Source organism: Bacillus tequilensis (genome assembly GCF_012225885.1).
Lineage (GTDB): Bacteria > Bacillota > Bacilli > Bacillales > Bacillaceae > Bacillus > Bacillus tequilensis.
This window is the reverse complement of record NZ_CP048852.1, coordinates 2,789,533-2,904,875: the sequence shown is the minus strand read 5'-3', so window position 1 is coordinate 2,904,875 and position 115,343 is coordinate 2,789,533. Positions and strand designations below refer to the sequence as shown.

The 115,343-nt window shown below is 45.0% G+C and carries 112 protein-coding genes and 1 other annotated feature (2 of these 113 only partly in view); of the genes, 85 read left to right on the top strand and 27 right to left on the bottom strand.

The window, feature by feature from the left end:
* Positions 1-205, top strand: the 3' end of a protein-coding gene (gene leuS / locus G4P54_RS15410) for a leucine--tRNA ligase (RefSeq protein WP_167873135.1). Its footprint begins 2,210 nt before the window's first position; the window shows 205 of its 2,415 coding nt (coding positions 2,211-2,415); its start codon lies beyond the left edge, outside the window; its stop codon occupies positions 203-205.
* A 116-nt stretch (positions 206-321) separates the two neighbouring features.
* Positions 322-633 (top strand): rhodanese-like domain-containing protein, encoded by a 312-nt coding sequence (locus G4P54_RS15405; RefSeq protein ID WP_003237998.1) that lies wholly within the window; start codon positions 322-324, stop codon positions 631-633.
* Positions 634-655: 22 nt separating this feature from the next.
* On the opposite strand, the gene melA is transcribed toward G4P54_RS15405, so the two are convergent.
* Genes melA through G4P54_RS15380 form a run of 5 tightly spaced genes read right to left on the bottom strand, consistent with a single transcriptional unit; the run spans position 656 to position 6,053 of the window.
* Positions 656-1,954 (bottom strand): alpha-galactosidase MelA, encoded by a 1,299-nt coding sequence (gene melA / locus G4P54_RS15400; RefSeq protein WP_167873134.1) that lies wholly within the window; start codon positions 1,952-1,954, stop codon positions 656-658.
* 19 nt (positions 1,955-1,973) lie between these two features.
* Positions 1,974-2,804, bottom strand: coding sequence for a carbohydrate ABC transporter permease (locus tag G4P54_RS15395; RefSeq protein ID WP_167873133.1), 831 nt, complete (start codon positions 2,802-2,804; stop codon positions 1,974-1,976).
* On the bottom strand, positions 2,801-3,712 hold the full coding sequence (locus tag G4P54_RS15390) for a carbohydrate ABC transporter permease (protein WP_167873132.1): 912 nt from the start codon (positions 3,710-3,712) through the stop codon (positions 2,801-2,803). Before G4P54_RS15390 ends, G4P54_RS15395 begins: the two co-directional genes overlap by 4 nt.
* Positions 3,705-4,985 (bottom strand): ABC transporter substrate-binding protein, encoded by a 1,281-nt coding sequence (locus tag G4P54_RS15385; RefSeq protein ID WP_167873131.1) that lies wholly within the window; start codon positions 4,983-4,985, stop codon positions 3,705-3,707. The genes G4P54_RS15390 and G4P54_RS15385 overlap by 8 nt, the downstream gene beginning before the upstream one ends.
* A gap of 33 nt (positions 4,986-5,018) precedes the next feature.
* Positions 5,019-6,053, bottom strand: a complete 1,035-nt coding sequence (locus G4P54_RS15380) for a LacI family DNA-binding transcriptional regulator (protein ID WP_167873130.1) — start codon at positions 6,051-6,053, stop codon at positions 5,019-5,021.
* A 555-nt stretch (positions 6,054-6,608) separates the two neighbouring features.
* Between G4P54_RS15380 and bioB the strand changes: the two genes are divergently transcribed.
* Positions 6,609-7,613, top strand: coding sequence for a biotin synthase BioB (gene bioB, locus G4P54_RS15375; protein WP_205781565.1), 1,005 nt, complete (start codon positions 6,609-6,611; stop codon positions 7,611-7,613).
* A 259-nt stretch (positions 7,614-7,872) separates the two neighbouring features.
* The gene (locus G4P54_RS15370) at positions 7,873-8,055 is read left to right on the top strand and encodes a sporulation protein Cse60 (RefSeq protein WP_003223398.1); all 183 of its coding nucleotides are present in this window, start codon (positions 7,873-7,875) and stop codon (positions 8,053-8,055) included.
* A gap of 36 nt (positions 8,056-8,091) precedes the next feature.
* On the opposite strand, the gene opuD is transcribed toward G4P54_RS15370, so the two are convergent.
* Positions 8,092-9,627 carry a glycine betaine transporter OpuD gene (gene opuD, locus G4P54_RS15365; protein ID WP_167873128.1) on the bottom strand — a complete coding sequence of 512 codons (1,536 nt, stop codon included), beginning with the start codon at positions 9,625-9,627 and terminating at the stop codon, positions 8,092-8,094.
* A gap of 178 nt (positions 9,628-9,805) precedes the next feature.
* On the bottom strand, positions 9,806-11,068 hold the full coding sequence (locus G4P54_RS15360) for a BaiN/RdsA family NAD(P)/FAD-dependent oxidoreductase (protein WP_024714651.1): 1,263 nt from the start codon (positions 11,066-11,068) through the stop codon (positions 9,806-9,808).
* Positions 11,069-11,272: 204 nt separating this feature from the next.
* On the opposite strand from G4P54_RS15360, the gene murJ reads away from it, so the two are divergent.
* Together murJ and G4P54_RS15350 are read left to right on the top strand one after the other, a co-directional pair.
* Positions 11,273-12,907 carry a lipid II flippase MurJ gene (gene murJ, locus G4P54_RS15355; RefSeq protein WP_167873127.1) on the top strand — a complete coding sequence of 545 codons (1,635 nt, stop codon included), beginning with the start codon at positions 11,273-11,275 and terminating at the stop codon, positions 12,905-12,907.
* Positions 12,908-12,975: 68 nt separating this feature from the next.
* Positions 12,976-13,695, top strand: a complete 720-nt coding sequence (locus G4P54_RS15350; protein WP_167873126.1) for a pseudouridine synthase — start codon at positions 12,976-12,978, stop codon at positions 13,693-13,695.
* Positions 13,696-13,817: 122 nt separating this feature from the next.
* Here G4P54_RS15350 and G4P54_RS15345 read toward each other — a convergent pair whose 3' ends face one another.
* Positions 13,818-14,039 (bottom strand): DeoR family transcriptional regulator, encoded by a 222-nt coding sequence (locus G4P54_RS15345; protein ID WP_003152337.1) that lies wholly within the window; start codon positions 14,037-14,039, stop codon positions 13,818-13,820.
* A 288-nt stretch (positions 14,040-14,327) separates the two neighbouring features.
* Between G4P54_RS15345 and G4P54_RS15340 the strand changes: the two genes are divergently transcribed.
* Complete coding sequence (locus G4P54_RS15340) at positions 14,328-15,038, top strand: ABC transporter ATP-binding protein (protein ID WP_167873125.1); 711 nt, start codon at positions 14,328-14,330, stop codon at positions 15,036-15,038.
* On the top strand, positions 15,035-16,192 hold the full coding sequence (locus G4P54_RS15335) for an ABC transporter permease (protein ID WP_167873124.1): 1,158 nt from the start codon (positions 15,035-15,037) through the stop codon (positions 16,190-16,192). The genes G4P54_RS15340 and G4P54_RS15335 overlap by 4 nt, the downstream gene beginning before the upstream one ends.
* 39 nt (positions 16,193-16,231) lie before the next feature.
* Here the strand turns inward: G4P54_RS15335 and pbuO are convergent, their stop codons facing one another.
* On the bottom strand, positions 16,232-17,530 hold the full coding sequence (gene pbuO, locus G4P54_RS15330) for a hypoxanthine/guanine permease PbuO (protein ID WP_024714646.1): 1,299 nt from the start codon (positions 17,528-17,530) through the stop codon (positions 16,232-16,234).
* A gap of 96 nt (positions 17,531-17,626) precedes the next feature.
* Here pbuO and pepV point away from each other — a divergent pair, with 96 nt between their 5' ends.
* Complete coding sequence (gene pepV / locus G4P54_RS15325) at positions 17,627-19,018, top strand: dipeptidase PepV (RefSeq protein ID WP_167873123.1); 1,392 nt, start codon at positions 17,627-17,629, stop codon at positions 19,016-19,018.
* Positions 19,019-19,051: 33 nt separating this feature from the next.
* Here the strand turns inward: pepV and cysK are convergent, their stop codons facing one another.
* Positions 19,052-19,987, bottom strand: coding sequence for a cysteine synthase A (cysK, locus tag G4P54_RS15320; protein ID WP_032682081.1), 936 nt, complete (start codon positions 19,985-19,987; stop codon positions 19,052-19,054).
* 147 nt (positions 19,988-20,134) lie between these two features.
* Between cysK and thpR the strand changes: the two genes are divergently transcribed.
* The 5 genes from thpR (at position 20,135) to G4P54_RS15295 (ending at position 25,763) form a co-directional block, all read left to right on the top strand.
* The gene (gene thpR, locus G4P54_RS15315; RefSeq protein ID WP_167873122.1) at positions 20,135-20,686 is read left to right on the top strand and encodes an RNA 2',3'-cyclic phosphodiesterase; all 552 of its coding nucleotides are present in this window, start codon (positions 20,135-20,137) and stop codon (positions 20,684-20,686) included.
* Positions 20,687-20,711: 25 nt separating this feature from the next.
* On the top strand, positions 20,712-21,626 hold the full coding sequence (locus G4P54_RS15310) for a hypothetical protein (protein WP_024714641.1): 915 nt from the start codon (positions 20,712-20,714) through the stop codon (positions 21,624-21,626).
* A gap of 48 nt (positions 21,627-21,674) precedes the next feature.
* Positions 21,675-22,604: a YegS/Rv2252/BmrU family lipid kinase gene (locus G4P54_RS15305; protein ID WP_167873121.1), complete on the top strand. Its 930-nt coding sequence runs from the start codon at positions 21,675-21,677 to the stop codon at positions 22,602-22,604.
* Between the two features lie 25 nt (positions 22,605-22,629).
* A complete protein-coding gene (gene pulA / locus G4P54_RS15300; RefSeq protein ID WP_167873120.1) occupies positions 22,630-24,786 on the top strand; it encodes a type I pullulanase in 2,157 nt (718 codons plus the stop codon).
* Positions 24,787-24,965: 179 nt separating this feature from the next.
* Positions 24,966-25,763 (top strand): phosphotransferase family protein, encoded by a 798-nt coding sequence (locus tag G4P54_RS15295; protein WP_024714638.1) that lies wholly within the window; start codon positions 24,966-24,968, stop codon positions 25,761-25,763.
* Here the strand turns inward: G4P54_RS15295 and G4P54_RS15290 are convergent, their stop codons facing one another.
* Positions 25,764-26,042, bottom strand: a complete 279-nt coding sequence (locus G4P54_RS15290; RefSeq protein WP_167873119.1) for a YtzH-like family protein — start codon at positions 26,040-26,042, stop codon at positions 25,764-25,766.
* A 204-nt stretch (positions 26,043-26,246) separates the two neighbouring features.
* Between G4P54_RS15290 and trmB the strand changes: the two genes are divergently transcribed.
* The 4 genes from trmB (at position 26,247) to G4P54_RS15270 (ending at position 30,854) form a co-directional block, all read left to right on the top strand.
* Positions 26,247-26,888 (top strand): tRNA (guanosine(46)-N7)-methyltransferase TrmB, encoded by a 642-nt coding sequence (gene trmB / locus G4P54_RS15285; protein WP_024714636.1) that lies wholly within the window; start codon positions 26,247-26,249, stop codon positions 26,886-26,888.
* A 70-nt stretch (positions 26,889-26,958) separates the two neighbouring features.
* Positions 26,959-27,801, top strand: coding sequence for a YtnP family quorum-quenching lactonase (locus G4P54_RS15280; protein ID WP_167873118.1), 843 nt, complete (start codon positions 26,959-26,961; stop codon positions 27,799-27,801).
* Between the two features lie 85 nt (positions 27,802-27,886).
* A complete protein-coding gene (locus G4P54_RS15275; protein WP_167873117.1) occupies positions 27,887-29,587 on the top strand; it encodes an NAD-dependent malic enzyme in 1,701 nt (566 codons plus the stop codon).
* A gap of 116 nt (positions 29,588-29,703) precedes the next feature.
* Positions 29,704-30,854 (top strand): IS3 family transposase gene (locus G4P54_RS15270; protein ID WP_167871594.1). Its coding sequence is split into 2 segments (ribosomal slippage): positions 29,704-29,977 and positions 29,977-30,854, totalling 1,152 coding nucleotides; the frame shifts between segments, so codons are not numbered across the junction.
* Positions 30,855-30,930: 76 nt separating this feature from the next.
* Here the strand turns inward: G4P54_RS15270 and G4P54_RS15265 are convergent.
* The gene (locus tag G4P54_RS15265) at positions 30,931-31,248 is read right to left on the bottom strand and encodes a PepSY domain-containing protein (protein ID WP_024714633.1); all 318 of its coding nucleotides are present in this window, start codon (positions 31,246-31,248) and stop codon (positions 30,931-30,933) included.
* A gap of 158 nt (positions 31,249-31,406) precedes the next feature.
* Between G4P54_RS15265 and G4P54_RS15260 the strand changes: the two genes are divergently transcribed.
* Positions 31,407-32,480 (top strand): M42 family metallopeptidase, encoded by a 1,074-nt coding sequence (locus G4P54_RS15260; protein WP_167873116.1) that lies wholly within the window; start codon positions 31,407-31,409, stop codon positions 32,478-32,480.
* 56 nt (positions 32,481-32,536) lie between these two features.
* Here the strand turns inward: G4P54_RS15260 and G4P54_RS15255 are convergent, their stop codons facing one another.
* A complete protein-coding gene (locus G4P54_RS15255; RefSeq protein WP_024714631.1) occupies positions 32,537-32,983 on the bottom strand; it encodes a YtoQ family protein in 447 nt (148 codons plus the stop codon).
* 78 nt (positions 32,984-33,061) lie between these two features.
* Here G4P54_RS15255 and G4P54_RS15250 point away from each other — a divergent pair, with 78 nt between their 5' ends.
* The 13 genes from G4P54_RS15250 (at position 33,062) to motS (ending at position 45,152) form a co-directional block, all read left to right on the top strand.
* A complete protein-coding gene (locus tag G4P54_RS15250; protein ID WP_167873115.1) occupies positions 33,062-33,178 on the top strand; it encodes a hypothetical protein in 117 nt (38 codons plus the stop codon).
* Positions 33,179-33,219: 41 nt separating this feature from the next.
* Positions 33,220-33,543: a thioredoxin family protein gene (locus G4P54_RS15245; protein ID WP_024714630.1), complete on the top strand. Its 324-nt coding sequence runs from the start codon at positions 33,220-33,222 to the stop codon at positions 33,541-33,543.
* 15 nt (positions 33,544-33,558) lie between these two features.
* Positions 33,559-34,368, top strand: a complete 810-nt coding sequence (locus tag G4P54_RS15240; RefSeq protein WP_024714629.1) for a DUF1444 domain-containing protein — start codon at positions 33,559-33,561, stop codon at positions 34,366-34,368.
* 15 nt (positions 34,369-34,383) lie between these two features.
* Positions 34,384-34,989 (top strand): YtpR family tRNA-binding protein, encoded by a 606-nt coding sequence (gene ytpR, locus G4P54_RS15235; protein WP_167873114.1) that lies wholly within the window; start codon positions 34,384-34,386, stop codon positions 34,987-34,989.
* Positions 34,990-35,147: 158 nt separating this feature from the next.
* A complete protein-coding gene (locus G4P54_RS15230; protein WP_167873113.1) occupies positions 35,148-37,994 on the top strand; it encodes a DNA translocase FtsK in 2,847 nt (948 codons plus the stop codon).
* A 249-nt stretch (positions 37,995-38,243) separates the two neighbouring features.
* A complete protein-coding gene (gene murC, locus G4P54_RS15225; protein ID WP_167873112.1) occupies positions 38,244-39,542 on the top strand; it encodes a UDP-N-acetylmuramate--L-alanine ligase in 1,299 nt (432 codons plus the stop codon).
* Positions 39,543-39,703: 161 nt separating this feature from the next.
* Positions 39,704-40,126: a DUF948 domain-containing protein gene (locus G4P54_RS15220; RefSeq protein WP_024714625.1), complete on the top strand. Its 423-nt coding sequence runs from the start codon at positions 39,704-39,706 to the stop codon at positions 40,124-40,126.
* Between the two features lie 28 nt (positions 40,127-40,154).
* Positions 40,155-40,610: a YtxH domain-containing protein gene (locus G4P54_RS15215; RefSeq protein ID WP_024714624.1), complete on the top strand. Its 456-nt coding sequence runs from the start codon at positions 40,155-40,157 to the stop codon at positions 40,608-40,610.
* Positions 40,611-40,633: 23 nt separating this feature from the next.
* Positions 40,634-40,960: a bacillithiol system redox-active protein YtxJ gene (gene ytxJ, locus G4P54_RS15210; RefSeq protein ID WP_024714623.1), complete on the top strand. Its 327-nt coding sequence runs from the start codon at positions 40,634-40,636 to the stop codon at positions 40,958-40,960.
* Between the two features lie 234 nt (positions 40,961-41,194).
* Positions 41,195-42,271: a bifunctional 3-deoxy-7-phosphoheptulonate synthase/chorismate mutase gene (locus G4P54_RS15205; RefSeq protein ID WP_024714622.1), complete on the top strand. Its 1,077-nt coding sequence runs from the start codon at positions 41,195-41,197 to the stop codon at positions 42,269-42,271.
* A gap of 276 nt (positions 42,272-42,547) precedes the next feature.
* On the top strand, positions 42,548-43,552 hold the full coding sequence (ccpA, locus tag G4P54_RS15200; RefSeq protein WP_024714621.1) for a catabolite control protein A: 1,005 nt from the start codon (positions 42,548-42,550) through the stop codon (positions 43,550-43,552).
* 63 nt (positions 43,553-43,615) lie between these two features.
* Positions 43,616-44,434, top strand: coding sequence for a flagellar motor protein MotP (gene motP, locus G4P54_RS15195; protein WP_167873890.1), 819 nt, complete (start codon positions 43,616-43,618; stop codon positions 44,432-44,434).
* Positions 44,424-45,152 (top strand): flagellar motor protein MotS, encoded by a 729-nt coding sequence (motS, locus tag G4P54_RS15190; protein WP_167873111.1) that lies wholly within the window; start codon positions 44,424-44,426, stop codon positions 45,150-45,152. The genes motP and motS overlap by 11 nt, the downstream gene beginning before the upstream one ends.
* 10 nt (positions 45,153-45,162) lie before the next feature.
* Here the strand turns inward: motS and G4P54_RS15185 are convergent, their stop codons facing one another.
* From G4P54_RS15185 to acuA, 3 genes are read right to left on the bottom strand one after another with little or no spacing between them, the layout of a single operon-like run.
* Positions 45,163-46,326: an acetoin utilization protein AcuC gene (locus G4P54_RS15185; RefSeq protein WP_167873110.1), complete on the bottom strand. Its 1,164-nt coding sequence runs from the start codon at positions 46,324-46,326 to the stop codon at positions 45,163-45,165.
* Complete coding sequence (locus G4P54_RS15180; RefSeq protein ID WP_167873109.1) at positions 46,323-46,967, bottom strand: acetoin utilization AcuB family protein; 645 nt, start codon at positions 46,965-46,967, stop codon at positions 46,323-46,325. Before G4P54_RS15180 ends, G4P54_RS15185 begins: the two co-directional genes overlap by 4 nt.
* A gap of 26 nt (positions 46,968-46,993) precedes the next feature.
* Positions 46,994-47,626, bottom strand: coding sequence for an acetoin utilization protein acetyltransferase AcuA (gene acuA / locus G4P54_RS15175; RefSeq protein ID WP_167873108.1), 633 nt, complete (start codon positions 47,624-47,626; stop codon positions 46,994-46,996).
* A gap of 158 nt (positions 47,627-47,784) precedes the next feature.
* Between acuA and acsA the strand changes: the two genes are divergently transcribed.
* The 3 genes from acsA to sr7p all read left to right on the top strand — a co-directional run bounded on the left by acsA (position 47,785) and on the right by sr7p (position 51,375).
* The gene (gene acsA / locus G4P54_RS15170) at positions 47,785-49,503 is read left to right on the top strand and encodes an acetate--CoA ligase (RefSeq protein ID WP_167873107.1); all 1,719 of its coding nucleotides are present in this window, start codon (positions 47,785-47,787) and stop codon (positions 49,501-49,503) included.
* A gap of 54 nt (positions 49,504-49,557) precedes the next feature.
* Positions 49,558-49,795: a binding site (T-box leader), on the top strand.
* Between the two features lie 49 nt (positions 49,796-49,844).
* Complete coding sequence (gene tyrS / locus G4P54_RS15165; protein WP_167873106.1) at positions 49,845-51,113, top strand: tyrosine--tRNA ligase; 1,269 nt, start codon at positions 49,845-49,847, stop codon at positions 51,111-51,113.
* A 133-nt stretch (positions 51,114-51,246) separates the two neighbouring features.
* Positions 51,247-51,375 carry a small protein SR7P gene (sr7p, locus tag G4P54_RS21500; RefSeq protein WP_277348550.1) on the top strand — a complete coding sequence of 43 codons (129 nt, stop codon included), beginning with the start codon at positions 51,247-51,249 and terminating at the stop codon, positions 51,373-51,375.
* A gap of 21 nt (positions 51,376-51,396) precedes the next feature.
* On the opposite strand, the gene rpsD is transcribed toward sr7p, so the two are convergent.
* A complete protein-coding gene (gene rpsD / locus G4P54_RS15160) occupies positions 51,397-51,999 on the bottom strand; it encodes a 30S ribosomal protein S4 (protein ID WP_024714613.1) in 603 nt (200 codons plus the stop codon).
* A gap of 294 nt (positions 52,000-52,293) precedes the next feature.
* On the opposite strand from rpsD, the gene G4P54_RS15150 reads away from it, so the two are divergent.
* The gene (locus G4P54_RS15150) at positions 52,294-54,033 is read left to right on the top strand and encodes a diguanylate cyclase domain-containing protein (protein ID WP_167873105.1); all 1,740 of its coding nucleotides are present in this window, start codon (positions 52,294-52,296) and stop codon (positions 54,031-54,033) included.
* Between the two features lie 39 nt (positions 54,034-54,072).
* Here the strand turns inward: G4P54_RS15150 and G4P54_RS15145 are convergent, their stop codons facing one another.
* Positions 54,073-54,564 (bottom strand): GAF domain-containing protein, encoded by a 492-nt coding sequence (locus tag G4P54_RS15145; RefSeq protein ID WP_024714611.1) that lies wholly within the window; start codon positions 54,562-54,564, stop codon positions 54,073-54,075.
* A 127-nt stretch (positions 54,565-54,691) separates the two neighbouring features.
* Here G4P54_RS15145 and refZ point away from each other — a divergent pair, with 127 nt between their 5' ends.
* Entirely contained in the window at positions 54,692-55,315 is a 624-nt protein-coding gene (gene refZ / locus G4P54_RS15140; RefSeq protein WP_024714610.1) for a transcriptional regulator RefZ, read from the top strand.
* Here refZ and hisJ read toward each other — a convergent pair.
* The gene (gene hisJ / locus G4P54_RS15135) at positions 55,312-56,118 is read right to left on the bottom strand and encodes a histidinol-phosphatase HisJ (protein ID WP_167873104.1); all 807 of its coding nucleotides are present in this window, start codon (positions 56,116-56,118) and stop codon (positions 55,312-55,314) included. The genes refZ and hisJ overlap by 4 nt on opposite strands.
* 196 nt (positions 56,119-56,314) lie before the next feature.
* Here hisJ and ezrA point away from each other — a divergent pair, with 196 nt between their 5' ends.
* The gene (ezrA, locus tag G4P54_RS15130; RefSeq protein WP_167873103.1) at positions 56,315-58,003 is read left to right on the top strand and encodes a septation ring formation regulator EzrA; all 1,689 of its coding nucleotides are present in this window, start codon (positions 56,315-56,317) and stop codon (positions 58,001-58,003) included.
* 92 nt (positions 58,004-58,095) lie between these two features.
* Here the strand turns inward: ezrA and brnQ are convergent, their stop codons facing one another.
* Positions 58,096-59,433, bottom strand: coding sequence for a branched-chain amino acid transport system II carrier protein (gene brnQ, locus G4P54_RS15125; protein ID WP_167873102.1), 1,338 nt, complete (start codon positions 59,431-59,433; stop codon positions 58,096-58,098).
* A gap of 192 nt (positions 59,434-59,625) precedes the next feature.
* Between brnQ and G4P54_RS15120 the strand changes: the two genes are divergently transcribed.
* The 5 genes from G4P54_RS15120 to G4P54_RS15100 all read left to right on the top strand — a co-directional run bounded on the left by G4P54_RS15120 (position 59,626) and on the right by G4P54_RS15100 (position 65,658).
* A complete protein-coding gene (locus G4P54_RS15120; protein WP_167873101.1) occupies positions 59,626-60,771 on the top strand; it encodes a cysteine desulfurase family protein in 1,146 nt (381 codons plus the stop codon).
* A 3-nt stretch (positions 60,772-60,774) separates the two neighbouring features.
* Positions 60,775-61,980, top strand: coding sequence for a tRNA uracil 4-sulfurtransferase ThiI (gene thiI, locus G4P54_RS15115; protein WP_167873100.1), 1,206 nt, complete (start codon positions 60,775-60,777; stop codon positions 61,978-61,980).
* A 92-nt stretch (positions 61,981-62,072) separates the two neighbouring features.
* A complete protein-coding gene (gene sspA / locus G4P54_RS15110; protein ID WP_014114778.1) occupies positions 62,073-62,282 on the top strand; it encodes an alpha type acid-soluble spore protein SspA in 210 nt (69 codons plus the stop codon).
* A gap of 180 nt (positions 62,283-62,462) precedes the next feature.
* Positions 62,463-64,052, top strand: coding sequence for an acyl-CoA synthetase MbcS (gene mbcS, locus G4P54_RS15105; RefSeq protein WP_167873099.1), 1,590 nt, complete (start codon positions 62,463-62,465; stop codon positions 64,050-64,052).
* Positions 64,053-64,071: 19 nt separating this feature from the next.
* On the top strand, positions 64,072-65,658 hold the full coding sequence (locus G4P54_RS15100; RefSeq protein WP_167873098.1) for an amidohydrolase: 1,587 nt from the start codon (positions 64,072-64,074) through the stop codon (positions 65,656-65,658).
* 35 nt (positions 65,659-65,693) lie between these two features.
* Here G4P54_RS15100 and G4P54_RS15095 read toward each other — a convergent pair whose 3' ends face one another.
* A complete protein-coding gene (locus G4P54_RS15095; RefSeq protein WP_024714602.1) occupies positions 65,694-66,497 on the bottom strand; it encodes an NAD kinase in 804 nt (267 codons plus the stop codon).
* Positions 66,498-66,683: 186 nt separating this feature from the next.
* On the opposite strand from G4P54_RS15095, the gene sppA reads away from it, so the two are divergent.
* The 13 genes from sppA to G4P54_RS15035 all read left to right on the top strand — a co-directional run bounded on the left by sppA (position 66,684) and on the right by G4P54_RS15035 (position 77,809).
* Positions 66,684-67,691: a signal peptide peptidase SppA gene (sppA, locus tag G4P54_RS15090; RefSeq protein WP_167873097.1), complete on the top strand. Its 1,008-nt coding sequence runs from the start codon at positions 66,684-66,686 to the stop codon at positions 67,689-67,691.
* A 12-nt stretch (positions 67,692-67,703) separates the two neighbouring features.
* On the top strand, positions 67,704-68,198 hold the full coding sequence (locus G4P54_RS15085) for an RDD family protein (RefSeq protein ID WP_024714600.1): 495 nt from the start codon (positions 67,704-67,706) through the stop codon (positions 68,196-68,198).
* A gap of 74 nt (positions 68,199-68,272) precedes the next feature.
* Complete coding sequence (locus tag G4P54_RS15080; protein WP_167873096.1) at positions 68,273-68,953, top strand: DUF2953 domain-containing protein; 681 nt, start codon at positions 68,273-68,275, stop codon at positions 68,951-68,953.
* A gap of 13 nt (positions 68,954-68,966) precedes the next feature.
* Positions 68,967-69,422, top strand: coding sequence for a GerW family sporulation protein (gene ytfJ, locus G4P54_RS15075; RefSeq protein WP_003223504.1), 456 nt, complete (start codon positions 68,967-68,969; stop codon positions 69,420-69,422).
* 110 nt (positions 69,423-69,532) lie between these two features.
* A complete protein-coding gene (gene tpx, locus G4P54_RS15070; protein ID WP_024714598.1) occupies positions 69,533-70,036 on the top strand; it encodes a thiol peroxidase in 504 nt (167 codons plus the stop codon).
* A gap of 60 nt (positions 70,037-70,096) precedes the next feature.
* Entirely contained in the window at positions 70,097-71,083 is a 987-nt protein-coding gene (locus G4P54_RS15065) for a class I SAM-dependent methyltransferase (RefSeq protein ID WP_024714597.1), read from the top strand.
* A gap of 347 nt (positions 71,084-71,430) precedes the next feature.
* The gene (locus G4P54_RS15060) at positions 71,431-72,618 is read left to right on the top strand and encodes an acetate kinase (RefSeq protein ID WP_024714596.1); all 1,188 of its coding nucleotides are present in this window, start codon (positions 71,431-71,433) and stop codon (positions 72,616-72,618) included.
* Positions 72,619-72,702: 84 nt separating this feature from the next.
* Complete coding sequence (locus tag G4P54_RS15055) at positions 72,703-73,221, top strand: MogA/MoaB family molybdenum cofactor biosynthesis protein (RefSeq protein ID WP_167873095.1); 519 nt, start codon at positions 72,703-72,705, stop codon at positions 73,219-73,221.
* Positions 73,222-73,382: 161 nt separating this feature from the next.
* Positions 73,383-74,594: an argininosuccinate synthase gene (locus G4P54_RS15050; RefSeq protein WP_167873889.1), complete on the top strand. Its 1,212-nt coding sequence runs from the start codon at positions 73,383-73,385 to the stop codon at positions 74,592-74,594.
* On the top strand, positions 74,591-75,976 hold the full coding sequence (gene argH / locus G4P54_RS15045; protein WP_167873094.1) for an argininosuccinate lyase: 1,386 nt from the start codon (positions 74,591-74,593) through the stop codon (positions 75,974-75,976). The genes G4P54_RS15050 and argH overlap by 4 nt, the downstream gene beginning before the upstream one ends.
* Before the next feature lie 61 nt (positions 75,977-76,037).
* Positions 76,038-76,172, top strand: a complete 135-nt coding sequence (locus G4P54_RS21495; RefSeq protein WP_081719834.1) for a hypothetical protein — start codon at positions 76,038-76,040, stop codon at positions 76,170-76,172.
* Between the two features lie 124 nt (positions 76,173-76,296).
* Positions 76,297-77,064: an SDR family oxidoreductase gene (locus G4P54_RS15040; RefSeq protein WP_024714592.1), complete on the top strand. Its 768-nt coding sequence runs from the start codon at positions 76,297-76,299 to the stop codon at positions 77,062-77,064.
* A 61-nt stretch (positions 77,065-77,125) separates the two neighbouring features.
* A complete protein-coding gene (locus G4P54_RS15035; protein WP_167873093.1) occupies positions 77,126-77,809 on the top strand; it encodes a metal-dependent hydrolase in 684 nt (227 codons plus the stop codon).
* 82 nt (positions 77,810-77,891) lie between these two features.
* Here the strand turns inward: G4P54_RS15035 and G4P54_RS15030 are convergent, their stop codons facing one another.
* Entirely contained in the window at positions 77,892-78,830 is a 939-nt protein-coding gene (locus G4P54_RS15030; protein ID WP_167873092.1) for a LysR family transcriptional regulator, read from the bottom strand.
* A gap of 152 nt (positions 78,831-78,982) precedes the next feature.
* Here G4P54_RS15030 and G4P54_RS15025 point away from each other — a divergent pair, with 152 nt between their 5' ends.
* From G4P54_RS15025 to G4P54_RS14965, 13 genes are all read left to right on the top strand, one after another.
* On the top strand, positions 78,983-79,519 hold the full coding sequence (locus G4P54_RS15025; protein WP_024714589.1) for a GNAT family N-acetyltransferase: 537 nt from the start codon (positions 78,983-78,985) through the stop codon (positions 79,517-79,519).
* Between the two features lie 13 nt (positions 79,520-79,532).
* Complete coding sequence (locus tag G4P54_RS15020) at positions 79,533-80,339, top strand: amino acid ABC transporter substrate-binding protein (RefSeq protein ID WP_167873091.1); 807 nt, start codon at positions 79,533-79,535, stop codon at positions 80,337-80,339.
* A gap of 13 nt (positions 80,340-80,352) precedes the next feature.
* Positions 80,353-81,165 (top strand): amino acid ABC transporter substrate-binding protein, encoded by an 813-nt coding sequence (locus G4P54_RS15015; RefSeq protein WP_167873090.1) that lies wholly within the window; start codon positions 80,353-80,355, stop codon positions 81,163-81,165.
* Between the two features lie 21 nt (positions 81,166-81,186).
* Positions 81,187-81,906, top strand: a complete 720-nt coding sequence (tcyL, locus tag G4P54_RS15010; protein ID WP_167873089.1) for a sulfur-containing amino acid ABC transporter permease TcyL — start codon at positions 81,187-81,189, stop codon at positions 81,904-81,906.
* Between the two features lie 29 nt (positions 81,907-81,935).
* Positions 81,936-82,640 carry an amino acid ABC transporter permease gene (locus tag G4P54_RS15005; RefSeq protein ID WP_167873088.1) on the top strand — a complete coding sequence of 235 codons (705 nt, stop codon included), beginning with the start codon at positions 81,936-81,938 and terminating at the stop codon, positions 82,638-82,640.
* Positions 82,640-83,419, top strand: a complete 780-nt coding sequence (gene tcyN, locus G4P54_RS15000) for a sulfur-containing amino-acid ABC transporter ATP-binding protein TcyN (RefSeq protein ID WP_024714584.1) — start codon at positions 82,640-82,642, stop codon at positions 83,417-83,419. Before G4P54_RS15005 ends, tcyN begins: the two co-directional genes overlap by 1 nt.
* A complete protein-coding gene (locus tag G4P54_RS14995; protein WP_167873087.1) occupies positions 83,416-84,420 on the top strand; it encodes an LLM class flavin-dependent oxidoreductase in 1,005 nt (334 codons plus the stop codon). Before tcyN ends, G4P54_RS14995 begins: the two co-directional genes overlap by 4 nt.
* A gap of 14 nt (positions 84,421-84,434) precedes the next feature.
* The gene (locus tag G4P54_RS14990) at positions 84,435-84,716 is read left to right on the top strand and encodes a glutaredoxin family protein (protein ID WP_024714582.1); all 282 of its coding nucleotides are present in this window, start codon (positions 84,435-84,437) and stop codon (positions 84,714-84,716) included.
* Positions 84,713-86,038 (top strand): LLM class flavin-dependent oxidoreductase, encoded by a 1,326-nt coding sequence (locus G4P54_RS14985; protein ID WP_024714581.1) that lies wholly within the window; start codon positions 84,713-84,715, stop codon positions 86,036-86,038. The genes G4P54_RS14990 and G4P54_RS14985 overlap by 4 nt, the downstream gene beginning before the upstream one ends.
* Before the next feature lie 37 nt (positions 86,039-86,075).
* On the top strand, positions 86,076-86,768 hold the full coding sequence (ribR, locus tag G4P54_RS14980; protein ID WP_167873086.1) for an RNA-binding riboflavin kinase RibR: 693 nt from the start codon (positions 86,076-86,078) through the stop codon (positions 86,766-86,768).
* A gap of 17 nt (positions 86,769-86,785) precedes the next feature.
* Positions 86,786-87,991, top strand: coding sequence for a M20 peptidase aminoacylase family protein (locus G4P54_RS14975; protein WP_167873085.1), 1,206 nt, complete (start codon positions 86,786-86,788; stop codon positions 87,989-87,991).
* Positions 87,992-88,022: 31 nt separating this feature from the next.
* The gene (locus G4P54_RS14970; protein ID WP_167873084.1) at positions 88,023-88,925 is read left to right on the top strand and encodes a sulfite exporter TauE/SafE family protein; all 903 of its coding nucleotides are present in this window, start codon (positions 88,023-88,025) and stop codon (positions 88,923-88,925) included.
* A 168-nt stretch (positions 88,926-89,093) separates the two neighbouring features.
* On the top strand, positions 89,094-90,413 hold the full coding sequence (locus G4P54_RS14965) for a CBS domain-containing protein (RefSeq protein ID WP_024714578.1): 1,320 nt from the start codon (positions 89,094-89,096) through the stop codon (positions 90,411-90,413).
* Between the two features lie 18 nt (positions 90,414-90,431).
* Here G4P54_RS14965 and G4P54_RS14960 read toward each other — a convergent pair whose 3' ends face one another.
* Positions 90,432-90,734: a YtpI family protein gene (locus G4P54_RS14960; RefSeq protein WP_024714577.1), complete on the bottom strand. Its 303-nt coding sequence runs from the start codon at positions 90,732-90,734 to the stop codon at positions 90,432-90,434.
* A 130-nt stretch (positions 90,735-90,864) separates the two neighbouring features.
* Between G4P54_RS14960 and nrnA the strand changes: the two genes are divergently transcribed.
* On the top strand, positions 90,865-91,806 hold the full coding sequence (gene nrnA, locus G4P54_RS14955) for a bifunctional oligoribonuclease/PAP phosphatase NrnA (protein ID WP_167873083.1): 942 nt from the start codon (positions 90,865-90,867) through the stop codon (positions 91,804-91,806).
* 17 nt (positions 91,807-91,823) lie between these two features.
* Here the strand turns inward: nrnA and G4P54_RS14950 are convergent, their stop codons facing one another.
* From G4P54_RS14950 to ytrH, 3 genes are all read right to left on the bottom strand, one after another.
* Entirely contained in the window at positions 91,824-92,015 is a 192-nt protein-coding gene (locus tag G4P54_RS14950; RefSeq protein WP_024714575.1) for a YtzJ family protein, read from the bottom strand.
* Between the two features lie 102 nt (positions 92,016-92,117).
* Positions 92,118-92,621: a sporulation membrane protein YtrI gene (ytrI, locus tag G4P54_RS14945; protein ID WP_024714574.1), complete on the bottom strand. Its 504-nt coding sequence runs from the start codon at positions 92,619-92,621 to the stop codon at positions 92,118-92,120.
* Complete coding sequence (gene ytrH / locus G4P54_RS14940; protein ID WP_003223537.1) at positions 92,618-92,959, bottom strand: sporulation membrane protein YtrH; 342 nt, start codon at positions 92,957-92,959, stop codon at positions 92,618-92,620. The genes ytrI and ytrH overlap by 4 nt, the downstream gene beginning before the upstream one ends.
* A 139-nt stretch (positions 92,960-93,098) precedes the next feature.
* Between ytrH and dnaE the strand changes: the two genes are divergently transcribed.
* The 7 genes from dnaE (at position 93,099) to G4P54_RS14905 (ending at position 103,401) form a co-directional block, all read left to right on the top strand.
* Positions 93,099-96,446, top strand: coding sequence for a DNA polymerase III subunit alpha (dnaE, locus tag G4P54_RS14935; protein ID WP_167873082.1), 3,348 nt, complete (start codon positions 93,099-93,101; stop codon positions 96,444-96,446).
* Between the two features lie 136 nt (positions 96,447-96,582).
* On the top strand, positions 96,583-97,815 hold the full coding sequence (ystJ, locus tag G4P54_RS14930) for an NADP-dependent malic enzyme (RefSeq protein WP_167873081.1): 1,233 nt from the start codon (positions 96,583-96,585) through the stop codon (positions 97,813-97,815).
* Positions 97,816-98,147: 332 nt separating this feature from the next.
* A complete protein-coding gene (accD, locus tag G4P54_RS14925; RefSeq protein WP_167873080.1) occupies positions 98,148-99,020 on the top strand; it encodes an acetyl-CoA carboxylase, carboxyltransferase subunit beta in 873 nt (290 codons plus the stop codon).
* Positions 99,005-99,982: an acetyl-CoA carboxylase carboxyl transferase subunit alpha gene (accA, locus tag G4P54_RS14920; RefSeq protein WP_024714570.1), complete on the top strand. Its 978-nt coding sequence runs from the start codon at positions 99,005-99,007 to the stop codon at positions 99,980-99,982. Before accD ends, accA begins: the two co-directional genes overlap by 16 nt.
* Before the next feature lie 182 nt (positions 99,983-100,164).
* A complete protein-coding gene (gene pfkA / locus G4P54_RS14915; protein ID WP_024714569.1) occupies positions 100,165-101,124 on the top strand; it encodes a 6-phosphofructokinase in 960 nt (319 codons plus the stop codon).
* Positions 101,125-101,166: 42 nt separating this feature from the next.
* Positions 101,167-102,924 carry a pyruvate kinase gene (pyk, locus tag G4P54_RS14910; protein ID WP_167873079.1) on the top strand — a complete coding sequence of 586 codons (1,758 nt, stop codon included), beginning with the start codon at positions 101,167-101,169 and terminating at the stop codon, positions 102,922-102,924.
* Positions 102,925-103,017: 93 nt separating this feature from the next.
* On the top strand, positions 103,018-103,401 hold the full coding sequence (locus G4P54_RS14905; RefSeq protein ID WP_024714567.1) for an FxsA family protein: 384 nt from the start codon (positions 103,018-103,020) through the stop codon (positions 103,399-103,401).
* 31 nt (positions 103,402-103,432) lie between these two features.
* On the opposite strand, the gene ytvI is transcribed toward G4P54_RS14905, so the two are convergent.
* The gene (gene ytvI / locus G4P54_RS14900) at positions 103,433-104,548 is read right to left on the bottom strand and encodes a sporulation integral membrane protein YtvI (protein ID WP_167873078.1); all 1,116 of its coding nucleotides are present in this window, start codon (positions 104,546-104,548) and stop codon (positions 103,433-103,435) included.
* A 95-nt stretch (positions 104,549-104,643) separates the two neighbouring features.
* Between ytvI and G4P54_RS14895 the strand changes: the two genes are divergently transcribed.
* From G4P54_RS14895 to mutM, 8 genes are all read left to right on the top strand, one after another.
* Positions 104,644-105,108 (top strand): DUF441 domain-containing protein, encoded by a 465-nt coding sequence (locus tag G4P54_RS14895; RefSeq protein WP_024714565.1) that lies wholly within the window; start codon positions 104,644-104,646, stop codon positions 105,106-105,108.
* A 333-nt stretch (positions 105,109-105,441) separates the two neighbouring features.
* On the top strand, positions 105,442-106,560 hold the full coding sequence (gene citZ / locus G4P54_RS14890; protein WP_024714564.1) for a citrate synthase: 1,119 nt from the start codon (positions 105,442-105,444) through the stop codon (positions 106,558-106,560).
* A 164-nt stretch (positions 106,561-106,724) separates the two neighbouring features.
* Complete coding sequence (gene icd / locus G4P54_RS14885) at positions 106,725-107,996, top strand: NADP-dependent isocitrate dehydrogenase (protein WP_024714563.1); 1,272 nt, start codon at positions 106,725-106,727, stop codon at positions 107,994-107,996.
* Positions 107,997-108,039: 43 nt separating this feature from the next.
* On the top strand, positions 108,040-108,978 hold the full coding sequence (mdh, locus tag G4P54_RS14880; protein ID WP_167873077.1) for a malate dehydrogenase: 939 nt from the start codon (positions 108,040-108,042) through the stop codon (positions 108,976-108,978).
* A 210-nt stretch (positions 108,979-109,188) separates the two neighbouring features.
* On the top strand, positions 109,189-109,911 hold the full coding sequence (gene phoP / locus G4P54_RS14875) for a two-component system response regulator PhoP (RefSeq protein WP_167873076.1): 723 nt from the start codon (positions 109,189-109,191) through the stop codon (positions 109,909-109,911).
* Entirely contained in the window at positions 109,904-111,643 is a 1,740-nt protein-coding gene (gene pnpS, locus G4P54_RS14870; protein ID WP_167873075.1) for a two-component system histidine kinase PnpS, read from the top strand. Before phoP ends, pnpS begins: the two co-directional genes overlap by 8 nt.
* Positions 111,644-111,885: 242 nt before the next feature.
* Positions 111,886-114,528, top strand: coding sequence for a DNA polymerase I (gene polA, locus G4P54_RS14865; RefSeq protein ID WP_167873074.1), 2,643 nt, complete (start codon positions 111,886-111,888; stop codon positions 114,526-114,528).
* 22 nt (positions 114,529-114,550) lie between these two features.
* Positions 114,551-115,343: the 5' portion of a DNA-formamidopyrimidine glycosylase gene (mutM, locus tag G4P54_RS14860; protein WP_167873073.1), read on the top strand. The gene runs 41 nt beyond the window's last position; only the first 793 of its 834 coding nucleotides appear in the window; the start codon lies at positions 114,551-114,553; the stop codon falls past the right edge of the window.

Sequence of the window (115,343 nt, the reverse complement as noted above, 5' to 3'; positions counted from 1 at the left end):
GAAACTTGTGGATGATGAAGTTGAAATCGTTGTTCAGCTGAACGGCAAAGTAAAAGCGAAATTACTGGTTCCTGCCGATGCGACGAAAGAACAGCTCGAACAGCTTGCTCAAGCCGATGAAAAGGTCAAAGAGCAGCTTGAAGGCAAAACGATTCGAAAAATCATCGCAGTGCCTGGCAAACTCGTCAATATTGTGGCAAACTAAGCCTAGAAAAATCCCCTTTGCGAAAAGGGGATTTTTCTAAATCAGTCTCGAAATAGCAATCGTCCAGCTGACTTTGATATACTAAAACATGATCATTGTGAATGGGAGTGTTTTCTTTGGAAATAAAAGAAATCAGCACAGCCGCTTTGAAAGAAAAAATTGAGGCGGACGAAGAATTATATTTGATTGATGTCAGAGAAGATGAAGAGGTTGCGGAAGGCATGATCCCGCAAGCCGTTCATATTCGCATGGGGGATATTCCTGAAAAAATGGACACCCTTGATAAAGACAAAGAGTACGTGTTTATCTGCCGCTCAGGAATGCGCAGCATGAATGTCTGCAGGTACTTGGATGAACAGGGCTTTAAAACAGTCAATGTCGAAGGCGGCATGATGGCTTGGGAAGGCGAAACAAAACCAAAAAACTAGGGGAGAGCGGTCCCCTAGTTTTTTATTTGTACGACGGAAGCCAATCGCCGTGCGCTTCAAATAAATCGTCGCACATGGAGATGATGTCATTCAAGGAAAGCTCCGCGCTTGTATGCGGATCAAGCATTGCGGCCTGGTAAACCGCTTCTTTTTTTCGTGTGACAGCGGCTTCAATTGTCATCAGCTGTGTATTAATATTCGTCCGGTTTAGGGCTGCGAGCTGCTCAGGCAGTTCTCCGGCGAAGCACGGGGTCACTTTTTTTCTGGCGGCGACGCATGTCACTTCCACAACGGCTTTTGAAGGAAGGTTGGTGATCAGTCCTGTGTTCAAGACGTTTCCTCCGAAGGTGAATGGCTCGTTCGTTTCCATCGCTTCGATTATTCTTGAACCATATTCCTTTGAACGTACGTGCGTAAGGTGTTTATTGTTGACGATATCATCCCGCATTTTCTCCCAATTTTGAATCTGCTTGACGCACCTTCTCGGATATTCATCTAGCGGAATTTGCAGCTCGCTGATCAGCTCAGGGTAATTCCGTTTAATAAAGAACGGGTGATACTCTGCGTTGTGTTCGGATGATTCCGTGACATAATAGCCGAACTTATCCATCAATTCAAACCGCACCATATCATGATGCTTTGTTTTTTGTTTTTCTTTTGCTCTCCTTTTAATTTCAGGATAGAGATCTATACCGTCTTTTTTGACTTCCAAAAGCCAGGCCATATGATTGATTCCCGCGATGCGTTCCTCAATTCCGTCATGCTCCATTCCGAGAGATTTGAATAAATCCTTCGTGCACACTTGAACACTGTGGCAGAGCCCGATTGTTTTAATATTTGTATAGCGGAGCAGTGCGCCTGTAAGGGAGGCCATTGGATTTGTATAATTTAAAAACCACGCATCTGGGCACATGTCTTCCATATCCTTTGCGATATCAAATAAGACGGGGATGGTTCTGAGTGATCTGAAGATCCCGCCGATGCCGACTGTGTCGGCAATCGTTTGGCGCAACCCGTACCGTTTCGGAATCTCAAAATCTATGACAGTGCTCGGTTTATATCCTCCAACCTGAATGGCATTGATGACATAGCTTGCGTTCTGCAAGGCAAGTTTTCTGTCATCGTAGCTGTTGATCGCCACACTCGGGTTATAGCGGTCTCGCAGATTTTCGAGCATGAGCTGGGATTCCTGCAGGCGTTTGGGGTCAATGTCGAAAAGAGCGAATTCAAAGCCATTTAGTGCTTCCGTTAACAGGCAGTCTCCTAATACATTTTTGGCGAAAATGGTACTCCCTGCACCGATAAATGTAATCTTTTTCATATTGCTTCCTCCTTTAATGTTATCCCTTTACCGCTCCGGATGACAGGCCGGCAATGAAATATTTCTGCAGCGCCAAAAACAGAACAATCATCGGCAACATTGCCATAAGAGCCGCTGCGGCAACTAAATGCAGATTGTTGGCGTTTTCTCCGAAAAACCCTGCCATGGCGACTGTTAATGTCTGAACCTTTTGATCTTGTAAAAAGAAAATCGCAAATTGATAGTCGTTCCATATAAAGACACAGGAAATAATACAGATGGTCGCTGTGATCGGCTTAAGCAGAGGAAACACGATCATAAAAAAGATTTTCAGCATGCCCGCGCCGTCAATTTTTGCAGCTTCTTCAAGCTCTTTTGGAACTGTTGATCGGATAAAACCTGAATACAGGAATATGGTTAACGGCATGTAAGCCGCTGTATTGATGAAAATGGCGATGGCGTGTGTATTCACCATTCCGGCATCCACGACCATTTGGTATAAAGGCACCATGGACGTTAGCGGAGGGATGATCATAATGGAAATGAGCAAGGCGAAAACCGCTTTATTCAGCTTTGTTTCCCGCCGGGCAAGTGGGTAGGCGGCAAGTGAGCCGAATATGATCAATAACAAGGCGGAAAAGCCTGTGATGATGATGGTGTTTATAAAAGAGTTTCCAAGTGAAGCGCGCTCCCATGCCTCTGAAAAATTGCGGAAGGAGATATCGCCTGGAAACATCCATTTCGAACTGTAGTCTCCCTTTGCTTTTAATGAGGTGGTCAGCAGAATGTAAAAAGGAATAAAATGCGCACAGGCCACAATGGCGGCAAGAAGTGTAACGATCCGCAGATTTTTTGAACGGGCGGTTTTCATGACATTTCCGTCTCCTTTCTTTTAAAATACGCAAGCGCACAAAAGCTGATGATCAAAATGACAAATGCCATCAATATGCCTTGCGTTGCGGCATAGCCGGCATCCTGCCGTTTGAAATACAAATCATACATAAACGTGGACATGGATTGTGACGCATTCCCAGGGCCGCCAGCGGTGAGCGCGATAATGACGTCAAACAGCTTTAAGCCTCCAATGATGTTGATGACCATATTAATCGTTATTGAGGGCATTAACAGCGGCAGTGTAATGGTGAAAAACTGCTGGACTGGTTTCGCACCATCCATTTGCGCGGCTTCATAGTAATCCTTCGGAATGCTTTGCAGGCCGGCTAAGTAGACAATCATAGCGATCCCGACATATTGATAGGTGTTAATCAAAACGATGATCCAGGGATTCAGTGTTGGACTGGCGAGCGCATTGATCGGGCTGATGCCGAAGACACCGAGCAAATCGTTGAGCGCGCCTCCGTCATAGGAGAAGAAAAAGTACCAAATGTATCCCATAATGAGCGGACTGATCATCACAGGCAAATAGACAACGGTTCTTGTTATCGCTTTCATTTTGATGCTTTGATTTAGAAGCAGGGCGTACAAGAGTCCGACCGCATTTTGGAAAAAGGTGCTGCCGAGCCCGTAAAGCAGCGTGTTTTTTAGAATGTGCCAAGTGTCAGGGTCAGTAAACAGCCTTTCATATTGCGCGAATCCCACCCATTGGTAGACTTGCGAAAAGCCGTTCCAGTTTGTAAAGGTGATCATTGCGCCTTTCATAAACGGATAAATCATAAAGATCAGAACGGAGAGTAAAGCAGGAGTGTACATCCACCAAAGTGAGGTCTGCTTTTTTGGCTTAACCTGTTTTACATGAACGTCCCTTGCGATCTCACTCATTGTTTTCAGCTCCCTGTGTTTCCGATTGCTCCCGGAGTCGTTTATATTCTCTTTTCAGCTTTTGCGAAATCTCTTGAGGCGTCAAAATATCAGCCGCAAGTTCCTGCCCGGCTGTCCCCAGGACGTCCCACATTCCGTTAGGCAAGTATAAACGATCGAAGTAAGGTTCGACTTTGACATTTTGATAATGCTCATAGTCATTTGCATAGTAAATATCAGCTTTCACATTGGTCAGACCCGAGGGAAGCGAGGTGGCTTCAGCCATTTGTTTGGCATTAGCGGGACGTGCCATAAATGAAATAAATTCTTTTGCTTCTTTTAGATGAGGTGAGTCTTTCCATGCTGCGAGCGTATAGCGTTCACCGCCGATCCATATCGGGGCATCTCCGGCATGTATCGCAGGTGTGGGGATAATGCCGACCTCGACGTTTGGATTGATTTGGGCAACATCGTGGCCGAGTGTGCCGCCTTGCATCGTAAAGGCGATTTTGTTTTGGGCCATTAATTCAATGAGCTGAGATTTTTTTGCGGTTACAGCGTCGATATTGATCAGTTTTTCTTTCTGCATTTGTTTAAGGATGTCTGATAAATAAGTGAATTTGCTCCACTGAAAGGTGCCGTTAATGAGCTGTTTTTTTTCGTTGTGGGCGGGATCTGTAATGAGAAGAGGTGTAGCGAATTGGTCGTAATATTGGGCGAATGAGCTTTTGTCATATCCGGCAAACCAGAAGGGAACAATCTTTCCCTTGCTCTTTTCTTTAATCGTTCTCAGTGCTTTCATAAAGTCATCCATCGTTTCCGGCGGGTCAATGTCGTAACGGTCTAACATATTGCGGTTATACGCCAGTCCGTCTTTTGCCTGATTGATCGGATAGGCATACACCTTTCCGCTTTTATTTTTGAGAATGCTGTTTAAATGTGGATCGAGGTTTTCAGTCCATTTCATATCCCGGAGGTCTGCTGTATATTCTCCGTACCTGATTTTCCCCCAGCCATGTGTATCAAAAAGATCAGGCAAATCATTGGCAGCCATTCTGACACGCATCATATTTTCATAGTCATTGCCTGGGAAATGAAGGCTGACACGAATGTCACTGTGTTCCTTTTCAAACGCTGCCGTAAGTTTTCTGAACGTATCTCTTTCACTGTCCGTTGACATTGTAGAATAAATGGTTAACGTCTTTTTTGCGGTGTCCGCTGAGCTTTTCTCTGCTGAACAGCCGGGCAGAATAAGCAGAATAAGAGAGAGAAATAAAACAAAAGTGTGTTTCATCTTTTCCTCCTTATCATCATGATTAATGCTTGCTTATGTCACCTCCTTAGCTGGACATCCGCAGCTTTGTCTTACGATTAAAGTGGTGGGCAGGGTGACGCGGTGGGGAAGGGTTCGGCCATTGAGGCGGTCCAGCAGCAATTTTACGCCTGTCCGGCCCATTTCCTCTGTGTATACCTTCACTGTCGTTAAAGGCGTGCTGGCAAATTCAGATTCTTCAATCCCGTTAAAGCTGACAATCGCTGTATCCCGCGGCACCTGCAGTCCGGCTTCCTGAAGCGCTTTTAACGCGCCGATCGCCATGGAATCGCTTGCGATAAAGAATGCGTCCGGCAGATGGCCTTGAGCGATTGCTTTCTTCATCAGGCGATAGCCCTCACGCATGCTGTATTCTCCGACCAGCACATGCTCAGGCTGGGGCGCGGCGGACTTCAAAAAGACAGTCAGGCGTTTGTCTTCGATGGTTCTGCGAATGCTTTGGCCATCCTTCAGCGTATGCTCTTTTTCTTGCCCGCCAATGTAGCCTAGCCGTTTGTAGCCTAGATTGAAAAGGTGATCAATCGCTTGGCGTGAAGCCGCTTCAAAATCGATGCCAATCGAATCGTACGCTTGAGGATCAGGAGAGTGATTGATAAATACGGCATGCTCCAGCCGTCCGCTGATGTGCGTAACGGCTTCATCATGAACTCGGCCGATGACAATGACACCATCCAGTTCCCGCAAGATATGCTCTTGAAAGGAACCGAGATGAATCGAATTTGTAATGAAGATTTCCTGTTCAAAGCATTCCTTTTCAATGCCTTTGCGAATGGAAGAAAAATAAGGGTCCTGCCGTTCCTGATCGGGGGACAGGCAGCTCAGTACGCCGATCAGCGGCTGAGTCCGCTGTTTTTGTCTGCGGGATTTCCGGCGTTTGGCAACTGTTTGATAGCCGAGCTCTTCAGCGATATGGATGACTCGTTGTCTCGTTTCGCCCGCAACAGAAAGCGACTCATCTTCATTTAAAATTCTGGAAACAGTCGCGCTGGAAACTTTAGCTTTCAAGGCGATATCTTTAATCCGAACCATAGGTATCCCTCTCATCTATTTAGTAAAATATGAACTCATCTGTTTTTGATAAATTGATACTATCATATCGAAGTAAGCGGTTACAATAACTGTTTTCGGAAAATTTTGTTATATTTACTTAATATTTAGTAAACGATGCGATTTGTAAAAATAAAGGGGGAAACCAGATCTGCCTCTTAAATGTGAAGTAAGCGAAGGAAACATCATTGAAACGCCCCTGCTTGATGTAAACGGATATGAAAAGGTGTCTGCATATTACAGTCATAAGGCATGGAGCTGTCCGGTTTTTGCAAAAGTAAAAAATCGAAACTGGGGGCTGTTTTATGTTAAAACGGTCTTTTTGTTTTCTTTTACCTGGCTGACATCAATTGATGCTTTCTTCTATTGACAGAAACAAGTGAGAACAATAATATTCTAATTGTTAACATTTTTTATAATCGGTTAACATTTTAACTGGGAAGCACCACATGTTCTTCAGTGATCAGTGAAAGGGCGGGAAGGGATGCAAGAAGAAACATTTTATCGTGTCAGAATGAATCAAGTGGGGGTATGAGAATGAAATGGATGGAACTCGCAGACCGGGTGCTGGCCGGAGCAGAAGTGACAGACGAAGAGGCGCTTTCGATATTAAACTGTCCAGATGAAGATATTTTGCTTTTGATGCATGGGGCTTTTCACATCAGAAAACACTTTTACGGAAAAAAAGTGAAGCTCAATATGATTATGAATGCCAAATCAGGGCTCTGTCCGGAAAACTGCGGCTATTGTTCACAGTCCGCGATTTCGAAAGCGCCGATTCAGTCTTACCGGATGGTGAATAAGGAAACGCTTCTTGAAGGCGCAAAGCGGGCGCACGATCTGAATATCGGCACATATTGTATCGTGGCAAGCGGCAGGGGGCCGTCTAACAGAGAAGTGGATCAGGTCGCAGATGCGGTGCGGGAAATGAAAGAGACATATGGACTGAAGGTTTGTGCGTGTCTAGGACTGTTAAAGCCTGAGCAGGCGAAACGGCTGAAGGAAGCTGGAATAGACCGCTATAATCATAATTTGAATACGTCACAGCGAAATCATTCAAACATCACGACTTCACATACATACGATGACAGGGTTCATACGGTTGAAATGGCAAAAGAATCGGGTCTGTCTCCATGTTCAGGCGCCATTATCGGAATGAAGGAGACGAAACAGGATGTCATCGATATCGCAAAAAGCTTGAAGGCCCTTGACGCGGATTCCATTCCGGTGAATTTTTTGCATGCGATTGACGGCACGCCATTAGAAGGTGTCAACGAACTCACTCCGCTGTACTGTTTAAAAGTGCTGGCGCTGTTCCGTTTTATCAATCCGTCAAAAGAAATCCGTATCTCCGGAGGAAGAGAGGTCAATCTCCGCTCATTGCAGCCATTAGGCCTTTACGCCGCAAATTCCATTTTTGTCGGAGATTACTTAACAACTGCCGGACAGGAAGAGACGGAGGATCATAAAATGCTGAGTGATTTGGGCTTTGAAGTTGAATCAGTCGAAGAAATGAAGGCTGGTTTAATGGCGAAAAGCTGAGAGAATCCATAAGCAATCGGTGTGATGTCTGTCGCCGTATTTGCAGTATACGCTCCTCGTGCTTTCGCTCTCTCTTTTTCCAGCGTCAGCTGATCTGCTGTTCATATGCGGGTTGTTTATGCCGTACTGCTGAAAGTCGGGCGGCAAGACGGTGAGCCAGGAGACGCCATAGTTATCTGGAGAGCGGGGCGAAAATGATTTCTCTATCATAACGCTGTTCCAAACGGAATAGATTGATAGAGAAAGGAGAGCGGATAAGATGCTGAAGGTGGCGGTATTTGATGAAGAGCATGAAAAAGACTTGCAGACAGAAATCAATTCATTTTTAAAAGGGATATCGGAGGAGCAGCTGATTGATATCAAATATACGGTGTCGGCGGCGTGTGACCCAGACGGCGAGCAGCTTTACTGTTTTTCCGCCCTTATTTTATATCGCAAATAAAAAGATCTTCCCGCAGGTGCGGAAAGATCTTTTTTGTTAATAAGCCTTTTTTACTCTTGGACTTCTCGGTTTATCGATTTTCTTCGCTTTTCTGATCTCTCTTCGTTCTTTTGAGAGTGATTTATAGAGAGAGGCAATCATCAGCAGAATGACGATAGAAAATGGCAGTGCTGCCAGAATCGCTGTGTTCTGCAAAGCGGCAAGCCCGCCGGAATATAGGAGCACAGCCGCCACGGCGGACTGAATGATCCCCCAGCTGAGTTTCACAGAATTTGCCGGATTTAAAGAACCGTAGGACGTCTGCATGCCCAGCACGAATGTCGCTGAGTCAGCAGATGTGATAAAGAATACAGCGATCAGAACCAACGCAAGGATCGATGTCACCATTGTCAGCGGATAGTGATCAAGTGTTCCGAACAGCATCGTTTCAGTTGAAAGCTTTGCTATATCGAATGTGCTTTTTTGCTGAAGATCCATGGCTGATACGCCGAAAATAGAGAACCATAGAAATGCCAAAATACAAGGTGTCACCAAGACGCCGATTAAAAATTCGCGGATCGTCCGGCCTCTGGATACACGGGCGATGAAAATGCCGACAAACGGGGACCAGGAAATCCACCATGCCCAATAGAAAATCGTCCAGTCATTAATCCACTCGCGTTTTTCGGGGTCGTTCGGTGTCAGTCTGAAGCTCATTTGAACGATATTTTGAATGTATTGTCCGATAGAATCTGTAAATGAGTTCATGATCAGCACAGTCGGACCGACAACGAGCATAAACAGCATTAACAGTCCTGCCAGAACCATGTTCGTGTTGCTCAAATACTTAATGCCTTTTCCAAGTCCGCTCCACGCAGAAAGCAAAAAGAGCACTGTCACAATGACAATTAAAATAAGTTGAACCACAAAGCTATTCGGAATGCCGAATAGGTAATTCAAACCGCCGTTAATTTGGGTCGCACCGAGCCCAAGACTTGTCGACACCCCGACAACAGTTGCGAAAACAGCGATGCAGTCAATTAATTTGCCGATCGGGCCGTTTGCTCTATCGCCGAGAATCGGTGACAGCGTGCTGCTGATTAATCCGGGAGCGCCTTTGCGGAATTGGAAATAGGCGATGCATAATGCCACAATGGCATAAATGGCCCAAGCGTGCAAACCCCAGTGGAAAAACGTATAGCGGAGCGCATCTCTGAAAGCTTGGGGCGTTTCTGTTTCACCTGATGGAGAGCTAATTGCGTAATGGCTGATCGGTTCAGCCGCACCGTAGAATACTAAGCCGATTCCCATGCCTGCGCTGAACAGCATGGCAAACCATGTTAGTAACCCGAATTCCGGTTTTTCATCGGGTTTTCCGAGTTTGATTTTTCCAATCGGGCTGAAAATAAAAAAGAGACAGAACCCGACAAACAAAGAGACAACTAAAAGATAATACCAGCCAAATGAATTGGTAATAAACGCTTGTGCAGATTGAGACACATTTTGCAGGCTGTCGGGAGCAATAACGCCCCACAATACAGCTGCGGCTGTGATGGAAATCACAATCCAAAATACACTGGATATATGTTTCAAATACTCTCACCCTCTAATTTTTTGTGTGCGCTTATATTTTGCTCGGAAACTTAGTATGGCCGTACGCAGGCAGATCATCCTTCTCTTAAAATTACCCCGCAATCAGGTGAAACAAAACATGTCCCGCCCTATCATGAATGCGGAGAAGTTCAATGATTCATAGTGTGAAAAGTAATGGTTAAGAACGGGCGAATTGTCCGGCATTGAGTCCTGCGAGTCTGCCTGTGACAAGGGCTGACGTAATATTGTACCCGCCTGTGTAGCCGTGGATATCCAAGATTTCGCCGCAAAAATACAAGCCCTCCATTTTTTTAGAAGCCATCTTTTTCGGATCAACTTCTTTTACAGATACCCCGCCACCCGTGACAAAAGCCTTGTCAAGAGACAGTGTGCCGTTTGCGAGAACGGTAAATTGCTTGCAGTCCTTTACAAATTGTCTGAAAGGGTCCTTCGGCAGCTCAGAAAACGATACGTTCGGAGAGATGCCGTTTTTTTCAAGCAAGAAGAGGAGATAGCGCTCCTGCATCCAAGGCTTCAGCACGTTTTTAATCGTTTTTTTCGGTGCGTCCTTTAGCTCTTTATACATCTTTTGGAATAGCGTTTCTTCATTAATATCCGGATACAAATCAATCTTGATTGGCACTTGGGGCTGTTTTTTCAGCTCTTTCACCACAAATTGGCTGCATCTGAGAATGGCGGGGCCTGAGAGGCCGAAATGCGTAAACAGCATGTCCATTTTATGTGTGATGATCGGTTTGCCTTTTTTATTTAACACACTGACAGCGGCATCTCTTAGTGATAAGCCCTGAAGTATTTTTTGCTTAATAAACTGCTCGCCAGATGTGACGGGAACCTCTGTCGGAAACAGCTCTGTTATCGTATGGCCTGCGGCTTCAGCCCATTCATAGCCGTCTCCGGTGCTTCCGGTATGAGGCACACTTTTACCGCCGACAGCGATAATGACTGCCTGACTATGGATCATTTCGCCGTTATTTGTCACAATCCCTGCTGCGCGCCCATCTTCATATATAACAGACTTAATCTTCTCATTCGTTCTGATCGTTACGCGCAGCTGTTTCAGCCTGTTTAACAATGCGTCAACGACACTTTGGGCTTTGTCTGTCACAGGAAACATCCTGCCATGATCCTCTTCCTTCAATTGAATCCCGAGATTTTCAAAAAACTTGATAATGTCTTCATTACTAAATTCAGAAAACGCGCTGTATAAAAAACGCCCGTTGCCGGGGATGTGTTTAATAATTTCATCCACAGGAAGGCGGTTCGTCACATTGCAGCGGCCGCCCCCGGAAATCGCGAGTTTCCGTCCCAATTTATTTCCTTTATCTATCAGCAACACGTGAGCTCCCTGTTCTCCTGCTGCAATCGCAGCCATCAAGCCTGAAGGGCCTCCTCCGATTACGATAACGTCAAATTGTTTCATCTTTATCATCAACTTTCTTTTTCCATTTCGTGTGCGAACGCTCTGTCCGCAGTACTATTATAGCGAAAGACAGACTCTCCTTAAACGTCTTTTGCAGTGAAACTGAATGTTCACAAGTTTGCTTTTGTATTTATTACCGTCTAAATGCCTAGTTGTGGTAAAATAGAAAAGTTGAATCTTCGTAGAAAATGGTGATGAAGAAACATGTCAAGCAAACTGTTAAGAGGCACGTTTGTGTTAACGCTCGGTACGTATATATCGCGAATTCTGGGAATGGTCTATTTAATTCCCTTCAGCATTATGGTCGGGGCGACAGGCGGTGCGTTATTTCAATACGGATACAACCAATACACTTTATTTTTGAATATCGCTACGATGGGCTTTCCCGCTGCTGTTTCAAAATTTGTTTCCAAATATAATTCCAAAGGGGATTATGAAACAAGCCGAAAAATGCTCAAGGCGGGTATGTCTGTTATGCTCGTCACAGGAATGATTGCCTTTTTCATTCTGTATTTATCCGCTCCGTTGTTTGCGGAAATATCGCTGGGCGGCAAGGACAATAACGGCCTGACAATAGATCATGTCGTTTATGTCATCCGCATGGTCAGCTTAGCGCTTTTGGTCGTGCCAATTATGAGCCTTGTCCGCGGATTCTTCCAAGGGCATCAAATGATGGGGCCGACAGCTGTTTCCCAAGTTGTTGAACAGATTGTCCGCATCATCTTTTTATTGAGTGCGACATTCTTAATATTGAAGGTGTTCAACGGCGGTCTTGTCATCGCTGTCGGTTATGCGACCTTCGCAGCGCTGATCGGCGCCTTCGGGGGACTGATCGTGCTGTATATTTATTGGAACAAACGGAAGAGCAGCCTGCTGGCAATGGCGCCGAATACGGGGCCGACAGCAAATTTAAGCTACAAGAAAATGTTTCTCGAGCTGTTCAGCTATGCCGCTCCGTACGTTTTTGTCGGACTGGCCATCCCTTTGTACAACTATATTGATACAAATACGTTTAACAAAGCGATGATTGAAGCCGGCCATCAAGCCATCAGCCAGGACATGCTGGCGATTCTTACCCTGTATGTGCAGAAGCTTGTCATGATCCCGGTTTCGCTTGCAACTGCTTTCGGCCTGACATTAATTCCAACGATTACTGAATCGTTTACAAGCGGAAATTATAAACTGCTGAATCAGCAGATTAATCAAACGATGCAGACGATCCTGTTTTTAATTATTCCTGCTGTTGTCGGGATCTCTGTATTGGCTGGGCCGACATATACGTTCTTTTACGGATCTGAAAGCCTTCTACCTGAACTTGGGGCAAACATTCTGTTTTGGTATTCCCCGATTGCGATTCTGTTCTCTTTATTTACGGTCAACGCAGCCATTTTGCAGGGCATCAATAAACAAAAATTTGCGGTTGTCAGCCTTGTCATCGGTGTTGTGATCAAGCTTGTGCTGAATGTTCCGCTGATCAAGCTGATGCAGGCTGACGGCGCGATTTTAGCGACGGCGCTAGGTTATATCGCTTCACTTTTATATGGATTTATCATGATTAAACGTCATGCAGGCTATTCGTATAAGGTATTAGTCAAACGGACTGTATTGATGCTGGTTTTGTCCGCCGTTATGGCTGTAGCCGTGAAAATCGTGCAATGGTTATTAAGTTTCTTTATTTCCTATCAGGATGGCCAGCTTCACGCTGCGATTGTTGTGGTGATTGCGGCCGCTGTTGGCGGAGCTGTCTACCTGTATTGCAGCTACCGGTTAGGATTTTTGCAGAAAATATTAGGACGCCGTTTGCCGGGATTCTTAAAAAGAGGCAAACATGCCGGCTGATGAACAAAATATGATACAATAGAAGGCTCGCATGCTGCGGGCTTTCTTTTATAAAGGAGAGATTGGGAATGAGACTTGATAAGCTGCTTTCCAATAGCGGGTATGGTTCCAGAAAAGAAGTCAAAGCTGTTGTGAAGGCGGGGGCCGTCATGGTCGACGGCAAACCGGCCAAAGATGTAAAGGCGCACGTTGATCCTGATACGCAGGAGGTTACCGTATACGGTGAACCGGTTGATTACCGCGAGTTCATTTATTTGATGATGAACAAACCGCAGGGAGTGCTGTCGGCGACTGAGGACAGCCGTCAGCAAACAGTGGTCGATCTGCTGACGCCGGAAGAGATGAGATTTGAGCCGTTTCCAGCCGGCCGGCTTGATAAAGATACAGAGGGCTTTTTGCTGCTCACAAATGACGGCCAGCTCGCACACAGGCTCCTTTCGCCTAAAAAGCATGTTCCAAAAACGTATGAAGTTCACTTAACATCACAGATTTCACGAGAAGACATCTCCGATTTGGAAGCTGGTGTTTACATAGAAGGTGGCTATAAAACAAAGCCGGCAAAAGCGGAAATCAAAGCAAACGATAACGGCAATACCGTGATATACCTGACGATTACAGAAGGTAAATACCATCAGGTCAAGCAGATGGCAAAGGCTGTCGGCAATGAAGTGATTTATCTGAAGCGGCTTTCGATGGGACCGGTTGCCTTGGATCCCGCTCTGGAGCCGGGAGAATACCGTGAGCTTACAGAAGAAGAACTTCATTTGCTGAAAGACCCGCAGGCATGAAAAAATCCCGCATTTCGATGCGGGATTTTTTTTATATATAAGCACACAAAAACAAGGCTTAGGAGATTCTGCGCCCTGCATCTATCAGGCCGCACACAGGCGGCCATATGTAATTTTGCAATTTAAGAGGTAATTTTTACTTTCTTTCTCGTTGTCTCCCACTTGCCACGGCTTGGACTATGAACAAGATCATTGTATGCCAACACATTTAAGTCTCTTTGAATCGTTCTAGGTGTAATGCCGAATTCGTCAACCAGTTCCTGTGTTGTCACAAGACCTTTTTCTTGGATAAACATGTAAACAGATTTGATTCGAGTTAGCATACGGTTTGTTGAAGGTTTCAAAAAACCACTCCCTATCATAAGATCGGATGGACTTGACTAACCACAACTCACGACTATCAACTGCGTACGAAATAGCAACTAAGGCAGACATCTAAAGTTTTTAGATAATTCGCCCTCATTATACACGAAATCGCAGTGATGAATCTAGGGATAACTCCTATTAATTTTTTCCAATACGAGCTGGGCAGCCATCCTTGTTGGATTACTATGTATTTCGGCTTAATATTATTATGGTTAAAGAAACTTTTTTTATTCTGTTTCGTAGTAAATATTGGAGGTGGGTGACATTTGACAAAATTGCTTGAAGCTTCTATAAAACAGGCGGGGTATACAAGCCGAAAAAAAGTGCTCACCGATGTGTTTTTGGAAGTCGGAAAAGGGGAGCTGGTCGGGCTGATCGGAGCTAACGGTGCCGGGAAAAGCACCGCAATTAAAGCGATACTCGGCCTCTCGGAATACTTTAAAGGGGATATTACTTGGAACGACAGTTCATTCGCATATATTCCTGAGCATCCGTCCTTTTACGAAGAACTGACGCTGTGGGAGCATTTGGATCTGATCAGCACGCTCCACGGCATCGAGGAGGATGAATGTACGCGGCGGGCCCAAAGTCTGCTGCAGACGTTTTCGCTAGATCATGTCATGCATGAGCTGCCTGTCACCTTTTCGAAAGGCATGCAGCAAAAACTGATGCTGATTCAGGCCTTTCTCGCTAAGCCGGATATGTATGTGATTGATGAACCCTTCATCGGTCTCGACCCGATATCGACGAAACGCTTTGTGGACATGCTTAAAGCTGAAAAAGAGCGGGGAGCCGGCATTCTCATGTGCACGCACGTACTCGATACCGCGGAAAAAATCTGTGACCGATTTTATATGATTGAGAAAGGTTCTTTATTTCTCCAAGGCACGTTAAAAGATATTCAGGACAAGACTGGATTAGAGGAGCAGTCATTGCTCGACTGTTTTTATAAGGCGGTTCAAGGTGATCGGCCATGAACGGGCGTACGCTCTTTTTTCGAAGGCTGTTTGACTATTACAAGTATCAGTTTAAAGTATTGCATGCTGTCATTGACTGGACAGTCGCTCTCTACATTGTTTTGCCGGCGCTTGCTTTTCTGATCTATCAGTATATTGATTTGCTGAACGGAAGAGGCCTTTTTTATGAGTGGTCTGAGGTGATGGAATGGAGATGGCTGTATGCTGTGTGTGTGTTGATCGTGTGCACAGGCAAGGTCCATACATTTTTAATGGAAGCGGACAAAGTGTTTTTGCTGCAAAAGAAAGAGATGATCTATCAGCTAAAACGGTACGCGCTTGTGTATTCTTTTTTGATCACGCTGGCGAAATGGGTGCTGCTCTTTTGCATTGTTTTTCCTTTCATCCGTCATTCTGTTCACATCACATTGACAGAAAGCGCAGCCCTATTGTGTTACCTGTTTGGCCTTCATGCATTCTTTTTATCCTTAAAACAAGACACGATCAGAAAGCGGCGCTCCATTTCGCGATGGCTTGCTGACATTCTTTTCAGAGCCGTTCTTTTCTCCGGTTCTGCTGCTCTGATCGCTTTTACTGATTGGCGTTTGCTTGCGCTCATTGGCATTTTGTTTTTGATTTTCGCATTCTGCCGCGGTTTGAAAAAGGCAGCTTCAATCTCGGGTTTTGAAGCAGAGGTGATGGAAGAGAAAAAAAGCAGATTGGCGCTTGCGGGCCTTGTGATGATGATGAGCCAGGAGGCGGGAATCCCGAAGGTAAAAGATAGAATGAGAAGAAAACCGTTATTTTACCGGAATTCAAAAAGGATATTTAAAAAACGGACAATCTGTACTGGCTATAAGGAGTTGTTTTTCAAAGTCATGCTGAGGAATGGCGAGTATATGAGGCACATGTACATGTTATTGTCAGCGTTCACTGTTCTGCTATTTGTCTCCCCGATCTGGATGAAGCTGATTGTGCTGTTCGTGTATACAGGTGTTTGCCGTTATCTCCTTACGCTTATTTTTGACAAGATCATGGATGCTCCTTTTTTAATTGGCGCTGATAAGGAAAGTGATGAGTATTACCGGGCCCGAAAAAGCTGTATCAATACGCTGCACTATGCGTTTGCCGCCTGCTGTTTTTTAGCGGCCGCTGTTTCTTTATTGTTTACATAAAAAAACCCAAACGGCGGCGTTTGGGTTTTTCTGTATGTGTTATAAAATAAACAGCTGGATGAAAAACAGAATGGCGAAAACGAATACGAGCGGGTGAATCTCTCTCCATTTTCCCCGTGCTGCTTTTACAATCGGATATGAAATAAAGCCAAGCGCAATCCCAGTAGAAATGCTTGATGTCAAAGGCATGGCGAGAATAACAAGAAACGCTGGGAATGCTTCGTCCATCTCTTTCCAGTTCATGTTCGACACAGAGCTCATCATCAGGCTGCCGACGATAATCAAAGCAGGCGAGGTAATGGCGGCTATGCCTGATAAGGCGCTGACGAGCGGACTGAAAAACATAGAGGCGGCAAACAGCACAGCAACTGTCAAACTTGTAAGTCCCGTTCTTCCCCCGGCTGCGACACCAGCGGAAGATTCGATAAATGCGGTTGTCGGACTTGTGCCGAAAACAGCTCCTACTGTCGTCGCTGTTGAATCGGCAAGCAGTGCTTTTCGCACGTTCGGCAGCTTGTTGTTCTTCATCAGCCCGGCTTGCTCTGCAACACCAATCATCGTGCCTGTCGTATCAAAAATCGTGACCAATAGAAAAGAAAAGACAACAGCGTACAGGCCGTGATGAACGACATCGCCAAAAGCGGAAAACGGATTTGCAATGATCAAGCCCTCCGGCAAATGAGGAAGCGACATGAAACCTTTTGAAAAATGCAGCTGGCCCGTAAAAAAGGCGATCAAGGCGGTAGCTGCCATTCCGATGAATAAAGCGCCGCTTACTTTCCGCACCATCAGGACCACGCTGATCAAAAGGCCGATCAGCGTTAAAATAACACCTGGTGAATGCAGATTGCCGAGAGTAACCAGGTTTGACTCATCAGGTGCCACAATTCCCGCCTGACGCAAACCGATAAAGGCAATAAACAGCCCGATCCCCGTTGTGATCCCGTATTTTAAATTGTTTGGAATCGCTTCTATCAGTTGTTTTCTTAAAGGCGTTAACGATAGAATAATGAAGAGAACCCCTGCTGTAAATACTGCGCTGAAAGCTGTTGCGTACGTGATTCCGCCATCGCTTGCGCTTACGACATGAAAGGCTAAATATGCGTTCAAGCCCATGCCGGGCGCAATTGCAATCGGATAATTTGCTGCCAGGGCCATCCACAGCGTTCCGACAATGGAAGCAATAATCGTTGCGGTGAAAACCTGGTCGAAAGGAACCCCGGCGTTAGCCAGAATAACCGGATTAACCACGACGATATAGACCATTGTGAAAAAGGTCGTCAGCCCTGCTATGATTTCTTGCTTTATGGATGTTTGCTGCTCTTTTAGATGAAACATAGTAACCTCCAATTACGAACGTTTTAACAAAACACCATTAATATTATTCGTTTTATTTTGTTTTTGCAAGTCATTTCTTGCGGAAAGGGGATCATTATGAACTGGGAAGTCGAAGTGATCAGAAAAAAAGAGGATTTAATACGTGATACGCAGGAATTTTTGAGAATCAACAGTGTAATGGATGAAACAACCGCAGGACCCGGCAAACCGTTTGGAGAAGGAGTAAACGCAAGCTTGACTTCATTGCTGGAGCTTGGAGAAAAAGAAGGCTTTGCGATAAAAAATCTTGACGGCTATGCCGGTCATATTGAATGGGGCGAGGGCGATGACATTGTCGGCGTACTTTGCCATGTTGACGTCGTGCCGCCGGGAGATGGGTGGACGAGTGATCCGTTTTCTGCTGATATCCGTAACGGACGGATTTATGCGAGAGGCGCCATTGATGACAAAGGGCCGACAATGGCGGCATTCTACGCGCTGAAAATCGTAAAAGACATGAATCTGCCGCTGTCCAAGCGTGTCAGAATCATTATCGGAACAGATGAAGAAAGCGATTGGAGATGCGTGGAACATTATTTCAAGCATGAAGAAATGCCAACGCTGGGCTTTGCGCCTGACGCTGATTTTCCGATTATTAACGCTGAAAAAGGAATCGTTGATGCATCATTGCTCATCCCGCATCGCTCAAACCAAGCCGATTCAAAGGCAGTGCTTGTTTCATTTCAGTCAGGCCTTCGCTTAAACATGGTGCCTGACGCAGCGGAAGCTGTTATTGAAGGGCAGAAAAAAGAAGCGATTCTTGCTTCATTTAAAGATATGCTTCGTGCGACGGATCGAAAAGGAGAAGCTGTAATAGAGAACGGGCAGCTTATTCTGCGTATGTACGGGCTTTCCTGCCATGCGATGGAACCGAACAATGGAATCAATGCCGGCCTTTTATTGTGCGAATTTTTGCAGCAGACTGAGCTTGATGAAGCAGGCAAGCGGTTTGTGCAAGTTGTGACAGACAAGTTTTCAAATGATACGAGAGGAAAGAAACTGAATATCGACTGTGAGGATGACATTAGCGGCGAGCTGACACTAAATGTCGGAACGCTACGCTATAGGGAAGGGCAGGGAGGCGAACTTGGAATCAATATCCGCTATCCTGTAACCGCGGAAAGCAAAGCGATCCGCGACGCATTCGAAAGCGCACCTGAATTTGAACTGGGAGAATTCAAAGACAGCAAGCCGCATCATGTGTCAGCAGACCATCCGTTAGTCAAAACCCTGCAAAAGGTGTATGAAGGCCAGCTGGGCAAAAAAGCTGATTTAATCTCAATTGGCGGCGGGACGTATGCCAGATCGTTAAAAGCCGGTGTCGCATTCGGCCCGCTGTTCCCCGGACGTCCTGACAGCGCACACCAAAAGGATGAATATATTGAAATTGATGATCTGCTGAGATCGACAGCCTTATACGCGCAGGCCATCTACGAACTTGCGAAATAAAAGGACCGGCTTCTGCGGAAGCCAGTCCTTTTTTTAAACAAATGACCATAAATCAGTTGATAAATACCGTTCTCCTGTATCGGCAGTCATGCAAACCACAACTTGGTCAGGGGAGAGGCGTTTTGCTGTTTCGATTGCCGCGAAGCAGGCAGCGCCTGACGAAGGCCCGACGAGGATTCCTTCTTCAGCGGCAAGGCGTCTTGTGGTCGTATAGGCGTCTTCATCAGAGATTTTGATAATCTCATCATATACGTCTTGATTTAAAATCGGAGGTATGAAGCCCGGGCTCGTGCCCACAAGCTTATGCGCGCCGGGTTTTCCTCCGGATAATACAGGTGAACCCGCAGGCTCGACAACATGAACCGTAATGTCAGGAAAAAGCTCTTTGAGCGCTTCACCTGTTCCAGTAATGGTTCCGCCCGTTCCGGAAGAGGCGACAAAAGCGCCGAGCGGTTTTCCGATTTCCTCTATTGCCCGGGCAATTTCAGGCGCCGTCGTTTTTCGGTGCGCGTCAGGGTTGGCACTGTTGTCGAACTGCATCGGAATATAGCTGTTCGGAATTTGCTCGGCAAGCTCCTTCGCTTTTTTTATGCTGCCAGGCATTCTTTCCGCACCTGGTGTTAACACAACCTCTGCGCCGTAAGCTTTCAGAAGGTTGATCCGCTCCTTCGTCATCGTATCAGGCATGACTAGGATCGCTTTATAGCCGCGTGCCGCCGCATTCATGGCGAGTCCGATTCCGGTATTTCCGCTAGTCGGTTCTATAATAACTGATCCCGGTTTGAGCAAACCGTTTTGTTCTGCTTCTATGATCATATGATAAGCGGCTCTGTCTTTCACACTGCCGCTCGGATTAAAAAATTCAAGCTTTAAATAGACCTGCGCCGCGTTTTCCGGCTGAAGCCGATTCAATCTCACAAGCGGTGTATCTCCGATCAGATCAGCTGTATTTTCAACGATTTTCAACATTGTCATTCCTTTCTGAATAAAACAAGTGTCATATAATATCCTAACATAATAAACGTTTGTGCGAGAGTGTTTTCATTCACTTGTCCTCTATCCGCACAGCCTCTTTATTGATAAAATAATAGCTGTTAAAGAAGGGAGTTCAGACGGATGCCAGATACACGGCCACATTATTTTATCGGTGTTCCCATTCCTGAGGGAATAGCGAACCCGATTTACCATGCTGCGAAAAACGAGCCGGTTTTGACGTTTCAAAAATGGGTGCACCCGCTTGACTATCATATCACGTTAATTTTTCTCGGAGCGGCGGATGAGACACAAATCAAGCAGCTTGAGGGTTCGCTTGCTGCGATTGCTTCAGAAACCAATCCGTTTCAAGTTGAATTTGGCAAAATAGATGTATTCGGCGACCGCAGACGGCCGCGTGTTTTACACTTGGAGCCAAAGCAAAACAGACCGCTTGAAGTGTTGCGGGAGCATACGAAACAGGCTGTTCTTCAAGCCGGCTTTCAAGTGGAAAAAAGACCGTATCACCCTCATATGACGCTGGCTAGAAAATGGACAGGAGAAGAAGGGTTTCCGGCACATGTTCCGTTTGAAAGTGGCGAGGTTTCGATGACGGCTGAACGGTTTTCGCTCTTTCAAATGCACTTGAACAAATCACCAAAATACGAGGAAATATTCAAATTTCATTTATCTTAATTCATTGCGGAGTGGAGAAACGAACATGGCACAAATCATTAAAATTCATGATTATATATCGAGATATGAGCTTGATCCGTACCATTATATCAACCAGTTTGTGCGGCTGAAAAAAGAGCGCTGGCTTTCATTGTTAGAAGCAGCGGAGCGCCAGCATGAAGAAAGGCAATCCAGTGCCGAAGAGCCGGAACCGCTGCAGAAACGAAAAAAATTTTCATTGAAAAGAAGAAAAGAAGAGATAAAAGCCGATATACAAGAAGAGAGACACCAATGGTTTGAGGAAGAAGACGAATTACATGTAAGGCTGCCGAAGAGCAGGATGGCGCTTGCTTCTTTTTATAAAAGACATTTATATGAATTTCAGCTCAAATGGGCAAGCTCTACTCTTTCAGAAATATCTCATCTCTCAAACCAGGTGAAGCAGGACCGCATTTTGCGTTATCTGACCCAGCAGCTGCCTGATTCTTATTTCATTATGTATAAGCCTGTGCTGAAAATTCAGCAGGCGGCTGTTGAATTAAGTATTGTGATTATTTCCCCTCTTGATATTTTTTGCGTTTCTTTCTTAGAGGCGGAGGAAGACAGTGTGTATATAGGGTCTAAAAATCGTTTTTGGGACAAGAAAACAGCCTCTCAGACTGAATCAGTGTTAAATCCGGGGCTGAGCCTGTTTCGAACGGATTCCGTTGTGTCAAAGATCATAAAGGAAAAACAGGCTGAAATCCCGGTTCGAAAATTGCTTCTGAGCAGATCGTCGTACATCGATTATCCAGAGCCGCCATACGGCTTAGAAATAGCGGATAAGCGCGTCGCGGAAGAATGGATTGAGCGGCAGAAGAAAAACACTGCTCCGATTAAGCATCATCAGGTAAAAGCTGCGAAGGCTCTATTGTCTTACTGCATGTCTGACTCCGATCGCAGACAAGAGTGGCTGGAGTAAAAGAGAACGATTTGAGCGGTTTTCTCATAACATAAGCAGGTGAGAAAGATGAGCCATTGGTTTTTTATTATTAATCCGACAGCAGGACATCGCAACGGCCTGCGTGTTTGGAAGTCGATTCAAAAGGAATTGATCAAACGAAAGGTCGAGCACCGCTCATTTTTAACTGAACATCCCGGGCACGCCGAGGTGCTCGCCAGGCAGATTTCAACGATACAGGAATATAAGCTGAAGCGCCTGATCGTGATTGGCGGAGACGGAACCATGCATGAGGTTGTCAACGGGCTGAAAGAGGTTGACGATATTGAACTAAGCTTTGTGCCGGCGGGCGCGTATAATGATTTTTCGCGAGGGTTCTCTATTAAAAAAAGCGATCTGATGCAGGAAATCAAAAAGCTGAAGCGTCCGTTAACCCGAACCTTTCATTTAGGAAGCGTCAATTTCCTTCAGGATAAATCACAGGTTCTTTATTTTATGAATCATATCGGAATCGGGTTTGACGCATATGTCAATAAAAAGGCGATGGATTTTCCGTTGAGACGGGCTTTTCTTTTTCTCCGCCTTCGATTTCTTGTGTACCCGCTTTCCCATTTGCACGCTTCGGCGACATTTAAGCCGTTTTCGTTAGGTTTTACAACGGAAGGCGAGACGCACGAATTTCATGATGTCTGGTTTGCGGTTGTATCCAACCATCCGTTTTACGGAGGCGGCATGAAGGCGGCTCCGCTAGCAAATGCGCGCGAGAAGGCATTTGATGTCGTGATTGTTGAGAATCAGCCGTTTTTGAAAAAATATTGGCTTTTATGTCTGATGGCATTTGGAAAACATACAAAGATGGACGGCGTTACGATGTTGAAAGCAAAAGACATTACGTTTTACACGAAGGACAAAATTCCGTTTCATGCTGACGGAGAAATCATGGGCACCACCCCGTTTCGTCTGGCATCGAGTCCTTCGCCCCTGAGAATTAAAACATAAACGTATTTGGAGGAGAGAGCTTCCGATGGTCAGCATCCGCCGCAGCTTTGAAGCGTATGTCGATGACATGAATATCATTACCGTTCTGATTCCTTCTGATCAAAAAGAAATCATGACACCGCCGTTTCAGCTTGAGACGGAGACGGCAGTTTTTCCTCTGGCTGTCAGAGAGGAATACCGGCTTGAAGCAACGTACAAGTACGTTTGCGTATCTGATCATCCGGTGACATTTGGAAAAACACATGCCGTCAGAGCGTCCAGCGGCGATCAAACGGATCTCCAAATTGGCGCGGTTATTCGGACGGATGCATTTGATGATGCATTTTATTATGACGGAGAGCTGGGGGCCGTTTATACTGCGGATTATACTGAATTTAAAGTATGGGCGCCTGCCGCAGTCTCAGCTGCTGTCAAGCTCTCACCCCCTAATAAAAGCGGGCGCATGTTCCAAATGACTCGGTTGGAAAAAGGCGTTTATGCCGTTACGGCCAGCGGGGATCTCCACGGGTATGAGTATGTGTTCTGCATCTGCAACAATTCAGTGTGGACGGAAACCGTTGATCCGTATGCAAAGGCCGTGACGGTAAATGGAGAGAAGGGTGTCGTTCTGCGCCCGGATCAAATGAAATGTTCTGACCCGCTCAAACCATTCCCACACCCTGCGGATGCCGTTATTTATGAGATGCACATCCGCGACTTCTCCATTCATCAATACAGCGGCATGAAAAACAAGGGAAAATACTTAGCGCTGACAGAAACCGACACGCAAACTACAAATGGGTGTTCTTCCGGACTGGCGTATGTCAAGGAGCTCGGTGTTACACATGTCGAGCTTCTGCCAGTGAATGATTTTGCCGGCGTTGATGAAAAGAAGCCGCTTGATGCCTACAATTGGGGATATAACCCGCTTCATTTCTTTGCCCCGGAGGGAAGCTATGCCTCAAACCCTCATGATCCTCAAACAAGAAAAACAGAGTTGAAACAAATGATCAAAACCCTTCATCAGCACGGACTGCGCGTCATTCTGGATGTCGTCTTTAACCACGTGTACGAGAGGGAGAATTCACCTTTTGAAAAGACAGTGCCAGGCTATTTTTTCCGCCATAACGCATTTGGGATGCCGTCAAACGGCACCGGTGTCGGAAATGACATCGCATCAGAAAGACAGATGGCGAGAAAGTTCATTGCTGATTGTGTCATCTACTGGCTGCAGGAATACGATGCCGACGGATTCCGCTTTGATCTGCTTGGCATTTTAGATATTGACACTGTGCTTTTTATCAAAGAAAAAGCAATGGCGGTAAAGCCCGGAATCCTGCTGTTTGGAGAGGGATGGGATTTGGATACACCGCTCCCGCATGAACAGAAAGCCATCTTAGCGAATGCTTCAAAAATGCCGGGCATCGGCTTTTTTAATGATATGTTTCGTGACGCTGTGAAAGGGAACACCTTTCAGCTTATGTCTGCCGGCTTTGCGCTCGGCAGCGGGGGAGCAGCGGAAAACGTGATGCACGGGATTACCGGGTCTTCCGGATGGAAGGCATTAGCTCCGGTTGTTCCTGAACCGAGCCAGTCTATCAATTATGTCGAGTCACACGACAACCACACCTTTTGGGATAAAATGAGCCTTGCTCTGCCTCAAGAAACTGACAGCCGAAAGAGAAGCAGGCAACGGCTGGCATCCGCGATTATTTTGCTTGCCCAAGGAGTGCCGTTTATTCATAGCGGACAGGAATTTTTCCGGACGAAGCAGGGAGTGGAAAACAGCTATCAATCCAGTGACAGCATCAATCAACTGGATTGGGATCGGCGTGAAATGTTCAAAGAGGATGTTGACTATTTCCGCAGGCTGATCTCGCTGAGAAAAGCGCATCCGGCATTCCGTCTCAGGTCTGCTGCAGATATCCGGCGCCATCTTGAATGTTTGACGCGAGACGAACACCTTATCGCATACAGGCTTCATAATCTTAACGGGATTGATGAATGGGAAGACGTCATCGTCATCCATCACGCAAGTCCGGCTGCCGTTGAATGGAAGCTGCCAAATGACAAAACGTATCGGCTTTTATGTGATACATCAGGTTTTCAGCATGACCCGAAAGAAATCAAGAAAGCGGTTGCGGTAATGGGCATCGGAACGGTTATCTTATATTTAGCATCAGATCTTAAGAGTTTTGCTTGACGAAGTTTGTGCTATAGCGCTAAAATTTAAAGGACGGCTATTGATTAGCATATGAGACTCTCAATAGCTGTCTTTTTTATTTTCATACGATTCGTACGAAAAAGGCACTCGCTGGATAGACTAGAGACGATTCGCCTTTATTCTAAAATATTTTAAGAAATGATGGGTTGAACATTGATATGAACTGGTTGGGACAATTACTAGGTAGCGATTGGGAGATCTTCCCCGCCGGAGGAGCTACAGGAGATGCATATTATGCGAAACATAACGGGCAGCAGCTTTTTTTAAAACGTAATAGCTCACCTTTTTTAGCTGTTTTATCCGCCGAAGGCATTGTTCCGAAGCTGGTTTGGACAAAACGGATGGAAAATGGGGATGTCATTACGGCCCAGCACTGGATGACCGGCAGAGAGCTGAAGCCTAAAGATATGAGCGGACAGCCCGTTGCTGAATTGCTTCGTAAAATACACACATCAAAAGCCTTGCTGGACATGCTGAAAAGACTTGGAAAAGAACCGCTGAACCCGGGGGCTCTTCTGTCTCAGCTGAAGCAGGCTGTATTTGCTGTGCAGCAATCTTCGCCGCTGATTCAAGAAGGGATCAAATACTTAGAAGAACATCTGCATGAAGTGCATTTCGGTGAAAAAGTCGTTTGCCATTGTGATGTCAATCATAACAACTGGCTATTGTCTGAAGACAACCAGCTGTATTTAATTGACTGGGACGGCGCCATGATCGCTGATCCGGCGATGGATCTCGGGCCTTTGCTGTACCACTACGTCGAAAAGCCAGCTTGGGAGAGCTGGCTGAGCATGTACGGCATTGAGCTAACTGAAAGCCTGCGGCTGCGAATGGCTTGGTATGTGTTATCCGAAACAATCACTTTCATAGCCTGGCACAAAGCAAAAGGCAATGATAAGGAATTTCATGATGCAATGGAAGAACTGCATATGCTCATGAAACGCATCGTTGAATAATCAGGAATACGAATCCATTTGCTCTACCCATTGAGACAGGCTGTTTTGATGCTCTTGTATGTGTGAGTTGATGGATTTGGACGAAATTCCTGATTGGCTGTAGCGGTAAACATCTTCCAGCACGTTTTTGAAGTTTGAATCAAGCTCTGTATTAGCCATCAGCGATTTAATCACACGCTCAAGCTGCTCGTACTCTGCGACGGTTCCGCAGCAGTCCAATTGATGGTCAGATAATATATCCTTCAATAAATGAACTTGATGCTCATAATGTAAACCCATAACGGTACACATCCCTTCAGTATCATACGGGTTAAATTGTTCAAAACAGCGCGTTTTTATGCATGTGAAAGGAGTGTTCCGCAAACGGGAACCTCTTTTTTTTATATACGCAGACTTAGCGGGTACACTGGAAAAACAATCTTGCGGGTCTTTTTAATTCATGGTATGTTGTTAGTCGAAATAATAGATAGAGGTGTCAATCATATGAGAATGCGCCACAAGCCTTGGGCTGATGACTTTTTGGCTGAAAACGCAGATATTGCCATCAGCAATCCAGCTGATTATAAAGGGAAATGGAACACAGTGTTTGGCAACGACAATCCGATCCATATCGAGGTTGGTACAGGAAAAGGGCAGTTCATTTCTGGAATGGCCAAACAAAATCCTGACATCAATTATATTGGGATTGAGTTATTTAAAAGCGTCATTGTGACAGCCGTCCAAAAAGTAAAAGATACCGAAGTGCCGAATGTAAAGCTTCTGAATATAGATGCGGACACGCTGACAGATGTGTTTGAGACGGGTGAAGTCAAACGGGTCTACTTGAATTTTTCCGATCCTTGGCCGAAGAACCGCCACGAAAAACGCCGTCTGACATATTCGCATTTCCTCAAAAAGTATGAAGAAGTGATGGGGAAAGACGGAGCGATTCATTTTAAAACGGACAACCGCGGCTTGTTTGAGTACTCTTTAAAGAGCTTCTCCGAGTACGGCCTGCTGCTGACATATGTCAGTCTCGATTTGCATAACAGCAATCTGGAAGGCAATATCATGACAGAATACGAAGAAAAATTCTCTGCGCTTGGCCAGCCGATCTATCGGGCTGAGGTTGAATGGAGAACGTAAAACAGACTCTGACAGGAGTCTGTTTTTTTTATGGACCGTTTGCTACCATGATGACAGGAGGGGGATGAAAATGGAATCAATGAAAATCGGAAATATTACGTTAACCTGGCTTGACGGAGGCGTGACACATATGGACGGAGGCGCCATGTTCGGCGTCGTTCCAAAGCCGCTATGGTCTAAAAAGTATCCAGTCAATGAAAAAAACCAGATTGAACTTAGGACAGACCCTATCCTCATTCAAAAGGACGGGCTCAATATCATTGTCGACGCCGGAATTGGGTCTGGCAAACTGACTGATAAACAAAAACGAAACTATGGCGTGACACAAGAATCGAATGTGAAAACATCATTAGCGGCGCTCGGATTAACAGCTGCTGATATAGATGTGATTGCTATGACACACCTTCATTTCGACCATGCATGCGGTTTAACGGAATATGAAGGGGAACAGCTCACCTCAGTCTTTTCGAATGCAGTGATTTATGCATCTGCTGTCGAATGGAATGAAATGCGCCATCCGAATATCAGGTCAAAAAACACGTACTGGAAAGAAAACTGGGAGGCGGTTGCCGATCAAGTCAAAACCTTTGAAGACACCTTAACAATCACAGAGGGAATGACGCTGCATCACACCGGAGGGCATAGTGAAGGCCACAGTATTCTTATATGTGAGGATGCGGGTGAAACCGCAGTACATATGGCAGATTTGATGCCGACACACGCCCACCGCAACCCGCTATGGGTGCTGGCTTACGATGATTATCCGATGACCTCTATACCGCAAAAGCAGAAATGGCAGTCATTCGCAGCGGAAAAAGACGCATGGTTTATTTTTTATCATGATGCCCAATATCGCGCGCTTAAATGGGATGAAGAGGGAAGCATCAAAGATTCAATCAAGCGAATCAACTAATAGCATATTTTTATGTTTACCCTGCATGTTTTCCGGCTAATAATGCAAACCTAGTACTAATTATGGTTAGAAAGGAAGAGGCAGGGTGAAACAATTCAAAGTAACAAACGAAGGAGACATTCAAACAACATTAAGAGGCCTTGAAGTGCTCTCTGTTCCTTTTTTGAACAAAGGTGTTGCTTTTACCGAGGAAGAAAGAAAAGAACTTGGTTTAAAAGGCTTTCTGCCGCCAAAGGTATTAACGATTGAAGATCAGGTGAAAAGAGCGTACGAACAATATTCCGCGCAGCCTGACGATTTGAGTAAAAATGTTTATTTAACAGCGTTGCACGATCGGAATGAAACGCTGTTTTACCGCCTGTTAAACGACCATTTAGGGGAAATGCTACCGATTGTTTATACACCGACAGTTGGAACAGCAATCCAGAGATACAGCCATGAATACAGAAAGCCACGAGGTCTCTATCTGTCAATTGATGACCCGGACGGTATGAAAGAAGCATTTAAACAGTATAAAGATCAAAGCGATACAATTGATTTAATTGTTGCAACTGATGCGGAAGGAATTTTAGGAATCGGTGACTGGGGTGTCGGAGGCATCGCGATTTCTATCGGTAAGCTGGCGGTTTATACGGCGGCTGCGGGTATTGATCCGAGCAGAGTGCTGGCAGTTGTTTTAGATGCGGGAACAAATCAGGAGAGCCTCTTGAACGACCCGCTTTATGTCGGAAACCAGCATTCCAGAGTCCGCGGGGAACGCTATGACCAATTTATTGACGAGTATGTTGCCCTTGCGAGAGAAACGTTCCCGAACGCATTGCTGCACTGGGAGGATTTCGGAGCGAAAAACGCGCGCAGCATTTTGAATCGCTATAAAGATAAAGTGTGTACCTTCAATGATGATATTCAAGGGACAGGCGCTGTTTCACTGGCGGCAGTCTTATCCTGCGCAAAAGCGTCTAAAGTGCCGCTAAGGGATCACAGAGTCGTCATATTCGGAGCAGGAACGGCAGGAATAGGAATTGCTGAACAGCTGCGGGAAGCGTTGGTGCGCGAGGGGCTGAGTGAGGAAGAATCATACCAGCGCTTCTGGTGCATAGACAGAAACGGGTTGCTAACTGATGATATGGATCAGCTTCTTGATTTCCAGAAGCCTTATGCCCGTTCGGCAGATGAAGTGAAGGGGTATCAGCGGAACGGAGACGGCGGAGGCATTGATCTCCTTGAAGTGGTCCGGCAGGCGAAACCGTCGATTCTGATCGGGACATCAACGGTTTCCGGCGCATTTACAGAAGAAATTGTAAAAGAAATGGCGTCACATGTGAAACGGCCGGCGATTTTGCCAATGTCAAATCCGACCACGCTTTCTGAAGCAAAACCGCAGGACCTAATCGAATGGACGGAAGGCCGCGCACTGATTACGACAGGAAGCCCGTTCCCGCCGGTGGAATATAATGGTGTGACGTATCACATTGGCCAGGCTAACAACGCGCTTGTCTTCCCGGGTCTCGGTCTTGGAACGATTGTTACCAAATCAAAATTAATTACCGACGGCATGTTTGAAGCATGTGCCCGGGCAATTGCAAGCATGGTCAATGTCGGGGTGCCCGGCGCGCCGATGCTCCCAAAAGTAGAGGATTTGCGGACTGTATCGGCAACTGTTGCAGTCGAAGTTGCTAAAACCGCAATGAAGGAAGGCGTCGCGACGGAAGAGCCTGAAGACCTTATACAGGCTGTGCAGGATGCGATGTGGTACCCGGTATACAAACCGATTCGCGCGATATAATAAAAAAGAGCCGCTGCATGGGGGACTGACCCCATAAGATGAGACAAATAAAAAACACCTTCAAGTTTGAATACGGATGATTGTTATCCGAAATTAGACTTGGAGGTGTTTTTTCTATGGGGACAAGAGTGAGTTATCCGGTTGAAGTGAAACAGAAGGCTGTAGAAATGAGATTGGCAGGCGTACCTATGAAAGAGATCATGCAGGAGTTGAATATTAAGAATAAGACACAGGTTCAGACATGGGTTAGATGGCATAAGGCTGGGGATACACATCGATTCGAACAGCCTGTTGGAAAGCAATACACTTACGGAAAAGGTCCGGAGTATTCTTCCGAATTAGAGAAAATGCAGGCAGAGATTCGTTACCTGAGACAACAGAATGAAGTTTTAAAAAAGTACAACGAATTGGAAAGGAAGTTGATAGCGAAACGTCAGTCGAACTTGTAGAAATATTGAACAGCACAATGACCATACAGGATATCTGTATTCATTTAGGTATCTCTCGAGCGTCTTATTATCGCTGGAAGAAGAATCCGATGAAGGATCATCCCAAGCGCCATTTGGAAAAACAAATCGGCACGTTGTGCCGAGAGCACAAGTATCGATATGGATATCGAAAAATCACAGCTATACTAAAAAAGAGTATGCATATTAACCATAAAACGGTTCAACGTATTATGCAGAAAAATCAATGGCAGTGCCGGGTTAAGGTGAAAAAGCGCAAGAAGGATGGGCAGCCATATGCCGTGGTCGATAATATATTGGATCGGAACTTTCAGTCTGATCGCCCTCTTGAAAAACTAGTAACGGACATTACGTATTTGCCTTATGGACAGAAACAATTGTACCTTTCCAGTATATTGGATTTATACAATGGAGAAGTGATTGCTTTTACGATTGGGGATAAGCAGGATACAGCCTTTGTCTTAGACACACTTGATCAGCTGCCAATGTTGCCTGAGAACTGCGTGTTACATAGTGACCAAGGTTCTGTGTATACATCTTACGAGTATCAAAAAGCTGTTAAAACAAAAGGCATTACCATGAGCATGTCCCGCAAAGGGACGCCCGCTGATAATGCCTCCATCGAATCGTTTCATTCCTCACTAAAGTCTGAAACGTTCTATCTTAACAGCATTGATCGAACTACGACCGCCATCGTAGAACGCACTGTCATAGAATACATTCATTATTATAACAATATTCGTATCCAAACTAAACTAAACAACCAATCACCGATAAACTATCGGCAATTGGCTGTTTAAAAGGTGTTTTGATCCCTGTCTCAAAAACGGGGGTCAGTCCCATGGGCAGCGGCTTTTATGTTACGCTTGTCCGGTGTTAAGAGGCGATTGTATCAATAACATCGACAATTTCCCCTGTTTTCGCATCCACCATGACCTCGTACTGCTCTAATTCTCCGAAAGCTGATCGTGTAATGCCGGTTTTGTACACCTGTACTGTTTCTCCGTTCACATTGTAAGGCTCAGGCTGGGTATAAATCCATGACCCGTCAATCGGCCCCCGCTGCTTAAAAGCGGATTTTACGATGCGAAGCGCTTTTTCTGAAGAAATATAAGGCTTCATCACATATTGTTTCACAATAACTGCCGTACAAATGCCAAGTCCTGCTCCTAAAAGAAGATGACGCAATTTCAAAATAAAGCACCTCCTGATTGATCGTACTTTTCATTATACAGAAACCGCCAAATCCTGTTAAGCAATACGATGCTGTCCGAGCAGATTCGGCCGAGGTGCTTGGAAAACTTGATTTTTTCTAATAAAATAAAAGGACTACATAGAAATGAGGGAAAAACATGAATCAAGAAACGAAAGCGCTTTTCCAAACACTGACGCAGCTGCCCGGCGCGCCGGGCAATGAGCATCAGGTTCGTGCTTTTATGAAGCAAGAGCTTGCCAAATATGCCGATGACATCGTTCAGGACAGACTGGGAAGTGTTTTCGGAGTCAGAAAAGGCGAAGAGGGCGCACCGAGAATCATGGTTGCCGGACATATGGATGAAGTTGGCTTCATGGTCACATCCATTACAGACAACGGGCTGCTCAGATTCCAGACGCTCGGGGGCTGGTGGAGTCAGGTGCTGCTTGCACAGCGAGTTGAAATTCAAACAGATAACGGGCCGGTTCCGGGTGTGATTTCAAGCATACCTCCGCATCTGCTGACAGATGCACAGCGAAACCGCCCGATGGATATCAAAAACATGATGATCGATATCGGAGCAGATGATAAGGAAGACGCTATCAAAATCGGCATAAAACCGGGACAGCAGATTGTGCCTGTCTGCCCGTTTACAACGATGGCGAATGAAAAGAAAATTTTATCAAAGGCATGGGATAACCGATATGGATGCGGCTTAAGCATTGAGCTTTTGAAGGAATTGCACGGAAAAGAACTTCCGAACACGCTCTATGCGGGTGCAACGGTACAGGAAGAAGTAGGGCTGAGAGGCGCGCAGACGGCTTCCCATATGATTAAACCGGACTTGTTTTTCGCGCTTGACGCCAGCCCGGCAAACGATATGGGCGATGACAAAAATGAATTTGGGCAGCTTGGAAAAGGCTTTTTGCTCCGCATTCTTGACAGAACGACAGTCATGCACCGCGGGATGAGAGAATTTGTGCTTGATATGGCGGAAACACATGATATTCCATATCAATATTTCGTTTCAGGAGGGGGAACAGATGCGGGCAAAGTTCACATTTCAAACAGCGGCGTTCCCTCAGCGGTTATCGGAATTTGTTCCCGCTACATTCATACGAACGCTTCTATCATTCATATTGATGATTATGCTGCCGCCAAAGAAATGCTCATCAAACTTGTGACAGCCTGCGATAAGCAGACGGTGGATGCGATTAAAGAAAATATGTAGGGTATCATAAAAGCTTGTTGAACGGGGCTGCAAGCCCGGATCGACAAGCTTTTTTCTTATTCTGTTTCAAAAACATAGGAAAGGGCCTTAATGGCTTGATTTACGGTTTCAACTGTTATATTCGCTTTGTTGGAAAGCTCTTTTAAAGGATGGTGGAGCGATTCCGGCCGGATCATAATCAGAGGTTTTCCTTTAGCAATCGCATATGATGCATCCATTGCCGTGTTCCACTGTTTGTATTTTTCGCCAAAAAGAGCAATTACAAAATCTGCTTTATTCATCAGGACGGCGGTTCTGAAATTATTCACGTCAGAGGCTGTGTCATCCTTTAAAACGGCATTTGGCTGAATGCCCATAATTTCTTCTCCGATATTGTCTGAGCGGTCATGATTCTCCATCGGGCCGACAAACGTAATCGGCAGCTTCAGTGATTTTGTTTTCTCTTTGATTTCCTCGCGCCAATTACTGTGGATTTCCCCGGCTAAATAGACGACAAACTCCATATTAAAATCCCTCCTTATGTATGTCCATTTGTAAATTTTGCCCTTATGTCCCTGATGTTAAACGAAACGAGCTTGATAATGCAAATAAAATATGATAATGATAATGAGAAAGCGAATCTTACATATTCATTCGTTGCATATAAGTGGTTTTGCCGTAAGCAGTTTGGTATGATCCAAGTGGACGAGTATCAATAAACTACCAACGTGTAAGAGCATTATCAACTGGAGGGATATAAATGAAAAAAATTGAATCAACTCAAGAGCTGGAAAAAGCGGTAAAGGATGATTGGGCGGTCTTTATGTTTTCAGCCGACTGGTGCCCGGATTGCCGTTTCATAGAGCCTTTTCTGCCTGAAGTGGAAGCGGACTTCCCTGAATTCACTTACTACTACGTAGACCGCGACAAGTTCATTGATACGTGTGCAGAGTGGGAAATTTACGGAATCCCAAGCTTTGTCGTTTTTAATGAAGGAAAAGAAGTAAATCGTTTTGTGAGCAAAGACCGTAAAACGAAAGAAGAAATTGAACAGTTTTTAACTGACTCTCTCGCTAAAGCGTAAAGGAGGACATCTGGTTTGAAAATGACCTCAAGGAAGCTGTCAGATATCCTGAAACAGCGCCTTCAGCACGAGAATCGCTCCTTTCTCTTTGACAGAGAAAAAGATACCCTCCGTGTTGAGGATCAAACGACCAAAAAAGGAATTACGCTTGACCTGCCGCCGATCATTGCCAAATGGGAACTGAAAAAAGATGAAGCCATTGATGAGATTGTGTACTATGTCTCCGAAGCGATGACGGCAATGGAAGGGAAGGCTCAGGAAATGACCGGAAAAGAAAGCCGCATTTACCCGGTGATCCGCTCGACTTCTTTCCCGGACAAATCCAGCGAAGATATTCCGCTCATTTATGACGATCATACCGCAGAGACAAGAATTTATTACGCGCTTGATCTCGGGAAAACCTACCGTTTAATTGACCAGCGCATGCTTGAGAAAGAAAACTGGACAAAAGAGCGGATTAGAGAGACGGCTGCATTTAATCTCCGCTCTTTGCCGGCGGTTGTCAAAGAGGATACGGTAGCCGGCAATTTCTTTTACTTTTTCAGGGCAAATGACGGTTACGACGCCAGCCGGATTTTGAACGAAGCGATTTTAAATGAGTACAAGCAGCGTGCAGAAGGTGAACTGGCGATCTCTGTTCCGCATCAGGACGTTCTGATTCTTGCTGACATCCGGAATGAATCGGGTTATGATATTCTAGGACAAATGTCGATGAGCTTCTTTGCAGGCGGCACCGTTCCGATTACCGCCCTTTCATTTTTGTACAATGAAGGAAAGCTGGAACCGGTGTTTATCCTGGCGAAAAGCCGTCCGAAAAAGGATTAGAAAGGATTTTTACTTATGAACGCTTTTTATAATAAAGAAGGTGTGGGAGACACGCTGCTGATCTCTCTTCAAGATGTGACACGCGAACAAATTGGCTATGAAACATACGGCGACGTCGTCAAAATTTTTAATAACGAGACAAAAGAAACAACGGGTTTCAACATTTTCAATGCGTCTTCTTACTTGACCATTGATGAAAACGGCCCTGTTGCGCTCTCAGAAACATTTGTGAAGAATGTGAACGAGATTCTAAGCAGAAACGGCGTAGAAGAGACATTAGTCGTTGATTTATCTCCGAAGTTTGTTGTCGGATATGTAGAGTCAAAAGAAAAACATCCGAATGCGGATAAATTAAGTGTATGTCAAGTCAATGTAGGAGAAGAAACGCTTCAGATCGTCTGCGGCGCGCCTAACGTTGACCAAGGGCAAAAAGTTGTCGTTGCCAAAGTCGGCGCCGTGATGCCAAGCGGACTTGTCATTAAGGATGCAGAGCTTCGCGGCGTTCCGTCAAGCGGAATGATCTGCTCAGCGAAAGAGCTTGCTTTGCCGGATGCTCCTGCTGAAAAAGGAATCCTTGTGTTAGAAGGGGACTATGAGGCAGGGGACGCATTTCAATTTTAGACTCCCATAAACCCGTTCAAAAAAACGAATCATCTAAAAAGCCGCTAAGCCCTTGTTTAGCGGCTTTGTTTTGCCGAAAGCTTAATCTTTTCTGGGCCGACGTGCAGTGGTATACTAAAAAACGTCCCAGAAAACTATAAGGGAGTTAGAGATAAATTATGAGTTGGCTTCATAAATTTTTTGATTTGTTTTTAGGCGAGAGTGAAGAGGATAATGAACGGGAGAAAAAACCTGCTCAAATTCCGCAGCAGCAAGAAATACATCAGCATCATCCTGAAGGACAATTAAAAAGATTGGAAGATCCTAAAATATATTATGAATATCCAAAAGGCAAGTTTCGTTTTCCAGTCGTGCCTGACGGATACCAAAATCAAGACTTGAGAAGGCGCCGAGCACCAGCGGACGAACCGAAATCCGCGCCGCGTCCAAGCGCCGCGCCATACAGAGAACATCCCAAAGATAAAAAAGAGCAGCATACATATCAAACATCAGAGCCGGCGAAGAAACCATTTAAACCGACAAATATCCCTTCGCCAATACATGGATTCAATCAAAAGCCATCCGTCAAAAAGGATGTGCCGAAACAGCGTTCAGAAACAGTGAAGGCACCGGACAAATCTGAAAAAGAGAAGGTAACACTGCTATCAGAAGAGATCGAGCGGGAACGCAGCTATTCTGCTCCGGACAGGCCGCCGCAGCACGTGAAAGAAGCGCCTTTTTTGCCGGATACCCCATTCGAAGAACAGCCTTCTCGCGGCTTGAACGGAATGGCTGCAGGGCGTGAAGAAGCGCTGGGACAGCGCCCAGCCGAAGAGCCAGCTGCCGACATTCAGCATCCGGAAAAAGAAGCGTCTTTCTTCCCTGCTGGACAAAATGAAGAGCAAACAGCCCCTGAGAGACTGACAGATACGGTAGCTGAGGCACAGGAAGACCGAACAGGCAGTAAACAAAGCCATGAAGACACCATGCCTGCGGCAGCTGAGATTCAAGAAGAACAAAGGGAACAACTGCCAGAGGAAGCCGAAGAGTTTGTCTGCCGCGCTGAACAAGTTGAAGAGCAAGCAGCACAAACATCCCCGACAGAGGCAGTATATGAGGGCGGAGAATCAGCAGAACGGTCAGACAGCAAAGTAGACAATCATCACGAAATCGCAGCAGCTGCTGAGAGCCTGTCTGTTCAAGAAGAACGAATAGACACCCTAAAGGAAAACAATGCCTCGTTTACAGGTCACGAGCATTCTGTGTCTCTGACTCAAGCAGTAACAGAGGAAGAAGCAGAAGAGCCATCAGACAGCATAATAAACAACCAGGCTGACATCTTGGGAGAAGCAGAAGACACGAAGATAGACGTTTACCCAGACGGCCATGCTGAGCCGGAGCAAAATGATCACTTGGAATTTTCTGCAGTCCATGAAAACCGGCAGGACATTCATGCGAACGCAGCACACGCTGCTATAGAGGAGCCGCAAAAAAGCTCTGTCATGCAGGAGAAACGTACTGAACAAAGCACATCTCCTCAAAAAGGGCCGTCTGTTCCTTTTAATGTCATGATGCTGAAAAGAGATACGCATAAACAGCAAAAAGCAGAGGAGCGCCGCAGCAGCTATGTGTTTCCGAATGTTGCACTGCTTGATGTCCCGCCAGCGCAAGTTCAAGACGATACTGCGTGGATAGAAGAACAGCGTCAGCTTCTTGATTTGACTCTGAAAAATTTTAATGTCCGCGCCAATGTGGTTCACGTGACCCAGGGTCCTTCTGTCACAAGATTCGAGGTGCATCCTGAACCAGGCGTAAAGGTGAATAAAATCACCAACTTGTCTGATGATATTAAGCTCAGCCTGTCTGCAAAAGATATTCGGATTGAAGCGCCGATTCCGGGGAAAAACACGATCGGAATAGAAGTGCCGAACCGCGCGAGCAAGATGGTTGACTTGCGCCAGATGATTCGCAGCTCAGCTTTCAGAACGAGCAAGTCGCCTCTCACGGCTGCGCTGGGGCTGGATATCTCAGGGAATCCTGTCGTGATCGACTTAAAGAAAATGCCGCATGGCTTGATTGCCGGCGCTACGGGCTCGGGAAAAAGCGTTTGTATCAATACAATATTGGTCAGCCTGCTTTATAAAGCCGACCCGAGTGAAGTGAAGGTGCTGCTGATTGACCCGAAAATGGTAGAGCTGGCTCCATACAATAAAATTCCTCATCTCGTCAGCCCGGTTATTACTGACGCCAAAGCGGCTACCGCTGCGTTAAAGTGGGTCGTTGAGGAAATGGAGCGGCGCTATGAGCTGTTTGCTCATTCAGGCGTCCGCGACATTGATCGCTTTAATCAATTAACGGCTGACCACCAAATGGGCGAAAGGCTGCCGTATTTAGTGGTGGTGATTGATGAGCTGGCTGATTTGATGATGGTTGCTCCAAACGATGTCGAAGAGAGCATTGCGCGGATCGCCCAAAAAGCCAGAGCGTGCGGTATCCATCTGCTCGTCGCAACTCAGCGGCCTTCAGTCGATGTCATTACCGGCCTGATTAAGGCGAATATCCCGACGAGAATCGCATTTTCTGTTTCAAGCCAGGTTGATTCCCGAACGATCATTGACATAGCCGGTGCCGAAAAGCTTCTCGGCAAAGGGGACATGCTCTTTTTGGAAAACGGCTCGGGAAAACCAGTCCGCCTTCAAGGTAACTTTGTGTCGGATCGCGAAATCGACCGTGTCGTTTCCCATGTCAGAAACCAAATGCCGCCAACCTATTTATTTGAACAAGAAGAGCTTGTAAGACAAGGATCAGCCTTGAAAGAAGAGGATGAACTGTTTTACGAAGCGTGTGAGTTTGTTGTTGAGCAAAACAGCGCGAGCACTTCAAGCCTGCAAAGAAGGTTCAGAATCGGGTACAATCGCGCGGCAAGGCTGATCGATATGATGGAAGCGGAAGGCATGATCTCAGAGGCGAAAGGAAGCAAGCCCCGTGAGGTGCTGATCACAGCAAGTGATTTAATAAACGAATAATATAGGTTCATTTTCACACCAAACATGGTATGATAGTGTTTAGAGCATTTCACAGCATGCCGCTTTACAGCAGATGAAGCATAGAGAAATCTTGATATCTAGGTTTAATCAGAAAGAATTAACCGGATACTGAACATAACAAAACATATAAAATACGCCGCTTAAGACGGCTTTTCAGCCGCCGCGGTCGCAAATTGAAATGAGCGTCATATACTGGGGAACAGATAGACGTTTGTTGGAGGTACAATTATGACTGTTTATCATTTTGTTGGAATAAAAGGGACCGGTATGAGTCCGCTTGCCCAAATACTTCATGATAATGGATATACTGTCCAAGGATCGGATATCGAAAAATTTATTTTTACGCAAACAGCGCTTGAAAAAAGAAACATTACAGTTCTTCCTTTTAGCGCGGATAATATCAAACCCGGCATGACAGTTATCGCTGGAAACGCATTCCCAGACACGCATCCTGAAATTGAAAAAGCCATGTCTGACGGAATTCCGGTGATACGTTATCATAAGTTTTTAGGCAACTACATGAAAAAATTCACAAGTGTTGCCGTTACGGGCGCGCACGGCAAAACGTCGACAACGGGTCTGCTGGCTCACGTAATCCAAAACGCCAAACCGACGTCTTTCTTAATCGGGGACGGAACAGGCCAGGGAAATGAAAACAGCGAATACTTTGTGTTCGAAGCGTGCGAATACCGCCGCCATTTCTTAAGCTATCAGCCTGACTACGCGATCATGACGAATATTGATTTTGATCATCCAGATTACTTCTCTAGCATTGACGATGTGTTTGACGCTTTCCAAGAGATGGCGCTTCAAGTCAACAAAGGCATTATTGCCTGCGGAGACGATGAGCATCTGCCGAAAATCCATGCGAACGTTCCGGTAGTGTATTACGGCACGGGGGAAGAAAATGATTTTCAAGCCCGAAACATCGTAAAAAGCACGGAAGGGACAACTTTCGATGTATTTGTCCGCAATACATTCTATGATACGTTTTATATTCCAGCGTACGGCCATCACAATGTATTAAACTCATTGGCCGTCATTGCGTTATGCCATTATGAAGAAATTGATGCCAGCGTAATTAAACATGGCCTCAAATCATTCGGCGGCGTCAAACGCAGATTCAATGAGAAGCAGCTCGGGGATCAAGTGCTGATTGATGACTACGCTCATCATCCGACCGAAATAAAAGTGACGATTGAGGCGGCGAGACAGAAATACCCTGATCGTGAAATTGTCGCTGTATTTCAGCCTCATACATTTACGCGGACACAGCAATTCCTTGCCGAATTCGCAGAAAGTCTAAGCGGGGCTGACTGTGTGTATTTATGCGATATTTTCGGCTCAGCCCGAGAGAATGCAGGAAAGCTGACAATCGGCGACCTGCAGGGAAAAATTCATAATGCTAAGCTGATCGAAGAAGATGACACATCTGTTTTAAAAGCTCATGAAAAAGCCGTTCTCATCTTTATGGGAGCAGGAGATATCCAAAAATATATGAGAGCCTACGAAAACGTCATGGCATAATAAAAAGCAGTGATCTCACTGCTTTTTATTTATCTGAAGGAAAAGCTTGTTAAAGGATTTTCTGACATAACGGAGAATAATATGTATACAGCCCAGTACACATGTTTAGGAATTAAGGAAACGGGTAAACAGCAGTATATCCTGCAGCAAGGAGGTTTGAGATGATTATTATTCTTTATTTAAGCGTTGCACTCATCGCAGTCGCATTTCTCGTATTAGTGATCTATTTGTCTAAAACATTGAAGTCACTGCAGCTGACACTAAAAAACGTCGCATCCACTCTCGAAGGGCTGGAGGGACAAATGAAAGGCATCACAACTGAAACAGCCGAGCTCTTACATAAGACCAACCGCCTGGCTGAAGATATTCAGGAAAAATCAGAAAAACTGAACACGGTCGTTCATGCTGTTCAAGGGGTAGGAACTTCTGTGCAGCAGTTCAATACATCCATGAAACAGGCGGCAGGGTCTGTATCAGCATCAGTAAGAGAAAACCAAGATAAAATCAATCAAGTCGTCACATGGAGCCAAGCGGCGATGGAAATTTGGGAAAAATGGAAGCAAAAGAAAAAATCAGTTCTATAAAAGAAAAACATTATGAGGAGGAATAATGATGAGCAAAGATGGAATTAATAGTAAAGATTTTTTAATCGGAACTTTAATCGGGGGAATCGTCGGTGCCACTACCGCTCTTTTTCTAGCGCCTAAATCAGGCAAAGAACTTCGCGACGATCTCGGCAGCCAAGCTGTTGCTTTACGGGAAAAGACGGACAAAATGACGGCGGATGCGAAGGAAAAAGGCACGCAATATGTCAGCATCGCAAAAGACAAGACATCTAACATCACACAGCTTGTCGCGGATCAGTCAGGGCAGATCATGAACAAGGTGAAAGATTTAAGAGACCGTTCCAAATCTGCCAAAACGGATTCATCAGCCTCAATGCAAGATATGAGAGAAGAAGCGATGCAGGCGGCCGATGAAACAAAAGATCAAGTCCTTCAAACGAAAGAAGATGTAAAAGACGAACTGAAAGATGCACAAAAACAGGCTGAGCATATCAATCGCTGAGCCGGGAAGGAAGATCTTGAGTCATGGCAAAACAGCTAATTCGATCTGAGGAAGAATTTAAACGGATTGCAGAACAGGAAGGCACTTTCGTCTTCTTTAAACACAGCACCACATGCCCGATCAGCCAGGCAGCATTTCATGAGTTTGATGCTTTCGCAAATCATCATGAGGATGTGCCGGTTTATTATCTGCAAGTCCAAGAAGCACGGCCGCTGTCAAATTTCATCGCAGAAACTTATGGTGTAAAGCACGAAAGCCCTCAGGTTTTCGTCATCCAAAACGGTAAAGTGAAATGGCATACCTCCCATTCGCAAATTACAGAAGCGGCCATAGAGCAGCATTTATCATAGAAAAAAGCGTCCAGATATATTCTGGCGCTTTTTTTTTGAAAAAAACCTTGAACATTGCCTTCACATCATGTAGGATAACTTCATAGATTACTTTATCACTTAAAAGCGTTTGGGTAATAAAGGAGAGTTTTTATAAAATTTTTTTTATTTCAGTATTTCCATTTTGAATTACTTATAGTAAGATGCATGATAACTACAAATTAAAAAATGAATGTGCAGGGAAGGATGAAGAAAATGAGCAACACAGAGTTAGAGCTTTTAAGGCAGAAGGCAGACGAATTAAACTTACAAATTTTAAAGCTAATCAACGAGCGCGGAAATGTTGTAAAAGAGATCGGTAAAGCGAAGGAAGCACAAGGTGTCAACCGATTTGATCCTGTCAGAGAACGCACAATGTTAAACAATATCATTGAGAACAATGACGGGCCGTTCGAAAATTCTACCATCCAGCACATTTTTAAAGAGATATTCAAAGCCGGTTTAGAGCTTCAGGAAGAGGATCACAGCAAAGCCCTGCTTGTCTCCCGTAAGAAAAAGCCTGAGGATACAATCGTAGAGATCAAAGGTGAAAAAATCGGAGACGGCCAGCAAAGATTCATTGTCGGCCCATGTGCAGTAGAGAGCTACGAGCAAGTGGCTGAAGTCGCTGCGGCTGCGAAAAAACAAGGAATTAAAATTTTGCGCGGGGGAGCCTTTAAGCCTCGTACGAGCCCATACGACTTCCAAGGGCTTGGTGTTGAAGGCCTTCAAATTTTAAAGCGTGTTGCAGACGAATTTGACCTGGCAGTGATCAGTGAAATCGTAACCCCGGCTCACATCGAAGAAGCGCTGGACTACATTGACGTCATTCAAATCGGAGCGCGCAACATGCAAAACTTTGAATTGCTGAAAGCGGCCGGCGCAGTGAAAAAGCCAGTGCTTCTGAAGCGCGGACTTGCTGCAACGATCTCTGAATTCATCAATGCTGCCGAATACATCATGTCACAAGGAAATGACCAAATTATCCTTTGTGAGCGCGGTATCAGAACATACGAAACAGCAACACGAAACACGCTTGATATTTCTGCTGTGCCGATTTTGAAACAAGAAACGCATTTGCCTGTGTTTGTGGATGTGACGCATTCAACTGGACGCCGTGACCTCTTGCTTCCGACAGCTAAAGCCGCTTTAGCGATCGGTGCAGACGGCGTCATGGCTGAGGTTCATCCTGATCCGTCAGTCGCACTTTCTGACTCTGCTCAGCAAATGGCGATTCCTGAATTCGAAAAATGGCTGAATGAACTGAAACCAATGGTGAAAGTCAACGCTTAATTGAATTATCCAAAAGGCCGCGTCTGCGGCCTTTTTTTATGCTTTCTTGTTTATTTAGTTATAAAATCCAAGTATACGTTTTCATCATCTATAAAAACGTGTATAATTTCATGAGAAGTATTTAAATTTGATGAATAATGAAAAATAATGTACACTACTGACTTACGCTTACAAATCATAAACGACATAAATTCGGACATTATGACATTTCTCTACATAAAGTGTTTATGCTATAGATAAGGATAAGTGTATCCAGTAAAAGGAGTGGTTTTTAGGATGAGCAATATTACGATCTACGACGTAGCGAGAGAAGCTAATGTAAGCATGGCAACCGTTTCCCGTGTCGTGAACGGCAACCCGAATGTAAAACCGACAACGCGGAAAAAAGTCTTGGAAGCCATTGACCGTCTCGGCTATCGTCCAAACGCGGTGGCAAGAGGCCTGGCAAGCAAAAAAACAACAACTGTAGGTGTCATCATTCCCGATATCTCAAGCATTTTCTATTCAGAGCTTGCGCGCGGGATTGAGGATATCGCGACCATGTATAAATACAACATTATTTTGAGCAACTCTGACCAAAACATGGAGAAAGAGCTGCATCTGTTAAACACAATGCTCGGCAAACAAGTGGACGGCATCGTGTTTATGGGCGGAAACATTACGGACGAGCATGTGGCGGAATTTAAGCGTTCCCCAGTGCCGATTGTACTTGCCGCTTCTGTAGAAGAGCAGGAGGAAACACCGTCAGTCGCGATCGATTACGAACAGGCGATTTATGATGCGGTGAAGCTTTTGATTGATAAAGGACATACAGACATCGCATTCGTATCCGGTCCTATGGCAGAACCGATCAACCGCTCAAAAAAACTGCAAGGCTACAAACGTGCGCTTGAAGAAGCGAACCTTCCGTTTAATGAACAATTTGTCGCTGAAGGGGATTACACATATGATTCCGGCCTTGAAGCGCTGCAGCATTTGATGAGCCTTGACAAGAAACCGACAGCCATTCTTTCTGCAACTGATGAAATGGCGCTCGGCATTATCCATGCGGCTCAGGATCAAGGTCTGTCCATTCCTGAGGACCTCGAGATTATCGGCTTTGACAATACGAGATTAAGCCTTATGGTTCGTCCGCAGCTTACAACGGTTGTCCAGCCGACATATGATATTGGCGCCGTTGCGATGAGACTGCTGACAAAGCTCATGAATAAAGAGCCGGTTGAAGAGCATATCGTCGAACTGCCGCACCGTATCGAGCTAAGAAAGTCAACTAAGTCATAAGAAAAACAAGAGGGCAAGCTTCACCTTTAAGGTGAATTCTTGCTTTTTTCATGGGGAGAAATGATGAAACGTTTTGATTATCTTACACCTGCAGGTTTTGTGTTAGGAACGATTATTATTGTTATCGGAATTATCTCGGGATCAGGATTAAGCGGTTTCCGCTCATTTCTTGATCTGACCTCTTTCTTCATCGTCACAGGGGGACTATGCGCCGCTGTTTTTATCAGTTTTCCGCCGAGAGAGCTGAAAAAAGCGCCCGCTGTGTTAAAACAGGCATTTATCCGCCAGGAAGACAATGTGAAAGATCTTGTGAAAACCTTTGTCTCTCTTTCCGATCACGCCCGAAAACACGGGCTTTTATCATTGGATGATCAGGCCCGGGACATCAAAGATCCATTTTTGAAAAAAGGATTGCTTTTAGCAATTGACGGCTGGGATGAGGAAACGATCCGCCTTGTCATGGACTCTGAAATCGCAGCGATGGAAGAGCGGCACCGCAAAGGGCGGCGTGTTTTTGAAAAAGCGGGGGAATTCGCTCCGGCGTGGGGAATGATCGGAACGCTCGTCGGACTCGTGCTGATGCTTAAAAACTTAAATGATCCGCATATGTTAGGACCGAATATGGCTGTTGCGATTCTGACGACCTTATATGGTTCATTGCTGGCAAACATGGTGTTCAACCCGATTGCCGCAAAGCTCGAAGAAAAAACAGAAAGTGAAATTTTCATCAAGCAGGTAATGGTGGAAGGGGTTATCGGAATTCAATCCGGAAAAAACCCGCGCAATCTTGAAAGCCAGCTCGTCGTTTTCAGCTCACGGGAAGAATGGAGAAAGCAGCCAAATCAAGCAAAAACAAAAAAGGGATCTGTACATGAGGCTTAGAAGAGAACGCTTTGAAAGAAGGAATGGAAGCGGGAAAAACAGCCAATCTTCATCAAACTGGATGGTCACCTTTACAGATTTGATCACCTTGATTCTTGTGTTCTTTATTTTACTTTTTTCTATGTCCCAAATCGATCTGCAAAAATTTAAAGCGGCAGTCGAATCGATCCAAAAGGAGGGCAGCGGACTCCAACCGGACCAAACGTCCGCAGAAAAAAAGGCTCCATCTTCAGCCGATGCGAAGAAGCAAGAGGATCAGCAGGATCAGCTTCTCAAGAAAGTAAATACATATATAAAAGACAACCATTTGAAAGCCCTAATGACAGCCAAACGGGATGAACGCGGTGTCGTGCTCGTTCTGCAGGAGGCTGTTCTGTTTGATTCAGGTGAGGCGAAGGTGCTGAAAAATGCCGAAACACTTCTTCACCAAATCGCCATTCTTCTTCAAACCATTCCAAATGACATTCAAGTGGAAGGCCATACTGACAGCCGAAACATTGCGACATACCGATACCCGTCTAACTGGGAGCTGTCAGCAGCACGGGCGAGCGGAGTGATTCAATACTTTACATCAAAAGAGAAACTTCCTTCGAAACGCTTTATTGCTGTCGGTTATGCGGATACAAAGCCTGTAAAGGATAACAAGACAAGCGAACACATGAAGGAAAACCGGCGTGTGGAAATCGTTATCAAAAAATCAAAAACGACCTCTTCGTGAAGGTCGTTTTTTACTTTGTTCTTTGCCGCTCCGATCGTATCGCATATAACGCTTTGCAGACGGTTTGGGCATTTTTTTCTGCAATTTCTGGCTTGCGGGGAATCGGAGGATATAAATCGGCTGGATCGCTCCAGCTTGACGGAAGGGTGACGGGGCATTGTTTTTGCCATTTCGCGATCCATTTCGGCGGAATATCGTCTCCCGGATCAATTCCCTTCATTTCAAGCCAGATTCTGGCCCAGGCGCGGGGCACGACACGCCAAATATCATATCCGCCGCCTCCGACTGCGATCCATTTCCCTCCGCAATATTGATGCGCTAAAGTGTGGGCGAGCCGGGGGATTTCTTCATATATCTTGATTGTTGCAGATAAATGCGTCAGCGGGTCATAGTAATGGGCATCGGCGCCGTTTTGGCTGATAATGACATCCGGCTGAAAATAAGCGGCGACTTCGGAAGCTGCCGCCTGGTAGGCCTCAAGAAAAGAATCATCCTCTGTAAAAGCGTCAAGCGGGATATTAAAGGAATAGCCATACCCTTTTCCGCTGCCTTTTTCCTGAATTTGACCGGTTCCGGGGAATAAATACCTTCCTGTTTCATGTATGGACAGCGTGCAGACGTCGGGGTTATCGTAAAACGTAAATTGCACACCGTCCCCGTGGTGGGCGTCTGTATCAATATAAAGCACCCTGGCGCTGTATTTTTTCTGGATATATTGGATCGCCACAGCGCTGTCGTTATATATGCAAAACCCTGAAGCTCTCCCCCGAAAGCCGTGATGAAGGCCGCCCCCAAGGTTGGCCGCATGCAGGGCTTGTCCTGACATTACCCAGTCTGCGGCCGTTAAAGTGCCGCCGACTAAGAGTGATGCCGCTTCATGCATGCCGGCAAAGACGGGTGTATCTTCTGTGCCTAGCCCATAGCTTTCACCTTCCTCAGCGGGAAGCTTTCCGGCGCCCCCAAGCTTGACCGCCTGAATGTAATCATCCGTGTGGACAAGGGCGAGCTCCTCCTCTGCCGCGAGTCTGGGACTGACAATGTCTCTATCATCAAGAGCGTTGATTGTTTTGAGCAAATCATATGTTAACAGAACCCGCTGCTGATTAAATGGATGTTCCTGATGAAACATATAGGTTTGATACGATGGAGAATAGATGAACACACTGTCTCTCATAGCAGATCCCTTTGCTCTGACGGCCATACGACATGGTGCCCATTTCTTTGTAATGCCTGCAAAAACGGCAGCGGGTTCATCGTTTTCACACGGAAGACAAGCACTTTTACGCCGGGATCGTCATGCGGATAAACAAGCACGCTTAATATTTTCACTTGAAGATCTTGGCAAAGGCTGCTGATCTCCGCAAGGCTTTTTGTGATGTCGTGTACTTTTATTTCGATTTGCGATCCTGGCTGATCAGCGCCTGTCAATTTGACAAATGTCCGCAGCAAATCCGTTTTCGTCAAAATGCCTATTAATTTTTGATGCTGCACCACTGGGAGACAGCCGATACCGTGCTCATAGAACACGGCAGATATTTCTTCGACAAAGTCAAGCGGGTGGGCGCAGACGACCTCTTTTTTCATAATTGAATCCACACTTCTTGTGAGAAATCGGTTTCGTTTGCTTTCTTCGAAAATACTCGGGCTGGCCTGCTTCATGTCTCTGTCTGTAATCATGCCGATCACATGGTGGTCTTCATCTACGACAGGCAGATGCCTGATATGGAATTCCTTCAGTTTGCATATGGCTGTTTCAAGCGTATCCGTCTTCGTTAATGTCATGACATCCTTTTTCATGATTTGCTCAACAATCATTATTTTTTCCCCTTTGTCAGTGTCAGTTAATACATAAAACGATGATAAAAACGGAGCCTGTCAAATTGTTCAATTGATTCTTGGCTGACGTTTTTCCCGATGCGTGCCATCAGGCAGTTTGCAGGATGGGAGCTGATCTCCGGCTCATCCGTCGCAAACCAAACCAATCCGCCTGCATTCATCATCTTTTCCAGGAGCTTTCTGTATTCCCACACATCTTTTTTCAGCCCTTTTAAATCCCAATGCCAGTAATATTCCGTTGTCATTACGATGTAGTTTTCCATTTGCTCATCCATCATGCTGACGGTCAGAAGCGTCTTTCCGACAGAACATCCCCGATAGGCGGGCGCCACCTCGATGGCCCCGAGCTCAAGCAAATTCTCCATATTTCCTTCAGACCATCTTTCGAGCGGGTCAGGATATAAATACGTCACATAGCCGATAATGGTTCGGCCGTCTCTGGCGATGATAATACGCCCTTCGGGAAGGCCGGCAATCTCAACCAATGCTTCATGCTGCTCTCGGGGCGGGCGAAATGCGGTTAAATCGTTATGAAACTCGTAAACTGCCAAATCTTCTGGAGAGACAGGCCCTTCTATCAGTAAGGAGCCGGTTGCTGTTTTGATGTTTGCTGAATGGTATGTTTTATGATGTTCCACTGATCCACCGTCCCATCAATTCTTATAAAAATACATGTCCCCTTTAAGAATAACAAATTATGAAGCGTTTTCAACATGGTTTATATTTTAAAAATTGAGAAGAATATGAATATATACTATAATAAAATGACAACTTCAGCAAAGGGGGATGTTTGGTCATGAATTTGAAAGCGTTGCCAGCAGTGGAAGGGGATCATCATTTAAAAAATTACGAAGAAACGTACCGGCATTTTGATTGGGCCGAGGCAGAGAAACATTTCTCCTGGCATGAGACTGGGAAACTGAATGCGGCGTATGAAGCAATTGACCGCCATGCCGAATCGTTTCGAAAAAACAAAGTAGCGCTTTATTATAAAGACGCAAACCGGAATGAAAAATACACATTTAAAGAAATGAAGGAAGAATCAAACAGAGCCGGGAATGTGCTGAAACGGTATGGAAATGTGGAAAAAGGGGACCGCGTTTTTATTTTTATGCCGAGATCCCCCGAGCTTTATTTTATTATGCTTGGCGCCATCAAAATTGGCGCCATCGCCGGCCCGCTTTTCGAAGCGTTTATGGAGGGCGCGGTGAAGGATCGGCTTGAAAACAGCGAGGCAAAGGTTGTTGTCACAACGCCTGAGCTGCTGGATAGAATCCCGGCTGACAAGCTGCCTCACTTACAGCATATATTTGTAGTCGGCGGAGAGGCTGAGAGCGGCACAAACATTATCAATTATGAGGAAGCAGCAAGACAGGAGAGCGCAAGGCTGGATATCGAATGGATGGACAAAAAAGACGGTTATCTGCTTCACTATACATCAGGTTCCACTGGAACGCCAAAGGGTGTGCTTCATGTCCATGAAGCGATGATTCAGCAATATCAAACAGGAAAGTGGGTTCTTGATTTAAAGGAAGAAGACATTTACTGGTGCACCGCTGATCCGGGCTGGGTGACAGGTACGGTATACGGCATTTTTGCACCGTGGCTGAATGGAGCGACAAATGTCATCGTTGGCGGCCGTTTCAGTCCGGAAAGCTGGTATGGAACGATTGAGAAGCTTGGCGTCACCGTCTGGTACAGCGCGCCGACCGCGTTTCGGATGCTGATGGGAGCGGGAGATGAGATGGCTGCGAAATATGATCTCACCTCGCTACGGCATGTGCTCAGTGTCGGTGAGCCGCTAAATCCGGAAGTCATCAGATGGGGGCATAAAGTTTTTAACAAACGAATCCATGATACATGGTGGATGACAGAAACGGGCAGTCAGCTTATCTGCAACTATCCTTGCATGGATATTAAACCGGGCTCAATGGGTAAGCCGATTCCCGGTGTGAAGGCAGCGATCGTTGACAATCAGGGCAACGAGCTTCCGCCGTACCGAATGGGCAACCTTGCCATAAAAAAAGGCTGGCCTTCCATGATGCATACCATTTGGAACAATCCTGAAAAGTACGAATCGTATTTTATGCCGGGCGGCTGGTATGTGTCTGGCGATTCTGCTTACATGGATGATGAGGGATATTTCTGGTTCCAAGGCAGAGTTGATGACGTCATCATGACCTCCGGTGAGCGCGTCGGCCCATTTGAAGTGGAAAGCAAGCTTGTCGAACATCCAGCCATTGCGGAAGCAGGCGTGATCGGAAAGCCTGATCCGGTGCGGGGAGAAATCATTAAAGCCTTTATTGCGCTCAGAGAAGGATTTGAGCCGTCTGATAAACTGAAAGAAGAAATCCGCCTCTTTGTGAAGCAGGGTCTCGCAGCCCATGCCGCTCCGCGTGAGATTGAATTTAAAGATAAGCTTCCGAAAACCCGAAGCGGAAAAATTATGAGACGCGTGCTGAAGGCGTGGGAGCTCAATCTGCCGGCTGGTGATCTGTCAACGATGGAGGATTAAAAGGCGGCGTTGACATGGGATTTTATTTATGTTAAAAATGATATAGCTTCATATGAAAAGGTAAAGATTGAGACAAGTAGGATATCCTTACGTCCCAGAGAGCTGATGGCCGGTGAAAATCAGTACAGACGGATATATCGAATACACTCATGAACCGCTTTTGCAAACAAAGCCGGCGAGGCTTTCAGTAGTGAAAGAACGGACCTGATCCGTTATCAGGCAAAGTGATAAGACGAATGTTTTGTGTTCTCTTATTAGTAGGGTGGTACCGCGATAATCAATCGTCCCTTCGTGTAAACGAAGGGGCGTTTTTTATTTTAATAAAAAAGGAGTTTTATCTTATGACAAACTTACTTGAAGACTTATCCTTCCGTGGATTGATTCAGCAAATGACAGATGAAGAAGGATTGAATAAACAGCTGAATGAAGAAAAAATCCGCCTGTACTCCGGCTTTGATCCGACCGCAGACAGCTTGCATATCGGACATCTGCTGCCCATTTTAACACTCCGCCGTTTTCAGCTTGCGGGGCATCATCCCATTGCGCTTGTGGGCGGTGCGACGGGCCTCATTGGCGATCCGAGCGGAAAAAAAGCGGAGCGTACATTAAACACAGCTGACATCGTATCCGAATGGTCCCAAAAAATCAAAAACCAGCTGTCCAGATTTCTAGATTTTGACGCAGCAGAAAACCCTGCTGTCATCGCGAACAACTTTGACTGGATCGGCAAAATGAATGTGATTGACTTCCTTCGTGACGTCGGTAAAAATTTCGGCATCAATTACATGCTGGCAAAAGACACGGTCAGCTCAAGAATTGAATCCGGCATCTCATACACGGAATTCAGCTACATGATTCTTCAATCGTATGATTTCTTAAATCTTTACAGAGACCAAAACTGCAAACTGCAAATCGGAGGAAGCGATCAGTGGGGCAACATCACGGCGGGCCTTGAACTGATCAGAAAATCAGAAGAAGAAGGAGCAAAAGCGTTTGGCCTTACGATTCCGCTTGTCACAAAAGCAGATGGCACGAAATTCGGAAAAACGGAAGGCGGCGCGATCTGGCTTGATAAGGAAAAAACATCGCCATATGAATTCTATCAATTCTGGATCAACACAGATGACCGTGACGTTATCAAATACTTGAAATACTTCACATTCCTATCAAAAGAGGAAATTGAAGCGTACGCTGAAAAAACAGAAACGGCGCCTGAAAAACGTGAAGCACAAAAACGCCTGGCAGAAGAAGTGACAGCGCTCGTTCATGGAGATGACGCACTGAAGCAAGCTATCAACATCTCCCAAGCATTGTTCAGCGGCAATATTAAAGAACTTTCCGCCCAAGACGTAAAAGTCGGCTTTAAAGATGTTCCGTCTATGGAAGCTGACAGCAGCCAAGAGCTATCACTAGTCGATGTGTTGGTACAATCTACATTATCTCCATCTAAACGCCAAGCTCGTGAAGATATTCAAAACGGCGCTGTTTACATTAACGGCGAACGTCAGACAGAAGTGAATTATATTTTATCGGATGAAGACCGCATTGAGGGCCAATTTACTGTCCTGCGTCGCGGAAAGAAAAAATACTTCCTTGTAACGTATAAATAAGAAAAAAGATCCTTTGCCCTTAGCGGCAAAGGATCTTTTTTGGTTTATCGCATAGGAATAACAGGAAAAGAGTATATTAGATAGGGCAAACACGACGGCAATCACCACCCTTTAAAAGAAAGGAGCGCTCACCGTGAATCTCATGTGTACGATTGCAAAAGAAAGACTTCAGCGGGATTATTGGGAGCAGCAGGCGCTAACAAATGTTGGCCGGTTAGAGGAAGAAGACGAATCAGACGATAAAAAAACCCCGACCGCATAGCGGCAGGGGTTTTTAGACCGATTAACGAGAGTAGAACTCAACGATAAGCGCTTCGTTAATTTCCGGAGCAAGTTCAGAACGCTCAGGAAGACGAGTGAAAGTACCTTCAAGCTTTTCAGCGTCGAAAGTAAGGTATTCAGGAACGAAGTTGTTTACTTCAACAGATTCCTTGATGATAGAAAGGTTTCTTGATTTTTCGCGAACACCGATTGTTTGACCAGGTTTTACTTGGTAAGACGGGATGTCAACGCGGCTTCCGTCTACAAGAATGTGACCGTGGTTAACCAATTGGCGAGCTTGACGGCGAGTACGTGCTAAACCTAGCTTGTACACAACGTTATCAAGACGAGAATCTAAAAGAATCATGAAGTTTTCACCGTGTTTACCAGTCATTTTTGCAGCTTTGTCAAACAATGTGCGGAATTGGCGTTCATTTACACCGTACATGTGACGAAGCTTTTGCTTTTCTTGCAATTGCAAACCGTATTCTGATAATTTTTTACGTTGTCCTGGGCCGTGTGGACCTGGAGCGTAAGGGCGTTTTTCTAATTCTTTTCCTGTACCGCTAAGAGAGATTCCTAGACGGCGGGACAGTTTCCAAGATGGACCTGTATAGCGAGCCATAATGTGACTCCTCCTTTGGTTTTATTTTTGTGGAAAATAAAAACCGTCTGCTCTATTCGACCATGTACATTTTGTTTTCATGTATCCTCGCTCCAGCAGCAGAGAGTTACACGATACACCTTATGGATAAGGAACAAAATGAAAACATAGAAGCTGAACAAAAAGGCTGCAATATTTCACACAAAGGTCATTATATAATTTATTTGTTTTGAAGTCAACCATTCCTGCATTATTGCTTTGCCGTTTATGATATAATAAACAAAAATTAGTGGTAAACTTTTAGGTGATAAAAACATGGTAGAACAAACTAAAGATCAATTATCCGCCTTTCATTATCATATGCTCGATTTTTTATTGACCAAATCTGAAAAAGTCACATTTACCGACTCTTTCAGATGGCTGGCTTCAGCTATTCACACCTATTTTTCAACCCTTTGTGTTTCGCTTACACCGGCACCATCTGACTCTGCGGCAAAACCGGCAAATGATGAAGTGCGTTTTTTCGCTTCGAAAATCAACGCTTCATTTTATATGATTGAGGACGGTTCCGGCAGATGCTTTCATCTTACATGCAGGCAGGAGGGAGCGATTCCCGGGGAGCTTCCGGACGTGGTTGCTTCATTTTTAAACCGGTCGATGAAACAGGAAAGACTCGTTAACAAAATGATTTATCAAAAAAAGATATACAAAATGACAGAGCTGTTTCATTCACTTCTTGATCAGACAGAGGTGCTGAAGCAGCTTTTAGAAAGTCTGACAAATACATTTTCTCTTTTTGAGTTTTCTTTATTTATATCGCACGATCAAGACCAATGTTTAGGGGTTCCTGCAAAAGAGCTGTATATGGAAGGGGAAAAATCCGATTCCTTTGCGCTCAAAGTATATTTGTCCGGAGATATTGTACGGAAAAATGAATCTGCCGCTTATATTCCGATCAAAGGTCAGCAGGGGACATACGGGGTGTTGAAGGCTGAGGGAACGGGTGACAGCTTTCTTACTGACGCCTACATTAATGAAATGTCGCTGTTAGCAAACGCGGCGGGAAAAGCATTTGAAAACGCTCAGCTCTATGAACAATCAAAAGCGAGCATCGCAAATTTAGAATTGATCAATGAAACGTCACGCCGCCTGAATCAGCGGCTGACACTGACTGATACAATGCATGATCTGGCTGTGAGAATGGCAGAATCGTTTCAAGCAGAAGAAGTGGGCTTTTTTCATATAGACCATTTTGAAAACCAAACACTGCTCCCCGGCAGCACAGCGTTTTTTAAAGAAACAAAGCCAGCTGATTTTTATAATGAGTTGAAGGAAAAGCTGTATGAAGGGGAAAAAGGGGTATTCGTCGGAAATGGCCAGTCTGTTTTCGGAGAGTCCGGCTACGGCTCGCTGATGGCTGCTCCCATGATCGAAAATGACAGGCTTTTGGGCTTTGCGGTTTTATTGAAACAGGAGATGTACGCTTTTACATTTGAAATGTACAAGCTGTTTCAGGCGCTGATTCATCACGCCACACTGGCTGTAACGAACTCAATGCTCCGCGACCGCCTTGAACATCTCGTGAAAACAGATCAGCTGACAGAACTGTATTCAAGAGTATATTTAGATGAGAAAATTCAATACAGCATGAAAATTCACCAAAAAGGTGTCTTTATTCTTGTTGATATTGATAATTTTAAGAATGTTAATGATACGTACGGCCACCAGACTGGGGACGAGATTTTAATTCAAGTTGCTTCTGTGATTAAAAGCAACATCCGAAAGCATGATGTCGGCGCCCGCTGGGGAGGCGAGGAGCTGGCGGTTTATTTGCCGAACGTGACGGTTGCGGTGGGAAAACGGATTACTGAAAGACTGGTTTATGCGGTCAGAAAAAACACGAAACCCAAGGTAACCATTTCATGCGGCATTTCCTGCTGGACGGCAAAAACAAGAAAGTCCCTGAAAGAGCTTGTGTATGAGGCTGATGAAGCGCTCTACAGCGCGAAACGAAGCGGAAAAAACCGCTTGATGATTCACGACTCAATAAAATAAAAAAAGCCCAAAACGATATTTCGGTTTTGGGCTTTTATATTACTGCGCCAATGCTATTTCAAGCTTTTGGGCAAATTGTGATAAATACTTTTCGTCGATTTCGTCGAATCGGTTTTTCACCGGGCTGTCGATGTCCAAAACCCCGACAACTTTTCCGCCAACATGAATCGGGATCACAATTTCTGATTGAGACGCCGCATCGCAGGCGATATGTCCCGGAAACGCGTTTACATCCTCAACACGCTCCACTTTTCCGTTTGCATACGCTGTGCCGCAAACCCCTCTTCCGAAAGGAATCCGCACACATGCCGGCAGACCTTGAAACGGCCCCAGCACAAGCTGTCCGTCCTCTTCTTTGGCAAAATAAAAACCTGCCCAGTTGACCTCAGGCAAGGAATGATAGAGGAGCGCTGAGGCGTTTGCATAGTTTGCAATTTGATCTGTTTCGTCTTCGGTCATGGCTTCGAGCTGTTTTAGCAGAAGCTGATAGTCTTTTTCTTTATCTCCAGATTGTTTTTCGACATGGATCATGGGAAACCCTCACTTTTTTCTATAGTATAAAACAAAGGTCCGGCTTTTCTGCCGGCATTTGTCGATAAGTTCTTACAGGAACAGCGGCCTTCTGCTTGAATAGTATCAAGAGGAAGGAGTGAGCCGTATGAAAGTAAGCGCCAAAGACAAAATTATTGAATCTGCTGTCATGCTCTTTAACCAAAAAGGATTTTCCGGCACATCTGTCCGTGAAATCGCAAAGTCAGCTGATGTAAATGTTGCGCACATCTCCTACTATTTTAAAGGCAAAGGAGGTTTGATGGAATACTTAGTTTCAGAGTTTTACGAAGGCTACAGCAATACGCTAGAAACAGCGGCAGGCAATATCTCTTCTCAAAGCACGCAGGAACAGCTTCTCCAATTGGTTTTCGATATTTTATCCTATCAGCATAATCATCGTCAATTAACTCGGTTTGTCTACCGGGAAGTCACGATTGACTCCACGTTAAACAGGGAAATTATGTCGACATATCTAATGAAGGAAAAGTACATCTTCCAGCTGATCATTGAGGAAGGAGAAAAACAGCGTGAGCATTTGACGCTGCCGCTGCCTCATTTTATTCTCCAATTAAAATCTCTTTTGATGATGCCCTATCTCCAGCCTCAATATATTTCAGAAGTGCTCTACATGCAGCCGCACGAGCCGTACTTTTATAAAATGTATTTTGAAGAAATCAAAATTTGGATCAGAAGCGTCTTCCGGACAGGGGACGTAGCGCTTATCAATTAGCACCGCTCCAAAAACGCATCATACGCATATCCTACGTCTCCCGCTTGATGGGCATCAGACCCGAACACAAGCGGGATCTTTTTTTGCTTCGCTTCATTCAGCATCCAATTCTCGATATAAATGCCGCCTGCGTACGTTTTTCTTAAGCCGGAAGTATTGAAATCGAGTTCCATTCCGTTTTCGTCAATGGCATTCAGGCACTGAGAAACGAGACCGCGAATGTGTTCAGACATGCTGTATGGAAACAGCTTGATGAATTTTTGGACGAGTGTGATGTGACCGACTCTTTTTGGCTTATAGCTGCCGAGAGATGCTACAATGGAAGAATAAATAGTCCGGTAATATTGTTCGTACACAGCTTCAATGCTTCCGCAGGCTGAAATCAGCTCTTTAAAGGTATTCTCGTCATAATCAAGGCACAGATAGGAAGAACCTGTGCGCAAAAAATGAACGGATAGGATGCTGTCGTCTAAATATGGCCCGTATGCGTCCAGGAATAATTTGATTTCATCTTCAAATTCAGCAATATAATCGACCTCAAGCCCCGTGCGTATGGCAAGCTGACCGTGATATTCTTTTTTTAATCCGGATATTTCATTAAGATAACTCTCCAAAGAGGCTTGCGCCATTGCGCTGTCTTTCAGCGGCGTGGGATCAGTAAAAGAGGGCGGCAATGGGGCGTGTTCGGTAAAAGTGATTGATTCAAAGCCTTTTTTTAAGGCTTCTTCTGCATATTGCCTGAGTGTGTCATTAGAGCCGTGAGGGCAAAATGGTGTGTGAATATGTCCGTCTCGCTTTTGCATTAGCGTCACCCCGTGAAAAAATAGTCAAATCCTGCCGATTTTGCACAAAAAGTTTTTGATTTCTGGTCAAAAAATGTTGGTTACATGGTATCATAATAACAATGAAAACGACAGTTTTTCTCAATACATATCCTGAAATCTTTCTGAATAAATAAAACACCCTGACAGATTAAGGTTAACAGCAAGGGGGCTCATTATGGAGTTTGTCATTGGATTATTAATTGTACTGCTTGCGCTGTTTGCAGCAGGCTACTTTTTCAGGAAAAAAATCTACGCCGAAATCGACCGGCTGGAATCGTGGAAGATTGAAATTCTAAACCGGTCGATTGTGGAAGAAATGTCCAAAATTAAACACTTGAAAATGACGGGGCAGACAGAAGAGTTCTTTGAGAAATGGCGTGAAGAATGGGATGAGATTGTCACAGCTCACATGCCGAAAGTTGAAGAGCTCCTTTATGATGCCGAGGAAAATGCAGACAAATACCGGTTTAAGAAAGCCAATCAAGTGCTCGTTCATATTGATGATCTGCTGACAGCCGCGGAATCGAGCATCGAAAAGATTCTTCGGGAAATCAGCGACCTCGTCACAAGTGAGGAAAAGAGCCGTGAGGAAATTGAACAGGTAAGAGAGCGCTATTCAAAATCGCGAAAAAACCTGCTGGCATACAGCCACCTTTACGGAGAGCTTTATGACAGTCTTGAAAAGGATCTTGACGAAATTTGGAGCGGAATCAAACAATACGAAGAAGAAACAGAAGGCGGGAACTATATTACCGCACGACAAGTGCTGCTTGAGCAGGATCGTAATCTTGAACGGCTTCAGTCCTACATAAATGATGTGCCGAAGCTGTTAGCTGACTGCAAGCAGACGGTGCCCGGCCAGATCGCAAAGCTCAAGGACGGCTATCGAGAAATGAAGGAGAAGGGGTATAAGCTTGAGCATATCCAGTTAGATAAGGAATTAGAAAATCTGTCAAATCAGTTGAAACGGGCGGAGCATGTCTTGATGACTGAGCTGGATATTGATGAAGCGTCCGCAATCCTGCAGCTTATTGACGAAAATATTCAAGCTGTTTATCAGCAGCTGGAGGGCGAAGTTGAAGCCGGCCAATCTGTGCTGAGCAAAATGCCTGAATTGATCATTGCTTATGACAAGCTGAAAGAAGAGAAAGAACACACTAAGGCGGAAACTGAGCTGGTAAAGGAAAGCTACAGGCTGACAGCTGGCGAGCTCGGCAAACAGCAGGCTTTTGAAAAACGCCTTGATGAAATTGGCAAGCTGCTTTCATCCGTTAAAGACAAGCTTGAAGCAGAGCACGTCGCCTACTCACTTTTAGTAGAAGAAGTTGCATCAGTAGAGAAGCACATTGAAGAAGTGAAAAAAGAGCATGACGAATTTCGCGAAAAACTGCAAGCGCTGCGAAAAGAAGAGCTTCAGGCGAGAGAGACGCTCAGCAATTTGAAAAAAACAATTGCTGAGACAGCAAGACTGCTGAAGACAAGCAATATTCCAGGCATTCCGAGCCATATTCAAGAGATGCTGGAAAACGCGCATCATTACATTCAAGAAACAGTCAGCCAGCTAAACGAACTTCCATTAAATATGGAGGAAGCCGGAGCCCATTTGAAGCAAGCGGAAGATATTGTCAACAGGGCGAGCCGGGAATCAGAGGAACTTGTCGAGCAGGTGATTCTCATTGAAAAAATCATTCAGTTCGGAAACCGGTTCAGAAGCCAGAATCATATTTTATCTGAACAGCTGAAAGAAGCGGAAAGACGTTTTTATGCTTTTGATTATGAAGACTCTTATGAAATTGCAGCGTCCGCTGTAGAGAAGGCTGCGCCAGGCGCAGTTGAAAAAATCAAAGCTGATTTATCCGCTTAATGAATCACGACTATGAAAAGAGCCCGCATGTAATGAGCGGGCTCTTTTTCCATTATAAAACGCCTGCGCAATAACGCAGGCGTTCTGTGGCATTAATTTATTTCGTTAAGCTGTTTGGATGGGCCGATGAATAAAGTAAGCACATATCCGATAACAGCTCCGACGACTCCCGGAAGCACCCAGCCGATGCCGAGGCTGTAAAGTGGGAGGTTCGCACTTAGAAACTCACCTAAAGATCCAAGTGAAAAGCCGGCTGCTTTGAAACCGTCTAAAATACTGAATAATCCTGTACCGATCAAGCATGCGATGTACACTTCGCGTCTTTCTTTAAAGAGCTTATCAATAAATGAAAGAACAATAATGACAATGGCAAGCGGATAGATAGCTGATAAAATAGGTACAGAAAACGCGATAATTTGCGTGAGTCCGAAATTCGCAATGATCAAGCTGAATAACGTGACAATGGTAACGACAGTTTTATATGATAATGCCGGGATAAGCTTTGAAAAATACTGGCCGCAAGAAGTGACAAGGCCGATGCTTGTTGTTAAACATGCGACTGTAATGGCTGAACCGAGTACGATGTTGCCTAATGAACCGAATAAATAATGGGAAGACGCAGATAAAATTTTAGCTCCTTCGCCAACAGGGCCGATTGCGTTCATGCTTGTCGCACCCAAGTATGCAAGGGACACATAAATGAATGTCAGTCCTAAAGCGGCAATCAGGCCCGCTTTAATACATGCTGCGGCAAGAGCTTTAGACTGTGTAACACCTTTGCCTTTTACAGCATTGACAACAACAACACCAAATACGATTGAAGCAAGTGCATCCATTGTTTTGTAGCCTTCTAAAAATCCTTTAAATACCGGTGTTCCTTTATATGCTTCTGTAACTGCGCCCAATCCGCCCATCGGTGTAAAAATAGCTTTAAGCACAATCACTAAGATAATAGTAAATTTGATTGGAGTGAGAATTTTCCCGACCCGATCCACCACTTTGGATGGGTTTAACGCCAAGTAGTACGTAATGCCAAAAAAGATAAGTGTGAATACCAATAAAGAAAGTTTTTCTGGTACGCCGGTTAAAAACGGAACAGCTCCGATTTCATATGAAACAGTTCCTGTTCTCGGGATGGCGAATAATGGCCCAATTGATAAATAAAGCACGACAGTAAAGATGGTGCCGAAAACCGGGTGTGCTTTATCAGCAAGTCCTTTAGCGTCCTTTCCGGTTAACGCGATGGCAATAATACCGAGAAGCGGCAGGCCTACCCCAGTCAGTAAAAATCCGCCGATGGCCTTCCAGACGTTGTGTCCGGCTGCTTGTCCAAGTTCCGGCGGATAAATCATATTTCCTGCTCCAAAGAATAACGCAAATAGCATGAAACCAATAATAATGGTATCTTTGACAGGCAGTGAGTGTTTCATGAAAAAATCCTCCTAATATTATGTTAAAATATTCTGTCAATTAATTGTCAGATAATATGACGAAACGAACAAATCTTATTATATGGTAAAAAAAATAGAAGTCAATACTAGCTTTTTGTAATTTTCTATTAAATTTTGTTATGGTATGATAAATATCATACCTTGTACCGCTTTCATAAAGGAGTAAAAAAGATGATATATTTAGATAATAGTTCAACGACGAAGCCTTATGATGAAGTCTTGAACGTGTATGAACAGACAAGCAGCCGATATTTCGGCAACCCCTCATCTTTGCACCGATATGGAGCTGAAACGGAGCAGCTGCTTCAGGCAGCCAAAAATCAAATCAAAAGGTCCTTGGGCCTAAAAACATATGATATCGTATTTACGTCAGGCGCTACAGAAGCTAATAATTTGGCTTTAAAAGGAGCCGCTTTGTCAAAAATAAAAGCAGGCAAACACATCATTGCCACTTCTATTGAACATCCGTCCGTTACGGAATCTTTAGAGCAGCTGACAGCGTTATTCGGGTTTGACGTTACTTATCTTTCAGTAAACGAAGACGGATTTGTTTCAATAGAAGATCTGAAACAAGCCATCCGTCCCGATACCGTGCTTGTCACTATGATGCACGTGAACAATGAAGTCGGTTCCGTACAGCCGATTGAAGAGGCAGGGGAAGTGCTGAAAGAGCACCCGAACATTTTATTTCACGTTGATTATGTGCAGGGCATCTATAAAGTGCCCTTGGCGATTGAAAAGTCCGGCATTGATCTTTGTTCGATTTCCGGTCATAAATTTCACGGCCTGAAGGGGACGGGCGCACTTATCATAAAAGAAGGAACTCGCCTTATCCCGCTGATAACGGGGGGCTCTCAGCAAAAAGGCATCCGGGCAGGAACAGAGCATACCGCCGGTGCGGTTTCGCTTGCCAAAGCCATTAATCTTGCCGCAGCTGATTTTGAAACGCGGCTTGCCCCAATGGCTGCCGCAAAGGAATTGTTTATGAAAAGGCTGAGTGAAACCGAAGGCGTCGTTGTCAACACGCCTCAGACGAATGCTGCGCCGCACATTATTAATTTCTCTGTTCCGGGAATTAAAGCAGAAGTGCTGTTACACATGCTTGAGGAACAGAATATATTTGTCTCAACGACATCAGCCTGCTCGGCAAAAGAGCATAAACCGAGCAAAGTTCTCTTACAGATGGGCAAAGGGGAGCAAATTGCCGGAAGCAGTATCAGAATCAGCTTAAATTACAGCCAGACAAGCGAAGTGGCAGAACCGTTTATGAACGCGCTTGTCCCCGGCATCAAAAAATTAAAGAAAATGATGAGGTAGAACATGAATTACGATCATATATTAATTCGTTTTGGGGAAATTTCGACTAAAGGCAAAAACAGAAAAAGCTTTATTGAGCGCTTAAAGCAAAACGTCAGACTCGTTTTGAAAGACTATCCGAACTTAAAATACTTTTCCAATCGGGATCGGATGACGATTACATTAAATGGACATGATCCTGAGGCTCTTTTTCCTCATTTAAAGCAGGTTTTTGGCATTCAAAGCTTCAGTCTGGCGATTAAGTGTGACAGCCGCCTTGATGAGATTAAAGCTACTGCTCTGCAGGCGATGGAGGATCAGTATCAGCCTGGTGATACGTTTAAAGTTGCGACGAAGAGAGCGTATAAACAATTTGAATTAGATACTAATCAAATGAACGCTGAAATCGGCGGCCATATTTTGCGGCATACAGAAGGATTGACGGTCGATGTCCGCAACCCTGACATCCCGCTTAGAATTGAAATCAGGGAAGAAGCGACTTTTTTGACGATTCGAGATGAAAAAGGCGCAGGCGGGCTGCCGGTTGGTTCAGCGGGAAAAGCGATGCTGATGCTTTCCGGCGGTTTTGACAGCCCAGTGGCCGGTTTTTATGCGATGAAACGGGGACTATCGGTAGAAGCTGTTCACTTCTTCAGCCCGCCATACACAAGCGAACGCGCAAAGCAAAAGGTAATGGATCTGGCCAAATGCCTATCCCGCTTTGGGGGAAGCATGACGCTTCATATCGTTCCGTTTACAAAAACGCAAGAGCTCATTCAAAAACAAATTCCTGAGAACTACACAATGACGGCAACCCGCCGCCTCATGCTGCAAATTGCCGACAGAATCAGAGAGAAGAGAAACGGGCTTGCCATCATTACAGGAGAAAGCCTCGGCCAGGTAGCGAGCCAAACGCTTGAAAGCATGTATGCGATTAATGCGGTAACATCAACACCGATTTTGCGTCCGTTAATCGCCATGGATAAAACAGAAATCATCGAAAAATCACGGGAAATCGGCACGTATGAGACGAGCATTCAGCCGTTTGAAGACTGCTGCACGATCTTTACGCCGCCAAGCCCGAAAACACGCCCTAAAAAAGAAAAAATCGAACACTTTGAAAGCTTTGTTGATTTTGAGCCATATATTCAAGAAGCGGTTGATAGCATTGAAACCATGACGCTTTATAGCGAACAAGAAGCAAACGATAAATTCGCGGAACTCTTTTAAACCAGCTACAGCTCTTGTATACAATTACCAAAGTTTTTCTGAATGAAGCCATGTGTTTTAACACATTCTATACTCACAAGGAGGTGAGACACATGGCTAACAATAACTCAGGTAACAGCAACAACCTTTTAGTACCAGGAGCTGCTCAAGCTATCGACCAAATGAAATTAGAAATCGCTTCTGAATTCGGTGTAAACCTTGGAGCAGAGACAACTTCTCGCGCTAACGGTTCTGTTGGAGGAGAGATCACAAAACGTCTTGTATCTTTTGCTCAACAAAACATGGGCGGAGGACAATTCTAATTTACAATTTCACATATTGGCTTAGGAGTGGGGGTATCCCCACTCTTTTTCGTTTTTTACATATATAAAAAAGGACCAGCGGCCTATAAAATCTATGTTTACGAAGGTCTTTTTTAGGCATATCCTTACGGAAAGAGCCTGTATTTATGTATAATGGATGGAGAAAGTGAGGAGTTGTTCGTGTTAAAACGAGAAGATTTAATTGCACCTATGCAATACAACTTAGTAAATGAAATGGAAAAGTTCAGTGCCGTCGGACAAAAAACCGCCCTTTTGTGGGAGGATGAGTCGGGTAACCAAAAATCTTGGTCATATGAAAAGCTGATGGAAGAAACAAATAAAATCGGAGCTGCTTTGGCTGACCTTGGATTTAAAAAGGGAGACAAGCTGATTGTAATGGTTCCGCGGGTGCTTGAAGCCTATGCTGTTTATTTGGCTATCCTGAAATCAGGAATGGTTGTCATCCCGTGTTCCGAAATGCTTCGTGCGAAAGATCTTGAATACCGGATTGAACATGCGGAAGTGAAAGGAGCCATCGCCTATTCTGCATTTATTGGCGCCTTCCGTGATGTCAGTACGGCTGACAAACTGATTAAGCTGTCTATTGGCGAAAACGATGCCGGCTGGAAAAATCTCTTATCGATTGAAGCGGACGGAAGCCAATTCCAAACAGCTGACACAACAAGAGAAGATATGGCTTTCTTATCTTATACATCAGGAACAACTGGTCAGCCTAAAGGTGTTGTACATACACACGGTTGGGCATATGCTCATTTACAAACATCTGCTGGTGCTTGGCTTGATATTTCTGAAAAGGATATCGTCTGGGCAACTGCTGCCCCCGGCTGGCAAAAGTGGGTGTGGAGCCCGTTTTTAGCGACACTCGGCAGCGGAGCAACAGGTTTTGTGTACCACGGCAGATTCAAAGCGGAAAAATATTTAGAGCTTTTAAACCGATACAAAATTAATGTTTTCTGCTGTACGCCGACGGAATACCGCTTAATGGCGAAGGTCGAGGGCTTGGACCGCTATGATCTTTCTGCCCTGCACAGCGCCGTTTCCGCAGGCGAACCGCTCAACCGTGAAGTCATTGATGTGTTCCAAAAGCACTTTGGCATTAAGGTGCGGGACGGATACGGCCAAACAGAAAGCACACTTTTAGTAGGTGTCTTAAAAGATACGGATATCAGACCGGGAAGCATGGGAAAACCGACGCCGGGAAATCAAGTAGAAATCATTAATGAAGACGGCGACATCTGTAAAACGGGTGAGGTTGGCGATATCGCTGTTCACCTGAGTACACCGGCACTCTTTAAGGAATATTACAAAGATCCGGAAAGAATGAAAAAGCAAATTCGCGGCGATTATTTCCTGACAGGAGACAGAGCGAAAAAAGATGAAGACGGATATTTCTGGTTTGAAAGCCGAAATGACGATATCATCATCAGCTCCGGCTATACAATCGGACCATTCGAAGTGGAGGATGCGCTTGTTAAGCACCCTGAAGTAAAAGAATGTGCAGTTGTCGCAAGCCCTGATGAAATCAGAGGCTCAATCGTTAAGGCATACGTTGTGCTGCAAGACCATGGAAAACGCAGTGATGAGCTTGTCAAAATGCTGCAAAATCATGTGAAGACGATCACTGCTCCATACAAATACCCGAGAGAGATTGAATTTGTAGAAAGCCTGCCAAAAACGGCTTCTGCAAAAATCAGACGAGTGGAATTAAGAAAACGCGAAGAACAGCTCAAAGCCAAAAAAAAGGCGTAACGAAAGAGAGTGAACGTGAATGAAGGCGATATGGCACGGCGGTTTCATTTATACGATGCTCGAAGATGGCGATCGGACAGAGGCAGTTTATGTTGAGGATGGTGTCATAAAAGGTACCGGCAGCTATGAACACCTGAAGAAAAAGTACGGGTCCGCGGAAACAGAAGAAATCAGTTTGAACGGAGCAGTGATGTTTCCCGGGTTTGTCGACAGCCATTTACATTTGATCGGCCACGGCGAAAAACAGCTTCAGCTCGATCTGTCAGCATTAACTTCTAAAGAAGCGATTTTGCAGGCTGCGATGGAAAGAGAAAGACAGCTTCCAAAAGGCGATTGGCTCATTGGAGAGGGCTGGAATGAAAATCAGTTTGAAACACCGGACTATTTGAATAAGCATGATCTTGATCGCTTATTTCCGAACAGGCCGGTCTTGCTCAAGCGAGTATGCCGGCATGCGATAGCCGTCAATTCTGCAGCTCTTCAAGCGGCGGGGATTTCAAGAAATACTCCTGACCCTGACGGCGGCGTCATCGTAAGAGATGCAAATGGCGAGCCAGCCGGGCTTTTGTTTGATAAGGCGCAGGATTTGATCTTGAAGGCTCTCCCGCCAGTCTCCCAGCACTATGTTGATGAGGCGCTTACGGCTGCGATAAAGGACTGCTGGACAAAAGGCCTGACAGGCGGACATTCGGAAGACTTGTCCTATTATGGGGACGCTTCGGTGCCGATGAAAGCTTATGAGAAAGCCGCCGCCAGCGGAAAGTATCCGTTCCGCTGTCATTTGCTCGTTCATCATGAAGCCCTCGAGCGATGGGAGCAGCTGGAGAAGCCGTCTGGCCCGTATGTGGAGTTCGGCGCGATGAAAATCTTCGCTGACGGAGCGCTTGGCGGGAGAACAGCTTTACTGAAAGCGCCATATCAGGACGATCCGTCTACTAACGGCGTTCAAGTCCATGATGATGAAACCCTTGGCCGGCTCATTCAAAAAGCGAGAGAAAAAGGCATGGAGGTTGCGGTTCATGTCATCGGCGATCTTGCTTTTGAAAAAGTGCTGCATGCAATTGAAAAGCATCCGCCTAAAAACGGCCGGCATGATCGTCTGATTCATGCTCAAGTGCTGAATGACGAATTAATTGAAAAAGCAGCACGCATGCCGATCGCACTTGATCTTCAGCCGCATTTTGTCGCCAGCGATTTTCCGTGGGTCATCGACCGTCTCGGAAAAGATCGGATGAACACAGCCTTTGCGTGGAAAACGCTCATGTCTAAAGGTATTTTATGTGCAGGCGGCTCAGACGCTCCGATTGAGCCTGTTGACCCGCTTCTTGGCATCCAGTCCGCAGTGCTGAGAAAAAGCAGCCATGAGCAGAACGGACCGAGTTATAATGAAAACGAATGTTTAACTGTGTATGAAGCGATTAAGCTCTATACAGAGGGAAGCGCCGGGATCATTTATAAAGAGAAGTCACGGGGGAAAATTGCGGAAGGTTATGACGCGGATTTTACGGTTCTCAGTGAGGATCCGTTTACAATTGACCCGGAACAGCTCCATCTTTTGGATATTAAAAAAACCGTGGTCAACGGCCGGATTGTATATGAAACATAAGAAAAGGACAGGCTCCCGCCTGTCCTTTTCATTTTCTATAAAAAAGTACGCTTCACTTTCTCCCAAAATGAATTGTCCTTTAGTTTGACTGTTTTGATTTTCCTGTCAGACAGTTTGATTTCGATTGTTTTGACGTTTCTCGTGCTGAGCGCTTCATTGTCCAAGCCGATGATTGGATGTTCATTTCCGTCTTGCACCACACGAAGGGTCAGCTTCCGGTCAGAACTGAGGACAAATGGCGAGCCAAGTGTCCGGTAGGTGTTATTGTTAAGGGATGCAAGTTCGGATACCTGCATGCATGGAAGCAGCGGATCAACAACCGCTCCCGCAACAGACTTGTTATATGCGGTGCTGCCTGTAGGTGTTGAGATAATCAAGCCGTCTCCTCTGAACGTTTCAAAGTGCAGATCGTCAATCAGCACGTCCATCACAAAGGTTTTAATAATGCTTGAACGGATGGAAACCTCGTTTAAGCAGTGGAAAGGACTGGTGTTATCTACTGTCACTTCGATCAGCGGATACTTTCTGACTTCAATTTGTTCAAACGTCATCGCATCGACCATTTTTTTTCGCTCATCACTATGAAAGTCGCAATATAAATGAGCTTTCCCCTTTTTGGTAATGCCGACGTACAAGCAGTCGTCACGGAAATTCGTTTTTCTGACCGCCTGCAAAAATGTGCCGTCCCCGCCAATGCTTGCAATAATATTGGCGTCTGAGTACTGGTTGACAACTGTAAATCCATGCTCTTCAGCCAATTGGATTAAAGAGCTGGCTTGTTCGTTTGTCTTCTGGTCCTGTTTGTGAAAAAAATAAACATTACGGCGTTGATCGGTCATATCCCATTTCCCCTTTGCTGTCATATTTAAGTTTTTCTGCCATCCAGTATTTGTGGTAAAATACCTTTGGCCATAAGTGTACCATGTTTGCCGGCAGCCCGTTAAGCCGGAGCTTTCTCATCAAATGAAACATTTTTCATATTGAATCGTATAATGAGAGGGTTTTGGAAAAAGGAGGAGAAAAAAATGAATGCAAAAAGATGGATTGCATTAGTGATTGCCTTGGGGATTTTCGGCGTGTCCATCATCGTCAGCATTTCAATGAGTTTCTTTGAAAGCGTCAATGGCGCTCAAACGGATCTCACATCACTGACGGATGAATCGCAGGAAAAGACGCTGGAAAACGGCAGTCTCTCAAGTAAAATCGCCGTATTGGAGGTCAGCGGCACCATTCAGGATAATGGGGATTCGAGCAGTCTGCTAGGTTCAGACGGATATAACCACAGAACGTTCTTAAAAAACCTTGAGCGTGCAAAAGAGGATAAAACGGTCAAAGGCATCGTTCTGAAGGTGAATTCTCCGGGCGGCGGAGTATATGAAAGTGCAGAAATACATAAGAAGCTGGAAGAAATCAAAAAAGAAACAAAAAAACCGATTTACGTATCGATGGGATCGATGGCAGCATCCGGCGGCTATTACATTTCAACAGCGGCTGACAAAATTTTTGCAACGCCGGAAACCCTGACCGGGTCACTAGGCGTCATTATGGAAAGCGTCAATTATTCAAAGCTTGCTGATAAGCTCGGCATTTCTTTTGAAACGATTAAGAGCGGGGCCCATAAGGATATTATGTCTCCTTCCCGTGAGATGACGAAAGAAGAAAAGAACATCATGCAAACCATGGTTGATAATTCGTATGAAGGCTTTATTGATGTCATTTCTGAAGGACGCGGCATGTCGAAAGCAGAGGTAAAGAAAATTGCGGACGGACGCGTGTATGACGGACGTCAGGCGAAAAAACTGAATCTCGTTGATGAGCTTGGTTTTTATGACGATACCATTTCAGCGATGAAAAAGGATCATAAGGATTTGAAAAATGCCTCTGTCATTTCCTATGAGGAAAGCTTCGGATTAGGCTCACTGTTTTCCATGGGCGCGAACAAAATGTTTAAAAGTGAAATTGATTTTCTGAATATGAGGGAAATTCTTTCACAATCCGGTTCGCCGAGAATGATGTATCTCTATGCGAAGTAGGAGGGATCAATAATGGACGTGACATATGAAGAGTTAGAGCGCAAGGACATCAAAGGCCCGCAAGAAGCGGAGCAGCTGACACATGCCTATGCCGGCTTTTGGGTTCGTTTCTGGGCATTCCTGCTTGATTGGCTCGTTGTATGGGGATTAAACCATTTACTTGTTTCTCCCCTCTTTACCGTATTGGATCTGCCGAAAACATCCGGCATGTTTACCTTCTCGGCCTACAGTGTGACAACGCTTGTTGTGTATCTTGCCTATTTTGCGCTAATGACAAAATTCTTCAGGCAGACGCTTGGAAAAATGGTGTTCGGCCTGAAAGTGGTCTCTGTGAAGCCGGATCGCAAACTGACATGGGGCACAGTGATTTTTCGCGAAGTCGTCGGGCGGTATATCGATAAGATTTGGATTTTATATATTGTCGTTGCTTTTTCGCCTACAAAACAGGGGATTCATGATTACATCGCGGATACGACTGTGGTGCATGAAAAATTATACCGTAAATAACCGATAAACCCGGACCTTGTCCGGGTTTATTTTTTTCTGTATTGGCGATAATGCTCCTAGAGGAAGTGAAGAATATGGTATATGTGCTGACAGCCATTCTTATACTCATAGGGATCGTACTGCTTCTCAGAATGAAGATCCATGTCGCGATGGAGTATCTTCATGCAGATGATAATGACAAACTGACCTTGAAAATCACGACGCTGTTTGGCCTCATACGGATCAAAAAAACAATCCCGGCGATTAAGCTGAACAAAGAAGACGGAACAGTGGATATCAAACAAAAAACAGAATCTAAAATGAAAAAAAGCAGCGGAAAGAAAAAAATTACACAAAACGATGTGCAGCAAAGCATTCATAAAATCGAAATGCTTTTGCATCAGGTCACCAGACTACGGAAAATCAGTGCGTCTTTTCTCGCGCATTTACAAATCACAAAACTCGAATGGGTTACAGTTATCGGAATTCAGGACGCGGCGGTGACAGGTGTGTTAGCCGGTGCTGTATGGGGGGTGAAAGGCGGTATCGCTGCCATGCTGTACGACCATCTGGACTTTGTGAATAAACCCGTCTATGAAGTGATCCCGTCGTTTCAAGTCCCTGTTTCCAAGACCCATTTTCAGTGTATATTCTTTTTTCGCTTTGGACATGCTATGCTTGCAGCTTTCAAATTCGTCAAATACGGACGGGAGCTATCCATATTAAAGAAACATCCGTCGGCTCGAATGACTTCAAAGAATGATTCATCAGTTTAAGGAGGAAGCGTATATGGCAGACCATCCCATCCAAGGGTTAATGAAAACCGCTATGGAAAACTTGAAAGAAATGATTGATGTTAACACCATCATCGGAGATCCGGTTGAAACGCCGGATGGAAGCGTGATTTTAACTGTTTCTAAAGTTGGCTTCGGATTCGCCGCAGGCGGGAGCGAGTTTGGCGGAAAGCCGGCCGAAAAGAAATCGGAAGACGATGAGACAAGAGAACAGAAACTTCCTTTCGGAGGCGGAAGCGGGGGCGGTGTGTCCATTACGCCGATCGCGTTTTTAATTGTCGGATCGACCGGTATCAGAATGCTTCACTTAGATGAAAATACCCACTTAATTGAGAAAATTTTAGACGCAGCCCCTCAAACACTAGAACGCATTCAGCAAATGTTTAAGAAAAATAACAAGAACCAAGGCCAGGGCCAAAATCAAAACCAAATGAACAATATGAATTATTAAAGAAGGTTAACTGCGCCGGGGCCGCAGTTAACTTTTTTTTGGCATAAACTTTGCAGTTTGCAAGAAACTTTACTATGATAGAGACATACATACAAAAGGGAGGAATTATAATGGCTGAAATTACATTTAAAGGCGGTCCGGTTACACTCGTCGGACAAGAAGTGAAAGTAGGAGATCAAGCTCCTGATTTCACAGTGCTGACTAACAGCCTTGAAGAAAAATCGTTAGCTGATATGAAAGGAAAGGTAACGATTATTTCTGTTATCCCTTCAATTGATACAGGTGTTTGTGATGCGCAAACACGCCGTTTTAACGAAGAAGCTGCAAAGCTTGGAGACGTCAACGTCTACACAATCAGTGCGGACCTTCCATTTGCACAAGCTCGCTGGTGCGGTGCTAATGGAATTGACAAAGTGGAAACACTGTCTGACCACAAAGATATGTCATTTGGCGAAGCGTTCGGTGTGTATATTAAAGAACTTCGTCTGCTTGCGCGTTCCGTATTTGTCCTTGATGAGAACGGAAAAGTCGTTTACGCTGAATATGTAAGCGAAGCAACAAACCACCCGAACTATGAAAAGCCAATTGAGGCTGCCAAAGCATTAGTGAAGTAAGCAGGGAAAAAAGCTCCAGGCTGCCGCCGGAGCTTTTTTCATGGCAAGGAGGAATACAAGATGCAAAAAGACCATATAGGCGCGGTTTATGAGCTGTTAAACGAAGCCGCGATCATCATAAAGAATGAATGGCAAATTTCATATATAGAGGCACTGGCTGAAGCGGGAGAAATGTATTTTCTTGAAAAAACGGATCAGCTGAAACTTTCTGATGAGAAAAACAAACAGCTTCAGGTGCTGCTTGAAAAAGCGGAATTCGGCACGTATGAGAGCGAGTGGGTGCGCAAAGCTTTTCAGCTTGCCGTCCTAAAAGGACTGAAAGATATATCTCATCCGAACAGACAAATGACGCCGGACACGATCGGGCTCTTCATCAGTTATTTGGTGAATAAGTTTATGGCGGACAAAAAGGAACTGACGGTTCTTGATCCGGCTGTCGGAACGGGGAACCTTCTGTTCACCGTGCTGAATCAGCTGTCTGAAAAAACGGCGAACAGCTATGGGATTGAAATTGATGACGTGCTCTTGAAGATCGCGTATGCCCAAGCGAACCTTTTTAAAAAGGAACTTGAGCTTTTCCATCAGGACAGCCTTGAGCCGCTGTTTATCGATCCAGTGGACACGGTCATATGCGATTTGCCGGTCGGCTATTATCCGAATGATGAAGGAGCAGAAGCGTTTGAGCTCAAAGCGGACGAAGGCCATTCCTTCGCCCATCATCTGTTTATTGAACAGAGCGTCAAGCATACCAAAGCGGGCGGCTACTTATTTTTTATGATCCCGAATCATTTGTTTGAAAGCTCCCAAAGCGACAAGCTGAAACAGTTTTTCAAAGAAAAGGTTCATATCAACGCCCTGTTGCAGCTGCCAAAATCCATTTTTAAAGACGAGGCTCATGCCAAAAGCATCCTTGTGCTTCAGAAAAAAGGAGAGGAGACGAAAGCGCCGAGCCAAATTCTGCTTGCGAATCTTCCGTCTTTCTCCAATCAGAAGGCGATGCTCGATATGATGGCTCAATTGGATGAGTGGTTTAAAAAAGAAAAATAGGGTCCAATAGCAGCTTAGGCAGCCGTCAGAAGATGGATGCTTAAGCTGTTTTTTTATTGTGCGCGCAAAGAGCGGACCGACGAATTGAATACGGCTCTGAAACACAAAATACAGAAAGAATAACCCCAACATGTAAGCGTTCGTCAATACGAAAACGATAGGTAATATGTCTGAAAATAACGACTTCTTATTGTAAGCGTTATCAATACGTAAGTTCGACTTGAAATGCCGACATGACAATGTTTAAATGGAAAAGTCAGATATTTTTCGGAGAAGAGGAAGACATTTACCGGGAAAAAAGTACGAAAAACGAAGTTGTTGATACAGAGTATAAAGGAGCGTCAATCATGTCCAAAATTATTGCAATTAACGCAGGAAGCTCGTCTTTGAAATTTCAGCTTTTCGAAATGCCTTCAGAAACCGTTTTAACGAAGGGTTTAGTTGAACGAATTGGTATCGCTGACAGCGTCTTCACGATTTCTGTAAACGGCGAAAAAAATACAGAAGTAACTGATATTCCGGATCATGCGGTAGCTGTTAAAATGCTGCTGAACAAGTTAACGGAATTCGGCATTATTAAAGATTTGAACGAAATTGACGGAATCGGCCACCGTGTCGTGCACGGCGGGGAAAAATTCAGCGATTCTGTTTTATTAACGGATGAAACGATTAATGAAATTGAAGATATTGCTGAATTGGCACCGCTTCACAACCCGGCCAATATAGTTGGAATTAAAGCGTTCAAAGAAGTGCTTCCAAATGTTCCTGCGGTAGCTGTTTTTGATACGGCATTCCACCAAACAATGCCTGAACAGTCTTACCTGTACAGCCTGCCGTATGAATACTATGAAAAATTCGGCATCCGTAAATACGGCTTCCACGGCACTTCACATAAGTATGTGACTGAGCGCGCGGCAGAGCTTCTCGGCCGTCCGTTAAAAGACTTACGCCTGATTTCCTGCCATCTTGGAAACGGCGCGAGTATTGCCGCTGTTGAAGGCGGAAAATCGATTGATACATCTATGGGCTTTACACCGCTTGCCGGTGTGGCAATGGGTACACGCTCCGGAAACATCGACCCTGCCCTTATCCCATATATCATGGAGAAAACAGGCCAAACGGCTGACGAAGTATTGAATACTTTAAACAAAAAAAGCGGGCTGCTCGGCATCTCCGGTTTCTCAAGCGATCTTCGTGACATCGTTGAAGCAACGAAAGAAGGAAATGAGCGTGCGGAAACTGCACTTGAAGTCTTTGCAAGCAGAATCCACAAATACATCGGTTCTTACGCTGCGAGAATGAGCGGTGTAGACGCGATCATCTTTACTGCCGGTATCGGTGAAAACAGTGTGGAAGTCAGAGAGCGCGTCCTTCGCGGCTTAGAATTCATGGGCGTATACTGGGACCCTGCGCTTAACAACGTGCGCGGCGAAGAAGCTTTCATCAGCTATCCGCATTCTCCGGTTAAAGTCATCATCATTCCGACTGATGAAGAAGTCATGATTGCGCGCGACGTTGTCCGTTTAGCTAAATAAATCGCATGAAAGCACATTCTCTTGAATGTGCTTTTTTGTTCATGCATGATAGTGACAGACAGAAAAAATAAAAGAGGTGGACCGATGAGCGTTCAAGAACATAAACAAGAAGCGCCCGATACCGTTCGGTGCAAAGTGATCACAGTCAGTGACACGAGGACGGAGGAAACCGATAAAAGCGGCAGGCTGATGATCTCGTTTTTAGAAGATGCAGGTCATCACATTGCGGCATATGAAATCATAAAAGATGAAAAGGATGCTCTGCAGCGTGCTGTGCTTGCGGGATGCATGGATGAACAGACAGACGCGGTACTCTTAAACGGGGGGACAGGCATAGCAAATCGGGATGTCACAATCGAAGCCATTACGCCGCTGTTTTCGAAAGAACTGCCCGGCTTTGGTGAAATATTCAGGATGCTGAGTTATACAGAGGATATCGGCTCTGCCGCGATCATGTCGAGAGCCATTGCCGGCGTCATCCAGCATACGGCTGTTTTCTCAACGCCGGGCTCAAGCGGCGCGGTAAAGCTGGCAATGGATAAGCTGATAATACCCGAACTTGCACATGTGGTCAGAGAAATCAGAAGACAAGTAAATGAATAAATACTACGAAACTTCACCTGGAAATTTAGGTGGAGTTTTTTTTATAAAAGGCTTGAAAAAAAGAAACGTACTTGTTAAAGTGTATACATACAAAATGTATTTTTATTAAATATAATTTATTTTTATACAAAAAGATACACGGTTGAGAGGAGATTTTTATGATGACAGAACAGAAAAAAGTCGTATTAGCATACTCAGGAGGTCTTGATACTTCCGTCGCAATAAAATGGCTTCAGGAGCAAGGATATAATGTAATCGCCTGCTGCCTGGATGTCGGTGAAGGAAAAGACTTGGCATTTGTTCAGCAGAAAGCGCTGGAAGTCGGCGCGACAAACTCCTACGTGATTGATGCGAAAGAAGAATTTGCACAGGACTACGCGCTAATCTCTTTGCAGGCCCACACGATGTATGAAGGAAAATATCCGCTCGTTTCAGCATTATCCCGGCCGCTGATTGCGAAAAAACTCGTTGAAATCGCGGAAAAAGAAGAAGCGCAGGCGATTGCGCATGGATGCACAGGGAAAGGTAATGACCAGGTTCGGTTCGAAGTCTCCATTAAATCATTAAATCCTGATCTAGAAGTCATCGCGCCGGTTCGCGAATGGCAGTGGTCACGTGAAGAAGAAATTGAATATGCGGCAAGCCGCGGCATTCCGATTCCGATCAATCTTGACAGCCCGTATTCTATCGATCAAAACCTGTGGGGACGCGCCAATGAGTGCGGCATTTTAGAAGATCCATGGGCGGCGCCGCCAGAAGGTGCATACGATTTAACAGCTCCGCTGGAAAAAACGCCGGACACGCCGGAAGTGATTGAAATTGCATTTGAACAAGGTGTGCCGGTCTCCATTGACGGCGTATCTTACTCGCTTTCTGAACTGATTTTGAAGCTGAATGAAATGGCAGGCGCGCACGGTGTCGGACGAATCGACCACGTGGAAAACCGCCTTGTCGGCATTAAATCCCGGGAAGTATACGAATGTCCTGGTGCAATAACACTCATCAAAGCACATAAGGAACTGGAAGATTTAACTTTGGTGAAAGAGGTTGCACACTTTAAACCGATCATCGAGCAAAAAATGTCAGAAATCATTTACAACGGCTTATGGTTTTCACCGTTAAAAGACGCGCTGCACGCTTTCTTGAAAGAAACGCAAAAGCATGTCACAGGCATTGTCCGCGTGAAACTGTTTAAAGGCCATGCAATTGTAGAAGGGCGTAAATCAGAATACTCTCTATATGATGAAAAACTTGCAACATATACAAAAGACGATGCGTTTGATCACCATGCAGCAATCGGATTTATTGAGCTTTGGGGACTTCCGACAAAAGTGAACAGCATCGTGAAAAAGAAGGAGCAGATAAAAGCATGAAGAAGCTTTGGGGAGGCCGGTTTCAAAAGACACCGGAAAAGTGGGTCGACGAGTTCGGCGCGTCCATATCATTTGACCAACATTTAGTCACTGAAGACATTACAGGGTCTCTCGCACATGCTGCCATGCTGAAAAAATGCGGTATCCTGACAGCGGAAGAAGAGCTGAAAATCCGTGAGGGGCTGAATGCTCTTCTGCAAAAGGCAGAGGAGGGCGCTTTGGAATTCTCAGTCGATTATGAAGATATTCATTTGAACATTGAAAAAATGCTCATTGACGAAATCGGCCCTCTCGGCGGCAAGCTGCATACCGGCAGAAGCCGGAATGACCAGGTGGCGACTGACATGCATTTATACTTAAAAAATCATGTCGGCCACATCATCGAGCTGATTGAGGCATTCCAAAGCGCGCTGATTGAAAAGGCGGAAGCGAATGTCGAAACGATTCTGCCGGGTTACACCCATCTGCAGCGGGCCCAGCCGATTTCATTTGCTCACCATCTGCTCGCGTATTTTTGGATGCTTGAGCGAGACAAGGAGCGCTTTCAGGATGCAATGAAGCGGATTAATAAATCTCCGCTTGGGTGCGGCGCGCTCGCGGGAACAACCTTCCCAATCGACCGTGATTATTCAGCGGATTTGCTTGGCTTTGATTCCATTTATGAAAACAGTCTGGACGGCGTCAGCGACAGAGATTTCATTTTGGAGTTTTTAAGCAACAGCAGTATGCTGATGATGCACCTATCCCGCTTCTCTGAAGAAATAATTCTCTGGTGCTCTCAGGAGTTTAAATTCATCGAGCTTGACGATACGTATGCAACGGGAAGCAGCATGATGCCGCAAAAGAAAAACCCTGATATGGCAGAGCTGATCCGTGGAAAAACGGGACGCGTTTACGGCGATATGATGGGGCTGTTTACGATTATGAAAGGCCTTCCGCTCGCTTACAACAAAGACCTTCAAGAAGACAAAGAAGGCATGTTTGACACGGTGAAAACGGTTGAGGGAAGCCTTCAAATCTTCACAGGCATGATCCAAACGATGACTGTAAACAAAGACGTCATGAAGCAAGCGACAAAACAAGACTTTTCAAATGCGACGGAACTGGCCGATTATTTAGCGAAAAAAGGAATGCCGTTCAGAGAAGCGCATGAAGTGGTTGGAAAACTTGTGTACACATGCATTGAAAAAGGGATCTATTTAAGCGATATGCCATTTGGCGATTTTCAGCAGGCGAGTACGCTTTTCGAAGAAGACATTTACACGGTCTTAGATCCTTACCATGCAGTTGAAAAAAGAATGAGCGCCGGAGGCACCGGATTCAAACAGGTGGGGCAGGCACTTGAAAAAGCGAAAGCCTGCGTAGCAGCCGGAGTTTGTTAAAATTTCCTTCATAAAATCCAGTCATGATAGCCAACCTATCTCTATAATGATGGGAGGCAGAATGATGAAAAAAGAACCGGAACGCTATATTTATGATGAACAAGAAAGCCAGGAGACGACAAGGCTCATTTCAGAAGCATATCAAAGCGGTTATGTCGATATGCATGAACAGGAGCCTTCATCTTCTGCAGAATAAGCTGTCTATACAGGCAGCTTTTTTGTATGCCAAAGTGTAAAAAGTGATATTGCAGGGCTTTTATAGTAAAGTAGAAGAAGAAACACTTTATTGAAAGCGGCGACGTTGCTTGGGAGGTATTCATGTGCGACATGCTTTAATTACTGCCGGTTCGAAGGGTTTAGGCCGTAAAGTGACTGAGACGTTGCTTAGAAAAGGGTATTCAGTAACAGTCAATTACAGGCAGGACGAGGAGGCTGTCAGCCGCCTGAAGGAGGCCTGTCCTGATTGTCTTGACCGGCTGCAATTTGTAAAAGGTGATGTCACCAAAAAAGAAGATCTGCTGCGTATGGCAGAGGCTGCCTTTAACCGCTTTGGAAGGATCGACTTTTTAATTAACAACGCGGGACCGTACATATTTGAACGTAAAAAGTTAGCCGATTATACGGATGATGAATGGTACGGCATGCTTGAAGGAAATTTAAGCGCCGTCTTTCATTTGTTCAAAGCGGTAATTCCAATGATGAGAAAACAGCAATTCGGACGAATCATCACGTACGGATTCCAAGGTGCGGCGCACGCACCAGGCTGGCTTCATCGGTCGGCGTTTGGCGCTGCGAAAGTGGGTTTGGCTTCTTTGACGAAGACCATTGCCATCGAAGAAGCCGAATTCGGCATAACCGCGAACATGGTTTGCCCGGGGGACATTGTCGGCGACATGAAGGAAGCGTCGATAGAAGATGCCAGAAGGCGAATCGGCAAAGAAAAAACGCCGATAGGAAGATCCGGTACAGGTGAGGATATCGCCCGGATTATCGCTTTCTTGTGTGAGGAGAACTCAGACCTTGTGACAGGGACTGTCATTGAAGCAACCGGAGGCCTCAATGTCATTAATAAGAATCAAACAACATAAGTTTTTCAGCTTTTTAAAAAGGGAAAATAACAAATCAAAATCGCGTGACGAGGTGAAAATAATGAAAGTGACATATCACGGACATTCTGTAATCACAGTGGAAACGAAGGACCATCATATTATTTTTGATCCGTTTTTAACAGGGAATTCATTAGCGGATATAAAGCCGGAGGATGTAAAAGCAGACGTCATCTTATTGACGCACGGTCACAATGATCATGTCGGCGACACTGAGCAAATCGCCAAGCAAAACAACGCGCTGGTTGTAGCTCCGAACGAGCTCGCCGTGTACTTAGGCTGGAAAGGCTTGAATGTTCATCCAATGCATATCGGCGGCTCCCGCCAGTTCGATTTTGGAAAAGTGAAGCTCACACAAGCCTTTCACGGGTCAGCCGTCACAGATGAAGAAAACAAAACGATTACGTACACAGGTATGCCAGCCGGTATTTTGCTGACTGTCGAAGATAAAACGATTTTCCACGCAGGCGATACGGCTCTATTTTCTGACATGAAGCTGATTGGCGAATTGAATCATATTGATCTTGCTTTCCTGCCGATTGGCGATAACTTTACAATGGGGCCTGAAGACGCCAAGCTTGCTGCTGAATGGCTGCGAGCAAAACAGGTCGTGCCGGTGCATTACAATACTTTTCCGGTGATCGAACAAGACCCTGAGGCATTCGCTGACAGCCTGCCGGGCGGAGTCGGTAAAGTCATGGCGGCCGGTGAGACGATCGAGCTTTAAATGTGTGAAAACATCTCCTGATTCATCAGGAGATGTTTTTTGTTTTGAAAAAACGTACGGATAAGTCAGTGACAGTACCTTATTATCGCGTGATTGCTTTGTAAGGTTTTTCTTCCGGATCTCCTCTTAATTCTTTGCTGCGCTGATGAAAATGTTTGGTCAGCCGATCGATTAAGTCCTTCGTTGCGGGGTCGAAATGATCTGCTTTTCGATTTGTTAACAGCCCTAAAGGCGGTGAAATATCCAGATTCAAAATGGGAATAACAGTAGTGCCGCTAAGCGGTTTAGAATGTGCGGTACTGGTAAAGATTGAAATCCCGATGTTTTCCCGTACGTAATATTCATGTGCCATGCTGCTTGTGAGCTCCATTTTTTTGTAACGATTGCCGAGTGCTTTATGTAAATGCTGTTCCATTTGGATGCGAATGGGGCAATTGGCGGGCGTAAATATAAAACATTCTCCTTCTAAATCAGATAAGTGAACCGCTTTCTTCTGAGCGAGAGGATGTCGATCAGATACAATCACATTTAATGTGTCATAAAAAATGGGAAGATAGAAGTTTTCAAGAATCAATTCCGGCTCGCCGCAGACTGCAAAATCAATCGTTCCGTCTAAGAGCTTTTGACTGCACGTATTAGCGTCATCAACGTTGACATTAACGGTTATCTTCGGATAAGCCTTTAAGAACTCCTTTAAAATATCAGGGAATATCAAACTGGCAGTCGGCTCTGAAATTCCTATGTTAATAATGCCTGCCTCCTCTTCCTTTAAGTCGGAGAGGTTGTGTTTAAGCACCTCGTATTGAGTCAAAAGATCTCCTGTTCGTTCATAAAAAAGTTTCCCCGCTTTTGTCAGCTGCAGGTTTTTTCCCCTTTCAAACAGCTGCACGCCTAAATCCTGCTCTAATTGCTTCATACGCATGGATATCGTCGGCTGCGAATAGTTCAGTATTTCCGCAGCTTTATAGAAGCTTCCGAATTTGACAATCGTGTGAAACGTTTTAATTGAGCGCAACTCCACTGTGCTCCCCCCTGTTTTTCATCATTAAAATTACTGAAGTGAAGGTTTACTTTTTTTGATTAGTCAAAGATAAAAGTATGCTTTATAGTATAAACAATAAAAGCTTAGTAAACAAATAGGAATTATGTATTTTATGAAGGAGAGTGCCGGAAATGAGTGAGGATATTTTTCGATTGGCAACTGTTGAAGATGCACCGGAGTTGTTGAATCTGGTTAACAGCGCTTTTTTGCCAGTTCGGCAGATGGATATTGATTGGCCTTCCACGAGAGCAGATATCCAGATGGTGTCAGAAAATATTGAAAATCATTCAGCAATCGTGCTGGAGCGGGATGGAAAGCTGATTTCAACGATTACCATCAGATTTCCATGGGAGAGTGAGAAGCCGCCTTCAAAATATCCGTTTGTTTGGTGGTTTGCCACGCTGCCGGACTATAAAGGGCAAGGCGCAGGAAGTAAGCTTCTGACGCACGTTGAAGAAAATCTGCTTCGCGATATGCTGAAGGCGCCTGCGCTGACGCTCGGCACTTCTGCACGCAAACATCCTTGGCTTGCCGACATGTACAGAAGGAGAGGGTATGAAGTGTATTTTGAGCAGGAAAAAGACGGAGACATAGGTGTGATGATGCATAAGGTTTTGATTCCGGAACGATTTGACCCGGCACTTTTAGGTGTGCCCAGCTGGGCGTAATGTGAGGCAGCCTATGAATAAGCGAATGGGACTGGTTTTGCTGCTGTCAGTGTTTGTGTTGCTTGGCGGGTGCAGTTCATCAATAAGTAAAACAGATCGTCAGGTTCAAACAGTCATAGTCGGTACTGGAACGGATTTTCCGAATATTGCATTTTTAAATAAAAAAGGCGATTTGACCGGTTATGACATTGAAGTGATGAAAGCCATCGATAAAGAATTGCCGCAATATACATTTGAATTTAAAACGATGGATTTCGCAAATCTGCTGACGAGCCTCAGTAATAAAAAAATTGATGTGATCGCGCACAATATGGCCAAAAATAAAGAACGAGAAAAGCGTTTTTTATATCATAAAGTGCCTTATAACTATTCGCCAATGTACATCACGGTGAGAGAGGATCATAACAAGATTCATACATTAGAAGATTTGCATGGAAAAACCGTCATTGTCGGCGCCACATCAAATGCGGCCGAATATATAACGAATTACAACAAAACGCACGGCAATCCGATTCATCTGAAATACGCAGGACAGGGAAGCAATGACACTGCAAACCAAATTGAAACCGGTCGTGCCGATGCAACAATAGCAACACCGTTTGCCGTTGATTTTCAGAATAAAACGCACGCCTTCCGCCAAAAGACAGTCGGCGATGTGTTATTGGATACCGAGGTGTACTTTATGTTCAATAAAGGGAGCCAAACCTTGGCCGACGACACGGATCAAGCGATTAAAAAGCTGGAGAAAAACGGGACATTAAAAAAACTAAGCCGAAAATGGCTTGGTGCAGATTATTCAAAATCAAGCTTTGAACAATAAATGGGGCGATGAGATGAGAACAAAGGCAGCATTCATGACAATATTATGTTCACTTATGACGGTTCTGTCGGCTTGCAGCGCGGACAATCAAACGACAGGGGCTGAGCAAAAGAAGGTACAGACAATCACGGTTGGGACTGGAACTCAATTTCCGAATATATGCTTTATCGATGATAAAGGCGAGTTAACGGGTTATGATGTCGAATTGATCAAAGAACTTGATAAACGTTTGCCGAATTATAAATTCACGTTTAAAACAATGGAATTTTCCAACCTGCTTGTCAGCCTTGGACAGCATAAAGTCGATATTGTGGCACACCAAATGGAGAAAAGCCAAGAGCGTGAGAAAAAATTTCTGTTCAATAAGGTAGCCTACAATCATTTTCCTCTTAAAATAACCGTGCTTCAAGATAACGATACGATTAACGGAATTGAAGATTTAAAAGGGAAACGGGTGATTACGAGCGCAACCTCCAACGGGGCGCTTGTACTGAAAAAATGGAATGAGGAAAATGGACGCCCATTTGAGATTGCCTATGAGGGACAAGGCGCGAATGAGACTGCGAATCAGCTGAAATCAGGGCGTGCCGACGCCACGATTTCAACGCCTTTTGCAGTAGACTTTCAAAACAAGACGAGTGCCATTAAAGAAAAAACGGTTGGTGACGTGCTTTCGAATGCCAAAGTGTATTTTATGTTTAACAAAAATGAACAAACGTTAAGTGACGATATTGATAAAGCCTTACAGGAAATCATTGATGACGGAACACTGAAAAATCTCAGCTTAAAATGGCTTGGTGACGACTATTCCAAGGAGCAGTATTAAGGAAAAAGAGAGGGAGCAGTGATGGAAAAAGCGTTTGATATCAACATGATTACAGATTTTGTGCCAACGCTAATCAGTTATTTGCCAATTACATTAGAAATTCTGGCGCTGTCGTTGCTTTTCGGTTATATTTTGGGGCTTCTTTTGGCCCTGCCCCGGATTTACAACATTCCAATTGTGAGTCAATTGGCAAAAGTGTATATCTCGTTTTTCAGAGGAACGCCCATTATGGTGCAGCTTTTCATCGTGTTTTATGGAATTCCGGCGCTCACTGGGCTTATCGGAATAGATACATCAAAAATGGACCCGTTTTATGCTGCTGTTGCAACTTACGCGTTAAGCAACGCTGCTGCAGCCGCTGAAATCATTCGAGGTGGGGTGGGCAGTGTAGATAAAGGCCAAACGGAAGCGGCGTACAGTATCGGCCTTAGCGGAAGCCAGGCCTTCAGGCGCATCGTTCTGCCCCAGGCGCTTGTGCAGGCTTTTCCGAATATGGGAAACATGGTGATCAGTTCTTTAAAAGATACGTCTCTTGCTTTTTCAATAGGTGTCATGGATATGTCCGGAAGAGGCCAAACCCTGATCACTTCGAGCAATCATTCTCTTGAAGTGTACATTGCATTATCCGTTGTTTATTATGCCGTAGCGGTTTTATTCGAATGGTTTTTTAGAGTAGCCGAAAAACGTATCAAAAAGAATCAAACAAGACTTGTTACCGTTTTTGACATGAACATACATTGACGTATTTTTAGGGATGAGGGGGGAGAAGGTTGCCATTTGACTTTCCGTTTATTGCTTCCGCCATGAAAGAAATGATAAAGACCATTCCGCTGACATTGATAATGGCTGTTTTGCCGTTCGTGTTTGGATTTCTCGTGGCTCTTGTAAATATAATGGTCAGAATCTTTAGAATAAAGTGGTTGGTGGCTTGCTCAAGGTTTTATGTGTCATTCTTTCGAAGTACACCTGCAATTCTTCATATCATGCTGATTTATTTAGGGATACCGCCGATTGCAGATCAAATCAGCAGCTTTTTTCATATCGGCTGGTCCGCCAATGAAATACCGGTTGCCATGTTTGTCATAATGGCTTTGTCTTTAACTGCCGGAGCTTATCTGACAGAGATCATCCGATCGGGCATTCTGGCGATGGATACCGGGCAGGTAGAAGCGGCTTATTCAGTCGGCCTGACACCGGGGCAAACCTTTCGCCGGGTGATATTGCCGCAGGCGCTGATGGTTTCTATACCAAACTTCACTAACTTAGGCATCGGCTTTTTGCATACAACCTCTATCGCAGCTATTGTGGCTGTTCCTGAAATAACAGGGACGGCGACCATCGTTGCTTCGGATAATTACGCTTTTCTGGAAGCTTTTATCGGAGCTGCAATGATTTATTGGATTCTGACTCTTATGATCGAAACCGTTAGCGGAATCCTCGAGAAAAGAACAGCTAAATTTCAAGGAGGCACATGATGATTGAGATTAAAAATATCCATAAACAGTTTGGCATCCACCATGTATTAAAAGGGATAAATCTCACAGTACGCAAGGGAGAGGTTGTGACCATTATCGGGCCGAGCGGATCAGGGAAAACCACCTTTTTACGCTGCTTGAACTTATTAGAACGGCCAGACGAAGGGGTTATTTCTTTACAAGACAAAGTCATTAATTGCAGCTATCCGTCCAAAAAAGATATTTACTGGCTTAGAAAACAGACCGCAATGGTGTTCCAGCAATATCATCTGTTTGCGCACAAAACGGTGATTGAAAATGTCATGGAAGGCTTGACGATCGCCAGGAAAATGAGAAAGCAAGACGCATATGCCGTAGCAGAGAATGAACTGATAAAGGTCGGGCTTCAAGACAAATTAAATGTTTATCCCAGTCAGTTATCGGGTGGGCAAAAACAGAGAGTCGGAATAGCGAGGGCGCTTGCCATCCATCCGGATGTGCTGCTGTTTGATGAGCCGACGGCTGCGCTTGATCCGGAGCTGGTCGGCGAAGTTCTGGAAGTGATGCTGGAGATTGTAAAAACCGGTGCCACCATGATTGTTGTTACACATGAAATGGAATTCGCAAAAAGGGTCTCTGATCAAGTTGTTTTTATGGATGAAGGAGTCATAGTTGAACAGGGCACCCCGGAAGAAGTCTTCCGCTATACCAAAAAAGAAAGAACGAGACAGTTTCTCCGCCGCGTTTCGCCGGAATATTTATATGAACCAAAAGAATTCATAAAGGAGCCGGTGATATGATCCGCTTAAGTATTTTAGATCAAAGTTTGATTGGTGAAGGAGAGACAGCGGCTGATACACTGCAGCAAACGGTGAAATTGGCACAGATGGCTGAAGAGTATGGATATCACCGGTTTTGGGTGGCTGAACATCACAATAATGAAGAAATCGCAGGATCTGCGCCAGAGGTTCTTTTAGGTTATCTTGCCGCAAGTACAAAGAACATTCATTTAGCATCAGGCGGAGTGATGCTGCAGCATTACAGCCCCTACAAAGTGGCGGAGCAGTTTCATCTTCTGTCGGCATTAGCTCCCGGCCGTATAGCCCTCGGAGTGGGCAAAGCGCCCGGCGGGTTTCAGCTGTCAACCGACGCGCTGCAGGCCGAATTTGAAAAACCGGCGCGTCAGTTTGATGACAAACTGGAGGAACTTACTCATTTCATTCGGGATGATTTTCCTGATACCCATCGCTACGCGGCACTGTGTCCTGCTCCGCAAGTTGACCAGCAACCGGGGATTTTTCTGCTGGGAGGAAGCGCGGAGAGTGCCATTTCGGCTGCCAAACTGGGAATCTCTTTTGTCTTTGCTTACTTTATTAACGGTGAAGAGGAAGTGCTGAAAGAAGCACGCCAAGCCTTTGACGCGCATCTGCCTCCAGGATCTGATGCTGAATTCCACCTTGCTCCCGCTGTTTTTGCGGCACATACGAAAGAAGAAGCGGAAAAACATATTGTGTCGCGTGAAACGATAAAGGTGGTTTTACAAGACGGGCGGAGAGTCAACGTCGGCTCCCGTCTACAGGCTGAGGCCTATCTTGAAAACGTCAGCCAGCCCTATGACATCATTGTGCAAAAAACCGGGGTGATTGCTGGAACGAAGGAAGAGGCTGCAGATGAGTTAAAACGTTTATCCGACACATACGGCATCAATGATTTTATTATTTTTACACCGATGAAACATGCTGGCGAAAAACAGCTGTCTTACCAGCTGCTGAGCGATGCGGTTTTAGCCGCCAAACGTTAAAGGGGGATGGAAGCATGAGTGACGTGATGAACATTGTGGTTTGGAGTAAAAAAGGCTGTTCATATTGTGAAGAAGTCAAGAACTACTTAAATGAAAAAGGGATAGCGTTCCAAAATATCGATGTGTCGGAGAAAGAAGAGCTGCGTGATATTCTGCAGGCGAAATATGGGATACGCCATGTGCCTGTGGTCGAAATCGGGAGCGGCAATCAGTATCAGGGGATTACTGAAATCGGGATTGAACACCTTGGCCGTGCACTTGCCGAGTATGCACAGATAAAGGAGGCAAAAAGATGACACGTTCTGATTTTATTCAGTTTGGTGCCATAATTCACGGTGTCGGGGGAACGACTGACGGCTGGCGCCATCCCGATGTGGATCCCGGGGCAAGCACGAATATTGAATTCTACAAACAAAAAGCGCAAACAGCGGAAAAGGGGTTGTTCAGTTTTATTTTCATTGCGGACGGTTTATTTATTTCTGAAAAATCAATTCCCCATTTTTTAAACCGGTTTGAGCCTGTGACGATATTATCGGCGCTTGCGTCGGTTACCAAAAATATTGGTTTAGTAGGGACGTTCTCTACATCTTTTACTGAGCCATTCACCATCTCCAGACAATTAATGTCGCTGGACCATATCAGCGGGGGCAGGGCCGGCTGGAATCTGGTTACTTCGCCGCAGGAAGGGGCGGCGCGCAATCATAGTAAGTCCAATCTGCCTGAACACACTGAGCGTTACGAAATCGCGCAGGAGCATTTGGATGTTGTGCGCGGGCTGTGGAATTCCTGGGAGCATGACGCATTTATACACAATAAGAAAACAGGGCAATTTTTTGAACCGGAGAAGCTTCATCGCCTGAATCACAAAGGAAAGTATTTTCAAGTAGAGGGGCCCTTGAATATCGGGCGTTCTAAACAGGGAGAGCCTGTAGTGTTTCAAGCGGGTTCATCAGAAACAGGCCGGCAGTTTGCCGCCAAAAATGCGGATGCGATTTTTACCCATTCCAATTCACTAGAAGAGACAAAAGCGTTTTATGCGGATGTGAAAAGGCGAGCTGCTGCCGAAGGACGCGATCCTTCCAGTGTGCGGATATTTCCGGGAATCAGTCCGATTGTGGCAGATACAGAAGAAGAGGCAGAAGAGAAGTACCGTGAATTTGCAGAATTGATTCCGATTGACAATGCTGTTACCTATTTGGCTCGTTTTTTTGATGATTATGATCTGAGTGTATACCCGCTGGATGAACCGTTTCCCGATATTGGCGATGTCGGAAAGAATGCGTTTCAAAGCACAACGGACCGGATTAAGAGAGAAGCAAAAGCCAGAAATTTGACATTGCGGGAGGTAGCGCAGGAAACGGCTTTTCCGCGGTCTTTATTCATGGGCACACCAGAGCATGTTGCATCTTTAATTGAGACTTGGTTCAAAGCTGAGGCGGCTGATGGGTTTATCATCGGGTCGGATATACCGGGAACACTTGATGCTTTTGTAGAAAAAGTGATTCCGATTCTGCAAGAACGAGAGCTTTATCATCAAGATTATCACGGCGGGACGTTGCGGGAAAACCTCGGTCTTGGCATTCCGCTGCATCAGACCGTGTTACATTCATCAAATTAGGTACCGTTTGATCAAAACGGAAGGGAGGATGACTTTTTTGACGATCATTGCAGGTACGGTTGTGAAAGGAAAACAATTAGGCAGAAAGCTTGGATTCCCCACGGCAAATGTAGCAGCGAAATTGAATGGGCTGCAAGATGGGGTTTATGGCGGTCTGGTGTTAGTCGATCATCAATTTTATTTAGGGGTGATGAATATCGGAGTGAAACCGACCGTCGGCTCTCACCTTAAAAAAACATTGGAGATTTTTTTGTTTGACTTTCATAGAGACATCTATGGAGAAAAGATCGAATGCAGCATTCTCTTTAAAATGAGAGAAGAAAGAAGGTTTGATTCTTTGGAGTCTTTAAAAAAGCAAATTAAAAAAGATATTTCATGCGCGGCAAAACGCTTTGAGCTGATTGGAATGACGACACAAAACAAAAAAGAAAACCTGATTTCCCATCAGGAATTGAATCTTCCGGATCTCTATTTTTACAAGAAATGTAACGATCTGTATGGCATCAACCGAGGTGTATACAATGTCATTGACAATTGGTTTTTCGAGTATGGAATTACGCAAATTGCCTACAGGCGCATTTATATTTTATCTTTTTTAAGCTTTTTAACAGAAGGCGATCAAAAAACCTCCAGCAAGTATATCAAATTTGGGGCGGGCGGCCTTACTGAAAAGTTGAGCCGGTTTGTTGCTGCTTATATTGAAGAGCCGGGAGAAAATAGATTGGGATAGGGAAAGGAGCGGGAAACATGTCTTTGGATTATTGGAGAAATATAGAAGGCGCATATCCATTTCAGAACGAAAATGAAGAATATTCTACAACGCTGGAAAAACAGCTCATCGGCATTCGCCGCCACCTGCACCAATATCCTGAACTGTCAAAGGAAGAATTTGAAACAACGGATTTTATAAAAAAATGCCTGACAGAAAAGGGGATACAGATTCGCCCTACTTCACTGAAAACGGGAGTATTCGCAGACATAGCAGGAGAGTCAGAGGGTCCGTCGATTGCTTTGAGGGCTGATATCGATGCCTTGCCAATTGAAGAAAAAACAGGCTTGCCTTATGCATCTAAACGTAAAGGAATCATGCATGCGTGCGGGCATGATTTTCATACGACAGCCCTTCTGGGTGCGGCCTTTTTATTAAAGGAAAATCAAGACAGCCTGAAAGGGAAGGTTCGTTTATTATTTCAGCCGGCAGAGGAATCAGGTGCCGGCGCTGCCAAAGTGATTGAGGACGGCCAGTTGGATGGTATTGATGCAGTGATTGGTCTTCACAATAAACCAGATATACCGGTCGGCACGGTAGGGTTAAAAACAGGGTCTCTTATGGCTGCGGTTGACCGATTTAAAGTAGAGATACAAGGGAAAGGTGCTCATGCAGCATTGCCCCATAATGGTTTTGATCCCATTGTCGGCGCCTCTTCGCTTATCGTTGCCCTGCAAACGATTGTAAGCAGAAATGTAAACCCGCTAAAAAGCGCGATTGTCACCGTAGGGAAAATCAACGGCGGAAGCACTTGGAATGTCATCCCGGATGCCGTTTCTTTCGAGGGCACTGTCCGTACTTTTGATCAAGAGGTTCGTCATCAAGTACAGCAGCGTTTTTTGGCTGTCGCAGAGCAGATTTCTTCTGCTTTCTCGTTAAAGGCAAATGTGAAGTGGCATTCCGGACCGCCGCCGCTTTGTAATGATGAGGCAATAACTGAGCTGGTGCGAGACGCTGCACATAAAGCAAGGCTTCAAGTCATTGATCCCAATCCGTCAACTGCCGGAGAAGATTTCGCTTACTATCTAGAACATATACCCGGCTCATTTGCATTTTTTGGAACGGGCGGCGATCATGATTGGCATCACCCGGCCTTTACAATTGATGAAACTGCCATTATAAAAGCCTCTTATTTCTTATATGAAAGCGCTAAGAGACTATTACATTTATCTACGCAGGAATGAAGAGCCAAAAATATCTGATTGAGGTGTTTTGATGAAGAAATTAATCGTTTTTGCATTTATAGGCTTGTTATCGCAATTAATAGACGGTTCGTTAGGAATGGCTTATGGGGTGACCTCAACTTCTTTGTTATTGGCTTTCAGCATCACACCTGCTGTGGCTTCGGCTTCTGTCCATTTAGCGGAAGTCGTAACAACTGCCGCATCGGGAGTGTCACATATTAAATTTGGAAATGTTGACAAACAAACCGTTTATCAGCTTGTCATTCCTGGTTCAATAGGCGCTTTTTTAGGTGCGGCATTTCTCAGCCACTTACCGGGAGATGTGGCGAAACCCTTTATTTCTTTGTTTTTGCTCCTGCTGGGCGGATATGTATTGATTAGATTTTTATTTCAATACAAGCCCGCTCTTGAGAAAAGACACGTACCATTAAGCCGAAAACAATCCATTCCGTTAGGGGTGATCGCAGGTTTTGCAGATGCCACAGGCGGAGGCGGCTGGGGACCTGTCACAACGCCGATTTTATTATCACGCAAAGGCTTGAGCCCGAGGAAAGTAGTGGGGACAGTAGATACAAGTGAATTTGCCATCGCAGTATCTGCAACTGCCGGTTTTTTTATTTCATTAGGGTGGGAGGATGTCAATTGGTTATGGGTATGTTCGTTAATGGCCGGCGGAATCATCGCAGCTCCTATCGCAGCATGGCTGGTTCAGAAATTTCACCCGCAATTGATGGGTGTGCTTGTCGGAGGATTTATCATTCTGGTAAATGCCAGAACATTGATAAATGAATGGATCGAAAACACAGCGGTTTATCCATTGATCTATACGGCGATAGGAGCAATTTGGCTGTTCGCTGTTTTATTCGTTTTATCTAAAATAGGGAATCGAGATATTGCTAAGACAGCGGTTGATGTCTATTTAAAAGAAAAATAAAGACTTTACGAGGTAAAAGGAGTCGCGAGGTCCTTGCTGCTTGTTTGGAAAGAAATCAGCGCTGTAAGAAGCCGGGGAGGCTTCTTTTTTTATTTTCCAGCCTCATTGCGTACGAATCCTCCGAGCCCTTATAATGAAAACAGAAGACTGTCCTTAGAGGTGAAAGGCTTGGCAACGAAGCATGAACAAATTTTAACATATATTGATTCACTGCCTGTCGGTGAAAAAATTTCTGTGCGAAGAATTGCAAAGGAAATGAAAGTAAGCGAAGGGACCGCATACAGAGCGATCAAGGAAGCTGAGAATAAAGGATTTGTCAGCACGATTGAACGTGTAGGCACAATCAGAATTGAGCAAAAGAAAAAAGAGAATATTGAAAAGCTTACATACGCAGAAGTCGTAAATGTCATAGACGGACAGGTGCTCGGAGGCCGGGCCGGACTCCATAAGACATTGAATAAATTCGTCATCGGCGCGATGGAGCTGGACGCGATGATGCGTTATACGGCAGCGGGGAATCTTTTGATAGTCGGAAACAGAATCAACGCACACAGACAGGCGCTTGAAGCGGGCGCGGCTGTCTTGGTGACCGGGGGCTTCAACACGGATGACAGCATTGTGCAGCTGGCAGATGAGCTTGAGCTGCCGATTTTATCCACGAGCTATGACACGTTTACAGTCGCCGCAATGATTAACCGGGCGATTTATGACCAGCTGATCAAAAAAGAAATTGTTCTGGTGGAGGACATTCTAACGCCCGCGGATCGTACAGTATGTCTTTCGCCGAAGGATAAACTTGAAAAATGGTATGAGAAAAATTTTGAAACGGGGCACGGCAGGTACCCGGTTGTTGACGAGCAGATGAAAATCCACGGCATCCTGACACCAAAAGATATTGCCGGCCATGATCGAAACGCGCCCATCGAAAAGGTCATGACCAAAAATCCCGTTACGGTTATTGGGAAAACATCTGTCGCCTCAGCGGCGCAAATGATGGTATGGGAAGGGATCGAAGTGCTTCCCGTCACTGATGGACACCAAAAACTGATCGGCATGATCAGCCGCCAAGACGTGTTAAAAGCTCTGCAAATGATTCAAAAACAGCCCCAGATCGGGGAGAAGCTTGATGATATCGTTTCAAGGGGATTTAAAGATGAGGATAATGATAAAGAGGATCAAACGGTTTACGAGTATGAAGTCACGCCGCAAATGACAAATCAGCTCGGAACCATATCTTATGGTGTGTTTACGACCATTTTAACGCAAGCGGCAAACCGATTTTTGCGTTCGAAAAAACGCGGCGAACTCGTAATCGAAAGCATCACCATTTTCTTTCTGAAGCCTGTTCAAATAGAATCGGTCATCGAAGTCAAACCGCGCATTTTGGAGGCCGGCAGAAAGTTCGGAAAAATGGAAGTTGAGGTGCACAGCCAAGGCCATATCGTGTCTAAAGCGATGCTGATGGTTCAGCTGATGGAAAGAAGCTAAGGGACGTTCAGGCGCCCCTTACGCGTGATCTCTTTCAGCTTCTTTGGCGTAAAGGGGATTGTAATGCCTGTAGGCTTTATAACCTGCCCAAGCGCTTCCTGCTCCTATGACGATAAAAATACCGCCGATTACTAACGTTAATACTGAATGGAATAATAGCATTTGGTTGATCCCGTAGAACAGGACGAGAGACCCTAAGGCCATGCTTGATTTTGCTGAACAGATTTCTTTTTTTAACGCTTGTTTTGCCCGTATGTCTTTTACTTTATAGTACACATAAAAGCAGGCTGAAAGCCCAATCAAAAAAACAAGAACCAGCATAAATGAAATCCTCCATCGTAAAAGTTTACAAACCCATTCTATACAAAAACGGGCTTGGTTTTGACGTTATTTTTCTTTTCCGTCGGCAGAGAATGTGATTTAATGAATAAAAACAATAAAGGAGTATCAAATGAAAACAGAATTAATCAGAACCATATCATTATATGACACGATTATCTTACATAGACATGTGCGTCCTGATCCGGATGCCTATGGATCACAGTGCGGACTTACGGAAATCCTGCGTGAAACGTATCCTGAAAAAAATATTTTCGCGGTCGGCACGCCTGAACCGTCCCTCTCATTCTTATATACCCTTGATGAGGTGGACAATGAAACATATGAAGGCGCGCTTGTCATTGTCTGTGATACGGCGAATCAGGAAAGAATCGATGATCAGCGTTATCCTTCAGGCGCCAAACTGATGAAAATCGACCACCATCCGAACGAAGATCCATACGGGGACCTTCTCTGGGTCGATACAAGCGCAAGCTCAGTAAGTGAAATGATTTACGAGCTGTATTTAGAAGGAAAAGAACACGGCTGGAAGCTGAATACGAAAGCGGCAGAGCTGATTTATGCCGGCATTGTCGGAGATACCGGCCGCTTCTTGTTTCCGAATACAACGGAAAAAACATTAAAATATGCAGGCGAGCTCATTGAGTATCCATTCTCTTCCTCAGAGTTGTTTAATCAATTGTATGAAACAAAGCTGAATGTGGTGAAGCTTAACGGCTTTATCTTTCAAAATGTGTCATTGTCCGAAAACGGCGCCGCTTCTGTTTTCATCAAAAAGGATACGCTTGAACAGTTCGGCACAACAGCTTCAGAAGCGTCACAGCTTGTCGGGACGCTAGGCAATATCTCGGGTATTCGCGCTTGGGTGTTTTTCGTAGAAGAAGACGATCAAATCAGAGTCAGATTCCGTTCGAAGGGGCCTGTCATTAACGGACTTGCCCGGAAATATAACGGCGGAGGGCATCCGCTTGCTTCAGGCGCCTCTATTTACAGCTGGGATGAAGCTGATCGAATTTTGGCTGATCTGGAAACATTATGTAAAGAACACGAGTAGAGGGGAGACCCTCTCTCTTAGTGTTCATCTGTGACGGGGATGAACCAGCAGCCGAAATCAGTAAGGTCTTCGTAGACTTGGAGATTGTGAGATTGAAGTTCTTTTTTGATGAGGGAAGCGAGTGAGTTTGTTTCGGCATAGGCAGAAAAACCTTGTCTGAGACGGGCTGCATGATCTTTTGCTAACTGACGGTCACTGTAAACCTCCATTTCCCTTCCTCCTTCCTTTCGCCATTAAGCCTCCCATATAGTTTATAAAAAAGAATGGGAAAAAGCGACAGAAGTTTGGAGGATTTAGAAAAAAATCCATAATTACGCGGCGAAAGATATTTCAAGTTCTACTGTCAGTCTTGTATAAATCGTTAATTCCTTGACGGTTGCTTCGTATTTTTTTTCATTGATCACATAGACTTTATTTTCAATTGTCCGTTTTAAAAGATCCTTTGTTTGATAGACGCTCTCTATGTCTTTTGTAATGACCTCTGAAATATCATCCTTTACATGCTCCTCAAATTTTGTTTTATCCGGCTGCGATATTTTATATTTGTCCCCATTCAGCAATTTAACGCTGACGCTTTGAATCAGCAGTTTTCTTTTATTGTCTTCATTCAGTTTATGGAGGTCTTCTTGGTAGATCGAAATTTGATTATTCAAGTCTTTTACGTGCTCTTTTTGTTTTTCGATGAGGCTGACCTGCTCCTCTTGGAATGTTCCGTAAGTAAACAGGAAAAAGAACCAGCTGATTACGGCTCCGCACATCATTCCTGCAAAAAAACGCTGCCATCCCGGTTTTTTGTAATGCTGGGGGACCCTCATGAAGAAAGGTGCTCCTGGGTCAGCCATGAAATAATGAGCCAGCCGCTTTGCGCGCCGCCCATGGCCGAGATAATCAAAAGAAGCTGCTTAAAGATATCTCTCGTATTGCCTTCAAGAATGCCCCGTTCAAAGCTGTATACCGCATCAAATGTGCCTCCGATAGCCGCAACAAGCGCCCATATTTTTAACCGGTTCGCAAGCTTTGTAATTGCAGTAAGCGGGGCTTCGCCTGCCAAATATGCTCCGAGCCCTCCGATGAGCGCCCCTCCGATCAGCACCCCTAATGCAATGAAATAGCTATTGATAAAGTTCACCATAAATCCTGCTTCCTGATCCATCCTTATCACCTCACCTTCTATATCATATTGAGCTTTCAGGACAAGTATGATGACGAGTCAAAAAAGAACATTTGTTTCTTTCGAAAACCCGCCTTATAATGAAGGAAGAAATGGATCGTAATGAGAAAGAGGTGATAGCATGTCTTTTGTTCACCTGCAAGTGCATAGCGGGTACAGCCTGCTAAACAGCGCCGCGGCTGTGGAAGAGCTCGTCAGTGAAGCTGACAGGCTCGGATATGCGTCTTTGGCGCTGACAGATGATCATGTCATGTACGGAGCTATCCAATTTTATAAAGCCTGCAAGGCGAGAGGGATCAATCCGATAATCGGTTTGACGGCCTCTGTTTTCACAGATGATAACGAGCTTGAAGCTTACCCGCTCGTCCTGCTGGCCAAATCAAATACAGGTTATCAAAACCTGCTGAAAATCAGCAGCGTCCTGCAATCGAAATCAAAAGGCGGGCTAAAGCCGAAATGGCTTCACAGTTATCGAGAAGGCATTATCGCATTGACGCCCGGTGAAAAAGGATATATTGAAACGCTTCTTGAAGGAGGGCTGTTTGAACAGGCCGCTCAAACCGCGCGTGACTTTCAGTCTATATTCGGAAAGGGTGCCTTTTATTTTTCCTATCAGCCTTTTAAAGGGAATCAAGCTTTGTCTGATCAGATTCTGCGGCTGTCAGAAGAAACGGGCATTCCTGTAACGGCAACGGGGGATGTGCATTACATAAGGAAAGAAGATAAGGCTGCCTACCGCTGTCTGAAAGCGATTAAAGCAGGTGAGAAACTGACGGATGCACCCGCCGAAGACCTTCCCGATCTTGATTTGAAACCACTCGAAGAAATGCAAAACATTTATCGGGAGCATCCAGAAGCGCTGCAAGCTTCTGTTGAGATCGCGGAACAGTGCCGGGTTGACGTCAGCCTCGGGCAGACCCGTCTCCCGTCTTTCCCGACTCCAGACGGAACGTCCGCTGATGATTATTTAACGGACATCTGTATGGCAGGACTCCGCAGCCGCTTTGGCACCCCTGATGAACGATACCTTCGCCGTCTTCAATATGAGCTCGATGTCATCAAGCGCATGAAGTTCAGCGATTATTTTCTGATCGTATGGGATTTTATGAAGCACGCCCATGAAAAAGGGATCGTGACAGGACCGGGAAGGGGGTCTGCGGCAGGATCTCTTGTGGCTTATGTGCTGTATATCACAGATGTTGACCCGATCAAACATCACCTGCTGTTTGAACGATTTCTAAACCCCGAACGAATCAGCATGCCGGATATTGATATTGACTTTCCGGATACAAGAAGGGATGAGGTCATTCAGTACGTTCAGCAGAAATACGGTGAGATGCACGTCGCGCAGATTATCACCTTTGGAACACTTGCGGCAAAAGCTGCGCTTCGGGATGTCGGCAGAGTATTCGGCGTCAGTCCGAAGGAAGCAGATCAGCTTGCAAAACTCATTCCTTCGAGGCCGGGCATGACGCTTGATGAAGCGAGACAGCAGTCACCGCAGCTGGATAAGCGGCTTCAGGAGTCAAGCCTGCTACAGCAAGTCTATACAATTGCCCGAAAAATAGAAGGACTGCCAAGGCATGCATCAACCCACGCAGCGGGCGTTGTCCTGAGTGAAGAACCGTTAACGGATGTTGTCCCTCTTCAAGAAGGGCATGAAGGGATCTATTTGACGCAATACGCGATGGACCATCTTGAAGACCTGGGCCTTTTAAAAATGGATTTCTTAGGCTTGCGAAACCTGACACTGATTGAATCCATCACTTCAATGATCGAAAAAGAAGAAAACATTAAAATAGATCTTTCAAACATGTCCTACCATGATGACAAAACGTTTTCCTTGCTGTCAAAAGGGGATACGACAGGGATTTTCCAGCTTGAATCTTCAGGGATGAGAAGCGTTCTGAAGCGGCTAAAACCTTCGGGTCTGGAGGATATTGTGGCGGTCAATGCGCTGTACCGGCCAGGTCCGATGGAACATATTCCGTTATTTATCGACCGTAAACACGGCCGGGCGCCTGTTCACTACCCCCATGAAGATTTAAGGAGCATCTTGGAAGATACATACGGCGTCATTGTGTATCAGGAACAAATTATGATGATTGCTTCCCGCATGGCAGGGTTTTCTTTAGGCGAGGCGGACCTGCTGAGACGGGCGGTCAGCAAAAAGAAAAAAGAAATCCTGGACAAAGAGCGAAGCCATTTTGTTGAAGGGTGCTTAAAAAAGGAGTATTCTGTAGACACTGCAAATGAAGTCTACGATTTAATCGTCAAATTCGCAAACTATGGCTTTAACCGAAGCCATGCAGTGGCATACAGCATGATCGGCTGCCAGCTTGCGTATTTGAAAGCTCATTATCCGTTATATTTTATGTGCGGATTGCTGACAAGCGTCATTGGCAATGAGGATAAAATCGCTCAATATCTTTACGAAGCAAAGGGGAGCGGGATTCGTATCCTTCCTCCGTCAGTGAACAAAAGCAGTTTTCCGTTTACAGTTGAAGACGGATCTGTCAGATACAGCCTCCGCGCGGTAAAAAGTGTAGGCGTCTCAGCAGTCAAAGATATATATAAAGCGAGAAAAGAAAAACCATTTGAAGATCTTTTCGATTTCTGCTTTCGCGTGCCGTCAAAAAGCGTAAATCGCAAAACGCTTGAAGCACTTATCTTTTCTGGTGCGATGGACGAATTCGACCAAAACCGGGCCACGCTGCTCGCATCCATTGATGTTGCTTTGGAACACGCTGAGCTATTCGCCGCGGACGATGACCAAATGGGATTGTTTTTAGATGAATCGTTTTCGATTAAGCCGAAGTATGTCGAGACTGAGGAGCTTCCGCTTGTGGATTTACTTGCGTTTGAAAAAGATACGCTTGGCATTTATTTTTCAAATCATCCGCTCTCTGCCTACAGAAAACAGCTGGCAGCACACGGAGCAGTGCCCATACTGCAGGCCGGGCAGGCTGTCAAAAGACAGCTTTCACTCGGAGTCCTGCTGTCGAAAATCAAAACGATTCGAACAAAAACAGGTCAAAACATGGCGTTTTTAACGCTCAGTGACGAAACCGGCGAAATGGAAGCCGTAGTCTTCCCTGAACAATTCAGACAGCTTTCTCCCGTTTTAAGAGAAGGCGCTCTTTTGTTCACAGCGGGAAAATGTGAAGTTAGACAAGATAAGGTTCAGTTCATCATGTCCCGGGCAGAATTATTAGAAAATATGGATGCAGAGAAAGCGCCGTCGGTTTATATAAAAATAGAAAGCAGTCAGCACAGTCAGGAGATCCTGGCAAAGATTAAGCGCATTTTGCTGGAGCATAAAGGGGAAACCGGCGTTTATCTCTATTATGAAAGACAAAAACAGACGATTAAGCTTCCTGAGTCGTTTCATATCCATGCGGATCATCAGGTGTTATATCGCTTAAAAGAGCTGTTGGGGCAAAAAAACGTCGTTTTAAAACAGTGGTAACGATTGGATTTTTATTATACAATTGGAGCAATTATGCGATCCTGTTTAAATATTCAGATAGAACAACTCCGCAGAATGCAGCAATCACCGCAGCAGTATACGAATCAAAAAATATCCATAAGGAGTGTTTAGGAAAATGTCATTAAGAGAAGAAGCATTACACCTGCATAAAGTCAATCAGGGGAAATTGGAGTCTAAATCGAAAGTAGAAGTCAGAAACGCGAAAGATTTAAGCCTTGCGTATTCTCCTGGTGTTGCAGAACCGTGTAAGGATATTCATGAAGACATTAACAAAGTATATGATTATACAATGAAGGGGAACATGGTAGCAGTTGTGACTGACGGTACAGCTGTGCTTGGCCTTGGAAATATCGGCCCTGAAGCCGCGCTTCCTGTTATGGAAGGGAAAGCAGTTCTTTTCAAAAGCTTTGCGGGCGTAGATGCGTTCCCGATTGCTTTAAACACAAACGATGTTGATAAAATTGTTGAAACGGTTAAATTGCTTGAACCGACATTTGGCGGCGTCAACCTCGAAGATATTGCAGCGCCAAACTGCTTTATCATTGAAGAGCGGCTCAAAAAAGAAACAAACATTCCAGTTTTCCATGATGATCAGCACGGTACTGCTATTGTAACGGTAGCGGGTCTTGTAAATGCGCTGAAACTGTCTGGAAAAACCATGTCATCCATTAAAGTTGTTGCAAATGGCGCCGGTGCGGCTGGTATTGCCATTATCAAGCTTCTTCACCATTACGGCGTACGTGACATCGTGATGTGCGATTCAAAAGGAGCGATTTATGAAGGGCGCCCGAACGGCATGAACGATGTCAAAAACGAAGTGGCGAAATTCACGAACCAAGACCGCAAAGACGGTTCTCTGAAAGATGTTATCGTTGACGCTGACGTATTTATCGGTGTGTCCGTAGCGGGAGCGTTAACAAAAGAAATGGTTCAAACCATGGCAAAAGATCCGATTATCTTTGCGATGGCAAATCCAAACCCGGAAATCATGCCGGAAGATGCGCATGAAGCTGGCGCAAGCGTTATTGGAACGGGCCGTTCTGACTTCCCGAACCAAGTAAACAATGTTCTTGCATTCCCTGGCATTTTCCGCGGAGCGCTTGATGTTCGCGCCACTCACATTAACGAAGAAATGAAAATTGCAGCGGTTGAAGCCATTGCTTCATTGGTTTCAGAAGATGAGCTTAGCGCAGACTACGTTATCCCTGCACCGTTTGATAAACGCGTTGCGCCTGCTGTTGCGAAGGCTGTGGCAAAAGCGGCAATGGAAACAGGCGTTGCTCGAATCACTGTTGACCCTGAGGAAGTTGCTGAAAAAACGAGAAACCTTACGATTATTGGTGAATAATCTTAATTCGTTCCAAAAATGGCAGCGCGTTGGAGGAGACCGCGCGCTGTTCTCAAGTTAAACTGGCGGCTGAAATTTTTTTAGGGGGGCAACCTTAAAAAAATTTCAGCCGTGTTTAACATTATTTTTGAATACGCTGTCAACCTTGTTGTTTCAACACCTTATCTGATTTCTTACAAGCCTTTCCGAGCACGTCATCGAATAAAAAGTTGTCGAATTGAGGATGACAGCGTTTGACAAAAAAAGTACAATAGTTTCGGTAAAGTTATTAGCAAGTCTATCTATTTGATGGCATGCGGTGAAGAGGACCCTTCACAAAGGGAGGTAATCATTTGTTAAAGGATATATTCACTAAAAAGAAAAAGTATGCTTCCGTACCGTCTGATCAAGCGAAGCACGATGTTCCGGAAGGCATTATGACAAAATGTCCTAAGTGTAAAAAAATCATGCTCACTAAAGAGTTGGATAAAAATATGCGGGTATGCATGAACTGCGATTATCATTTCCCGATGAACGCAAAACAGCGTCTCGAAAGCTTGATGGATGAACAATCCTTTGAGGAATTCAACCAAGGAATGTTATCGGAAAACCCGCTCGGTTTCCCGGGATATCTGGAAAAGCTTGAAAAAGATCGCGAGAAAACATCCTTAAACGAGGCTGTTGTGACAGGCAAGGGCACCATCGGCGGGCACCCGGCTGTTGTCGCCGTTATGGATTCTTCATTCAGAATGGGCAGCATGGGTTCAGTCGTCGGTGAAAAAATCACGCTTGCGATTGAAAAAGCGAAAGCTGATAATGTTCCATTTATTATTTTTACGGCTTCAGGCGGCGCGAGAATGCAGGAAGGCATACTAAGCTTGATGCAGATGGCTAAGACAAGCTCTGCCTTAAAACTGTTCAGTGACGAACAGGGCCTCATTATCTCCGTCATGACGCATCCGACTACAGGGGGCGTATCTGCAAGCTTTGCATCTCTTGGCGATTACAATTTCGCTGAACCTGGCGCGCTGATCGGTTTTGCCGGAAGACGGATTATTGAACAGACAATAGGGGAAAAACTGCCTGAGGACTTCCAGACGGCTGAATTTTTATTAAAACATGGACAGCTTGATGCGGTTATTCACCGAGACGACATGAAAAAAACGTTAGTAAATCTGCTGGATATCCATCAAACAGGAGGTGACATTGAGTGGCTGCAAGATTAGAATTTGAAAAACCGGTAATTGAACTGCAAACAAAAATCGCCGAACTAAAAAAATTCACCCAAGATTCCGATATGGACCTAAGCACGGAAATCGAACGGCTCGAAGACCGTCTCGCTAAACTTCAGGATGATATTTACAAAAATCTGAAGCCGTGGGACCGTGTTCAAATCGCGCGTCTGGCAGACCGTCCGACAACGCTTGACTATATCAAACACCTGTTTACCGACTTTTTTGAATGCCACGGAGACAGAGCGTACGGGGACGATGAAGCCATTGTCGGCGGAATAGCGAAGTTCCATGGCCTTCCTGTAACGGTAATCGGTCATCAGCGCGGCAAAGATACGAAGGAAAACCTTGTCCGCAATTTTGGGATGCCGCATCCTGAAGGCTACCGAAAAGCGCTTCGTCTCATGAAACAGGCTGACAAATTCAACAGGCCGATTATCTGTTTTATTGATACGAAGGGAGCATACCCTGGACGAGCAGCGGAGGAGAGAGGACAAAGCGAAGCCATTGCCAAAAACCTGTTTGAGATGGCCGGTCTGCGAGTGCCTGTGATCTGCATCGTCATCGGTGAAGGCGGCAGCGGCGGAGCACTTGGTCTGGGTGTAGGGAATCACTTGCATATGCTGGAAAATTCCACTTATTCTGTTATTTCTCCGGAAGGTGCCGCGGCACTTTTATGGAAGGACTCCAGTCTTGCTAAAAAAGCAGCAGAAACAATGAAAATCACTGCGCCTGATTTAAAAGAATTAGGTATTATAGATCATATGATAAAAGAAGTAAAAGGCGGAGCGCACCACGATGTGAAGCTGCAGGCAAGCTATATGGACGAAACCCTTAAACAATCGTTAAAAACTTTGCTGAAGCTGAGCGAAGAAGAATTAGTTCAGCAACGCTATGAAAAATATAAAGCAATTGGCAAAGTCTCGGCTGAAGATCAATATATCGGGGCAAACTAAATAAACGTGAAGCCTTTGGCTCACGTTTATTTTTTGTGACATTCTTTAAATTTTATTTAAAAACAATTTATTTAATTGTATAATAGGTAGGGTTTCATAGGGAGGATGGAGATCCCTTTTCATTGTTTTTAGGGCAATGATCATGTTATGTTTAATCATATATGTTGCTGAGGTGAATGAAAATGAAACGTATAGGGGTATTAACGAGCGGCGGGGATTCCCCGGGAATGAATGCTGCAGTTCGCGCAGTAGTCAGAAAAGCGATTTATCATGATGTTGAAGTGTACGGCATTTATAACGGATACACAGGATTGATCAGCGGAAAGATTGAAAAGCTTGAGCTCGGATCTGTAGGCGATATTATACATCGCGGAGGAACAAAGCTTTATACGGCAAGATGTCCTGAATTCAAAACGGTTGAAGGCCGCGAAAAAGGGATAGAAAACCTGAAAAAGCTTGGTATTGAAGGCCTTGTTGTCATCGGCGGAGACGGTTCCTATATGGGTGCGAAAAAATTAACGGAACACGGGTTTCCATGTGTAGGTGTACCGGGTACAATTGATAATGACATTCCGGGCACTGATTTTACAATCGGTTTCGATACAGCTTTAAATACAGTCATTGACGCAATTGATAAGATCCGCGATACAGCGACTTCTCATGAACGTACATATGTGATCGAAGTAATGGGCCGCCATGCCGGCGATATCGCACTGTGGGCCGGTCTTGCAGGGGGCGCTGAATCGATCTTAATCCCTGAGGCAGACTATGACATGCACGAAATCATTGCCCGCTTAAAACGCGGCCACGAACGCGGCAAGAAACACAGTATTATTATTGTCGCCGAAGGTGTAGGCAGCGGTGTTGAGTTCGGGAAACGCATTGAAGAAGAAACAAATCTTGAAACTCGGGTATCTGTATTGGGTCATATCCAGCGCGGAGGTTCTCCGAGCGCTGCTGACCGCGTGCTGGCAAGCCGTCTTGGCGCATATGCAGTGGAACTGCTGCTTGAAGGAAAAGGCGGACGCTGTGTAGGTATACAAAACAATAAGCTTGTAGACCATGATATTATAGAAATACTGGAGACAAAACACACAGTTGAGCAAAACATGTATCAGCTTTCAAAAGAATTGTCTATTTAACGCACAGCTGAAGGCTGAAGATTTCAGAAGGAAGTGAACCAAATGAGAAAAACAAAAATTGTTTGTACTATTGGTCCGGCAAGTGAAAGCATTGAAATGCTTACGAAATTAATGGAGTCAGGAATGAACGTGGCTCGTTTGAACTTTTCTCACGGAGATTTTGAGGAGCATGGTGCAAGAATTAAAAATATTCGCGAAGCAAGCAAAAAGCTTGGCAAAAACGTTGGTATCCTGCTTGATACAAAAGGTCCTGAAATCCGCACACATACAATGGAAAACGGCGGCATTGAGCTTGAAACAGGCAAAGAGCTTATCATTTCAATGGACGAGGTAGTAGGAACAACGGATAAAATTTCAGTGACATATGAAGGCTTAGTTGATGACGTTGAAACAGGTTCAACCATCCTGTTGGATGACGGACTTATCGGTCTTGAGGTGCTTGCTGTTGATGCCGCTAAAGGCGAGATCAAAACAAAAGTATTAAACAACGGAACGCTTAAAAATAAAAAGGGTGTTAACGTACCGGGCGTCAGCGTTAACCTTCCAGGCATCACTGAAAAAGATGCGCGAGACATCGTTTTTGGTATTGAGCAGGGAGTAGACTTTATCGCAGCGTCTTTCGTACGCCGTTCTACGGACGTGCTTGAAATCCGTGAGCTTCTTGAAGAGCACAACGCTCAGGATATTCAAATCATTCCTAAAATCGAAAACCAAGAGGGCGTTGACAACATCGATGCGATTCTTGAAGTGTCTGACGGTTTAATGGTTGCACGCGGAGACTTAGGTGTGGAAATTCCAGCTGAAGAAGTGCCGCTCGTGCAAAAAGAACTGATCAAAAAATGCAATGCGCTTGGCAAACCTGTTATTACAGCGACTCAAATGCTTGACAGCATGCAGCGCAACCCGCGTCCGACTCGTGCGGAAGCAAGTGACGTTGCAAATGCGATCTTTGACGGCACAGATGCAATCATGCTTTCTGGTGAAACAGCTGCCGGAAACTATCCGGTTGAAGCGGTTCAAACAATGCATAACATCGCGTCTCGTTCTGAAGAAGCTTTAAATTATAAAGAAATTCTTTCAAGACGCAGAGATCAAGTAGGCATGACGATTACAGATGCAATTGGACAATCTGTCGCACATACGGCGATTAACTTGAGTGCTGCTGCGATCGTAACACCGACTGAAAGCGGCCATACAGCGCGCATGATCGCGAAATACCGTCCGAAGGCGCCAATTGTTGCGGTTACTGTAAATGAATCTGTTTCCAGAAAACTTGCGCTTGTATCTGGCGTATTCGCTGAAAGCGGCCAAAACGCGAACACAACAGATGAGATGCTTGAGGACGCTGTCCAAAAATCATTGAACAGCGGAATGGTAAAACACGGCGACCTGATCGTCATTACGGCAGGTACTGTCGGTGAGTCCGGCACTACGAACTTAATGAAAGTTCACACTGTCGGCGATATCATCGCTAAAGGTCAAGGAATCGGACGCAAATCAGCTTTCGGTCCGGTGGTGATCGCACAAAATACAAAAGAAGCTGAGCAAAAAATGATTGACGGTGCGGTACTTGTAACAAAGAGCACTGACCGTGATATGATCGCTTCTCTTGAAAAAGCATCTGCTCTTATTACTGAAGAAGGCGGCTTAACAAGTCATGCTGCGGTCGTCGGATTAAGTCTTGGCATTCCAGTAATCGTTGGTTTGGAAAATGCGACTTCAATTTTGACAGAAGGCCAGGAAATTACAGTTGACGCTTCCAGAGGCGCTGTCTACCAAGGCCGTGCGAGCGTCCTTTAATCACAGATGAAAACGGAAGGGGAATCCCTTCCTTTTCTCTTTATCTTGCCTTATGCTGAACAGAGGCGTGTTACACGGGTAGGGGGCTTGGATATGAGATATTTATTTTTGCTTTTTATTGTGTTTCCAGCAATAGAAATCGGCATATTCCTCTTTTCGGGCAAGCTGATCGGCATTTTGCCGACGGTCCTTCTCATGATTCTGACAGGCATTATCGGCGCGGCAGCTGCAAAAAAACAAGGAACCGAAGTGTATTACAAGGTTCAGCGTGATCTTCAATATGGTAAAATGCCTGGAGAAGCGATTGCTGACGGCCTGTGCATTTTTATTGGCGGTCTATTGCTGATGCTTCCGGGCTTTTTATCAGATTTGGCCGGCGCCTGTCTGCTGATTCCGATTACCCGCAGATGGTGTAAGCCGATTCTGTTCAAATGGCTGAGAGGAATGTCGAAGAACAAGCGGATTATCGTCAAATAATAAACGGCAGCCATGCAATATGGGCTGCTTTTTATTTTTGCTGAACGGTGATATAGGACCATATCTCCTTTAATGTGCCTGTTGTGATAAAGGCTTGGGTGATGACGAGAACAGCAGGCCCGGCAATCAGTCCTAAAAACCCGAATGCTTTAAAACCGGCAAACAGGGCAATGAGCGTAGCCAGCGGATCGATCCCAATAGACTTACTGAGTATTTTAGGTTCTGTCAGCTGCCGCTGAATAAGAACGATAAGGTACAGCACGCCGATTCCGATTGCCTGAGGCAGCTGACCCGTAACCGATAGATATAAAATCCACGGCACAAACACAGAGCCCGCACCCAAATAAGGGAGAAGATCAACAAGCCCGATTAAAAAAGCAATTGTTGCCGCGTGTTCAACTTTTAAGAGCGAAAGGCCGATAAATACAATCACCATCGTAATGAATACGAGAACGGCCTGCGCTTTGATAAACCCGGTCATTGCTTTTTTTAATTCACCGCTGATCGCACTGCTGTTAACTGTGACCCGATCCGGCAGAACCGAAACGAGCATGGCTTTTAGCTTGTGCCAATCCTTTGTCATAAAAAATGTTGCGAGAAGTGAAAAAATCAGAACCGCCGCCGTGTTTGGAAGAAGCGCGAAAAACCTCGGGATCATTTCTAGAATGTGCGACAGCAGCAGACCGGCATTTTTAGCGGCGGAATCACCGAGTGCCTGAATATGAGTGACAATGGAAGCCTGCTGATTGGTCTCCAATTCTTGAAACAAAAGGGTCAGTTCGTTATAGAGCGGCTCGATATGAGTTGAAAACAATTTTTCACAATATGAGATAAACGTGCTGATATGCGGAGGCAGTGTTTTTGCAAGATAGGCTGTTCCCGTTACGATTTCAGCTACGAGAATGGTGAGTACGCCGAAGGCTGCGAGAAGAAAAAAAGCAAGCACGCCCAGAACGTTTATCGTTCGCGGAAATCCTGTTACTTTGTCTAAATAGTCGACAACAGGATGAATTGCTGATGAAAGAATAAGGGCGATCAGGAACGGATAAGTTAACGGAAACGAATAATAGGCCGCAGCAATCGATCCTGCGGTAATTGATATGACAAAGAGGGTTCTGAAAAAAATCGTGAGATAAGATTGATTCATGATAACGGTCCTCCTCTCGTCAGCATGTCCTATTTTTTATATGTATTCACGCTCCGTCTGAATATGAATACATTCATTTAAAGGAGGGGTAGCATGTGTTTACACAAGCGAATTTATTTTTAATTTTACTCTTGGCTATCGCACTTATCGCAAAAAACCAATCATTGCTCTTTGCTGTATCCGTCCTTTTGATTATCAAAATCGTTGGACTTGACCAGAAATTATTTCCATCCATTCAGTCAAAGGGCATTAACTGGGGTGTGACTGTGATAACCATCGCCGTTCTAGTTCCGATTGCCACGGGAGAAATCGGATTTAAGCAGCTTGGAGAAGCGATGCGGTCTTCCTACGCATGGATCGCCTTGGGAGCGGGAATCGCAGTGGCGCTGATTGCCAAAAACGGCTTGACTCTGCTGGAAAATGATCCGCATATCACAACTGCTCTTGTGATCGGAACCATTCTCGCAGTGGCGCTTTTTGGCGGAGTAGCGGTGGGTCCGCTGATCGGAGCGGGAATTGCTTATATTGCCATGCAGCTCGTAAAACTGTTCACTTCATAAAAAAGCGGCCTTAAAGCCGCTTTTTTTTGTATGCAAAAACCCGCAAATAAAGGCGTTTTTTCGGGAAAATCACAGAATGAAAAAAAAAATTATAGGTAAACATTTAACAAATGTCTGATTATTGTTTATAATGAGAATAGGCTTAAACTTAAATAAGCTTATAAGAATTTGTTATGTTCTTTCATAAGCAAAGGGTTTCAGTACCAGCAGGCAGTAAAATGTAAGCATTTTCTTTTTGGGGGAGAGGAGATACTTGCATCATGCTTTTTAAGTAAGCCACATGTTTTTGCAACACTCTTAAAGGGGAAATTTATTGAAAAGGAGATGTTATATATGACAGCGACACGCGGTCTTGAAGGGGTTGTAGCAACAACATCATCTGTTAGTTCGATTATTGATGATACCCTTACATATGTGGGGTATGATATCGATGATTTAACAGAGAATGCAAGCTTCGAAGAAATCATCTATTTGCTTTGGCATTTAAGGCTGCCAAATAAAAAAGAGCTTGAAGAGTTAAAGCAGCAGCTTGCAAAGGAAGCTGCCGTTCCGCAAGAAATGATTGAGCACTTCAAATCTTATTCCCTCGAAAATGTTCATCCCATGGCTGCTCTTCGGACAGCAATTTCATTACTAGGCCTGCTTGACAGCGAGGCTGATACCATGAACCCGGAAGCCAACTACAGAAAGGCGATCCGCCTTCAGGCAAAGGTGCCTGGCCTGGTTGCAGCGTTTTCCAGAATTCGCAAAGGTCTTGAGCCTGTTGAACCGAGAGAAGATTACGGTATTGCGGAGAACTTCCTTTACACATTAAACGGTGAAGAGCCTTCGCCAATTGAGGTTGAAGCCTTCAATAAAGCATTGATTTTACATGCCGACCATGAACTGAACGCATCAACGTTCACAGCAAGGGTCTGCGTCGCAACGCTTTCTGATATCTATTCGGGCATTACTGCAGCAATCGGCGCGCTCAAAGGACCTCTTCACGGAGGTGCGAATGAAGGCGTCATGAAGATGCTGACTGAAATAGGTGAAGTGGAAAACGCTGAGCCGTACATCCGCGCGAAGCTGGAAAAGAAAGAAAAAATCATGGGATTCGGCCATCGCGTGTATAAGCATGGCGACCCGCGCGCAAAGCATTTGAAAGAAATGAGCAAGCGCCTGACCAATCTGACAGGCGAAAGCAAATGGTATGAGATGTCGATTCGCATAGAAGACATTGTCACATCAGAGAAAAAGCTTCCGCCTAACGTTGATTTCTATTCGGCTTCTGTTTATCACAGCCTTGGGATTGATCATGATTTGTTTACACCGATTTTCGCTGTAAGCAGAATGTCCGGCTGGCTCGCTCATATCCTTGAGCAGTATGACAACAATCGTCTGATCCGCCCGCGCGCAGATTATACAGGTCCTGATAAACAAGCATTTGTTCCGATTGAAGAAAGAGCCTAAAGAACCATTAGAGGCTGGCTTGCGTCAATGAGGTTAGCCTCTTGTTCAGAACATCAAAAATGGTTTACACTTTAAATTGAATGTTAAGAAAAATCATTTTGTTTTCTATATCAGAAAAATAAAATGTTTTCTAAATATGAATTACATACTGGGAGGTTTTTATTGTGGCACAAGGTGAAAAAATTACAGTTTCTAACGGAGTATTAAACGTACCAAACAACCCGATTATCCCGTTTATTGAAGGAGACGGAACCGGTCCTGATATTTGGAACGCGGCTTCGAAGGTTTTGGAAGCAGCAGTAGAAAAGGCATACAAAGGCGAAAAGGAAATTACGTGGAAAGAAGTTTATGCCGGAGAAAAGGCTTATAATAAAACAGGTGAGTGGCTTCCTGCTGAAACATTAGATGTGATCCGCGAATATTTCATCGCGATTAAAGGGCCGTTAACGACACCTGTCGGCGGCGGTATCCGATCTTTGAACGTAGCGCTCAGACAAGAGCTTGACTTATTCGTCTGCTTAAGACCTGTAAGATACTTTACTGGAGTGCCGTCACCGGTAAAACGCCCTGAAGATACTGATATGGTCATCTTCCGTGAAAATACAGAAGATATTTACGCAGGTATCGAGTACGCAAAAGGCTCTGAAGAAGTGCAAAAGCTTATCAGCTTCCTGCAAAATGAGTTAAACGTCAACAAAATCCGTTTTCCTGAGACATCAGGTATCGGCATTAAGCCTGTTTCTGAAGAAGGAACAAGCCGTTTGGTCAGAGCTGCCATTGATTATGCGATCGAGCATGGCCGCAAATCTGTAACGCTTGTTCATAAAGGAAACATCATGAAGTTCACAGAAGGCGCCTTCAAAAACTGGGGCTATGAACTGGCTGAAAGAGAATACGGCGATAAAGTCTTCACATGGGCCCAATATGACCGTATTGCTGAAGAACAAGGAAAAGACGCTGCCAACAAAGCGCAAAGCGAAGCGGAAGCAGCAGGCAAGATTATTATTAAAGACAGCATTGCTGACATCTTCCTTCAGCAGATCTTGACGCGTCCGAACGAGTTTGATGTCGTTGCGACAATGAACCTGAACGGAGATTACATCTCTGATGCGCTTGCTGCGCAAGTCGGCGGAATCGGTATTGCTCCTGGAGCGAACATCAACTACGAAACAGGACATGCGATTTTCGAGGCGACACACGGAACTGCTCCTAAATATGCAGGCCTTGATAAGGTAAACCCATCTTCAGTTATTCTTTCAGGCGTTCTGCTTCTCGAGCATTTAGGATGGAACGAAGCGGCTGATTTGGTTATCAAATCTATGGAAAAAACAATCGCTTCCAAAGTCGTAACTTACGATTTTGCCAGATTAATGGATGGCGCGACTGAAGTGAAATGTTCAGAGTTCGGAGAAGAACTGATTAAAAACATGGACTAAGCAAGGAAACAGCCTAAAATTAGCCATAAAGGGGAAGAGAGACATGGGAAATACTCGTAAAAAAGTTTCTGTTATCGGAGCAGGTTTTACTGGCGCGACAACTGCATTTTTAATCGCTCAAAAAGAGCTGGCAGACGTGGTTCTCGTTGATATTCCGCAGCTGGAGAACCCGACAAAGGGAAAAGCGCTCGATATGTTTGAAGCAAGCCCTGTTCAAGGCTTTGACGCGAAAATTACGGGAACATCCAATTATGAGGATACAGCGGGTTCTGACATTGTTGTGATCACAGCCGGTATCGCAAGAAAACCTGGCATGAGCAGAGATGATCTGGTCTCTACTAACGAAAAAATTATGAGAAGCGTTACACGAGAAATCGTGAAATATTCTCCTGACTCTATCATTGTGGTGCTGACAAATCCTGTTGATGCGATGACTTATGCGGTGTACAAAGAATCAGGCTTTCCTAAAGAGCGCGTAATCGGCCAGTCCGGTGTGCTTGATACGGCAAGATTCAGAACATTCGTCGCAGAGGAATTAAACTTGTCAGTGAAAGACGTGACTGGTTTCGTTCTTGGCGGACACGGTGATGATATGGTGCCGCTTGTGCGTTATTCTTATGCTGGCGGTATCCCGCTTGAAACCCTCATTCCGAAAGAGCGGATTGACGCCATTGTGGTGCGCACGAGAAAAGGCGGCGGCGAAATCGTGAATCTTCTTGGGAACGGAAGCGCGTATTATGCGCCTGCGGCTTCACTGACAGAAATGGTCGAAGCGATCTTGAAAGATCAGCGCCGCGTCCTCCCTACAATTGCTTATCTTGAAGGGGAATACGGCTATGAAGGCATCTACCTTGGTGTTCCTACAATAGTAGGCGGCAACGGTCTTGAGCAAATCATTGAACTGGAACTGACAGACTATGAAAGAGCACAGCTGAATAAATCAGTTGAATCTGTCAAAAATGTCATGAAAGTATTATCTTAATAAAAAGAGAGAAAGGCTTGCTTGATAAAGCCTTTCTCTTTTTGCTATAAATGAAAGCGTAATCATTAGTTTCTTTATTTCTTTTAAAAATGGTGTAAAAGGCGAATTGTCGGAATGTCCTGCTTTCGTTAAAATAAAATCATGAAACATGTTAAGATGACATAAAATAGACAAATAGGATGTCGGGGAATTTGATACTGGAGGCACAGCATGAACAAGAAAATTTTAGTTGTGGATGATGAAGAATCTATTGTTACTCTTTTACAGTACAATTTGGAACGGTCAGGCTATCATGTCATTACCGCCTCGGATGGGGAAGAAGCACTCAAAAAAGCGGAAACAGAGAAGCCTGATTTGATTGTGCTTGATGTGATGCTTCCAAAACTGGACGGAATCGAAGTATGCAAGCAGCTGAGGCAGCAAAAACTGATGTTTCCGATTTTAATGCTGACAGCCAAGGATGAAGAATTCGACAAAGTATTAGGGCTTGAGCTCGGTGCTGATGATTATATGACCAAGCCGTTTAGTCCAAGGGAAGTAAATGCAAGAGTCAAAGCGATTTTAAGGCGTTCGGAAATGGCTGCGCCCCCTAGTGAAATGAAGAACGATGAAATAGAAGGCCAGATCGTGATTGGCGATCTGAAAATCCTGCCTGATCATTATGAAGCGTACTTTAAAGAAGATCAGCTTGAACTGACACCGAAAGAATTCGAACTGCTGCTCTATTTGGGCAGACATAAAGGCAGAGTGCTGACGAGAGATCTGCTGCTGAGCGCTGTCTGGAATTATGATTTTGCCGGAGATACGAGAATCGTTGATGTGCATATCAGCCATCTCCGCGACAAAATTGAAAACAATACGAAAAAACCGATCTATATTAAAACGATTAGGGGATTGGGGTATAAACTGGAGGAGCCAAAAATGAATGAGTAAATACCGTGTTCGCCTTTTTTCTGTACTCGTTGTCTGTATGATTCTGGTATTCAGTGTTCTCGGGCTGTTTTTGCAGCAGCTCTTTGAAACATCTGAGCAAAAGAAAGCAGAGGAACACATTAAAAAAGAGGCCAAATACATGGCTTCGCTTCTTGATGCCGGCAATCTGAATGATCCAGCAAATGAGAAAATCATTAAAGATGCAGGCGGTGCGCTTGATGTGAGCGCATCCGTTATCGACTCAGACGGCAAGGTGCTGTACAGGTCAAACGGAAGAGCCCCAGATTCTCACAAGGTGCGGGCCCTTGTTTCCGGCCATGAGGGTGTTCTTTCAACAGGGAATGATAAGCTTTATTACGGACTCCCGCTTAGAAGCAAAGGTGAAAAAACAGGATATGTGCTGCTATCGGCTTCTGAAAAAAGCGACGGCATGAAAGGCGAAATGTGGGGGATGCTGACGGCCAGTCTTTGTACCGCTTTTATTGTCATTGTATATTTTTATTCCAGTATGACCTCACGTTATAAAAGGTCAATTGAAGCAGCAACAAACGTAGCGACAGAACTGTCCAAGGGCAACTATGATGCCCGGACGTACGGCGGCTATATCAGGCGCTCTGATAAGCTCGGCCGTGCGATGAACAGCTTGGCCGTTGATCTGATGGAAATGACGAGAACGCAGGAAATGCAGCGCGATCGGCTGCTGACAGTCATTGAAAATATCGGCTCCGGGCTGATTATGATCGACGGAAGAGGCTTTATCAATCTCGTAAACAGGTCTTACGCTAAGCAGTTTCATATCAATCCGAATCAGATGCTCCGCCGTCTTTATCATGATGCATTTGAACATGAAGAGGTGATCCAGCTTGTCGAAGACATTTTTATGACAGAGACGAAAAAATGCAAGCTGTTAAGACTTCCGATCAAAATTGAACGGAGGTATTTTGAAGTGGACGGCGTGCCGATTATGGGACCGGACGATGAATGGAAAGGAATTGTGCTCGTTTTCCATGACATGACGGAGACGAAGAAGCTAGAGCAGATGAGAAAGGATTTTGTGGCTAATGTTTCTCATGAGCTGAAAACGCCGATTACGTCTATTAAAGGGTTTACGGAGACATTATTGGACGGGGCGATGGAGGATAAAGAGGCGCTTTCTGAGTTTCTCTCTATTATTTTGAAGGAAAGCGAAAGGCTTCAGTCTTTGGTTCAGGACCTTCTGGATCTCTCAAAAATCGAGCAGCAAAATTTCACGCTCAGCATTGAAACCTTCGAGCCGGCCAAAATGCTTGGTGAGATTGAAACACTGCTTAAGCATAAGGCGGATGAGAAAGGCATCTCCTTACAACTGAATGTCCCGAAAGACCCGCTCTATGTATCAGGTGACCCGCACAGGCTGAAACAGGTATTTCTTAATCTCGTAAACAATGCGTTAACTTATACGCCTGAGAGAGGCTCAGTAGCCATCAATGTAAAGCCCGGAGAAAAAGACATTCAGATTGAAGTTGCCGATTCCGGAATCGGCATTCAGAAAGAAGAAATACCGCGCATCTTTGAACGTTTTTACCGTGTAGATAAAGACAGAAGCAGGAATTCGGGCGGAACCGGATTGGGCCTTGCGATCGTAAAACATTTAATAGAGGCTCATGAAGGAAAAATCGATGTCACAAGCGAGCCGGGGTGGGGAACGGTCTTTATCGTGACGCTGAAACGGGCCGCTGAAAAGTCCGCCTAATGTTTACAAAGGTTTAACAATATCTTCATGCACGATTAAACCTAAGCTGGTAGGATGTAGTAGAACCCCTTCATCCAAGGAGCCAATTTTGACGGCGGGAACCATTTTGTGTTCCCGTCCTTTTTGTGTCTTCTCTTTTCGTTCACGTATTTTCCTTTCAAATTGAACTTTGTTAAAATAAGAGGAGCTAAAGACTATGTAAGAGATGAATAGAGGCTTGAGGCTTCTTAGGAGGATATTGAATGACTGAACGAAAAAAATTAGTGCTTGTAGACGGAAACAGTCTGGCTTACCGGGCGTTTTTTGCATTGCCGCTGTTAAGCAATGATAAAGGTGTTCATACGAATGCCGTATACGGCTTTGCGATGATTTTGATGAAGATGCTTGAGGATGAAAAACCGACGCACATGCTGGTTGCCTTTGATGCCGGGAAAACAACATTTCGTCACGGCACATTTAAAGAATATAAAGGCGGCAGACAGAAAACCCCGCCTGAGCTCTCAGAGCAAATGCCATTTATCCGCGAGCTGCTGGATGCCTACCAGGTCAGCCGCTACGAACTGGAACAATACGAAGCGGACGATATTATCGGCACATTAGCCAAATCGGCTGAAAAAGACGGATTTGAAGTAAAGGTTTTCTCAGGAGATAAGGATTTAACTCAGCTGGCAACGGACAAAACGACAGTTGCCATCACGAGAAAGGGAATTACCGATGTTGAATTTTACACACCGGAGCACGTCAAGGAGAAATACGGGCTTACCCCTGAGCAAATCATTGACATGAAGGGCTTGATGGGCGATGCCTCAGATAATATTCCGGGTGTACCCGGCGTAGGTGAGAAGACAGCGATTAAGCTCTTAAAACAGTTCGATTCTGTTGAAAAGCTGCTGGAGTCCATTGACGAGGTGAGCGGAAAGAAACTGAAGGAAAAGCTTGAGGAATTTAAGGATCAGGCATTGATGAGCAAGGAGCTTGCGACAATAATGACGGACGCGCCGATTGATGTGTCTGTTTCCGCTCTGGAATATCAAGGCTTTAATCGTGAGCAGGTCATTGCCATCTTTAAAGATCTAGGATTCAACACGCTTCTGGAACGTCTTGGAGAAGACAGTGAAGAAGCGGAGCAGGATCAGGCATTAGAAGAAATTAATATCGAAACAGTCACAGACGTAACAAGCGGCATATTGGCTTCTCCATCTGCCTTTGTCGTTGAACAGGTTGGCGACAATTATCATGAAGAGCCGATTCTCGGATTTTCGATAGTCAATGAAACGGGATCTTATTTTATTCCGAAAGACATTGCTGTGGAGTCTGAGGTGTTTAAAGAATGGGTGGAAAATGACGACCAGAAGAAATGGGTTTTCGACAGCAAGCGGGCTGTTGTCGCTTTGCGCTGGCAGGGCATTGAGCTGAAAGGAGCCGAGTTTGATACGCTTCTTGCGGCATATATTATCAATCCGGGCAATTCATATGATGACGTTGCAAGTGTGGCCAAAGATTACGGCCTGCACATCGTATCAAGCGACGAATCAGTCTACGGCAAAGGAGCAAAACGGGCGGTTCCGTCAGAAGATGTACTGTCTGAGCACCTTGTCCGAAAAGCGTTAGCGATTCAAAGCCTGCGGGAAAAGCTTGTTCAAGAGCTGGATAACAACGATCAGCTTGAACTGTTTGAAGAGCTCGAAATGCCGCTGGCGCTTATTCTCGGTGAAATGGAATCAACTGGTGTCAAGGTCGATGTTGACCGTTTAAAACGGATGGGTGAAGAACTGGGCGCGAAGCTGAAGGAATATGAAGAAAAAATTCATGAGATTGCGGGAGAGACGTTTAATATCAATTCTCCAAAGCAGCTCGGCGTCATCCTGTTTGAAAAGATCGGCCTTCCTGTCGTAAAGAAAACGAAAACAGGCTATTCAACGTCTGCCGATGTGCTGGAAAAGCTGGCTGACAAGCATGATATCGTCGACTATATTCTGCAGTACAGACAAATCGGCAAGCTGCAATCAACCTACATCGAAGGGCTTTTAAAGGTGACGAGAAAAGATACGCACAAGGTGCACACGCGCTTTAATCAGGCCTTAACGCAAACAGGCCGCCTCAGCTCCACTGATCCGAATCTGCAAAACATTCCGATCAGACTTGAAGAAGGGCGCAAGATCCGCCAAGCTTTTGTTCCGTCTGAAAAAGACTGGCTCATTTTTGCAGCCGATTACTCACAAATCGAGCTGCGGGTGCTTGCCCATATTTCAAAGGATGAAAATCTTATCGAAGCTTTTACGAATGATATGGATATTCATACGAAAACGGCGATGGATGTGTTCCATGTCGCTGAGGATGAAGTGACATCTGCGATGAGACGGCAGGCAAAAGCGGTCAACTTCGGCATCGTATACGGCATCAGTGATTACGGGCTGTCACAGAACCTCGGCATAACCCGAAAGGAAGCGGGAGCGTTTATCGACCGCTACTTGGAAAGCTTCCAGGGCGTAAAAGCATATATGGAAGATTCAGTTCAGGACGCGAAGCAAAAAGGATACGTGACAACGCTTATGCATCGGCGACGCTACATTCCCGAGCTGACGAGCCGAAACTTTAATATCCGCAGTTTTGCGGAGCGGACGGCAATGAATACGCCGATTCAAGGAAGCGCCGCTGATATTATCAAAAAAGCCATGATTGATATGGCTGCCAAGCTGAAAGAAAAACAGCTGAAGGCAAGGCTGCTGCTTCAAGTTCACGATGAATTGATTTTTGAAGCGCCGCAGGAAGAAATTGAAATTCTTGAAAAGCTTGTTCCTGAAGTGATGGAGCATGCGCTTGCATTAGATGTGCCGTTAAAGGTGGACTATGCATCTGGCCCGTCTTGGTACGATGCGAAATAAACAGAGATAGGAAGTGATGGATGTGCCGGAATTACCAGAGGTTGAAACGGTCCGGCGCACGCTGACCGGGCTTGTAAAGGGAAAAACAATCAAATCGGTAGAGATCAGATGGCCGAATATCATCAAACGGCCTGCCGAACCGGAGGAATTTGCGCGAAAACTAGCAGGAGAAACGATACAGTCTGTCGGAAGACGGGGAAAGTTTTTACTGTTTCATTTAGATCATTATGTCTTGGTTTCCCACCTGCGAATGGAAGGGAAATACGGGCTTCATCAAGCTGAGGAGCCAGACGATAAACACGTGCATGTCATATTCACGATGACAGATGGAACCCAGCTTCGTTACAGAGATGTTCGGAAGTTCGGCACCATGCACTTATTTAAACCGGGAGAGGAAGCGGGCGAGCTCCCTCTTTCTCAATTAGGGCCTGAGCCGGACGCAGAAGAATTTACGAGTGCGTATTTAAAAGAACGGCTTGCCAAAACAAACCGTGCCGTCAAAACCGCCCTGCTGGATCAAAAAACAGTTGTCGGACTCGGGAATATTTATGTGGACGAGGCTCTTTTCAGAGCGGGTGTCCATCCTGAAACAAAAGCAAATCAATTATCAGACAAGACCATCAAAACACTTCACGTTGAAATCAAAAACACCCTGCAGGAAGCAATTGACGCGGGCGGCAGCACTGTCCGCTCATACATCAACTCCCAAGGGGAAATCGGGATGTTCCAGCTGCAGCATTTTGTATACGGAAAAAAAGACGAGCCGTGCAAAAATTGCGGAACGATGATTTCAAAAATTGTCGTCGGAGGCAGGG

What these genes read in the sequence shown, in the direction of transcription:
- G4P54_RS15310 (WP_024714641.1), top strand. Translation starts at nt 20,712, where the DNA reads ATGGCACAAATCATTAAAATTCATGATTATATATCGAGATATGAGCTT.
- G4P54_RS14995 (WP_167873087.1), top strand. Translation starts at nt 83,416, where the DNA reads ATGATCCGCTTAAGTATTTTAGATCAAAGTTTGATTGGTGAAGGAGAG.
- pnpS (WP_167873075.1), top strand. Translation starts at nt 109,904, where the DNA reads ATGAGTAAATACCGTGTTCGCCTTTTTTCTGTACTCGTTGTCTGTATG.
- G4P54_RS14950 (WP_024714575.1), bottom strand. Translation starts at nt 92,015, where the DNA reads ATGGAGGTTTACAGTGACCGTCAGTTAGCAAAAGATCATGCAGCCCGT.
- bioB (WP_205781565.1), top strand. Translation starts at nt 6,609, where the DNA reads ATGAAATGGATGGAACTCGCAGACCGGGTGCTGGCCGGAGCAGAAGTG.
- ytrI (WP_024714574.1), bottom strand. Translation starts at nt 92,621, where the DNA reads ATGAGGGTCCCCCAGCATTACAAAAAACCGGGATGGCAGCGTTTTTTT.
- G4P54_RS15215 (WP_024714624.1), top strand. Translation starts at nt 40,155, where the DNA reads ATGAGCAAAGATGGAATTAATAGTAAAGATTTTTTAATCGGAACTTTA.
- G4P54_RS15205 (WP_024714622.1), top strand. Translation starts at nt 41,195, where the DNA reads ATGAGCAACACAGAGTTAGAGCTTTTAAGGCAGAAGGCAGACGAATTA.
- G4P54_RS15050 (WP_167873889.1), top strand. Translation starts at nt 73,383, where the DNA reads ATGACAGAACAGAAAAAAGTCGTATTAGCATACTCAGGAGGTCTTGAT.
- G4P54_RS15230 (WP_167873113.1), top strand. Translation starts at nt 35,148, where the DNA reads ATGAGTTGGCTTCATAAATTTTTTGATTTGTTTTTAGGCGAGAGTGAA.
- G4P54_RS15055 (WP_167873095.1), top strand. Translation starts at nt 72,703, where the DNA reads ATGAGCGTTCAAGAACATAAACAAGAAGCGCCCGATACCGTTCGGTGC.
- G4P54_RS15085 (WP_024714600.1), top strand. Translation starts at nt 67,704, where the DNA reads ATGGACGTGACATATGAAGAGTTAGAGCGCAAGGACATCAAAGGCCCG.
- G4P54_RS15250 (WP_167873115.1), top strand. Translation starts at nt 33,062, where the DNA reads ATGCAAATAAAATATGATAATGATAATGAGAAAGCGAATCTTACATAT.
- G4P54_RS15120 (WP_167873101.1), top strand. Translation starts at nt 59,626, where the DNA reads ATGATATATTTAGATAATAGTTCAACGACGAAGCCTTATGATGAAGTC.
- phoP (WP_167873076.1), top strand. Translation starts at nt 109,189, where the DNA reads ATGAACAAGAAAATTTTAGTTGTGGATGATGAAGAATCTATTGTTACT.
- G4P54_RS15095 (WP_024714602.1), bottom strand. Translation starts at nt 66,497, where the DNA reads ATGACCGATCAACGCCGTAATGTTTATTTTTTTCACAAACAGGACCAG.
- G4P54_RS15185 (WP_167873110.1), bottom strand. Translation starts at nt 46,326, where the DNA reads ATGAGAGACAGTGTGTTCATCTATTCTCCATCGTATCAAACCTATATG.
- G4P54_RS14960 (WP_024714577.1), bottom strand. Translation starts at nt 90,734, where the DNA reads ATGCTGGTTCTTGTTTTTTTGATTGGGCTTTCAGCCTGCTTTTATGTG.
- G4P54_RS14990 (WP_024714582.1), top strand. Translation starts at nt 84,435, where the DNA reads ATGAGTGACGTGATGAACATTGTGGTTTGGAGTAAAAAAGGCTGTTCA.
- G4P54_RS15180 (WP_167873109.1), bottom strand. Translation starts at nt 46,967, where the DNA reads ATGATTGTTGAGCAAATCATGAAAAAGGATGTCATGACATTAACGAAG.
- ystJ (WP_167873081.1), top strand. Translation starts at nt 96,583, where the DNA reads ATGTCATTAAGAGAAGAAGCATTACACCTGCATAAAGTCAATCAGGGG.
- murJ (WP_167873127.1), top strand. Translation starts at nt 11,273, where the DNA reads ATGTCAAGCAAACTGTTAAGAGGCACGTTTGTGTTAACGCTCGGTACG.
- pbuO (WP_024714646.1), bottom strand. Translation starts at nt 17,530, where the DNA reads ATGTTTCATCTAAAAGAGCAGCAAACATCCATAAAGCAAGAAATCATA.
- pyk (WP_167873079.1), top strand. Translation starts at nt 101,167, where the DNA reads ATGAGAAAAACAAAAATTGTTTGTACTATTGGTCCGGCAAGTGAAAGC.
- G4P54_RS15100 (WP_167873098.1), top strand. Translation starts at nt 64,072, where the DNA reads ATGAAGGCGATATGGCACGGCGGTTTCATTTATACGATGCTCGAAGAT.
- ytfJ (WP_003223504.1), top strand. Translation starts at nt 68,967, where the DNA reads ATGGCAGACCATCCCATCCAAGGGTTAATGAAAACCGCTATGGAAAAC.
- sppA (WP_167873097.1), top strand. Translation starts at nt 66,684, where the DNA reads ATGAATGCAAAAAGATGGATTGCATTAGTGATTGCCTTGGGGATTTTC.
- G4P54_RS15280 (WP_167873118.1), top strand. Translation starts at nt 26,959, where the DNA reads ATGGAATCAATGAAAATCGGAAATATTACGTTAACCTGGCTTGACGGA.
- G4P54_RS15290 (WP_167873119.1), bottom strand. Translation starts at nt 26,042, where the DNA reads ATGGGTTTACATTATGAGCATCAAGTTCATTTATTGAAGGATATATTA.
- G4P54_RS15395 (WP_167873133.1), bottom strand. Translation starts at nt 2,804, where the DNA reads ATGAAAACCGCCCGTTCAAAAAATCTGCGGATCGTTACACTTCTTGCC.
- G4P54_RS15065 (WP_024714597.1), top strand. Translation starts at nt 70,097, where the DNA reads ATGCAAAAAGACCATATAGGCGCGGTTTATGAGCTGTTAAACGAAGCC.
- pepV (WP_167873123.1), top strand. Translation starts at nt 17,627, where the DNA reads ATGAACTGGGAAGTCGAAGTGATCAGAAAAAAAGAGGATTTAATACGT.
- G4P54_RS15060 (WP_024714596.1), top strand. Translation starts at nt 71,431, where the DNA reads ATGTCCAAAATTATTGCAATTAACGCAGGAAGCTCGTCTTTGAAATTT.
- ccpA (WP_024714621.1), top strand. Translation starts at nt 42,548, where the DNA reads ATGAGCAATATTACGATCTACGACGTAGCGAGAGAAGCTAATGTAAGC.
- nrnA (WP_167873083.1), top strand. Translation starts at nt 90,865, where the DNA reads ATGAAAACAGAATTAATCAGAACCATATCATTATATGACACGATTATC.
- motS (WP_167873111.1), top strand. Translation starts at nt 44,424, where the DNA reads ATGAGGCTTAGAAGAGAACGCTTTGAAAGAAGGAATGGAAGCGGGAAA.
- G4P54_RS15150 (WP_167873105.1), top strand. Translation starts at nt 52,294, where the DNA reads ATGGTAGAACAAACTAAAGATCAATTATCCGCCTTTCATTATCATATG.
- G4P54_RS15220 (WP_024714625.1), top strand. Translation starts at nt 39,704, where the DNA reads ATGATTATTATTCTTTATTTAAGCGTTGCACTCATCGCAGTCGCATTT.
- G4P54_RS15025 (WP_024714589.1), top strand. Translation starts at nt 78,983, where the DNA reads ATGAGTGAGGATATTTTTCGATTGGCAACTGTTGAAGATGCACCGGAG.
- mdh (WP_167873077.1), top strand. Translation starts at nt 108,040, where the DNA reads ATGGGAAATACTCGTAAAAAAGTTTCTGTTATCGGAGCAGGTTTTACT.
- G4P54_RS15305 (WP_167873121.1), top strand. Translation starts at nt 21,675, where the DNA reads ATGAGCCATTGGTTTTTTATTATTAATCCGACAGCAGGACATCGCAAC.
- G4P54_RS15145 (WP_024714611.1), bottom strand. Translation starts at nt 54,564, where the DNA reads ATGATCCATGTCGAAAAACAATCTGGAGATAAAGAAAAAGACTATCAG.
- G4P54_RS15390 (WP_167873132.1), bottom strand. Translation starts at nt 3,712, where the DNA reads ATGAGTGAGATCGCAAGGGACGTTCATGTAAAACAGGTTAAGCCAAAA.
- sspA (WP_014114778.1), top strand. Translation starts at nt 62,073, where the DNA reads ATGGCTAACAATAACTCAGGTAACAGCAACAACCTTTTAGTACCAGGA.
- thpR (WP_167873122.1), top strand. Translation starts at nt 20,135, where the DNA reads ATGCCAGATACACGGCCACATTATTTTATCGGTGTTCCCATTCCTGAG.
- G4P54_RS15370 (WP_003223398.1), top strand. Translation starts at nt 7,873, where the DNA reads ATGCTGAAGGTGGCGGTATTTGATGAAGAGCATGAAAAAGACTTGCAG.
- ytxJ (WP_024714623.1), top strand. Translation starts at nt 40,634, where the DNA reads ATGGCAAAACAGCTAATTCGATCTGAGGAAGAATTTAAACGGATTGCA.
- ezrA (WP_167873103.1), top strand. Translation starts at nt 56,315, where the DNA reads ATGGAGTTTGTCATTGGATTATTAATTGTACTGCTTGCGCTGTTTGCA.
- ytpR (WP_167873114.1), top strand. Translation starts at nt 34,384, where the DNA reads ATGAACGCTTTTTATAATAAAGAAGGTGTGGGAGACACGCTGCTGATC.
- cysK (WP_032682081.1), bottom strand. Translation starts at nt 19,987, where the DNA reads ATGTTGAAAATCGTTGAAAATACAGCTGATCTGATCGGAGATACACCG.
- G4P54_RS15020 (WP_167873091.1), top strand. Translation starts at nt 79,533, where the DNA reads ATGAATAAGCGAATGGGACTGGTTTTGCTGCTGTCAGTGTTTGTGTTG.
- G4P54_RS15035 (WP_167873093.1), top strand. Translation starts at nt 77,126, where the DNA reads ATGAAAGTGACATATCACGGACATTCTGTAATCACAGTGGAAACGAAG.
- G4P54_RS15295 (WP_024714638.1), top strand. Translation starts at nt 24,966, where the DNA reads ATGAACTGGTTGGGACAATTACTAGGTAGCGATTGGGAGATCTTCCCC.
- ytvI (WP_167873078.1), bottom strand. Translation starts at nt 104,548, where the DNA reads ATGAATCAATCTTATCTCACGATTTTTTTCAGAACCCTCTTTGTCATA.
- argH (WP_167873094.1), top strand. Translation starts at nt 74,591, where the DNA reads ATGAAGAAGCTTTGGGGAGGCCGGTTTCAAAAGACACCGGAAAAGTGG.
- brnQ (WP_167873102.1), bottom strand. Translation starts at nt 59,433, where the DNA reads ATGAAACACTCACTGCCTGTCAAAGATACCATTATTATTGGTTTCATG.
- G4P54_RS15260 (WP_167873116.1), top strand. Translation starts at nt 31,407, where the DNA reads ATGAATCAAGAAACGAAAGCGCTTTTCCAAACACTGACGCAGCTGCCC.
- polA (WP_167873074.1), top strand. Translation starts at nt 111,886, where the DNA reads ATGACTGAACGAAAAAAATTAGTGCTTGTAGACGGAAACAGTCTGGCT.
- G4P54_RS15255 (WP_024714631.1), bottom strand. Translation starts at nt 32,983, where the DNA reads ATGGAGTTTGTCGTCTATTTAGCCGGGGAAATCCACAGTAATTGGCGC.
- G4P54_RS15335 (WP_167873124.1), top strand. Translation starts at nt 15,035, where the DNA reads ATGAACGGGCGTACGCTCTTTTTTCGAAGGCTGTTTGACTATTACAAG.
- G4P54_RS15015 (WP_167873090.1), top strand. Translation starts at nt 80,353, where the DNA reads ATGAGAACAAAGGCAGCATTCATGACAATATTATGTTCACTTATGACG.
- citZ (WP_024714564.1), top strand. Translation starts at nt 105,442, where the DNA reads ATGACAGCGACACGCGGTCTTGAAGGGGTTGTAGCAACAACATCATCT.
- G4P54_RS21495 (WP_081719834.1), top strand. Translation starts at nt 76,038, where the DNA reads ATGATGAAAAAAGAACCGGAACGCTATATTTATGATGAACAAGAAAGC.
- dnaE (WP_167873082.1), top strand. Translation starts at nt 93,099, where the DNA reads ATGTCTTTTGTTCACCTGCAAGTGCATAGCGGGTACAGCCTGCTAAAC.
- ytrH (WP_003223537.1), bottom strand. Translation starts at nt 92,959, where the DNA reads ATGGATCAGGAAGCAGGATTTATGGTGAACTTTATCAATAGCTATTTC.
- G4P54_RS15080 (WP_167873096.1), top strand. Translation starts at nt 68,273, where the DNA reads ATGGTATATGTGCTGACAGCCATTCTTATACTCATAGGGATCGTACTG.
- trmB (WP_024714636.1), top strand. Translation starts at nt 26,247, where the DNA reads ATGAGAATGCGCCACAAGCCTTGGGCTGATGACTTTTTGGCTGAAAAC.
- refZ (WP_024714610.1), top strand. Translation starts at nt 54,692, where the DNA reads ATGAAAGTAAGCGCCAAAGACAAAATTATTGAATCTGCTGTCATGCTC.
- pulA (WP_167873120.1), top strand. Translation starts at nt 22,630, where the DNA reads ATGGTCAGCATCCGCCGCAGCTTTGAAGCGTATGTCGATGACATGAAT.
- motP (WP_167873890.1), top strand. Translation starts at nt 43,616, where the DNA reads ATGAAACGTTTTGATTATCTTACACCTGCAGGTTTTGTGTTAGGAACG.
- hisJ (WP_167873104.1), bottom strand. Translation starts at nt 56,118, where the DNA reads ATGCAAAAGCGAGACGGACATATTCACACACCATTTTGCCCTCACGGC.
- G4P54_RS14985 (WP_024714581.1), top strand. Translation starts at nt 84,713, where the DNA reads ATGACACGTTCTGATTTTATTCAGTTTGGTGCCATAATTCACGGTGTC.
- G4P54_RS14905 (WP_024714567.1), top strand. Translation starts at nt 103,018, where the DNA reads ATGAGATATTTATTTTTGCTTTTTATTGTGTTTCCAGCAATAGAAATC.
- acsA (WP_167873107.1), top strand. Translation starts at nt 47,785, where the DNA reads ATGAATTTGAAAGCGTTGCCAGCAGTGGAAGGGGATCATCATTTAAAA.
- G4P54_RS14970 (WP_167873084.1), top strand. Translation starts at nt 88,023, where the DNA reads ATGAAGAAATTAATCGTTTTTGCATTTATAGGCTTGTTATCGCAATTA.
- G4P54_RS15350 (WP_167873126.1), top strand. Translation starts at nt 12,976, where the DNA reads ATGAGACTTGATAAGCTGCTTTCCAATAGCGGGTATGGTTCCAGAAAA.
- G4P54_RS14975 (WP_167873085.1), top strand. Translation starts at nt 86,786, where the DNA reads ATGTCTTTGGATTATTGGAGAAATATAGAAGGCGCATATCCATTTCAG.
- G4P54_RS15360 (WP_024714651.1), bottom strand. Translation starts at nt 11,068, where the DNA reads ATGAAACAATTTGACGTTATCGTAATCGGAGGAGGCCCTTCAGGCTTG.
- tcyL (WP_167873089.1), top strand. Translation starts at nt 81,187, where the DNA reads ATGGAAAAAGCGTTTGATATCAACATGATTACAGATTTTGTGCCAACG.
- pfkA (WP_024714569.1), top strand. Translation starts at nt 100,165, where the DNA reads ATGAAACGTATAGGGGTATTAACGAGCGGCGGGGATTCCCCGGGAATG.
- rpsD (WP_024714613.1), bottom strand. Translation starts at nt 51,999, where the DNA reads ATGGCTCGCTATACAGGTCCATCTTGGAAACTGTCCCGCCGTCTAGGA.
- murC (WP_167873112.1), top strand. Translation starts at nt 38,244, where the DNA reads ATGACTGTTTATCATTTTGTTGGAATAAAAGGGACCGGTATGAGTCCG.
- tyrS (WP_167873106.1), top strand. Translation starts at nt 49,845, where the DNA reads ATGACAAACTTACTTGAAGACTTATCCTTCCGTGGATTGATTCAGCAA.
- melA (WP_167873134.1), bottom strand. Translation starts at nt 1,954, where the DNA reads ATGAAAAAGATTACATTTATCGGTGCAGGGAGTACCATTTTCGCCAAA.
- thiI (WP_167873100.1), top strand. Translation starts at nt 60,775, where the DNA reads ATGAATTACGATCATATATTAATTCGTTTTGGGGAAATTTCGACTAAA.
- G4P54_RS15380 (WP_167873130.1), bottom strand. Translation starts at nt 6,053, where the DNA reads ATGGTTCGGATTAAAGATATCGCCTTGAAAGCTAAAGTTTCCAGCGCG.
- tcyN (WP_024714584.1), top strand. Translation starts at nt 82,640, where the DNA reads ATGATTGAGATTAAAAATATCCATAAACAGTTTGGCATCCACCATGTA.
- G4P54_RS15385 (WP_167873131.1), bottom strand. Translation starts at nt 4,985, where the DNA reads ATGAAACACACTTTTGTTTTATTTCTCTCTCTTATTCTGCTTATTCTG.
- G4P54_RS15245 (WP_024714630.1), top strand. Translation starts at nt 33,220, where the DNA reads ATGAAAAAAATTGAATCAACTCAAGAGCTGGAAAAAGCGGTAAAGGAT.
- tpx (WP_024714598.1), top strand. Translation starts at nt 69,533, where the DNA reads ATGGCTGAAATTACATTTAAAGGCGGTCCGGTTACACTCGTCGGACAA.